The 98,221-nt window shown below is 69.7% G+C and carries 103 protein-coding genes and 1 pseudogene (1 of these 104 cut by a window edge); 51 read left to right on the plus strand and 53 right to left on the minus strand.

The features are described 5' to 3' along the window. Positions 1-45 carry the 5' end (the start) of a hypothetical protein gene (locus tag ACO06I_RS23280; RefSeq protein ID WP_421934998.1) on the minus strand. The gene continues 531 nt to the left of window position 1, outside the view, so 45 of the gene's 576 nt are visible here — the first part of the coding sequence; it begins with the start codon at positions 43-45; the stop codon falls past the left edge of the window. A gap of 141 nt (positions 46-186) precedes the next feature. Here ACO06I_RS23280 and ACO06I_RS23285 point away from each other — a divergent pair, with 141 nt between their 5' ends. Further along, entirely contained in the window at positions 187-1,308 is a 1,122-nt protein-coding gene (locus ACO06I_RS23285; RefSeq protein WP_421934999.1) for an acyl-CoA dehydrogenase family protein, read from the plus strand. A 12-nt stretch (positions 1,309-1,320) separates the two neighbouring features. After that, positions 1,321-2,547, plus strand: a complete 1,227-nt coding sequence (locus ACO06I_RS23290; protein ID WP_421935000.1) for an acyl-CoA dehydrogenase family protein — start codon at positions 1,321-1,323, stop codon at positions 2,545-2,547. 5 nt (positions 2,548-2,552) lie between these two features. On the opposite strand, the gene ACO06I_RS23295 is transcribed toward ACO06I_RS23290, so the two are convergent. Together ACO06I_RS23295 and ACO06I_RS23300 are read right to left on the minus strand one after the other, a co-directional pair. Then, positions 2,553-3,773 carry a glycosyltransferase gene (locus ACO06I_RS23295; protein ID WP_421935001.1) on the minus strand — a complete coding sequence of 407 codons (1,221 nt, stop codon included), beginning with the start codon at positions 3,771-3,773 and terminating at the stop codon, positions 2,553-2,555. Between the two features lie 104 nt (positions 3,774-3,877). Then, complete coding sequence (locus tag ACO06I_RS23300) at positions 3,878-5,584, minus strand: vWA domain-containing protein (protein WP_421935002.1); 1,707 nt, start codon at positions 5,582-5,584, stop codon at positions 3,878-3,880. 298 nt (positions 5,585-5,882) lie between these two features. On the opposite strand from ACO06I_RS23300, the gene ACO06I_RS23305 reads away from it, so the two are divergent. Together ACO06I_RS23305 and ACO06I_RS23310 are read left to right on the plus strand one after the other, a co-directional pair. Then, positions 5,883-7,340, plus strand: coding sequence for a tetratricopeptide repeat protein (locus tag ACO06I_RS23305; protein WP_421935003.1), 1,458 nt, complete (start codon positions 5,883-5,885; stop codon positions 7,338-7,340). Next, on the plus strand, positions 7,337-8,812 hold the full coding sequence (locus tag ACO06I_RS23310; RefSeq protein ID WP_421935004.1) for a hypothetical protein: 1,476 nt from the start codon (positions 7,337-7,339) through the stop codon (positions 8,810-8,812). Before ACO06I_RS23305 ends, ACO06I_RS23310 begins: the two co-directional genes overlap by 4 nt. A 52-nt stretch (positions 8,813-8,864) precedes the next feature. On the opposite strand, the gene ACO06I_RS23315 is transcribed toward ACO06I_RS23310, so the two are convergent. From ACO06I_RS23315 to ACO06I_RS23325, 3 genes are all read right to left on the minus strand, one after another. Then, positions 8,865-10,442, minus strand: coding sequence for an amidase (locus ACO06I_RS23315; protein ID WP_421935005.1), 1,578 nt, complete (start codon positions 10,440-10,442; stop codon positions 8,865-8,867). Positions 10,443-10,598: 156 nt separating this feature from the next. After that, positions 10,599-10,781 carry a CsbD family protein gene (locus ACO06I_RS23320; RefSeq protein ID WP_421935006.1) on the minus strand — a complete coding sequence of 61 codons (183 nt, stop codon included), beginning with the start codon at positions 10,779-10,781 and terminating at the stop codon, positions 10,599-10,601. A 79-nt stretch (positions 10,782-10,860) separates the two neighbouring features. Then, positions 10,861-11,448 (minus strand): TetR/AcrR family transcriptional regulator, encoded by a 588-nt coding sequence (locus tag ACO06I_RS23325; protein WP_421935007.1) that lies wholly within the window; start codon positions 11,446-11,448, stop codon positions 10,861-10,863. Between the two features lie 105 nt (positions 11,449-11,553). On the opposite strand from ACO06I_RS23325, the gene ACO06I_RS23330 reads away from it, so the two are divergent. The 3 genes from ACO06I_RS23330 to ACO06I_RS23340 all read left to right on the plus strand — a co-directional run bounded on the left by ACO06I_RS23330 (position 11,554) and on the right by ACO06I_RS23340 (position 15,577). Beyond that, complete coding sequence (locus tag ACO06I_RS23330) at positions 11,554-11,877, plus strand: CC_3452 family protein (protein WP_421935008.1); 324 nt, start codon at positions 11,554-11,556, stop codon at positions 11,875-11,877. 175 nt (positions 11,878-12,052) lie between these two features. Next, entirely contained in the window at positions 12,053-13,720 is a 1,668-nt protein-coding gene (gene ettA, locus ACO06I_RS23335; RefSeq protein WP_421935009.1) for an energy-dependent translational throttle protein EttA, read from the plus strand. Positions 13,721-13,807: 87 nt separating this feature from the next. Continuing rightward, positions 13,808-15,577: a calcium-binding protein gene (locus ACO06I_RS23340; RefSeq protein ID WP_421935010.1), complete on the plus strand. Its 1,770-nt coding sequence runs from the start codon at positions 13,808-13,810 to the stop codon at positions 15,575-15,577. Here ACO06I_RS23340 and ygiD read toward each other — a convergent pair. The 3 genes from ygiD to ACO06I_RS23355 form a co-directional block, all read right to left on the minus strand. Further along, a complete protein-coding gene (gene ygiD / locus ACO06I_RS23345; RefSeq protein WP_421935011.1) occupies positions 15,574-16,347 on the minus strand; it encodes a 4,5-DOPA dioxygenase extradiol in 774 nt (257 codons plus the stop codon). The two genes, ACO06I_RS23340 and ygiD, sit on opposite strands and share 4 nt — an antisense overlap. A gap of 75 nt (positions 16,348-16,422) precedes the next feature. Further along, positions 16,423-17,946, minus strand: coding sequence for an aldehyde dehydrogenase family protein (locus ACO06I_RS23350; protein WP_421935012.1), 1,524 nt, complete (start codon positions 17,944-17,946; stop codon positions 16,423-16,425). A gap of 10 nt (positions 17,947-17,956) precedes the next feature. Further along, positions 17,957-19,069, minus strand: a complete 1,113-nt coding sequence (locus tag ACO06I_RS23355) for a saccharopine dehydrogenase family protein (RefSeq protein ID WP_421935013.1) — start codon at positions 19,067-19,069, stop codon at positions 17,957-17,959. A 114-nt stretch (positions 19,070-19,183) separates the two neighbouring features. Here ACO06I_RS23355 and ACO06I_RS23360 point away from each other — a divergent pair, with 114 nt between their 5' ends. Then, complete coding sequence (locus ACO06I_RS23360; RefSeq protein ID WP_421935014.1) at positions 19,184-19,615, plus strand: Lrp/AsnC family transcriptional regulator; 432 nt, start codon at positions 19,184-19,186, stop codon at positions 19,613-19,615. 76 nt (positions 19,616-19,691) lie between these two features. Then, the gene (locus ACO06I_RS23365) at positions 19,692-21,035 is read left to right on the plus strand and encodes a cytochrome P450 (protein WP_421935015.1); all 1,344 of its coding nucleotides are present in this window, start codon (positions 19,692-19,694) and stop codon (positions 21,033-21,035) included. 51 nt (positions 21,036-21,086) lie between these two features. Here the strand turns inward: ACO06I_RS23365 and ACO06I_RS23370 are convergent, their stop codons facing one another. Beyond that, on the minus strand, positions 21,087-22,337 hold the full coding sequence (locus ACO06I_RS23370) for an MFS transporter (RefSeq protein WP_421935016.1): 1,251 nt from the start codon (positions 22,335-22,337) through the stop codon (positions 21,087-21,089). Between the two features lie 210 nt (positions 22,338-22,547). On the opposite strand from ACO06I_RS23370, the gene ACO06I_RS23375 reads away from it, so the two are divergent. Further along, positions 22,548-23,090: an AprI/Inh family metalloprotease inhibitor gene (locus ACO06I_RS23375; protein ID WP_421935017.1), complete on the plus strand. Its 543-nt coding sequence runs from the start codon at positions 22,548-22,550 to the stop codon at positions 23,088-23,090. Between the two features lie 13 nt (positions 23,091-23,103). On the opposite strand, the gene ACO06I_RS23380 is transcribed toward ACO06I_RS23375, so the two are convergent. The 5 genes from ACO06I_RS23380 to ACO06I_RS23400 form a co-directional block, all read right to left on the minus strand. Next, positions 23,104-23,529 (minus strand): OsmC family protein, encoded by a 426-nt coding sequence (locus ACO06I_RS23380; RefSeq protein ID WP_421935018.1) that lies wholly within the window; start codon positions 23,527-23,529, stop codon positions 23,104-23,106. Between the two features lie 213 nt (positions 23,530-23,742). Continuing rightward, a complete protein-coding gene (locus tag ACO06I_RS23385) occupies positions 23,743-24,477 on the minus strand; it encodes a hypothetical protein (RefSeq protein WP_421935019.1) in 735 nt (244 codons plus the stop codon). 22 nt (positions 24,478-24,499) lie between these two features. Then, the gene (locus tag ACO06I_RS23390) at positions 24,500-24,889 is read right to left on the minus strand and encodes a hypothetical protein (RefSeq protein WP_421935020.1); all 390 of its coding nucleotides are present in this window, start codon (positions 24,887-24,889) and stop codon (positions 24,500-24,502) included. 102 nt (positions 24,890-24,991) lie between these two features. Beyond that, on the minus strand, positions 24,992-25,786 hold the full coding sequence (locus ACO06I_RS23395) for an HAD family hydrolase (RefSeq protein WP_421935021.1): 795 nt from the start codon (positions 25,784-25,786) through the stop codon (positions 24,992-24,994). A gap of 30 nt (positions 25,787-25,816) precedes the next feature. Beyond that, complete coding sequence (locus tag ACO06I_RS23400; protein WP_421935022.1) at positions 25,817-26,614, minus strand: class I SAM-dependent methyltransferase; 798 nt, start codon at positions 26,612-26,614, stop codon at positions 25,817-25,819. A gap of 130 nt (positions 26,615-26,744) precedes the next feature. Here ACO06I_RS23400 and ACO06I_RS23405 point away from each other — a divergent pair, with 130 nt between their 5' ends. From ACO06I_RS23405 to ACO06I_RS23445, 9 genes are all read left to right on the plus strand, one after another. Then, the gene (locus tag ACO06I_RS23405) at positions 26,745-28,010 is read left to right on the plus strand and encodes a hypothetical protein (protein ID WP_421935023.1); all 1,266 of its coding nucleotides are present in this window, start codon (positions 26,745-26,747) and stop codon (positions 28,008-28,010) included. A 28-nt stretch (positions 28,011-28,038) separates the two neighbouring features. Then, entirely contained in the window at positions 28,039-29,361 is a 1,323-nt protein-coding gene (locus ACO06I_RS23410) for an aspartate aminotransferase family protein (RefSeq protein ID WP_421935024.1), read from the plus strand. A 36-nt stretch (positions 29,362-29,397) separates the two neighbouring features. Continuing rightward, the gene (locus ACO06I_RS23415) at positions 29,398-30,321 is read left to right on the plus strand and encodes a 2-hydroxyacid dehydrogenase (protein WP_421935025.1); all 924 of its coding nucleotides are present in this window, start codon (positions 29,398-29,400) and stop codon (positions 30,319-30,321) included. A gap of 12 nt (positions 30,322-30,333) precedes the next feature. Continuing rightward, positions 30,334-30,711 (plus strand): VOC family protein, encoded by a 378-nt coding sequence (locus tag ACO06I_RS23420; RefSeq protein ID WP_421935026.1) that lies wholly within the window; start codon positions 30,334-30,336, stop codon positions 30,709-30,711. 31 nt (positions 30,712-30,742) lie between these two features. Beyond that, a complete protein-coding gene (locus ACO06I_RS23425; RefSeq protein WP_421935121.1) occupies positions 30,743-31,714 on the plus strand; it encodes an ArsR/SmtB family transcription factor in 972 nt (323 codons plus the stop codon). Beyond that, positions 31,711-32,631, plus strand: a complete 921-nt coding sequence (metF, locus tag ACO06I_RS23430; RefSeq protein WP_421935027.1) for a methylenetetrahydrofolate reductase [NAD(P)H] — start codon at positions 31,711-31,713, stop codon at positions 32,629-32,631. The genes ACO06I_RS23425 and metF overlap by 4 nt, the downstream gene beginning before the upstream one ends. Next, complete coding sequence (locus tag ACO06I_RS23435; protein WP_421935028.1) at positions 32,628-33,692, plus strand: homocysteine S-methyltransferase family protein; 1,065 nt, start codon at positions 32,628-32,630, stop codon at positions 33,690-33,692. Before metF ends, ACO06I_RS23435 begins: the two co-directional genes overlap by 4 nt. Next, a complete protein-coding gene (gene metH / locus ACO06I_RS23440; protein ID WP_421935029.1) occupies positions 33,692-36,337 on the plus strand; it encodes a methionine synthase in 2,646 nt (881 codons plus the stop codon). The genes ACO06I_RS23435 and metH overlap by 1 nt, the downstream gene beginning before the upstream one ends. Positions 36,338-36,479: 142 nt before the next feature. Further along, positions 36,480-37,172 (plus strand): M24 family metallopeptidase, encoded by a 693-nt coding sequence (locus ACO06I_RS23445; protein ID WP_421935030.1) that lies wholly within the window; start codon positions 36,480-36,482, stop codon positions 37,170-37,172. Between the two features lie 131 nt (positions 37,173-37,303). Here ACO06I_RS23445 and ACO06I_RS23450 read toward each other — a convergent pair whose 3' ends face one another. Then, entirely contained in the window at positions 37,304-37,807 is a 504-nt protein-coding gene (locus ACO06I_RS23450) for an RES family NAD+ phosphorylase (RefSeq protein ID WP_421935031.1), read from the minus strand. Further along, the gene (gene parS, locus ACO06I_RS23455; protein WP_421935032.1) at positions 37,804-38,493 is read right to left on the minus strand and encodes a type II toxin-antitoxin system Xre/ParS family antitoxin; all 690 of its coding nucleotides are present in this window, start codon (positions 38,491-38,493) and stop codon (positions 37,804-37,806) included. Before parS ends, ACO06I_RS23450 begins: the two co-directional genes overlap by 4 nt. 308 nt (positions 38,494-38,801) lie before the next feature. Between parS and ACO06I_RS23460 the strand changes: the two genes are divergently transcribed. Then, positions 38,802-39,578 (plus strand): hypothetical protein, encoded by a 777-nt coding sequence (locus ACO06I_RS23460; RefSeq protein ID WP_421935033.1) that lies wholly within the window; start codon positions 38,802-38,804, stop codon positions 39,576-39,578. A 151-nt stretch (positions 39,579-39,729) separates the two neighbouring features. Here the strand turns inward: ACO06I_RS23460 and ACO06I_RS23465 are convergent, their stop codons facing one another. After that, positions 39,730-40,383 (minus strand): lysoplasmalogenase family protein, encoded by a 654-nt coding sequence (locus ACO06I_RS23465; RefSeq protein ID WP_421935034.1) that lies wholly within the window; start codon positions 40,381-40,383, stop codon positions 39,730-39,732. A gap of 130 nt (positions 40,384-40,513) precedes the next feature. On the opposite strand from ACO06I_RS23465, the gene ACO06I_RS23470 reads away from it, so the two are divergent. The 3 genes from ACO06I_RS23470 (at position 40,514) to ACO06I_RS23480 (ending at position 42,548) form a co-directional block, all read left to right on the plus strand. Beyond that, a complete protein-coding gene (locus ACO06I_RS23470) occupies positions 40,514-42,100 on the plus strand; it encodes a hypothetical protein (protein WP_421935035.1) in 1,587 nt (528 codons plus the stop codon). Between the two features lie 86 nt (positions 42,101-42,186). Further along, positions 42,187-42,294 carry a hypothetical protein gene (locus ACO06I_RS23475; RefSeq protein ID WP_421935036.1) on the plus strand — a complete coding sequence of 36 codons (108 nt, stop codon included), beginning with the start codon at positions 42,187-42,189 and terminating at the stop codon, positions 42,292-42,294. Positions 42,295-42,299: 5 nt separating this feature from the next. Beyond that, positions 42,300-42,548 carry a hypothetical protein gene (locus ACO06I_RS23480; protein ID WP_304698915.1) on the plus strand — a complete coding sequence of 83 codons (249 nt, stop codon included), beginning with the start codon at positions 42,300-42,302 and terminating at the stop codon, positions 42,546-42,548. Positions 42,549-42,694: 146 nt separating this feature from the next. On the opposite strand, the gene ACO06I_RS23485 is transcribed toward ACO06I_RS23480, so the two are convergent. Genes ACO06I_RS23485 through ACO06I_RS23495 form a run of 3 tightly spaced genes read right to left on the minus strand, consistent with a single transcriptional unit; the run spans position 42,695 to position 45,009 of the window. Continuing rightward, positions 42,695-42,940, minus strand: a complete 246-nt coding sequence (locus tag ACO06I_RS23485; protein ID WP_421935037.1) for a hypothetical protein — start codon at positions 42,938-42,940, stop codon at positions 42,695-42,697. Positions 42,941-42,997: 57 nt separating this feature from the next. Continuing rightward, entirely contained in the window at positions 42,998-44,065 is a 1,068-nt protein-coding gene (locus ACO06I_RS23490; RefSeq protein ID WP_421935038.1) for a beta-N-acetylglucosaminidase domain-containing protein, read from the minus strand. A gap of 56 nt (positions 44,066-44,121) precedes the next feature. Beyond that, positions 44,122-45,009, minus strand: coding sequence for a LysR substrate-binding domain-containing protein (locus tag ACO06I_RS23495; protein ID WP_421935039.1), 888 nt, complete (start codon positions 45,007-45,009; stop codon positions 44,122-44,124). Between the two features lie 89 nt (positions 45,010-45,098). Between ACO06I_RS23495 and ACO06I_RS23500 the strand changes: the two genes are divergently transcribed. Continuing rightward, a complete protein-coding gene (locus ACO06I_RS23500; protein WP_421935040.1) occupies positions 45,099-45,260 on the plus strand; it encodes a hypothetical protein in 162 nt (53 codons plus the stop codon). Between the two features lie 35 nt (positions 45,261-45,295). Here the strand turns inward: ACO06I_RS23500 and ACO06I_RS23505 are convergent, their stop codons facing one another. Together ACO06I_RS23505 and ACO06I_RS23510 are read right to left on the minus strand one after the other, a co-directional pair. Further along, on the minus strand, positions 45,296-45,760 hold the full coding sequence (locus ACO06I_RS23505; protein ID WP_421935041.1) for a hypothetical protein: 465 nt from the start codon (positions 45,758-45,760) through the stop codon (positions 45,296-45,298). 8 nt (positions 45,761-45,768) lie between these two features. After that, positions 45,769-46,170 (minus strand): YMGG-like glycine zipper-containing protein, encoded by a 402-nt coding sequence (locus ACO06I_RS23510; protein WP_421935042.1) that lies wholly within the window; start codon positions 46,168-46,170, stop codon positions 45,769-45,771. 122 nt (positions 46,171-46,292) lie between these two features. Here ACO06I_RS23510 and ACO06I_RS23515 point away from each other — a divergent pair, with 122 nt between their 5' ends. From ACO06I_RS23515 to ACO06I_RS23545, 7 genes are all read left to right on the plus strand, one after another. Then, positions 46,293-46,691, plus strand: a complete 399-nt coding sequence (locus ACO06I_RS23515; protein WP_421935043.1) for a hypothetical protein — start codon at positions 46,293-46,295, stop codon at positions 46,689-46,691. A gap of 124 nt (positions 46,692-46,815) precedes the next feature. Then, positions 46,816-48,315, plus strand: coding sequence for a sensor histidine kinase (locus ACO06I_RS23520; protein WP_421935044.1), 1,500 nt, complete (start codon positions 46,816-46,818; stop codon positions 48,313-48,315). A gap of 92 nt (positions 48,316-48,407) precedes the next feature. Beyond that, positions 48,408-48,731 carry an ArsR/SmtB family transcription factor gene (locus tag ACO06I_RS23525; protein WP_421935045.1) on the plus strand — a complete coding sequence of 108 codons (324 nt, stop codon included), beginning with the start codon at positions 48,408-48,410 and terminating at the stop codon, positions 48,729-48,731. Then, a complete protein-coding gene (locus ACO06I_RS23530) occupies positions 48,728-49,138 on the plus strand; it encodes an SRPBCC family protein (RefSeq protein ID WP_421935046.1) in 411 nt (136 codons plus the stop codon). Before ACO06I_RS23525 ends, ACO06I_RS23530 begins: the two co-directional genes overlap by 4 nt. A gap of 33 nt (positions 49,139-49,171) precedes the next feature. Next, positions 49,172-49,384, plus strand: coding sequence for a hypothetical protein (locus ACO06I_RS23535; RefSeq protein ID WP_421935047.1), 213 nt, complete (start codon positions 49,172-49,174; stop codon positions 49,382-49,384). A gap of 5 nt (positions 49,385-49,389) precedes the next feature. Continuing rightward, positions 49,390-49,800, plus strand: a complete 411-nt coding sequence (locus tag ACO06I_RS23540; RefSeq protein ID WP_421935048.1) for a DUF1801 domain-containing protein — start codon at positions 49,390-49,392, stop codon at positions 49,798-49,800. Positions 49,801-49,826: 26 nt separating this feature from the next. Next, the gene (locus ACO06I_RS23545) at positions 49,827-50,255 is read left to right on the plus strand and encodes a DUF1801 domain-containing protein (protein WP_421935049.1); all 429 of its coding nucleotides are present in this window, start codon (positions 49,827-49,829) and stop codon (positions 50,253-50,255) included. A 246-nt stretch (positions 50,256-50,501) separates the two neighbouring features. Here the strand turns inward: ACO06I_RS23545 and ACO06I_RS23550 are convergent, their stop codons facing one another. Next, positions 50,502-50,891 carry a response regulator gene (locus ACO06I_RS23550; protein ID WP_421935050.1) on the minus strand — a complete coding sequence of 130 codons (390 nt, stop codon included), beginning with the start codon at positions 50,889-50,891 and terminating at the stop codon, positions 50,502-50,504. 188 nt (positions 50,892-51,079) lie between these two features. Between ACO06I_RS23550 and ACO06I_RS23555 the strand changes: the two genes are divergently transcribed. Further along, positions 51,080-51,691: a nucleotidyltransferase domain-containing protein gene (locus ACO06I_RS23555; protein ID WP_421935051.1), complete on the plus strand. Its 612-nt coding sequence runs from the start codon at positions 51,080-51,082 to the stop codon at positions 51,689-51,691. Positions 51,692-51,766: 75 nt separating this feature from the next. Here ACO06I_RS23555 and ACO06I_RS23560 read toward each other — a convergent pair whose 3' ends face one another. Together ACO06I_RS23560 and ACO06I_RS23565 are read right to left on the minus strand one after the other, a co-directional pair. Next, complete coding sequence (locus ACO06I_RS23560) at positions 51,767-52,051, minus strand: hypothetical protein (protein ID WP_421935052.1); 285 nt, start codon at positions 52,049-52,051, stop codon at positions 51,767-51,769. 216 nt (positions 52,052-52,267) lie between these two features. Further along, on the minus strand, positions 52,268-53,044 hold the full coding sequence (locus ACO06I_RS23565) for a TIGR00266 family protein (RefSeq protein ID WP_421935053.1): 777 nt from the start codon (positions 53,042-53,044) through the stop codon (positions 52,268-52,270). Positions 53,045-53,162: 118 nt separating this feature from the next. On the opposite strand from ACO06I_RS23565, the gene ACO06I_RS23570 reads away from it, so the two are divergent. After that, positions 53,163-53,993: a 5'-methylthioadenosine/S-adenosylhomocysteine nucleosidase gene (locus ACO06I_RS23570; protein WP_421935054.1), complete on the plus strand. Its 831-nt coding sequence runs from the start codon at positions 53,163-53,165 to the stop codon at positions 53,991-53,993. A 50-nt stretch (positions 53,994-54,043) separates the two neighbouring features. Further along, positions 54,044-54,409: an EthD domain-containing protein gene (locus ACO06I_RS23575; RefSeq protein WP_421935055.1), complete on the plus strand. Its 366-nt coding sequence runs from the start codon at positions 54,044-54,046 to the stop codon at positions 54,407-54,409. On the opposite strand, the gene ACO06I_RS23580 is transcribed toward ACO06I_RS23575, so the two are convergent. From ACO06I_RS23580 to ACO06I_RS23600, 5 genes are all read right to left on the minus strand, one after another. After that, positions 54,406-55,563: a pentapeptide repeat-containing protein gene (locus ACO06I_RS23580; RefSeq protein WP_421935056.1), complete on the minus strand. Its 1,158-nt coding sequence runs from the start codon at positions 55,561-55,563 to the stop codon at positions 54,406-54,408. The two genes, ACO06I_RS23575 and ACO06I_RS23580, sit on opposite strands and share 4 nt — an antisense overlap. 133 nt (positions 55,564-55,696) lie before the next feature. After that, on the minus strand, positions 55,697-56,875 hold the full coding sequence (locus ACO06I_RS23585; protein WP_421935057.1) for an NAD(P)/FAD-dependent oxidoreductase: 1,179 nt from the start codon (positions 56,873-56,875) through the stop codon (positions 55,697-55,699). A 2-nt stretch (positions 56,876-56,877) separates the two neighbouring features. Next, the gene (locus ACO06I_RS23590; RefSeq protein ID WP_421935058.1) at positions 56,878-57,516 is read right to left on the minus strand and encodes a DsbA family protein; all 639 of its coding nucleotides are present in this window, start codon (positions 57,514-57,516) and stop codon (positions 56,878-56,880) included. 45 nt (positions 57,517-57,561) lie between these two features. Next, on the minus strand, positions 57,562-58,146 hold the full coding sequence (locus ACO06I_RS23595; protein WP_421935059.1) for a hypothetical protein: 585 nt from the start codon (positions 58,144-58,146) through the stop codon (positions 57,562-57,564). A gap of 72 nt (positions 58,147-58,218) precedes the next feature. Continuing rightward, complete coding sequence (locus ACO06I_RS23600; protein ID WP_421935060.1) at positions 58,219-59,286, minus strand: S41 family peptidase; 1,068 nt, start codon at positions 59,284-59,286, stop codon at positions 58,219-58,221. 150 nt (positions 59,287-59,436) lie between these two features. On the opposite strand from ACO06I_RS23600, the gene ACO06I_RS23605 reads away from it, so the two are divergent. Then, complete coding sequence (locus ACO06I_RS23605; RefSeq protein WP_421935061.1) at positions 59,437-60,678, plus strand: glutamate carboxypeptidase; 1,242 nt, start codon at positions 59,437-59,439, stop codon at positions 60,676-60,678. A 142-nt stretch (positions 60,679-60,820) separates the two neighbouring features. Here ACO06I_RS23605 and ACO06I_RS23610 read toward each other — a convergent pair whose 3' ends face one another. Continuing rightward, positions 60,821-61,753, minus strand: coding sequence for a cation diffusion facilitator family transporter (locus tag ACO06I_RS23610; RefSeq protein WP_421935062.1), 933 nt, complete (start codon positions 61,751-61,753; stop codon positions 60,821-60,823). Between the two features lie 187 nt (positions 61,754-61,940). Between ACO06I_RS23610 and ACO06I_RS23615 the strand changes: the two genes are divergently transcribed. Beyond that, on the plus strand, positions 61,941-62,360 hold the full coding sequence (locus ACO06I_RS23615) for a GNAT family N-acetyltransferase (RefSeq protein WP_421935063.1): 420 nt from the start codon (positions 61,941-61,943) through the stop codon (positions 62,358-62,360). A 69-nt stretch (positions 62,361-62,429) separates the two neighbouring features. Here ACO06I_RS23615 and ACO06I_RS23620 read toward each other — a convergent pair whose 3' ends face one another. The 3 genes from ACO06I_RS23620 to ACO06I_RS23630 all read right to left on the minus strand — a co-directional run bounded on the left by ACO06I_RS23620 (position 62,430) and on the right by ACO06I_RS23630 (position 69,932). Beyond that, positions 62,430-65,303: a TonB-dependent receptor gene (locus tag ACO06I_RS23620; protein ID WP_421935064.1), complete on the minus strand. Its 2,874-nt coding sequence runs from the start codon at positions 65,301-65,303 to the stop codon at positions 62,430-62,432. A 384-nt stretch (positions 65,304-65,687) separates the two neighbouring features. Further along, positions 65,688-66,314, minus strand: a complete 627-nt coding sequence (locus ACO06I_RS23625; protein ID WP_421935065.1) for a hypothetical protein — start codon at positions 66,312-66,314, stop codon at positions 65,688-65,690. Between the two features lie 30 nt (positions 66,315-66,344). Then, complete coding sequence (locus ACO06I_RS23630; RefSeq protein WP_421935066.1) at positions 66,345-69,932, minus strand: hydantoinase B/oxoprolinase family protein; 3,588 nt, start codon at positions 69,930-69,932, stop codon at positions 66,345-66,347. 71 nt (positions 69,933-70,003) lie between these two features. Between ACO06I_RS23630 and ACO06I_RS23635 the strand changes: the two genes are divergently transcribed. The 5 genes from ACO06I_RS23635 (at position 70,004) to ACO06I_RS23655 (ending at position 74,001) form a co-directional block, all read left to right on the plus strand. Next, a complete protein-coding gene (locus tag ACO06I_RS23635) occupies positions 70,004-70,702 on the plus strand; it encodes a TerB family tellurite resistance protein (RefSeq protein ID WP_421935067.1) in 699 nt (232 codons plus the stop codon). A gap of 102 nt (positions 70,703-70,804) precedes the next feature. Further along, a complete protein-coding gene (locus ACO06I_RS23640) occupies positions 70,805-71,092 on the plus strand; it encodes a hypothetical protein (protein WP_421935068.1) in 288 nt (95 codons plus the stop codon). A gap of 238 nt (positions 71,093-71,330) precedes the next feature. Further along, positions 71,331-71,618: a putative quinol monooxygenase gene (locus ACO06I_RS23645; RefSeq protein WP_421935069.1), complete on the plus strand. Its 288-nt coding sequence runs from the start codon at positions 71,331-71,333 to the stop codon at positions 71,616-71,618. 11 nt (positions 71,619-71,629) lie between these two features. Further along, positions 71,630-72,853: an acyl-CoA dehydrogenase family protein gene (locus ACO06I_RS23650; protein WP_421935070.1), complete on the plus strand. Its 1,224-nt coding sequence runs from the start codon at positions 71,630-71,632 to the stop codon at positions 72,851-72,853. Beyond that, on the plus strand, positions 72,850-74,001 hold the full coding sequence (locus tag ACO06I_RS23655) for a serine hydrolase domain-containing protein (protein ID WP_421935071.1): 1,152 nt from the start codon (positions 72,850-72,852) through the stop codon (positions 73,999-74,001). Before ACO06I_RS23650 ends, ACO06I_RS23655 begins: the two co-directional genes overlap by 4 nt. A 137-nt stretch (positions 74,002-74,138) precedes the next feature. Here the strand turns inward: ACO06I_RS23655 and ACO06I_RS23660 are convergent, their stop codons facing one another. Further along, positions 74,139-75,362 carry a PLP-dependent aminotransferase family protein gene (locus ACO06I_RS23660; RefSeq protein ID WP_421935072.1) on the minus strand — a complete coding sequence of 408 codons (1,224 nt, stop codon included), beginning with the start codon at positions 75,360-75,362 and terminating at the stop codon, positions 74,139-74,141. Positions 75,363-75,625: 263 nt separating this feature from the next. Then, a complete protein-coding gene (locus ACO06I_RS23665) occupies positions 75,626-76,903 on the minus strand; it encodes a cytochrome P450 (RefSeq protein ID WP_421935073.1) in 1,278 nt (425 codons plus the stop codon). A 205-nt stretch (positions 76,904-77,108) separates the two neighbouring features. Here ACO06I_RS23665 and ACO06I_RS23670 point away from each other — a divergent pair, with 205 nt between their 5' ends. Together ACO06I_RS23670 and ACO06I_RS23675 are read left to right on the plus strand one after the other, a co-directional pair. After that, a complete protein-coding gene (locus ACO06I_RS23670; protein WP_421935074.1) occupies positions 77,109-78,209 on the plus strand; it encodes an NADH:flavin oxidoreductase in 1,101 nt (366 codons plus the stop codon). A 207-nt stretch (positions 78,210-78,416) separates the two neighbouring features. Then, positions 78,417-78,821, plus strand: a pseudogene (locus ACO06I_RS23675) (GFA family protein). Here ACO06I_RS23675 and ACO06I_RS23680 read toward each other — a convergent pair. The 4 genes from ACO06I_RS23680 to ACO06I_RS23695 all read right to left on the minus strand — a co-directional run bounded on the left by ACO06I_RS23680 (position 78,818) and on the right by ACO06I_RS23695 (position 82,980). Then, positions 78,818-80,422, minus strand: coding sequence for an acyl-CoA synthetase (locus tag ACO06I_RS23680; RefSeq protein WP_421935075.1), 1,605 nt, complete (start codon positions 80,420-80,422; stop codon positions 78,818-78,820). The pseudogene ACO06I_RS23675 and the gene ACO06I_RS23680 overlap by 4 nt on opposite strands. Before the next feature lie 65 nt (positions 80,423-80,487). Next, positions 80,488-81,399: an SMP-30/gluconolactonase/LRE family protein gene (locus ACO06I_RS23685; protein ID WP_421935076.1), complete on the minus strand. Its 912-nt coding sequence runs from the start codon at positions 81,397-81,399 to the stop codon at positions 80,488-80,490. A gap of 86 nt (positions 81,400-81,485) precedes the next feature. Next, positions 81,486-82,001 (minus strand): dihydrofolate reductase, encoded by a 516-nt coding sequence (locus ACO06I_RS23690; protein ID WP_421935077.1) that lies wholly within the window; start codon positions 81,999-82,001, stop codon positions 81,486-81,488. Positions 82,002-82,131: 130 nt separating this feature from the next. Further along, the gene (locus ACO06I_RS23695; RefSeq protein ID WP_421935078.1) at positions 82,132-82,980 is read right to left on the minus strand and encodes a thymidylate synthase; all 849 of its coding nucleotides are present in this window, start codon (positions 82,978-82,980) and stop codon (positions 82,132-82,134) included. A gap of 138 nt (positions 82,981-83,118) precedes the next feature. Here ACO06I_RS23695 and ACO06I_RS23700 point away from each other — a divergent pair, with 138 nt between their 5' ends. Together ACO06I_RS23700 and ACO06I_RS23705 are read left to right on the plus strand one after the other, a co-directional pair. Further along, complete coding sequence (locus ACO06I_RS23700) at positions 83,119-83,397, plus strand: hypothetical protein (RefSeq protein WP_421935079.1); 279 nt, start codon at positions 83,119-83,121, stop codon at positions 83,395-83,397. Between the two features lie 230 nt (positions 83,398-83,627). After that, complete coding sequence (locus ACO06I_RS23705) at positions 83,628-83,768, plus strand: hypothetical protein (RefSeq protein ID WP_421935080.1); 141 nt, start codon at positions 83,628-83,630, stop codon at positions 83,766-83,768. A 3-nt stretch (positions 83,769-83,771) separates the two neighbouring features. On the opposite strand, the gene ACO06I_RS23710 is transcribed toward ACO06I_RS23705, so the two are convergent. After that, positions 83,772-84,314: a DUF924 family protein gene (locus tag ACO06I_RS23710; RefSeq protein ID WP_421935081.1), complete on the minus strand. Its 543-nt coding sequence runs from the start codon at positions 84,312-84,314 to the stop codon at positions 83,772-83,774. 147 nt (positions 84,315-84,461) lie between these two features. Here ACO06I_RS23710 and ACO06I_RS23715 point away from each other — a divergent pair, with 147 nt between their 5' ends. Continuing rightward, entirely contained in the window at positions 84,462-85,274 is an 813-nt protein-coding gene (locus ACO06I_RS23715) for an RcnB family protein (protein ID WP_421935082.1), read from the plus strand. Between the two features lie 168 nt (positions 85,275-85,442). Further along, the gene (gene ilvC / locus ACO06I_RS23720) at positions 85,443-86,462 is read left to right on the plus strand and encodes a ketol-acid reductoisomerase (protein WP_421935083.1); all 1,020 of its coding nucleotides are present in this window, start codon (positions 85,443-85,445) and stop codon (positions 86,460-86,462) included. 57 nt (positions 86,463-86,519) lie between these two features. Here the strand turns inward: ilvC and ACO06I_RS23725 are convergent, their stop codons facing one another. Beyond that, positions 86,520-87,461 carry an isopenicillin N synthase family dioxygenase gene (locus tag ACO06I_RS23725; protein WP_421935084.1) on the minus strand — a complete coding sequence of 314 codons (942 nt, stop codon included), beginning with the start codon at positions 87,459-87,461 and terminating at the stop codon, positions 86,520-86,522. 80 nt (positions 87,462-87,541) lie between these two features. Continuing rightward, entirely contained in the window at positions 87,542-88,219 is a 678-nt protein-coding gene (locus ACO06I_RS23730; protein WP_421935085.1) for a retropepsin-like aspartic protease family protein, read from the minus strand. A gap of 358 nt (positions 88,220-88,577) precedes the next feature. Here ACO06I_RS23730 and ACO06I_RS23735 point away from each other — a divergent pair, with 358 nt between their 5' ends. Continuing rightward, entirely contained in the window at positions 88,578-88,862 is a 285-nt protein-coding gene (locus tag ACO06I_RS23735; protein WP_304700299.1) for a zf-TFIIB domain-containing protein, read from the plus strand. 12 nt (positions 88,863-88,874) lie between these two features. On the opposite strand, the gene ACO06I_RS23740 is transcribed toward ACO06I_RS23735, so the two are convergent. Further along, on the minus strand, positions 88,875-89,615 hold the full coding sequence (locus tag ACO06I_RS23740) for a tRNA1(Val) (adenine(37)-N6)-methyltransferase (protein ID WP_421935086.1): 741 nt from the start codon (positions 89,613-89,615) through the stop codon (positions 88,875-88,877). Between the two features lie 166 nt (positions 89,616-89,781). Between ACO06I_RS23740 and ACO06I_RS23745 the strand changes: the two genes are divergently transcribed. Next, positions 89,782-90,765, plus strand: coding sequence for a polyprenyl synthetase family protein (locus ACO06I_RS23745; RefSeq protein WP_421935122.1), 984 nt, complete (start codon positions 89,782-89,784; stop codon positions 90,763-90,765). Between the two features lie 122 nt (positions 90,766-90,887). Next, the gene (locus tag ACO06I_RS23750) at positions 90,888-91,820 is read left to right on the plus strand and encodes an iron-containing redox enzyme family protein (protein WP_421935087.1); all 933 of its coding nucleotides are present in this window, start codon (positions 90,888-90,890) and stop codon (positions 91,818-91,820) included. Between the two features lie 5 nt (positions 91,821-91,825). Here ACO06I_RS23750 and ACO06I_RS23755 read toward each other — a convergent pair whose 3' ends face one another. Genes ACO06I_RS23755 through fumC form a run of 3 tightly spaced genes read right to left on the minus strand, consistent with a single transcriptional unit; the run spans position 91,826 to position 93,801 of the window. Beyond that, positions 91,826-92,137 (minus strand): CcdB family protein, encoded by a 312-nt coding sequence (locus tag ACO06I_RS23755; RefSeq protein ID WP_421935088.1) that lies wholly within the window; start codon positions 92,135-92,137, stop codon positions 91,826-91,828. Then, positions 92,138-92,371: a type II toxin-antitoxin system CcdA family antitoxin gene (locus ACO06I_RS23760; RefSeq protein ID WP_421935089.1), complete on the minus strand. Its 234-nt coding sequence runs from the start codon at positions 92,369-92,371 to the stop codon at positions 92,138-92,140. It abuts the gene before it with no gap. A 38-nt stretch (positions 92,372-92,409) separates the two neighbouring features. Beyond that, positions 92,410-93,801, minus strand: coding sequence for a class II fumarate hydratase (gene fumC / locus ACO06I_RS23765; RefSeq protein ID WP_421935090.1), 1,392 nt, complete (start codon positions 93,799-93,801; stop codon positions 92,410-92,412). Positions 93,802-93,898: 97 nt separating this feature from the next. On the opposite strand from fumC, the gene ACO06I_RS23770 reads away from it, so the two are divergent. Continuing rightward, positions 93,899-94,282, plus strand: a complete 384-nt coding sequence (locus ACO06I_RS23770; RefSeq protein ID WP_421935091.1) for a RusA family crossover junction endodeoxyribonuclease — start codon at positions 93,899-93,901, stop codon at positions 94,280-94,282. On the opposite strand, the gene ACO06I_RS23775 is transcribed toward ACO06I_RS23770, so the two are convergent. From ACO06I_RS23775 to ACO06I_RS23795, 5 genes are all read right to left on the minus strand, one after another. Further along, positions 94,257-94,655 carry a DUF5367 family protein gene (locus ACO06I_RS23775; RefSeq protein ID WP_421935092.1) on the minus strand — a complete coding sequence of 133 codons (399 nt, stop codon included), beginning with the start codon at positions 94,653-94,655 and terminating at the stop codon, positions 94,257-94,259. The genes ACO06I_RS23770 and ACO06I_RS23775 overlap by 26 nt on opposite strands. Before the next feature lie 139 nt (positions 94,656-94,794). Further along, complete coding sequence (locus ACO06I_RS23780; RefSeq protein ID WP_215341474.1) at positions 94,795-95,085, minus strand: DUF1153 domain-containing protein; 291 nt, start codon at positions 95,083-95,085, stop codon at positions 94,795-94,797. Between the two features lie 167 nt (positions 95,086-95,252). Further along, complete coding sequence (locus ACO06I_RS23785) at positions 95,253-96,692, minus strand: flagellar hook protein FlgE (RefSeq protein WP_421935093.1); 1,440 nt, start codon at positions 96,690-96,692, stop codon at positions 95,253-95,255. A 56-nt stretch (positions 96,693-96,748) separates the two neighbouring features. Next, positions 96,749-97,480 carry a flagellar hook assembly protein FlgD gene (locus ACO06I_RS23790; RefSeq protein WP_421935094.1) on the minus strand — a complete coding sequence of 244 codons (732 nt, stop codon included), beginning with the start codon at positions 97,478-97,480 and terminating at the stop codon, positions 96,749-96,751. Positions 97,481-97,490: 10 nt separating this feature from the next. Then, positions 97,491-98,221 (minus strand): flagellar hook-length control protein FliK (locus tag ACO06I_RS23795; RefSeq protein WP_421935095.1); only part of this gene is annotated, 731 nt, incomplete at its 5' end.

Genomic DNA, 98,221 nt, shown 5'->3' on the forward strand with positions numbered 1-98,221 from the left:
CTCGACCCAAACACGCTGGTTCTTCTGAAATATCGCCTTGGCCATGACGCGCCCTTCGGACCTGCTCGCAGGCGCGCATAAGAGCCTGAAATCCTTGACGCGAGGTCAATCTTTCCTCCGGGCGAGAGGCGCGTATGTTGACGCGCGAGGAAACTTCAACCGGCCAAAATTGGCGGATGGGCGAATATGAATTTCGATTTTTCGGACGACCAAAAGTTCCTGAAGGGCGAGGCGCGAAAGTTCCTTGAGGCCAACTGTCCCACCAGCCGCGCCCGGGGCGTGCTGGAGGACGCCGCCCAGGGCTACGACCAGGCGCTCTGGAAATCCGTCGCCGGCCAGGGCTGGCTGGGCGCGGCGATCCCCGAGGCGTTCGGCGGCCTGGGCCTGGGTCACCTTGAGCTCTGCGTGATCGCCGAGGAGCTGGGCCGGGCCGTCGCGCCGATCCCCTTCGCCTCGACGGTCTATTTCCTGGCCGAGGCCATCATGCTGGCGGGCGACGAGGCCCAGAAGGCCGAGCTCCTGCCCAGGATCGCCGCCGGCGAGATCATCGGCGCCGTCGCCACCTCCGAGGGCCCGGGCGCCACCACCGCGGCGACCCTGCAGTCCACCGTCACCGACGGCAAGCTGACGGGGGTGAAGATTCCGGTCACCGACGGCGACATCGCCGACGTGGCCCTGGTCCTGGCCAAGGAGGGCGGCAAGCCAGGCCTCTTCCTGGTGGAGCTGGCCGGGGCGGGGGTCACCCGCGAGGCGGTCAAGACCCTGGATCCCACCCGCGACGCCGCCAAGCTCACCTTCAAGGACGCGCCCGCCCGCCGGGTCGGCAAGGCCGGCGAAGGCGTCGAGCTGGTGGAGCAGATCTTCGACCGCGCCGCGGTGCTGCTGTCCTTCGAGCAGTGCGGCGGCGCCGACCGCTGCCTGGAGATGGCCAAGGAATACGCCCTCGAGCGCTACGCCTTCGGCCGCGTCATCGCCTCCTATCAGGCGATCAAGCACAAGCTGGCCGACATGTACGTCAAGAACGAGCTGGCCCGCTCCAACGCCTATTACGGCGCCTGGGCGCTCAACACGAACGCGCCGGAGCTGCCGGTGGCCGCCAGCGCCGCCCGCATCGCGGCGTCGGAAGCCTACTGGTTCGCCTCCAAGGAAAACATCCAGACCCACGGGGGCATCGGCTTCACCTGGGAGATGGACTGCCACCTGTTCTACCGCCGCTCGCGTCAACTCAGCCTGGTGGCCGGCGCGCCCCGGGTCTGGAAGGAACGCCTCGTCAGCCACCTCGAACGCCGCAACGCGGCGGCCGCCTAAGGGAATTTGGTCATGGATTTCAACGACAGCCCCGAAGAAGCCGCCTACCGCCAGCAGGTCCGCGAGTGGCTTGAGGCCAACGCCCCCAAGACCCGCGTCGGCGGCGACCCCGAGGGCGGCGACGGCATGGCCGCCTCCAAGGCCTGGCAGGCCAAGAAGGCCGCCGCCGGCTACGCCTGCATCACCTGGCCCAAGGAATGGGGCGGCCAGGGCGGCACCCCCGTCCAGAACGTCATCTTCAGCCAGGAGGAGGCCAAGTATCCGATCCCCGGCAATCCGTTCCAGATCGGCCTGGGCATGTGCGTGCCCACGGTCATGACCTTCGCCGACGAGGAGACCAAGAAGCGCTTCGTCGGCCCGGCCCTGCGCGGCGAGGAGATCTGGAGCCAGCTGTTCTCCGAACCCTCCGGCGGCTCCGACGTGGCCGCCTCCCGCACCAAGGCCGAGCGCGCCCCGGACGGCTCCGGGGACTGGATCATTAACGGCCAAAAGGTGTGGACGACGGGGGCCCAGTTCTCGGACTTCGGGATCGTCATCACCCGCACCAGCCCGGACAAGCCCAAGCACAAGGGCCTGACCATGTTCTGGGTGGACATGAAGGATCCGGGCGTCGAGGTGAAGCCGATCCATCAGATGTCCGGCGGGTCGGGGTTCAACGAGGTGTTCTTCACCGACGTGCGGGTCAAGGACAGCCAGAGGCTGGGGGCCGTGGACGAGGGCTGGAAGGTCAGCCTGGTGACCCTGATGAACGAGCGGCTGGCGGTGGGCGGCCAGACCGGCGCGGGCTGGCAGCAGTTCCTGGAGGCCGCCCGCAAGACGCCGGGCCTCGACGGCGGCTCGGCCCTGAAGGACGGCGCCCTGCGCGAGAAGCTGGCGGACTGGTACGTCCAGGCCGAGGGCCTGAAACATACCCGCAATCGGACGATGACAGCGCTTTCACGCGGTCAGACTCCGGGGCCGGAGAGCTCGATCGGCAAGATCATCTCGGCGGTGCAGATGCAGGAGCTGGGCAATACGGCCATCGAGATGCTGGACCAGTACGGGATCATCGACGATCCGGAGCTGGCCTCGCTGAACGGCGCCTTCCACTTCTCGCTGATGTTCGGACCGGGGTTGCGGATCGCCGGCGGCACCGACGAGATCCTGCGCAACATCATCGCCGAGCGGGTGCTGGGCCTGCCGGGCGACATACGGGTCGACAAGGACGTGCCCTTCAAGGACATGCCCTCCGGCCGGTAGACGGGCTAGGCGCGCCAGGCCATCGGCTGAGGCGCGACCGAGCTCATCACCAGTTCGCCATAGAGGCGGGTCAGGCCCTCGAAGGTCCGGTCCCAGCTATGGCGAAGCTCGGCCCGGGCGCGGGCGGCGGCCGACAGGGCGCCGAGGTCGCGGGCGAACAGGGCCTCGATGGCCTCGGCCAGGCCGCCGGGGTCGACGTCGTGGGCCAGCTGCCCGACCTCGTTGTCGATCAGTTCGGAGACCCCGCCGCGGGATGGGCCCACCACCGGCAGGCCGGCGGCCAGGGCCTCCAGCACCACCAGGCCGAAGGGCTCGTTCTCGTTGGCGTGGACGCAGGCGTCGCAACTGGCGATGAGGGCGGCCAAGGCCACGGGATCGGACTCGTAGTCCAGGGCGATGACGCGGGGCGAGATGCGCACGTCCTTGCCGGCCCCCACCAGGACCAGGTGATAGGGCTCGCCCAGGCGCTCCACGGCGCAGACGATGGAGTCGATGTTCTTTTCCCGGGCCGGCCGGCCGGCGAAGACCAGGATGCGGGCGTTCCAGGGCAGGCCCAGGCGCTTGCGCAGGGCGGCCGGATTGGCGCGGCTGGGATGGAAGAGGGTGGTGTCGACCCCCAGCATCTGGACAGTGACCTTCTCGACCCCGGCCTCGGCCAGGCGCAGGGCCATGTGACGGCTGGGGGCCACCACACGGTCGAAGCGGTGATAGATCTCGGCCCAGCGCTTCTTGGCCGGCGCCTCGGCCCATTCGCCGAAGTGCAGGGCCGCCAGGGCCGCGGCGTCGGTATGGCAGAAGCCCACCACCGGGACCCCCAGCAACTCGCCGGTGTCCAGGGCCGCGTGGCCGGGCACGAAGATGTCGCCGGCCTCGATGATGTCCGGCTCCAGCATGCGCAGTACGGTCTCCCACTTGTCGGCGCGGGCCGGCATCCGGTAGCCGTCGCCGAAGGGCAGACGGGCGGCGGCCACGGTCACCACCCCCGGCTCGGAGAGGCCGGTGGTGGGGCCCGGCGTCACCAGGGTGTGGCGGATGTCGGGGCGGCGCCTCGCCAGCCAGGCCTGCTTGGCGTTGAGGTAACGCTTCACGCCGCCGGAGCGCGGCGCATACATCATGGTGGTGTCGATCAGGTGGAAGCCCACCCGCCCCGGCGCGCCGAAGTAGGGGGCTTCCGCCGGATCGAGGCGGATCAGGTTGTCCTGGTCCGAAGCGGTGACGTCGTACACGCGAGGGCCTTCCCGGTGATGGGGGTTATGGTCAGGCAACGAACGGCGTGGCCGTTTCGTTGCGGTCATGCTGAGCCTCCCGCGCACAACGGAGATGATCCCGGTCAGTTTCGCGATTCGTTGACAGTTCTTGTCTCGCCCGCCGATCGGGCGAGCTGGACGAACTCCGCCCTCAGGCCGAAGGGATCGGCCCCGCGCGCGCCCTGGGCCAGGTCGGTCACGGCCTTCCAGCCGAAGGCCGGCGAGATCCAGGGATCGCCCCGCAGCTTCTGGCCGAACCCGGCCACCGCCAGGGCCCAGCGGGTGGCCTCGGGCGCCTGGTCGACCCGGCCGTAGGTGTCGGCGGGCCCGATGGGCCGCTCGATCAGGCGAGAGGTCTGGCCGCCGGGCAGCTTGTAGCGGACCTTCAGGAAGGCCAGTTCGCCGCTGACCGCCGGCGCGCGGGCGGCGGGCGCGCCGTAGCGCAGGGGATCGCTGGAGGGCCGCGCGCCGACCGGGGTCACCTCATAGAGGGCGGTGACCGAGGTTCCCGAGCCCACCTCGCCGGCGTCGACCCGGTCATTGTTGAAGTCCTCGCGGTTCAGCAGGCGCGTCTCATAGCCGATCAGCCGGTACTCGCTGACCGTCCTGGGATTGAACTCCACCTGGATCTTCACGTCGTCGGCGATGGGGAAGAGGGAGCCTGAGAAGTCGTCGCGGAAGCTCTTCCGGGCCTCGTTCAGGGTGTCGATGTAGCCCGCGGTCCCGTTGCCGTTCTGGGCCAGGGCCTGCATCAGGGTGTCGTTGTAGTTGCCCTCGCCGAGGCCATAGACCGAGAGATAGACCCCGGTCTGGCGCTTGGCGGCCACGAAGTCGGTGAGCTTGGCGGGGTCGGCGACGCCCACATTGAAGTCGCCGTCGGTCATCAGGATCACCCGGTTGACCGCCTTGGGGTCGAAGTTCTGCACCGCCAGGTCGTAGGCCAGCGCCAGGCCCTGGCCGCCGGCGGTGGAGCCACCGGATTCCAGGGCGCCGAGGGCGCAGCGCATCTTCAGCTTGTCGCGGCCGCCGGTGGGGGCCAGCACCGCGCCGGCCGATCCGGCATAGGCGACCATGGCGACCCGATCCTGGGGCCTCAGCTGATCCACCAGAAGGTTCAGGGCCTTGCGGGCCAGGGGCAGCTTGTTCTCGTCGGACATCGAGCCGGACGTGTCGATGAGGAACACCAGGTTGAGCGGCGGCTCCTGGCTGCGGGGGATGTCGTAGCCCTGCAGGCCGATGTGGACGATCTGCCGGTCGGAGGACCAGGGCGACGGGGTCACCGCCACGAAGGGCTTGAAGGGGGCCTGGGGGTCGGTGGGTTTGGCGTAGCCGTAGTCGAAATAGTTGATCAGCTCCTCGACCCGCACGGCGTCGCGGGGCGGGCTCTGGCCGTCGGTCAGGAAGCGCCGGACATTGGCGTAGGCGGCGGTGTCGACGTCCACCGAGAAGGTGGAGACCGGCTCCTGGGCCGTCTGCTTGATCGGATTGGCCTGGGCGTGGGGGTAGCGCTCGGTGTCCACGTCGCCGGGCATAGGGCCAGGACGATAGGCGCCGGTGACCACCATCTCCTGCATCGGCCCCGGCGCCGCCTTGGCGGCGGGGGCGGAGGGCTGGATCGAGGCCATGGGCGGCGGCGGGGCGGGGGGCGGCGGGCCAGCCATGGAGGGGGCGTACATCATCCGCCCGCCCCGGCCGCGGCCATAGACGCGCCGATCGTCGTTCCGGGGGAAGCCCAGGGCCTCGCAGGCGGCGGGCGTCGGGGACCCGTCGCGAATCGCCGGGGCGGCCATGGGCGCCGCCGGCGCTGCGCCGGCTGCCACAACTGTAAGCAAGCATAGGGAGACGTGACTTAAGTTCCGTACAGCGGCCATCGTTCTCAGCGCTCCGAATAAGTCCCTCAAAGCGAAGCTTGGCGCGTCATCTGAGGCGAAAACGCGTCGAACAGGGGGCTTGGGCGCGGCGCCGTTGCTCACTCGCCTGATAGGTGAATCTCACGTGTCCTAATCTTCACCGTCCCAAGCTTGACAGGGGGGAGGGGCAAGACGCTAGTGGGCGGTTCAAGTATGGTTAACGCTTAAGGGGGAGCGCATGGCCATTTTCCATGAAGCAGCCCTCGGCGTGCGTGACATTGCGCGGAGAGGCCTGACCTTGGCGGTTCTGGCCGCCATCATTCCGCTCACCGGCGGCTGCGAGCCCAAGGGGGGGCCCGGCGGCTCCGCCGGCCGCATCGCCGTGGGTGGCCCCGCCTGTCCCCGCCCTCAGGCGGCGATCGGCGTGCAGCCGCAGTTCAACGCCCAGGAGCAGGAAATCCGCGCCCTGAGGCGCCAGGGGTTCCAGGGCGATTTCTTCGCCCAGATCGACCTGGCCCGCCGCTATTCCGGCCGCGACGCCCAGGAGAAGAACCTGGCCGATCCCGTGGAGTCGGCGGTCTGGTACGAGCTGGCCCTATCCAATCCCGACGGCTACGCCCCCATCGTCGCGGGGGTCGATCCCAAGCGGGGCAACCGGGGCGGCCCCGGCTCCAAGCTCAACGACTGCCGCGCGGCCGAGCGGCGCGGCGCCTATCTCTCCCTGGACCGCCTGCTGGACCGCATGAGCTCCGACGAGCGCCAGCAGGTGCGCGACCGGGTGATCTATGTGCTGTCCAGCCAGGGCGCCCCGGGCTTCCGCACCCTGGCGCGGCTGCACGATGTGTCCTTCGGGCCATTCGGCGATCCCTCCGACGGCTCGCCCATCGATCCGCGCGACCTGACCAAGGTCAAGCCGCCGGCGGCGGCGACCCTGTTCACCCGCAACGACGTCGACGTCTATCTCTACAACTACCTGGCCGCCCAGGGCGGCGACGTCGCCGGCTATGTCATGTTGAAGGACTTCGAGCGGTCCTCTCCGGAGCGCGCCTCCCTGGGGTCCGACGCCGAGGCCAAGGCGCGGCGCTGGGTGCCGCCCTACGAGTTCTATCCGCCCCAGGCGCCCGATTCCGGCGTGCCCCATTCCGACGAGACCGCGACGCTCGGCGAGGCCGAGGGCCTGGCGGTCAGCCGCATCGACGAACTGCCCTTCCAGCACATCGCCGCGGCCCTGGCCTATCTGCGGGTGATCCCGCAGCCGGTGTCGGCCCAGAGCCAGCTCTCGCCCGGCGACATCCAGACCTTCCAGGCCATGATCGGCCGCCCCGCCACCGGGGTGTTCACGCCGCTGGAGAAGGTGCGCGCCATCCAGTACGCGGCGGTGAACGGCTCGTCCCGGTCACAGCTTGCCCTGGCGGTGATGTACGCCGAGGGCGTGGGGGTGCCGCGGGACTATGCGCGGGCCTTCCACTGGTTCGCCGAGGCCGACAAGCAGGGCAGCCCCGAGGCCAAGTACGCCATGTCCACCTACTTCTCGCTGGGGGTCTCCGGCGTCGCCGACCAGGACAAGGCCTCGGCCGTCGTCTACCAGATCGATGGGGCGCTCTCGGGCTTCAAGCCGTCGGCCCAGCGCCTGCGCGAGGTCCTGGCCCAGGTGGCCCGCGCCCCCAGCCGACCCACAGAAGGAAGCTACCGGTGATCGCACACGCCCTGCGTCGGCTGGCGGGCCTTGGCGCCGCCGTGGCCGGAGCCGTCCTGTCCCTGAGCGTGGCGGGCCAGGCCCAGGCCATGCCGGACGCCAAGGTGGATCAGCAGATCCGTCCGAACTTCGGCATCCTGCTGGCGCCGCCCCTGCGCCATCCCTACCGGCCGGCGGCCTGGAAGCCGCGGCGCGGCGGGCCGGGCTACGATTATTACGGACCCCGTGGCCAGCGGCGGCCGCTCTATCTGGATTCCATCACCGTCGACTGCGGCGACGCCCGGTCGGGCGGCGCGCCCCTGGCCGACGCCATCTACAACCTGGCCGACAATGGCGTGCTCTACATCCGCTCGCGCGGCGGGGTCTGCCGCGAGACCCTGGAGATCGACCACCCGGTGATCATCGCCGGCGAGGGCGCTCCGGCCTTCGGCGGCGCGGGGTCCGGCGTCGCCAAGCTGAGCCCGCCGGACGGCATGCCCTGCATCCGCATCGCGCCCGGCGTGAAGGGCGTGGAGATCCGCGACCTGGTGATCGAGGCCGGCCAGGGCGGGCGCAGCGCCTGCATCGAGGCCCAGGACGCCGACGTGGCCCTGATCCGCTCGTCCCTGCGCTACCAGGGGGACGCCTCGGCGGTCTTCGTCCAGGGCGGCAGCCTGATCGTCCGCAACAGCATCATCGACGCCCGCACCAATGACGCCGCGGTGGTGGCCGACGGCGCCCTGGTGGACATCCAACAGTCCAGGGTCACCGCCGACGTGCGCGGTCTCGACATCACCCCCGCCCCCGGCCAGAGCCGCCTGGTGCAGGTGGGGGTCATCGCGCCGGGCCCCGGCCTGCCGGGCTCCACGGCGGTCACCGTGCGCGACCAGCGCAGCGGCGCCGGCAGCCTGCTGATCGCCAACAGCGTCATCAAGAACTGGATCACCGGGGTCTATGTCGACCGCGGCGCCCAGGTGGAGCTGGTCCACAACCGCATCCTGAAGGTCCGCCGCGGCGTGCTCTCGGACTACGGCCAGGTTCGCGTGCGCCAGAACGCCATCGCCGCCGACGACTACGGCGCCTACTTCGCCGGCGGCCGCCCGGAGGTGGCCTATAACCGCTTCATCGGCGCGGGGATGGACTATGAGCGCGGGGTCGATCCGGTCACCGAGCCCAACTACGTCTATTCCCCCCAGGGCTGCGGCTACCGCATGCCCCCCGGAAGCTATTGCCGGCCGATGTCGGAAATGCCCAAGGCGATCATGGACGAGAGCGGCTTCGACTCCTCGGGCCGCTACGGCTGGGAAGTGGACGGCTATGAGCGCGGCTATCAGCGCGACGGCGCGCCGCAGCCGCGGTCCTACGTGCCGCCCCCGCCGCCGCGCCGGCCGATCTTCGGACACCGGCCGCCGCCGCAGCCGCCTGCCTATCCCCAAGGGTCCGGGAGCTATTCCGGCGGCCCGCCCCCCATGGTCGGCGCGCCGAACTACTAGGGCGTGGGGGCGTGAAGCGGCGACCGGTTCAGGCCTCCGTCACGCCCCAGACCTATGGTTTGTCGAAAGCTGGTGAGCCGTTGACCGTGGCCGGGAAGGTGGGCGGACGGCGGACCTTGGCGGCCTGCTCGAAGGCGTAGCCCAGGGACAGAAGCCGGGCCTCCGACCACGCGGTCCCGATGAAGGACAGCCCTACCGGCAGGCCCTCGACATAGCCCGTGGGCACGGTGAGGTGCGGATAGCCCGCCACCGCCGGCAGCTCCGAAGGCGAGCCCAGCCAGCGGCCGCCGTTCACCCGGTCCACCACCGAGGCCGGCCCGCCGCTTTCGGCCACCAGAACCTCCACCTTGGCGTCGGCCAGCATGCGGTCGATGCCCTCGGGGCCCGCCAGTCGCCGCGCGGAGGCGCGGGCGGTGAGATAGGCCGGGTCGTCCAGCCCCGGGGAGGCCTGGGCCTCCTTGAAGGTCTCCTGGCCGAACAGGACCGTCTCCCGCGGCTCCAGGTCGTTGAAGGCGATGAGGTCGGCCAGGGTGCGGGTCTTCACCTGGTCGGGCGAGGTGGTGGCCAGATAGGCGTTGATCCCGGCCTTGAACTCCACCCGCAGGATCAGGTCCTCCAGGGCGCCCACCTGACTGGTGTCGGGGGGCGTCACCTCCACCAGGGTGGCGCCGGCGGCCTTCAGGGCGGCCAGGGCCTGGTCGAACACGGCGTCGGTCTGGGGCGAGCGTCCGGCGGTGACCCGCAGCACCCCGATGCGGGCGCCCTTCAGGGCGGCGGGATCCAGGGCCTTCAGATAGTCGGTCCTGTGGCTGTCGGCCTCGAGGGTGGCCGGATCGGCGGGATCGGAGCCGGCCAGGGCGGTGAGCAGGGCCGCGGCGTCGGCGACGTTGCGGGCCATCGGCCCGGCGGTGTCCTGGCTGGCGGAGATCGGCACGATGTGGGTGCGGGAGATCAGGCCGACCGTGGGCTTGAGCCCGACGATCCCGTTCATGGCCGCCGGACAGGTGATAGAGCCGTCGGTCTCGGTGCCGATGGCCGCCACGGCGAGTCCCGCGGCCACGGCGGCGCCCGATCCGGCGCTGGAGCCGCAGGCGCTGCGGTCGAGGGCGTAGGGATTGCGCACCAGGCCGCCCACGGCGCTCCAGCCGCTGATGGAGCGGGCGGAGCGGTAGTTGGCCCATTCCGACAGGTTGGTCTTGCCCAGGATCACCGCCCCGGCCTCGGTCAGCCTGCGCACCAGCGGCGCGTCGCGGCCGGTGATGTTGTCCTTGAGCGCCAGGGAGCCGGCGGTGGTGGCCGTGCCGTCGGCGGACTCGATGTTGTCCTTCAGCAGGATCGGCAGGCCGTGCAGCGGCCCGCGCACCTTGCCGGCCTTTCGCTCGGCGTCGAGCCGGCGCGCGTCGTCCAGGGCGTGCGGGTTGAGGACGATGACGCTGTTGAGCTTCGGCCCCCGCTCGTCGAGGGCGGCGATACGGGCGAGATAGGTCAGGGTGAGGCCCTCGGAGGTCGCCTGGCCCTTGATCATGGCCTGGCCCAGGTCCTTGACGCTCCCGAAGGCCAGGGGCTCGGCCGCGAGGGCCGGTCCCGCACCGAGCGCCAAGCCCGCCATCACCCCTGCCATCCGTCGCATGCCCGCTTCCCCCGCACGCGGTCATTGGAGGGCGCCGGCAACGCCTTGACCAGACATGACGAGGGCCGCGCTCCATGGGAACGCGGCCCTGCCTATTTGTTCCACCCACTGGGGGGAGGGGAGGGTGGAACCTGACCGTTCAGGTAGGAAACCTGTCTAGTTCTTCAAGGCGTTGCGGGCGGCGTCCTTCAGCTCGCCAACGCCCTTCTGCACCTTGCCGACGGTCTTTTCGGCCACGCCTTCGGCTTCCAGGCGCTCATTGCCGGTCACCTTGCCGGCGGCTTCCTTGATGGAGCCCGAGGCGTCCTTGGCGGCGCCCTTGATGGTGTCCTTGTGCATGACGGTCTCCTTGAGCAGTGGGGCGAGGGGAGGCTCGCCCTTCGCCTTTCTCTACGCGCAAGGAAGCGTGTTCGTTCCGTCAGGCCCCGCCGGTTCGATCCAGCAGGGACTCGAAGGCCGCGCGGGCCGCGGCGCGGGCCCCGGTGTCGTCCAGCAGGCGGCGCATCTCGTTGTGGCCGAGGATGAAGCTCTTCATCTGGAAGACCGCGCCCTGGGCCTCGGCGTCGGTGATCGGCGGCTCGCGCAGGGCCTTCATCTCGCGGGCCAGGGTCTGGCGCCAGCGGCGCACCCGGGTCTGCAGCAGGTCGCGCATGGGGCCGGGCTGATCGTCCAGCTCGGTGCTGGCGGCCATGATCAGGCAGCCGCCGGCGGCGTTCTCCACCTCGGTCCAGTCCAGCCAGCGCTCGAACACGGTTTCCAGCCGCGCGCGGCCGGGGGGAAGGCTCTCGGCCGGTTCCCAGACGAAGGCGACGAAGCGGTCGAACCCCCTGTCCAGGGCCGCCAGCTCCATGGCCTCCTTGGACTCGAAATGCTTGAACAGGCCGCTCTTGGACAGGCCGACGGCCTCGGCCACGTCGTTCAGGCTGACGGCGCCGAACCCCTTGATCGCGGCCTGACGGCCGGTCTCCTCGATGATCCGCGCCCGGGTCGCCTCGCCCTTTTTCAACGTCCAGCCCTCACGGCCAAGCCTCCCGCTTGACAAAAAGTGACCGATCGTGCCTTTTCTAGGCCAGTGACCGATCGTGCCCTTTTCTATCGCATGGAGCGAATTATGCAAACCAAGGTTCTCTCAGCCGCCGTCCTGGCGCTCGCCCTCCTGGCCGCCAACGGCGCCAGCGCCGCCGAGGGCTTCCGCGCCCAGGCCAAGCTGCTCACCCCCGTGGCGGCGCCAACCACCACGGTCGTCAGCAATGTCGAGTGGAAGTGCGACGGCGACGCCTGCCTGGGCGTCTCCAAGTACGCGCCAGGCCTCGACAGCTTCATGAAGCAGTGCCGCAAGGTGCGCGCCGCCCTGGGGCCCCTGGCCGCCTATTCGAGCCGCGGCGTGAAGATGAGCGACGCCGACGTCGCCAACTGCAACGCCGGTCCGCGCTAGAGCCTTCCCCCTCCGGCGCGCCGCCTGCCGAAGGGCCGCGGGCGGCGCGCCGACTTTTTGAGCCGCTTGGAGCCGCCGCGGCGGCTCCGCGCCGCGCCGACGTTGCGCAAGACGCGCCCGACCGCTATCTCCGCACCCGAATTCCCCTCTTTCGAAGAGCGAGCGCGGACGCCCCATGGCGCAGCAGTACATTTATCAGATGCAGGGCCTGACCAAGGCCTTCCCCGGCGGCAAGAAGGTGTTCGAGAACATCTGGCTGTCGTTCTATTCCGACGCCAAGATCGGCGTGGTCGGGGTCAACGGCTCGGGCAAGTCGACCCTGCTGAAGATCATGGCCGGGGTGGACAAGGAGTTCAACGGCGAGGCCAAGGCCGCCGATGGCGTCAAGATGGGCTACCTGGAGCAGGAGCCGCACCTGGACGACCAGCTCAATGTCTGGGGCAACATCATCTCCTGGTGCGAAGAGAAGAAGATCTTCGACCGCTACAACGAGGTCGCCGCCAAGCTGGGCGAGGACTACACCGACGAACTCATGGAGGAGATGACCGCCCTCCAGGAGAAGATCGACGCCGCCGATATGTGGGACATCGACTCCCGCATCGAGATGGCCGCCGACGCCCTGCGCTGCCCGCCCAACGACTGGCCGGTGGACAACCTCTCCGGGGGCGAGAAGCGCCGCATCGCCCTGGCCCGCCTGCTGCTGTCCAAGCCCGACATGCTGCTGCTGGACGAGCCCACCAACCACCTGGACGCCGAGTCCGTGGCCTGGCTGCAGCACCACCTGGAGGCCTTCCCGGGCTGCGTCATCCTGGTGACCCACGACCGCTACTTCCTGGACCAGGTGACCAAGTGGACCCTGGAGCTCGATCGCGGCAAGGGCATCCCCTACGAGGGCAACTATTCCGGCTGGCTGGAGCAGAAGACCAAGCGGATCGTCCAGGAGCAGTCGGAGTCCGAGGCCCGCCAGCGCGCCATGACCCGCGAACTGGAATGGGTGCGCTCGGGCGCCAAGGCCCGCCAGGCCAAGTCCAAGGCCCGTCTGGCCGCCTATGACGAGATGGTCCGCGAGCAGGAGACCTCCCGTCTCGCCCAGACCACCGCCACCATCCAGATCCCGCCCGGCCCACGCCTGGGCAATGTGGTGCTCGAGGTCGAGAACCTGGAGAAGGCCTATGGCGACAAGGTCCTGTTCAAGGACCTCTCCTTCAAGCTGCCCCCCAACGGCATCGTCGGCGTGATCGGGCCCAACGGGGCCGGCAAGTCGACCCTGTTCAAGCTGATCACCGGCCAGGAGACCCCGGACGCCGGGACCTTCCGGGTCGGCGAGACCGTGAAGCTGGCCTATGTCGACCAGAGCCGCGACGCCCTCGATCCCACCAAGACCGTCTGGCAGGAGATTTCCGGCGGCCTGGACGTGCTGGCGGTGGGCAAGCGGGAGATCAACACCCGCTCCTATGTCGGCTCCTTCAACTTCCGCGGCGGCGACCAGCAGAAGAAGGTCGGCCAGCTCTCGGGCGGGGAGCGCAACCGCGTCCACCTGGCCAAGACGCTCACCACCGGCGGCAACCTGATCCTGCTCGACGAACCGACCAACGACCTGGACATCGAGACCCTGCAGAACCTGGAAGAGGCCCTGGAGGAGTTCGCCGGCTGCGCCGTGATCATCTCCCACGACCGCTGGTTCCTGGACCGCCTGGCCACCCACATCCTGGCCTTCGAGGGCGACAGCCACGTGGAATGGTTCGAGGGCAACTTCGAAGCCTATGAGGACGACAAGAAGCGCCGCCTGGGCGCCGACAGCCTCATTCCGCACCGCCTGAAGTTCCAGAAGTTCGCGCGGTAGGAGAGCGGCTCCCACCTACCCGGTTATCCGGGTTGCGGCAGGTCGCGGGGAGCGGGTAGGCTGCCACCCTGAGTTGGGAGGTTGCCTATGCCGATCCTCGGGACCGCGAATGCGGACAACCTCAATAATCCCGACCCCTACAGCCATGGCGACACGATCCAGGGCCTGGCCGGGGACGACACGATCACGGCTGGCAGTTCCGGCAATGATGTCCTGGAGGGCGGGACCGGCGACGACCGGCTGATCGGTACGGCCACGGCCTCCTACGAGCACGCCGCGGGCGGCGTCAGCGTCAGCCTGCGGATCGCGGGCGCGCAGGCCGTCGGCGGGGGAGAGGGGACCGACACCCTCATCAATATCCGGGCGGTGATCGGCGGGGGCTTCGCCGACACCCTGGTGACGGCGGACGGGGTCTACTTCCAGGAACTGACCGGCGGCGCGGGGGCCGACAGCCTGCTGGGCGGAACCGCCACCGAGAAGCTCACCGGCGGCGACGGCGACGACACGATCGACGCCGGCAATTCCGGCCTGGCGCTCACCGGCGGGTGGCAGCACGACCTGCTCTATGGCGACGCCGGCAACGACCTCCTGCGCGGCGGGTCCGACGTCATCTCGGACGGCGGCTCCGGCGACGACCAGATCCTCGGGGCCAGCGAGGCGCACGGCGGCTTCGGCCATGACACGATCGTCGGCGCCGAGCGCAGCAACGCCTTCTTCGGCGCCGACCTGCATGGCGCTGACGGCAATGACAGCATCGTCGGGACCACCCAGGACGACATGATCTATCCGGGCGGCGGGGCCAATACGGTCTCGGCGGGCGCGGGAAACGACCAGATCTTCGTGCTCGACGGGTCAGACTCAGACCTTGGCATCGGCAACGACGTCATCGACGGCGGGACGGGAATCGACACTGTCAATTTCGGCGTCGGCTATGCGCAGTGGAACTATTCCTACTCGCCGGTCTCGGTCGACCTGACGACGGGGGCGGCCAACACCACCGGGGTCTATGTGAACATCGGCACGGTGCAGGGCGTCAGCCACAGCACCCTGACCAACGTCGAGAACATCGTCGGCAGCCAGGGCGCCGACACCATCCTGGGCTCGGAGGGCGACAACCGCCTGACCGGTCAGCTCGGCGCCGACACCATCATGGGCCGGGGCGGCGGCGACACGATCGACGGCAACCAGAGCCCCTTGGGCGGCAAGGACGGCGCCAACTATCTGAGCGGCGACGCCGGCAATGACTCCGTCCAGGGCGGAACCGGGATCGACACCGTCATGGGCGGCGACGGGAACGACACCCTGCACGACTGGGGCGGCTCCAACTACATGCGCGGCGAAGACGGCGACGACGTCCTGGAGGGCGGCTCCGACTTCGACGACATGCTGGGCAATATGGGGAACGACACCCTGCATGGCGGCTATGGCGACGACTGGGTGGTCGGCGGCAAGGACAACGATCTGCTCTATGGCGAGGCCGGCGGCGACATCGTCTACGGCAACCTGGGCGCCGACACCTGCTACGGCGGCGACGGCTTCGACTGGGTGCGCGGCGGCCAGGCCAACGACATCGTCGACGGCGGGGCCGGCGACGACTGGCTGTGGGGCGACCGGGGCGACGATACGGTCACCGGCGGGGCCGGGGCCGACATGTTCCACTTCTTCTCGGGTGCGGGCCTCGATCGGGTGACCGACTTCAACTACGCCCAGGGCGACCGGGTGATCATCGACTACGGGACCTACACGGTCACCCAGGTCGGGTCAGACACCGTGATCGACCTCGGGGGCGGCGACAGCATGGTGCTGGTGGGCGTCACCGCGTCGAGCCTGCCCTTGGGCTGGATCACCACCCTCTAGCCGATCCGCGCGCCCAGCATGCTGATGCTGCCCAGGTCGACATAGTCGTTGAACAGGCTGACCGGCTCGCCCGGCTCCGTCGCGCCCAGGGCGTAGAGCAGGGGCAGATAGTGCTCGTCGACGGCCATGCCGGCCTCGGGCCCGAGGCCGCCGGGATCGACCAGGGCCGCATGGTCGCCCGCGACCAGGCGGTCGCGCACGGCCTCATGGAAGTGCTGGGCCCAGGCCAGGGGCTGGGCGTTCTCGGCGCGTACGGCGGCGCGCAGGTTGTGGACCACATCGCCGGAGCCGAGGATCAGCACCCCCTCGTCGCGCAGGGGCGCCAGGCGACGGCCGATATCGTAGTGGGCGGGCATCGGCTGGCTGAGGTCCATGGCCAGCTGCACCACCGGCACGTCGGCGTCCGGATACATGTGGGTCAGGACCGACCAGGTCCCGTGGTCGAGGCCCCAGTCCTGATCGGCGCGCACCGCCATCGGCGCCAGCAGCTCGGCGGCGCGGGCGGCCAGCGCGGCGTCGCCCGGGGCGGGGTACTGCATGTCGAACAGCGGCTGCGGGAAGCCGCCGAAGTCGTGGATGGTTTTGGGCGCCGCCATGGCGGTCACCGCCGTCTCGTTCAGGCACCAGTGGGCGGAGATCGCCAGGATCGCCTTGGGGCGCGGCAGACCGGCGGCCACCTGGCGCCAGACCTCGGCGGTGGGGCCGCCCAGGGCGTTCATGGGGCTGCCGTGGCCGACGAAGACGACGGGCATGCGGGAGGGCGTGTTCATACCTCCCATATGGCGCCGCCGGCTTGCCGTCCAAAGCGCGGTTCCTGAAACGCTGCGTCCCTCTGGGAGAGACGCCTAGACGTCGAAGGTCACGCCCTGGGCCAGGGGCAGGTCGCGGGAATAGTTCAGGGTGTTGGTGGCCCGGCGCATATAGGCCTTCCAGCTGTCGGAGCCCGCCTCGCGGCCGCCGCCGGTCTCCTTCTCCCCGCCGAAGGCCCCGCCGATCTCAGCGCCGGAGGGGCCGATATTGACGTTGGCGATGCCGCAGTCGGAGCCCACGTCGCTGATGAACAGCTCGGTCTCCCGCACGTCGTTGGAAAAGATCGAGGAGGCCAGGCCCGCCGCCGTGGCGTTCTGCAGGGCGATGGCTTCAGCGAGGTCCCTGTAGCGCACGACATAGAGGATGGGGGCGAAGGTCTCGCGCAGCATGGGGCCGGTCTGGCTGGGCATCTCCACAAGGGCCGGGCGGACATAGACGCCGGGGCGGTCGACCCGCTGGCCGCCGTGGACGGTCCCGCCACAGGCCTTCGCCTCGGTGAGCGCCGCCCGCATGGCCTCATAGGCCGCCTCGTCGATCAGCGGGCCCAGCAGGGTCCCGGCTTCCCGGGGATCGCCCACGGGGACCGAGGCGTAGACCGCCTTCAGGCGGCCGACCAGGGCGTCGGCGACGTCCTCGTGGACGAAGAGGCGGCGCAGGGTGGTGCAGCGCTGGCCCGCCGTGCCCATGGCCGAGAAGGCCACGCCCCGCAGGGCCAACTCCAGGTCGGCGGAGGGGGCGACGAGGGCGGCGTTGTTGCCCCCCAGCTCCAGGATGGCGCGGGCGAAGCGGGCGGCCAGGACCGGGGCCACGGCGCGGCCCATGGCCGTGGAGCCGGTGGCCGACAGGATGGCGACCTTGGGATGGGCGACCAGGGCCGCGCCGACCTGGGCGCCGCCCTGGATCACCTGGGAGAGGTGGGCGGGGGCGTCGCCGAAACGGGCGGCGGCCTTGAGGAAGACGGCCTGCACGGCCTCGGCGGTCAGCGGCGTCTTTTCCGAGGGCTTCCAGACCACGGGGTTGCCGCAGACCAGGGCGAGCGCCGCGTTCCAGCACCAGACGGCGACCGGGAAGTTGAAGGCCGAGATGACGCCGCAGACGCCGAGGGGGTGCCAGGTCTCCATCATCCGGTGGCCGGGACGCTCGGTGGCGATGGTCAGGCCGTGGAGCTGGCGCGACAGGCCGACGGCGAAGTCGCAGATGTCGATCATCTCCTGGACCTCGCCCAGGCCCTCGGAGGTGACCTTGCCGGCCTCCAGGGCCACCAGGCGGCCGAGGTGGTCCTTGGCCAGGCGCAGTTCCTCGCCGAACAGGCGGACCAGTTCGCCGCGGCGCGGCGCCGGGACCTTGCGCCACGCGAGGAAGGCCGCGTGAGCGCGCTCGACGGCGGCGTCCACCTCGGCGGGGGTATGGGCGCGCAGGGTGGCGAGGAGCGCGCCGTTGATGGGGGAGCGGGCCGGCAGATCGGCGCCCTCCAGGGCGGCGAGGTCGACGCCGAGGAGGTTCAGGGTGGCCATCAGGTCGTCGCGGACGGCGGGGAGGGGGCGGACGTGGACGTTCATCTCAGGCTCCTCAGGCGACCGCGGCGACCGGGGCGTGGGCCACGTGGTCGCCGGGCTGGCGGTAGGCCTTGCCGAAGCGGTTGGCCAGGAAGTCGGCCAGCGCGATCTCCTCCTGGCGGACATAGCCTTGGCTCGGCAGGCGGCCGGCGGCCAGCAGGTCCAGGACGGTGCAGATGCCCGCCGCCGTGGTGACCTGGATGGCGCTCCAGAAGCCCTGGCCATGGTGCTCGCCCATGACCTTGCCGGCGTAGCTCTCCTGCATCAGGCGGCCGCCGCGCCAGCCGGAGGCGGTGACGAAGAAGACCACCACGTCCTGCTCGGTGCCGGGGACCGCGCCCTCCAGGACATCCTTCAGCAGGTCGCGGCGGTGGCGCAGGTTGAGGTCGTTCAGCAGGGTTCGCATCAGGGCGCAGTGGCCGGGATAGCGGACCGATTTGTAGTTCAAATTCCGCGCCTTGCCGGCCAGAACTTCAGCCAGGGAGCCGAGGCCGCCGGAGGTGTTGAAGGCCTCGTAGGTGACGCCGTCGAGGCTGAAGGTCTCCAGGCCCTCCAGGGCCGGGACCTCGCGCAGCTCCCCCTCCACCAGGGCCTCGCAGGGTTCGCAGTACTCGTTGATCACCCCCTCGGTCGACCAGGTGAGATTGTAGCCGAGGCTGTTGGAGGGATAGCGGGGCAGGGCGCCGACCCGCAGGCGCAGCTCCTCGACCCGGTCGAAGCCGCGGGCCAGCTCGGCGCCGGCGATGGAAATGAAGCCCGGCGCCAGGCCGCACTGGGGAATGAAGGCGCCCTTGGCGTCCGCCGCCAGGGCCTTGACCATCTTGGTGGTGGCGACGTCCTCGGTGAGGTCGAGATAGTGGCAGCCGACCCGGGCGGCGGCCTGGGCGACGGCGCCGGTGAGGTGGAAGGGGGCGGCGGAGAGGACGGCGAAGGCGCCGGCCAGGGCGGCGTCGAGGGCGACGGCGTCGGTGACGTCCAGCACACATGTCGACAGCCGTGGATGGACGGCCTGCAGGGCCGCCGACGAACGGTCCACGAGGGTCACGGCGTAGTCGCCGCTCTCCACCAGCATCTGGGCGATGATCGACCCGATCTTGCCGCCGCCGATGACCACGATCCTGCGCATGACGTCTCTCCCCTTGCCAAGGCTTGACGGTGGGCCGGTTTCAGGTCGATTTGAACAGACAGAGCGTGGGAAGCGCGCAGTCAGTCAGACGATATGCCAAGTTCAGCCGACGATATGAAACTGGACGCGCGGGACCTGGCCCTGGTCCGGCTGCTGGAGACCGACTCGCGGCTGCCGGCCTCGACCCTGGCCAAGCGGCTCGGCGTCTCACGGACGACGGTGCAGACGCGCATTGACCGACTTGTGGCCGACGGAGTCATCGCGGGGTTCACCGTTCGACTGGGAAACCCCTTGGAATCCAGGATCGTAAGGGGCCACGTCCTGGTGACGGCGGCGCCCAAGGCGGCCCGACATATCGAGGCCACGCTGCGCGCCATGCCCCAGGTGGAGGCCCTGCACTCGGTGTCGGGGCCCTTCGACCTGATCGTCATGGTGGCCGCGGCCTCCATCGAGGAGCTGGACCGGGTGCTGGACGACATCGGCCTGATCGAGGGGGTGGAGCGGACCACCTCGTCGATCATCCTGTCCACGCGCATCCGCCGTTGACCTAGGGTCGCGATTTGCCTTGCCCTACGTCACTCGACTAGGCCGATTCAAGGTTCAACCGACGGAGACCGACCCCATGCTTCTGATCAGCGACACCGTGGAAGTGGGCGGTCCCAAGGGACCCGCGCATCCGCCGAAATATCCGGTGAGCCCGGTGGAACTGTGGAACCCCGAGGCCTTCACCAAGGGGCCGCCGATGGGCGCCTTCGCCGCCATGCGCCAGGCCTCTCCCATCGCCTGGACCCCCGAGCCCGAGGACCGGCCGGGCTTCTGGGCGGTCACCCGCTATGACGACGTCATGCGGGTCAACAGCGACTACGAGACCTTCTCCTCGCAGCGCGGCGGCATCCTGATGAGCCACCAGCGCTCGGAGATGCAGCTGGCCCGCGCCAGCCTGGACGCCATGATCAACATGGACGCGCCCGCCCACATGCAGCTGCGCCGCGAGCACATGCCCTATTTCACCCCCTCCTATCTGCGCGGCCTGACCGACCGGGTGGAGGGCGAGGTGACCCGCCTGCTGGACGCCATGGCCAAGCAGGGTCGGGTCGACCTGGTCCACAGCCTGTCGGCCCAGCTGCCGCTGTTCACCCTCTGCGAGATCCTCGGGGTTCCCTTAGAAGATCGTCCCAAGTTCCTGACCTGGATGCATTATCTGGAGCTGGCCAACTCCTTCGCCGCCGAGCGCGCCGGGGGCGGCGGCGGGCTGGAGGGGGCGGCGGCCGAGGTGCCGCCGGAGATGAAGGCCTTCCTCGACGCCTTCACCGCGGCCATCGCCGAGATGTTCGAATACGGCCGCCACATGCTGCACAAGCGCCGCCTGGACCCGCAGGCCGACCTGATGAGCGCCATCGCCAAGGCCCAGGTGGACGGCGACCTGCTGTCGGACGAGTACCTGGACGGCTCCTGGCTGCTGATCGTCTTCGCCGGCAACGACACCACCCGCAACACCATCTCCGGCTCGATGCAGCTGCTCAGCGACTTCCCCGAGGAGAAGGCGAAGTTGCTGGCCCGGCCCGAACTGATCCCGGGCGCGGTGAACGAGTTCATCCGCATGATCAGCCCGGTGATCTACATGCGCCGCACCGCCACCCGCGACGTGGAGGTGGCCGGCCAGCAGATCGCCGAGGGGGAGAAGGTGATCATGTACTACGGCTCGGCCAACCGGGACGCCTCGGTGTTCCCCGATCCCGACCGGCTGGACGTCACCCGCGCCAACGCCGACAAGCACATCGCCTTCGGCTACGGCCCCCACACCTGCATCGGCAAGCGGGTAGCCCAGCTGCAGCTGGAGGCGGTCTACCGCCAGATGCTGGCCCGGTTCCCCGACATCCACCAGTCGGGCCCGATGGACGTGGCGCCGAACAACTTCGTCTATGCGATCCGGAGCATGCCGGTGGAGTTCACGCCGGAAGCTTAGTCGCGCGAGCCCCTCGCCCCCTTCAGGGGGCGAGGGTTTTGAGTGACGAGCTTAGCCCGCCTCCAGTTCGATCACCTTCACCCTGCGCAACGCCGGGGACGCCATCGCGAGCAGGGGCCCCAGGGCCAGGCCGGCGGCGGCGATGAACAGGGTCTCGCGGACGCCGATGAGGCCGCCGAGCGCGCCGCCGACCAGGGCGCCGATGAGCATGGTTCCGCCCGTGGCGGCCTGGAAGGCGCCGGCCGCGCGGCCCAGGGTGTCCTGGGGCAGGACGGTCTGGCGCAGGGAGGCCGACAACACGCCATAGGCCACCCCGGTGGAATCCCCCAGCAGCTGGGAGACGATCAGCATCGCCATGCCGGCGGCCGGCGTGGCCGGGGAAAGCGGGATGAGCAGGGCCGAGCTGGCCGCGGCCAGGCCCATGACCAGGATGGCGGGGCCCGCCCCCAGGCCCCGCGCCAGGGGGGCGGCCAGGCCCGCCCCCATCAGGGCCCCGATCCCGCCGCAGGCCACGGTGAGGCCCAGCATGGCGGGGCTGAGGCCCAGGGTGCGCAGGGCGAAGATCAGGTAGAGGGCCGCGAAGCCGCCGCCGAACAGGCCGTTGCACAGGGCTGTCACCAGCAGGGGCCGCACCCGGGGCTCGGCCCAGGCGGCGCGGAAGCCCTGGGTCAGGTCGCGGACCCAGTGCTGGGGCGGGGCGGGCTCCGGATCGGGCTCGACCTTGGCGATGCCGGAGAGGAAGAGGGCCGAGACCAGGTAGGTGGCGGCGTTGACGGCGATGGCGAAGGGGGCGCTCAGCCATTGGAACAGGACGCCCGCCAGGGCTGGTCCCCCCATCTCGGCGACGGACTCGGTGGCCGAGAGCTTGGAATTGCCGTCCACCAGGCGCGCAGGGCCGACCAGGCCGGGGAGATAGGCGTGGTCGGCCATGTCGAAGAGCACGCTGGCGCCCCCCACCAGGGCGGCGGCGGCGAACAGCTGCCAAAGGCTGAGCAGGTGGAGCCAGGCGGCGATGGGGATGGTGATCAGCACCCCGGCGCGGACCAGGTCGGCGCCGATGAGGATCGGGCGGCGATGGCGGCGGTCGACGAAGCCGCCGCCGGCCAGGCCCACGAAGAAGGCCGGGCCATAGGAGAGGGCGGCCAGCACGCCGAGGACGGCGGGGCTGGCGCCCAGGGCCAGGACCGCCGTCATCGGCAGGCCCTCGCGGGTGATGCGGGCGCCGAAGCTGGAGACGGCCTGGGCCGCCCACAGCTTCATGAAGTCGGGCTCGCCGGTGAGGGCGCCGGGCTTGCGTGTCATGAGAGGTGGTCCGTCGAGGGGGCTCGGCCGCGCGGGGCCGTGATCCCGCGGAGTCCCGCGGGCGCTTTGGGGGGAGCGCGATATTTGTAAGCCGCCTCGGTCGCTCGCCTGGCCCTAGGGTGGCCGGGCGCGAGGCGAAGGTCAAGCTTGGCGCGAGGAGCCGGTCCTGGGCTAAGAGGGGCGACACGATTTGTGAGCCCCAGAGATTCCATGACCCAGCGCCTCGTTCCTCTCGTCGCGGCCCTGATTTGCCTCGCCGCCGGCTCGGCCCAGGCCCAGTCGAGCTCCAGCAAGACCACGCGGTCCACGACCACCACCACGACCTCCCCGGACGGGCGCACCACCACCACGGTGACCAAGAGCACCTCTGTGGGGACCAGCGTCTCGGTGGACGAGGAGAAGCTGGGGGCGGCCCTGGCCGGGGCCCTGATCAACCGGATGGACCCGGAGGAGGCGCGGCTGAAGCGGCTGGCCGAGCCTGCGCGGACCGAGGACGCCTTCGGCGCCTGGCGGGTGCGCGACGGCGGACGCGACGCCCAGGACTGCCGCTTCGAGATGGGGGAGAAGGCGGGCTTCCTGGGGGTGCGGCCGGCCACGGCCACGGGATGCCCCGGACGTCTGGCCAAGCTTTCCAAGTGGCGGGTGCAGACGGGCGAGCTGGTCTTCTACAGCGCCGCCGGCCAGGAGCTGAAGCGCCTGCGCTATGTCGAGGGCCGCTTCATCGGCGGCGGGGTGGAGATGGTGCGCGACTAGGTTTGCGCGCGCCCTAGCCGCCGCCCGCCGCGACAGCGGGCTTGCGCAGGATCTTGCCGGTGAGGGGGACGGCGGCGGCCACGGTGTTGGAGATGGTCCCGTACTTCCGCACATTGGTGTGCAGGAGCTCCAGTCGATGGTCGCTCTCGTCGGTGTCGACGATCAGTTCGTAGTCGATGGAGACCATCTTCGGCGGACTGTCCTGGCGCTCGCCGTGTAGGCGCACCTCGACGCCGCGCAGGTCGAAGGCCAGCAGGGGCGTGACCCGTTCGACTCCCTTGATCATGCAGGCGGCGATGGAGGCCAGGAACAGCTCGGCCGGGTTGAAGGCGTCCGGCCGGCCCTTCACGTCGGTGTCGAGGACGATCTGGGCGTCCTTCGTCGTCGCCAGACTGCCATGGGCGTCGACCCGGCGCGCTTCGACCCGATATTCCAGCATGGCGCGGCCTTTCGATGGGCGCGGCGCGATGGCGTCGCCGCGAGCCTTGCTAGGTCCCCGCAGGCGCCGACGCCCTGAGCCAGATCAAAGGTGTAGTTTGGGGCGGCTGCGCCGGATGTGCGGATTGGGGCTGGCTCACGCCAAAAGGCCCCCCGGCGTGAGCCGGGGGGCCTGGCGGTTCTTGGCGCCGTGGGCTTTGGCGGCGCGTCTGACCTAGATGTCCGTGCCGGGGATGGGCGCGGTGATGCCGGGGCCGCCGGGGCGGCGGTCGCGGTCGGCCTCGAGGCTGTCGTCGCGGCCGACCTGGTTCAGGAAGGAGCGGCTCTCGCCATAGCGCTGGCGTTCACGCATCACCTCGTCGGCGGTGTAGGGGGCGGCCGCCTGATCGAAGCTGCTCCAGCCGGCCGAGCGGTAGTCCGATCCGCGCGTCACGGCGTCGACGCCCTGGTGGTGCTGGAGGATCTGCTCGATCCGGGCGGCCTCTTCGTCCTTGGCCTTGACGCTGACCAGGGTGCCGCCGCGGCGGACGCCCTCGGCATAGACCTGCGCCTCCTCATCGGAATGGCCGGCGTCCTTCAGGGCGCCCAGCACCCCGCCGGCGGCCGCGCCGGTCGCGGCGCCGGCGGCGGCGCCGACGACGGTGGCCACAAGCCAGCCGGCGGCGACCACGGGACCGAGGCCGGGAATGGCCAGCATGCCCAGGCCGGCCAGAAGGCCGCCGCCCGCGCCGATCAGGCCGCCGGTGGTGGCGCCCTGGGCCGCGCCCTCGGCGGTTTCGCTGTCACCGTCCACGCGGGCGGTGTCGTGACGATGGCCCGCGTGCCAGTTGTCGGCGTTGTTGGCCACCAGGCTGATGTCGTGGTGGGACACGCCCGCCTGCTCCAGCTCGGAGACGGCGGTCATGGCTTCGGTGTGGGTGTTGAACAGTCGAGTGATAGTGCGGCTCATGACAAGCTCCTGAATCTAGGGATTATTTGGCGGTGACGGCGCCCTTGAAGTCGAGCGAGACGTCCATGGTCTTGCCGTCCTTCTTGGCCTTGGCGGTCCAGATGCCGTCGGCGCTCTTGGCCAGGCCGGTGACGTCGGTGTAGCCGGCGTTCTCGATGTGGCCCTTGGCCTGGTCTTCCGTGAACGAGTTGGAGGCCGCCTCGGGCATGGCGTCGGAGGCCGTGGCCCCGGCGTCGACCGCGTCGTTGGCGGTGGGCGGGGAGACCGCGCCGCCGGGGGCCGCGGCGTTGGCGCTGGCGTCGGCCGCGGCGTTACTGGTGTCGGCGGCGGTTTCAGAGGCGGGCTTGGAGCAGGCCCCGAGCAGGGCCAGGGTGAGGGCGGCGCCGGTCAGGGCGCCCAGGGCGGTTCGCATCGCAGTTCTCCGGAGATTGAGGCCTGACCAGCGCCCCGCACCCGGCATTCGTTCCGACAGCCCAGCTTAGAAAATCGCCGACCCAGGCCGGGCGGCCCCGGCTCACCCCAGCAGGGTCTCGATGATCCGGGCCACGCCGTCGTCCTCGTTGGTGGCGGTGATCTCGCGGGCGGCGGCCAGGACGTGCGGATGGGCGTTGGCGACGGCGACCCCGCGCCCGGCGGCGGTGAGCATGGGAATGTCGTTGGGCATGTCGCCGAAGGCGATGATCTCGTGGGCCTCGACGCCGAGGTCCTGGCCCAGATGAAGCGGGCCGCTGGCCTTGGAGACCCCCAGCGCCCCGAACTCCACGAAGGGGGCGCCGGAGTGGGTGACGGCCACCCGGTCGCCGGCCAGGGAGCGGATCAGGGCGTGGAGGTCGTCGATCTCGTGGACGGGGTGATGGACCAGGATCTTGATCAGGTCCTCGTCGCAGAGGCTGTGGACGGGGTCCACCCGGGGCTCGTGGTGGTGGACGAAGCCGTCGAACATGGCGTCCGGAAAGGCGTGCTCGCGGCCCACCTTGTGCCCGTGCTCGGTGGCGAAGCTGAAGTGGGGATCGGACCGGCGCAACTCGCCGATCAGCTCCAGGGCCACGTCGCTGGGTAGGGTCTCCTGGCGCATCACCCGGTCCCGGGCCACGTCGTAGAGCAGGGCGCCGTTGGAGCAGACGGCCAAGCCGGTGATCCCCAGGTCGTGGGCGATGGCGCGCAGGTCCCGCGGCGGCCGGGCGGTGACGAAGACCACCGGCAGTCCGGCCTCGCGGGCGTCACCCAGGGCCTTGCGGGTGCGGGCCGAGATCGAGCCGTCGCGGCGCAGCAGGGTGCCGTCGAGGTCGGTGGCGATGAGGCGGATCATGGCTGGTTTTGATCGCGCGGCGGGCGTCGGTCAAGCCGGGCGAGGCCTCGCCCGGGGTCGCCCCCACCACAGGGTCGAGCTGATCTCGAAATCCACCTGGCCGTCGCGGGCGTAGGGGGCGACGACGCCCCGCAGGTCGGCGTCGAAGGCCGGGGCGAGGGGGCCCATCTTGGCCCGCGACCAGGTGGCCCGCGAGTGCTCGGCCTCGATGAGGTCGTCCACCGACTGGGTCATGGGGGCGGTGAAGACCTCGGTGGCGGCGACGTCGAACCAGGGCTGGTGGCCGGCGAGGCGGGCCTGATGGGCGCCGCCGTTCCATTGCCCCCCCAGCTTGCCGACCCAGGCCTGGATCACCTCCTGCCAGGCCGCGATCCAGGGCGCTCGGGCCGGGCCGTCGCCGCCGAGGATGGTCATGACGCCGTCCGGGGCGATGGCGGCCGCCAGCCTCGGGAAGAGGCGCGGCGCGTCCATCCAGTGGATGCTGGCGCCCGCCGTGATCAGGTCGATCTGGTCGGGGAGGGGCGCGTCCTCGGCGAATCCTTGCGTCCAGGCGATGTGCCGGTTGGCGCCGGCGTCCAGGTCGCGGGCCAGGCGCAGCATGGCGGCGGAGGGGTCGACCGCCAAAACCTCGGCGAAGTGGGGCGCGAGGGTGCGGGTCAGCTTGCCGGGACCGCAGCCGAGATCCAGCAGGCGAGCGCGGCCGGGGGTGAGCTGGAGCAGACGGTCGAAGAGGGCGGGGGGATAGGGGGTGCGGTGGACATAGGCGGCGACGACCCCCTCGTCCTCGAACTCCGCGCCGGTGTTGTCGGCGGCTGCTGCGGCGGGCATGTGCGCCTCCCCTGGCTTTGGTGTGAGAATGGGGGAGCGAGCAAGCTTCGCAAGCCTAATCCCCGTCATCACGGATCGCCGATCGGCGTCCGGGATGACGGGGAAGGGAAAGTGCCGATAAGCTCCCCCCATGTGCGACACCCTGGTAGCCCTGGCCTCCGAGACCCCGCGCGGGGCGCTGCTGTTCGGCAAGAACAGCGACCGGGAGCGCAACGAGGCCCAGGTGCTGGAGATGCATCCGCCGCGGCGGGGCCTTGGGGACCTGAAGCTCACCTACATCACGATCCCCGAGGTCGCCGAGACCCACGCCACCCTGATCAGCCGGCCCTGCTGGATGTGGGGCGCCGAGATGGGGGCCAACGAGCATGGGGTGGTGATCGGCAATGAGGCCCTGCACGCACGCGTCCCCGCCCAGCGGCGGCGCGCGCTCACCGGCATGGACCTGGTGCGGCTGGGGCTGGAGCGGGGGGCCACGGCGGCCCAGGCCCTGGCGGTGATCATCGCCCTGCTGGAGCGGCACGGCCAGGGGGGCGACTGCGGCCACCTGGGGCGGTTCTACTATCACAACGGCTTCATCATCGCCGACGCCAGCGAGGCCTATGTGCTGGAGACGGTGGGGCGCGACTGGGTGGTGGAGGCGGTGGCGGGACGCCGGGCGCTGTCCAACGCCTACTCGATCGGGACGGGCTGGTCGGCCATCAGCCCGGGGCTCGCGGCGCAGGGGCGGGGCCGGTTCGACGTGGCCGCCCACCTCATCGACGAGGCCCGCGACGCGGTCAGCTTCGGGCGCGGGCGGTGCGCGCGGGGGCAGGAGCTGCTGGCCCTGGCCGACGACGCCCTGACGCCGGGCGCCATGCGGGCGATCCTGCGCGACCATGGCGAGGCGGCCGACTGGAGCCCGGCCAACACCGTGGGGCGGACCATCTGCATGCACGCCGCCCAGGGGCCGCGCCGCAGCCAGTCGGTGGCCTCCATGGTCTCGGAGGTGGGCGCGCGCGCGGTGCACTGGGTGACCGCCACCTCGGCGCCCTGCACCAGCCTGTTCAAGCCGGTGCTGTTCGAGGCGGGACCGCCGCCGGTAGGGCCGGCGCCCGGCGACACCTATGACGGCGAGAGCCTGTGGTGGCGGCACGAGCGGCTGCACCGGGCGCTGCTGGCCGACCATGCGGCCGGGATGGCCCTGATCGCGGCGGAGCGGGACGCTCTGGAGGCGGGGTTCCAGGCGCGGATCGACGGGGCCGACGATCTCGCGGCCGCCGTCGCCGACTGCTGGCGTGAGGCGGCGCGGGCCGAAGCGCGTTGGACGGCGGCCCTGCGGCCCGCCTCTCTGGGAGGCTCCCCTTACGCCCGCAGCTGGGGGCGGCTCAATCAGGTGGCGGGGCTGCCGCGGACATGATCTCGTGGCGGCCAGAGAGGACCCGAGCATGAGCGCCGACTTCGGAGACAACCGCCCCGACCTGGCGGCCTACTGGATGCCTTTCACCGCCAACCGGCAGTTCAAGGCCGATCCGCGGCTGCTGAGCCAGGCCAGCGGCATGTACTACCGCACCCCGGAGGGGCAGGCGGTGCTGGACGGCACCTCGGGCCTGTGGTGCGTCAACGCCGGTCACGGGCGGGCCGAGATCGCCGACGCCGTCCACCGGCAGCTGATGACCCTGGACTACGCGCCCTCCTTCCAGATGGGCCACCCGATCGCCTTCGAATTCGCCCAGGCCCTGGCCGCCCTGGCGCCGCCGGGTCTGGACCGGGTGTTCTTCACCAATTCCGGCTCGGAGTCCGTCGACACCGCCCTGAAGATGGCCATGGCCTATCACCGGGCGCGCGGCGAGGGGCAGAGGACCCGGCTGGTGGGCCGGGAGAAGGGCTATCACGGGGTGGGGTTCGGCGGGATCTCGGTGGGCGGGCTGGTGAACAACCGCCGCACCTTCGTGACCCTGCCGGCCGACCACCTGCCCCACACCCAGGACTTGGCGCGCAACGCCTTTTCCCGCGGCCTGCCGGCGCACGGGGCGGAGCTGGCCGACGAGCTGGAGCGCATCGTCGCCCTGCATGGGGCCGAGACCATCGCCGCCGTCATCGTCGAGCCGGTGGCGGGATCGGCAGGGGTGCTGCCGCCCCCGGTGGGGTATCTGGCGCGCCTAAGGGAGATCTGTGACCGGCACGGAATCCTGCTGATCTTCGACGAGGTGATCACCGGGTTCGGGCGGGTGGGAGCGCCCTTCGCGGCCCAGGCCTTCGGGGTGACGCCGGACATCATGACCACGGCCAAGGGCCTGACCAACGGGGTCCTGCCCATGGGGGCGGTATTCGCCAGCCGGGCGGTGCACGACGCGGTGGTGGCGGGGCCGCCGGGGGCCATCGAGTTCTTCCACGGCTACACCTATTCCGGCCATCCCGTGGCCTGCGCCGCGGGCCTGGCGGTGCTGGAAATCTATGCCCGCGAGGACCTGTTCGCCCACACTGCGCGGATCGCGCCCCTGTGGGAGGCGGCGATCCACGGCCTGGCGGCCTCGCCCCACGTCATCGACATCCGCAATGTGGGCCTGATGGCGGCCATCGAGCTCGCCCCCCGCGACGGGGCGCCGGGCGCGCGGGGCTACGAGGTGCTGGTCCGCGCCCTGGAGGCCGGCCTGCTGGTGCGCGCCACGGCCGACACCATCGCCCTGTCGCCGCCGCTGATCATCAGCGAGGCGGAGATCGGCCAACTGACGGCGATCCTGGGCGGGGTGCTGGCCGGGATCGACTGAGGGCGGCTATAGAGGACGATCCCTCCGGAGCGCCCCATGCCGCACACCCTGTTGATCTCCCACCCGATGCTGTCGCCGATGCGGGCGGGGCTCGAGGCCCAGGGCTATCACGTCGTGCGGCGCTGGGAGATGGCCGACGGGGACGCGGCCGCCGTGGAGGCCATCGTCCATGCCGGCGAGATCGTGCTGACGCCGGAGTTCCTGGAGAGCCTGCCCAGCCTGAAACTGATCGCCAATGTCAGCGTCGGCTATGACGGGGTCGACGTGGCCTGGTGCCGGGCGCGGGGGATCGAGGTCTCTCACGCCGACGGGCTGAACGCCGAGGACGTGGCCGACCATGCCCTGGGCCTGCTGATCGGCGGCTGGCGCAACATCGTGGCCGGCGACCGCATGCTGCGGGCCGGCGGCTGGAACCACGACCGCATGGAGGTCGGCCCCGGCCTGAAGGGCCAGCGCGTGGGGATCATGGGCCTGGGCCACATCGGCGTGGCGGTCGCCAGGCGCGTGGAGGCCTTCGGCATGAGCGTCGCCTGGTGGGGGCCCAACCCCAAGCCCGACGCGGCCTGGCCGCGGGCGGAGAGCCTGCTGGCCCTGGCGGCCGACAGCGACATCCTGGTGGTGGCCTGCCGCGCCGATGTCTCCAACCGCCAGGCGGTGAACGCCGCGGTGATCAAGGCCGTCGGGCCCAAGGGAATGATCGTCAACGTCTCGCGCGGTTCGGTGATCGACGAGGACGCCCTGATCGCGGCGCTGAAGGAGGGTCGCCTGGGCCGCGCGGGGCTGGACGTGTTCGCCGAAGAGCCGACGCCGACGGCCCGCTGGGAGGGCGTGCCCGGCACGGTGCTGACCCCGCACAGCGCCGGCGGCACGGTGGACTCCCTGCCCAACATGATCGCCCAGACCTTCGAGAACCTGCGCCGCCACTTCGCCGGCGAACCCCTGCTCAGTCCCGCCGCCTAGGAGATCAGGATCATGGCCAAAGTGCTTGGAATTGGTGGTGTTTTCTTCAAGACCTCAGATCCGGCGGCCCTGGCCGCCTGGTATGACCGCGTCCTGGGGTTCGGCGGCGGCGACTGGTCCGGGGCCATGTGGCCGCACGGGGATCGGGGCTACACCCTCTGGTCGCCCTTCAAGGCCGACACTACATATTTCGAACCCTCGGCCTCGCCGTTCATGATCAATTTCATTGTCGATGATCTTGATGGGGTGCTGGCCCGCGCCGCCGCCGAAGGCGTCCAACCCACCGGCCGCGACGACTCCGACGAGAACGGGCGCTTCGCCTGGCTGATGGATCCGGCGGGCCTGAAGATCGAGCTCTGGGAGCCGGCGCAGACCCCTCCCGAGGCTTGACATAAAGACATAAAGATATCTTTATGTGCCCATGAGTCTCTCGGCGATCCAGGCTGTGGAAGTGTTGCGCGCGGCGGGCGAGCCGACGCGCCTGCGCATCCTCGCCCTGCTGTCCCACGAGGAGCTCGCGGTGCTGGAACTCTGCAAGGTTCTGGACCAGAGCCAGCCGCGAGTCTCCCGCCATTTGAAACTGCTGGCCGAGGCCGGGCTGGTGGAGCGGTTCCCCGACGGGGCCTGGGTCTTCTACCGGCTGGTGGCCGGCGGCCTGGCCCGGCGGCTGGCCGACGAGACCCTGGCCAGCGTCGATCCCGCCGACCCGATCCTGCTGCGCGACGCCGAGCGGCTGCAGGCGGTGCGCGCCGAGCGCTCGGCCGAGGCCGGTGAATATTTCGCCCGCAACGCCGCCCGCTGGGACGAGATCCGCTCGCTCTATGTTTCCGAGACCGCTGTCGAGGCCGCGGTGCTGAAGGTGGCCGGCCCCGGCCCCTTCAAGCGGCTGGTGGACCTCGGCTCCGGCACCGGCCGCATGCTGACCCTGCTGGGTCCCCACGCCGAGGCCGCCGTGGGGCTCGATCTCTCCCAGCAGATGCTGAACATCGCGCGGCGGCACGTGGCTGACGCCGGGCTGGAGCGCTGCGAGCTGCGCCACGGCGACATCTTCGGCACCCGCCTGCCGGGCAAGAGCGCCGACCTGGTGGTGGTCCACCAGGTGCTGCACTATCTGGGGGACCCTGCCGCCGCCGTGCGCGAGGCCGCCCGCCTGGTGGCCGAGGGCGGCCGGCTGATCATCGTCGACTTCGCCCCCCACACGCTTGAGTTCCTGCGCGAGCAGCACCAGCACCGCCGCCTCGGCTTCGCCGAGAGCGAGATGGAACGCTGGCTGAACGAGGCGGGCCTGACCAAGGTCCGCGCCTCCGCCCTGCCGCCCGCCCGGGGCGAGGGGCTCACCGTCAAGATCTGGACCGCCGAGCGCGTCCGCCAAGCCGAGAGGACCGCCGCATGAGCCCGCTAGAGACCGCGCTGGGTCCCATCGCCCGCGCCGGGGCGGGCCTGGCCAAGCGGCCCTCCGTCTCCTTCGAGTTCTCGCCGCCCAAGACGCCGGAGGCCGAGGAGAGCCTGTGGGAGGCGATCCGCCGGCTGGAGCCCCTGAACCCGTCCTTCGTCTCGGTGACCTATGGCGCCGGCGGCTCGACCCGGGACCGCACCCACCGCACCGTGGTGCGGATCCTCAACGAGACCGGCCTGAAGCCCGCCGCCCACCTGACCTGCGTGGAGGCCAGCCGCGAGGAGGTGGACGAGGTGGTGCAGGGCTACTGGGACGCCGGCATCCGCCACATCGTGGCCATCCGCGGCGACCCGCCCGGCAAGATCGGCGGGGTCTATGTCCCCCGCGCCGACGGCTACGCCAACGCCACCGAGCTGACCGCCGGCATCCGCAGGATCGGTGACTTCGAGGTCAGCGTCAGCGTCTATCCGCAGGGCTATCCGGGCAACACCATCGAGCACGACATCGACGTCCTGAAGGCCAAGATCGACGCCGGGGCGACCCGGGCCATCTCGCAGTTCTTCTACGACATCGACGGGTATCTGCGGTTCATGGACAAGGTCCGGGCGGCGGGGGTGACCATCCCGATCTCGCCGGGGATCATGCCGGTGAGCAGCTTCAAGGGCCTGAAGAAGATGGCTGGGCCGGTGGGGATCACCCTGCCCGACTGGCTGGGCAACCTGTTCGAAGGCCTGGATGACGACCCGGAGACGCGCAAGCTGATCTCGGCCTCGGTGGCCGCGGAGATGTGCGCGCGGCTGACCGAGGAGGGCTACTCGGACTTCCAGTTCTACACCCTGAACCGTCCGGACCTCGTCTACGCGATCTGTCGCGTGCTGGGAATCCGGGAAGAGCCGAAGGAGATCGCCGCATGAGCGCGCGCTCGGAACGTATTGAAAAACTGAAGCAAATATCGCGCGAGCGCGTGTTGATCCTGGACGGCTCCTGGGGGGTGATGTTCCAGAAGCGGGGGCTGGACGAGTCCGACTATCGGGGCGAGCGGTTCAAGGACCATCCGGGCCAGCTGAAGGGCAACAACGACATCCTGTGCCTGACGCGGCCCGACATCGTCGGCGACCTGCACGACCAGTACTACGCCGCCGGCGCCGACATCAGCGAGACCAACACCTTCTCGGCCACCAGCATCGCCCAGGCCGACTACGAGCTGCAGGACGCGGTGCGCGACATCAATTTCGAGGGCGCCCGCATCGCCCGCGAGCGCGCCGACGCCTGGACCGCCAAGGAGCCGCACAAGCCGCGCTTCGTGGCCGGCTCGGTGGGGCCGCTGAACAAGATGCTGTCGATGTCCTCGGACGTGAACGATCCGGGCGCGCGTCTGGTGACCTTCGACGAGGTCTACGCCGCCTATCGCGAACAGATGATCGCCCTGCACGAGGGCGGGGTGGACCTGTTCCTGATCGAGACCATCACCGACACACTCAACTGCAAGGCCGCCATCAAGGTGATCCTGGACATGGAGGACGAGGGCTACGAGCCCCTGCCGATCTGGATCTCCGGGACCATCACCGACCGCTCGGGCCGGACGCTCTCGGGCCAGACGGTGGAGGCCTTCTGGAACTCGGTGAAGCACGCCAAGCCCTTCGCCATCGGGCTGAACTGCGCCCTGGGCGCCGACCTGATGCGGCCCCACATCGCCGAACTGAGCCGGGTGGCCGACACCCTGGTGAGCGCCTATCCCAACGCCGGCCTGCCCAACGCCTTCGGGGAGTACGACGAGGAGGCCCACCAGACCGCCCACGAGCTGCACGAGTGGGCGGCGCGCGGCCTGGTGAACATCATCGGCGGCTGCTGCGGCACCACCCCCGATCACATTCGCCACGTGGCCGACGCCGTGAAGGGTGTTAAGCCGCGAGCCATTCCCGAACGCCCGAAGGCCATGCGCCTGGCGGGCCTGGAGCCTTTTGAACTCGCCTGATGCGCCCTGTATTTATCAATGTCGGCGAGCGGACCAACGTCACCGGCTCGGCCAAATTCCGTAAGCTTGTCGCCGAGGGCGACTATCCCGCGGCGCTCAGCGTGGCCCGCCAGCAGGTGGACGCCGGCGCCTCGGTGATCGACATCAACATGGACGAGGGGCTGCTGGACAGCGTCGCGGCCATGAAGACGTTCCTGAACCTGATCGCCGCCGAGCCCGACATCGCGCGGGTTCCGATCATGATCGACTCCTCCAAGTGGGAGGTGATCGAGGCGGGGCTGAAGTGCGTCCAGGGCAAGGGGATCGTGAACTCGATCTCCATGAAGGAGGGCGAGGACAAGTTCCGCGAACAGGCCAAGGCCTGCCTGCGCTATGGCGCGGCGGTGGTGGTGATGGCCTTCGACGAGCAGGGCCAGGCCGACACCTGCGCCCGCAAGGTGGAGATCTGCACCCGGGCCTACCGGATTCTCGTCGACGAGGTGGGCTTCCCGGCCGAGGACATCATCTTCGACCCCAACATCTTCGCCGTGGCCACGGGGATCGACGAGCACAACAACTACGCCGTCGACTTTATCGAGGCGACGCGGATCATCAAGCAGACCCTGCCGCTGGCCCGGGTGTCGGGCGGGGTGTCCAACGTCTCGTTCAGCTTCCGCGGCAACGAGCCGGTGCGGCGCGCGATCCACGGGGTGTTCCTCTATCACGCCATCGCCGCGGGCATGGACATGGGCATCGTCAACGCCGGCGACCTGCCGGTCTATGACGACATCCCCGAGGAGCTGCGCGAGGCCGTGGAGGACGTGATCCTCAACCGGCCGCAGCGGACCAACATCTCCAACACCGAGCGGCTGGTGGAGCTTGCTCCGAAGTACAAGGGCGGCAAGTCCGAGGCCAAGGGGCCCGACCTCGCCTGGCGCGAGCTGCCGGTGGCCAAGCGCCTCGCCCACGCCCTGGTCCACGGCCTGACCGACTATATCGAGGCCGACACCGAGGAGGTCCGCCAGTCGGTGGAGCGCCCCCTGCACGTCATCGAAGGTCCGTTGATGGACGGGATGAACGTGGTGGGCGACCTGTTCGGCTCGGGGAAGATGTTCCTGCCGCAGGTGGTGAAGTCGGCCCGGGTGATGAAGCAGGCCGTGGCCTACCTGATGCCGTTCATGGAGGCCGAGAAGGAGGGCAAGCCGCGGGAGAACGCCGGCAAGATCCTGATGGCCACCGTCAAGGGCGACGTCCACGACATCGGCAAGAACATCGTCGGCGTGGTCCTGCAGTGCAACAACTACGAGGTCATCGACCTGGGCGTCATGGTGGCCTGCGACCGCATCCTGGACGAGGCCATCGCCCAGAAGGTGGACATCGTCGGGCTCTCGGGCCTGATCACGCCCAGCCTGGACGAGATGGTCTATGTCGCCTCCGAGATGGAGCGGCGCGGGTTCACGATTCCCTTGCTGATCGGCGGGGCGACCACCAGCAAGACCCACACGGCGGTGAAGATCGAGCCCGGCTATCAGGGCGGCTCCACCACCTATGTGCTGGACGCCAGCCGCGCCGTCGGCGTGGTCTCTGGCCTGCTGTCGAAGGACGAGCGCGACCGCATCCAGGCCGAGACCCGGGCCGACTACGCCAAGGTTCGCGAGCAGTTCGCCCGCGGCAACACCAACCGGGCCCGCGCCACCCTGGCCGACGCCCGGGCCAACCGCTTCAAGGTCTCCGAGTGGCAGGCCACGCCCCCCAGCTTCCTGGGGACGCGCACCTTCACCGCCTATGACCTGGGGGACCTGGCCCAATATATCGACTGGACGCCGTTCTTCGCGTCCTGGGAGCTGGTGGGCCACTATCCGCAGATCCTGGAGGACGACGTGGTGGGCAAGGCCGCCACCGACCTCTTCAAGGACGCCCAGGCGATGCTGAAGACCCTGGTGGCCGAGAAGTGGTTCGAGGCCCGCGGGGTGGTGGGCTTCTGGCCGGCCAATTCCGACGGCGACGACATCGTGGTCTGGACCGACGAGGACCGCACCACCGAACTCACCCGCTTGCACAGCCTGCGCCAGCAGATGTCCAAGGGGGAGGGCGGCCGGGCCAATGTGGCGCTGGCCGACTTCGTGGCGCCCATCGGCCAGCGCGACTGGATCGGCGGCTTCGCCGTCACCGCCGGCCACGGCGAGCCCGAGATCGCCAAGGCCTTCAAGGACAAGGGCGACGACTATTCGGCCATCCTGGCCGCGGCCCTGGCCGACCGCCTGGCCGAGGCCTTCGCGGAAGCCATGCACCGCAAAGTGCGCACCGAGCTGTGGGGCTACGCCCCCGACGAGCCCTTCGATATCGAGGCCCTGATCGGCGAGAAGTACCGCGGCATCCGCCCGGCCGCGGGCTATCCGGCCCAGCCCGACCACACCGAGAAGGCCGAGCTGTTCCGCATCCTGGACGCCCCGGCCCAGACCGGCATGGCGCTCACCGAGAGCTTCGCCATGACCCCGCCGGCCAGCGTGTCGGGGCTCTATTTCGCCCATCCCGAGGCCCACTATTTCGGCGTCGGGCGGATCGAGAAGGACCAGGTGGAGGACTATGCCCGCCGCAAGGGCTGGGACCTGAAGACCGCCGAGCGCTGGCTGGCGCCGATCCTGAACTACGAGCGGGGGAAGTAGGCCCAGTCCCAAGTGTCGTCCCGGAAAGCGCGCAGCGCTTGTCCGGGACCCAGACGCGCGGGGCGTGCCGGGTAGATCAGTGCTTCTGGGTCCCGGTCTTCCGCTTGCGCGGAAACCGGGATGACACTCTTGGGAGTATGTCATGACCGCCTTCGACGAACCCGCCCGCCTGGCCAGCCTCCACGCCGCGCAGGCGCGCGCCGAGGCGTTGTTCGCCGCCATAGAGGCGCAGGGCTTGGTGCGCGCCGGCGTGCTGGAGAGCGAGCTTTCCGACGAGATCCATGCCCTGGCCGCCACGCAGTTCGGAGTGAGCGCCCACTGGCACCGGAAGGTCGTGCGCACCGGCGCCAACACCGTGGCCACCTTTCACGACCCGACCCCGGACCTGCGGATCGCGGCCGACGACATCCTGTTCCTCGACTTCGGCCCGGTGTTCGACGACTGGGAGGCCGACTTCGGGCGCACCTTCGTCCTGGGGGATGATCCCGTGAAGCAGGCCCTGCGCCGGGACCTGGGCTTGGTGTGGGCCGAGCTACGGGATTTCTACGAGGGCGACCCCGACATCACCGGGGCGCAGCTCTACGCGCTGGCGCACGCGTCCGCCGAGCGGCGCGGCTGGAAATTCGGCGGCCAGATCGCGGGTCACCTGGTGGGGGAGTTCCCGCACACGGCGCTGCCGGGCGAGCGGTCGGTGTCGCTGGTGGCGCCGGGCAATGACATGCCCATGCGCGCCCCCGACGCCGACGGACGGGTCCGCTACTGGATCCTGGAGGTCCACCTGGTGGAGCCTCAGGGGCGGTTCGGGGCGTTCGCGGAGGAGCTGCTGAGCCGGTAGGGGCGGGACGCGCGGTCCGCTCTGTCGCCGAAATACAATCTTCGCGCGCCCGGCCGTCGGCGAGTCTAGCCTTACAGAGCCCAAACCGGGAACGTGAACCTCACACCGATTCACGGATGCGATCCAACCGCTCAGATTGGAGGGTGGAGCCTGGTGTCCAAGGCGAAGGGTTCCTGCAAGACCACCTCATAGCTGCCCCTCGCCGTCGCCGCGACGAACACGAGGTTCCAGCTATGGAACGACACCGCACTTGGAATGGCGACGAAGGCGTGCGCGTTGAGAAGGTCGTCTCCGAACCTCTGCTGACCAGCACTGGGTACGCCAGGGCGCATCCAGTTCGGGTTAGGAACATCTTCCGGCTGAACAATCCTTACTGAGATCGGGTCTTTGATGCGGGCGGCGGTCAGGACATGGGGAACCGTATCCAGGGTCTTGAACCCTTTGTGCACCGCCACCTCAAGAATGGCGGTCGACGGGTCAAGCGCACAGTAGACGGCTCGAACGCCTTTGCTGTTCCAGCGTCCGCCAAAGAGGTATCCCCCTTCTCCGCTGTCCCAACTTGGCGCGAAGCGAGCCTCATCAAGCCGCCATGCGATGACCTCCGAACCCCCCAAGGGGGAGGGCAACGGCGTCACGCGTAGACGCCGTACTCAAGGCGACCAAGGTGCTCCTCGACCGCCTCGACGCCTGCGGCCGTGGAGAGCAGGTCGAGTGGCTTGTTCTGGTTCAGGCCCATGGCGGGACGCTGTAGCCACAGCTCCGCCTCGGCCTGCGAGCCGAACACTGCCGTCGCCTTCGCAAGGACTTCAGCGAACTTCCACGCCCGTCCGCTCTGCTCGGTGTTCAGCGGCCGATGTAGCTCCTCCCGCCGCCGTTGAAGCGTGCGCTGGCTCATACCAACAGCCTTCTCGAACTGATCGGGCGAACGGAGCAGTTGAACGTGATCAACGAGGTGCGTCAGCGCCCGCGCAGGCAGGCCATCCTGAAGCAACTCGTGCGCATCAAGAGGGCCCTCAACGTCGCGGCGCAGGATCGCCAGGCCGCCGAGAAGTTCAGCAACGCGTGTCCAGATTGCGGGGAGCCGAGCGCTGTCCGCAAAAGCCCCGTGTGCGAGTAGATTGGCTTCCATGGCTGACAGCGCGTAGGCAGTATGGCCCGCATGGCTGCGATCCAGCGCCGCCATCGCCTCGTCCGCGGGGTCTCCCAGGCGTCCGAAGCCGGGGGCCGTAGTCGATGCTTCGGGTGCTATCTCGTCGCGGATGGCCCTGTTTAGCCATTCGCCAATCGATATGCCGAACCGGCGAGCTTGGCCTTCCGCCATCTCGCGAGCCTTGGGATCAATTCCTCTCACGCTCCAGGAGTCCGCTCCTGCGGAATAGCCGCCGCCGCTCCTCACTTTGTCACGGGGGGTATGAGGCTTGGTCGCCACATCGCATCCTATCGAGCGTCAACTGTCCACTTCAATGATGACAGCTGTCGCCGGTGGCTGCAAGACATCCGCGTTCGCTGCCCCCGGGCGCATCATAGCCAGACCTCCGAGGGCGAAACCTGATGTTCCCGGTTTGTTCTTGACGGATCGACCGGTCCGTGAGAGGCTGCGAGTCTCCCCCAATCATCGTCCAGGTGTCCATGTCGTCGCAGTCGCCGCCCCTCGGGCGTCCCGATCGTCGTCCGTCGGTGCGCTATACGCCGGCGCTCGGAAAGCTGATCTGCGAGAAGATCGCTGGCGGGCAGAGCGAGGCGTCCCTGGGGCGCGAGCCGGGGATGCCCTCGGTGCAGGCGATCTACAAGTGGCGGGCGCGGGAGCCCGGGTTCGCGGCGGCCTATGAGGCGGCGCGCGACCAGGCGCGGCGCGGCCGGGTCGCGAAGGACCGGGCGGAGGATGAGGACCGGCGCTGGCGCCGCGCCCTGCGACCGCGCAAGGACCAGCGCGGCGGCCGGGTCCCGACCTATACCGACGAACTGGGCGGGGTGATCCTGCGGCGGATCGCGGGCGGGGAGACGGTGCTGTCGGTGGGCGCAGATCCCGACATGCCCTGCGCGGCCACAATCTATCACTGGATCCGGGCCGACGACGGCTTTCACGACGCCTATCTGAAGGCCAAGGCGGTGGCCGCCGACATCTTCGCCGACGCCATGCTGGAGATCGCGCTCGAGTCCACCGAGACCACGGCGCGGGCCGACGCCCTGCGCATCAAGACCCTGCGCTGGACCGCCTCGATGCTGGCGCCGAAGAAGTACGGGGTCCGGCGGCCCCTGCCGCCGGAGGAGGAAGACCCGGACAAGCCGCCGTGGGTGGTGGTGGTCCAGGAGTTCGGCATGACCGAGGACGAGGCCCTGGCCACCATCGGGCGCGGGCCGCTGGCGAAGGTGGAGCCGGAGACGGATTGGTGGAGTACGCCGTGAGGGCGGCCGTTCGGCTTGCCCACCCCGTTGTCATCCCGGTTTCCGCGTCGCGGAAGACCGGGGCCCATATTCACCGATCTATCCAGAGAACCCCGCGCGTCTGGGTCCCGCACAAGCGCTGCGCGCTTTGCGGGATGACACCTTGATGAGACTAGTCCCGCCGCGCCAAGGTCCCCACCACGCCTAGGCAGATGCGCAGCTGGCCGGCGAAGTAGAGGGCCCAGACCACCGGGCTGACCCAGGCGAGGCCGGCCAGGGGGCCGGTGCGGGCGAAGATGAAGAGGTCCGAGGCCACGAACATCAGGGCGCCGAGGCCCACGCTCAGGCGGGGGAAGCGGCTGATCCAGGCGGTGGCCGCCATGACGGCCAGGCCGGTGGCGTAGAGGGCGATACCGGGCGCGCCGGCGCGGTCGCCGGGCAGCAGGTAGGCGGTGATCACCGTGGCGGGCACGATGAGGGCGGCCAGCAGGAGCTGGCTGCGGCTGAGGCTCGGGCGGCGGTTGCGCAGGTAGAGGGCGATGGCCACCAGGTGGCCGGCCAGGAAGGCGATGGCCCCGGTCACCAGGCCGTGGGTCTCCAGCAGGACATCGCCCGTGGCGCCCAGCGCCATGACCGCCACGAGCAGCCAGCCGTCGAGGCTCTTGGCGCGGACCGCGGCGTACAGGGCCAGGAGGGCCACGCCCGAGCCCTTCCAGGCGATCATGGCTGGATCGGGCAGGGCCAGATAGGCCGAGGCCAGGAAGCTGACCCCGCCCAGGATGGCGCAGGCCAGGATGAGTCTCGCAGGCAGGCTTGGCCGGTCCATCTTCGTTTCCCCCCTCAGGTGGCGGCACCTTAGGCGGTTGACGCTTGGGCGCCCAAGCCGGTTGGCGCCGGTGTTGCAACCGTCTGTTGAATCGGACGGGATGGGCCAAGGCGGGCCGTTGGGGGACTTGATGACGAACAGGATGCTGCTGACGCTGGCCATGGCCGGCGTCTTGAGCGCGGCCACGTCCGCCGTGGCCGCACCGCCGCCCGGCACGGCCCCGCCGGCCGACTGGAAGGCCTGCGACGGCTATGGGGGCCCATCGAAGTCCGGCGACGGCATGACCACCTATGCCTCCGCCCTGCGCATCTTCGTCACCGCGACGGGGGGCGACATGGTTCGCAGCCAGACCGGCGCCGGTCAGGCCGGGCTCGCCGCCTGCGACAGGGCCCTGGCCGACCCGATCCTGGCGCCCGCCTACTGGATGCGCCGGGTCAGCCTGCTGCAGGGCAGGGCCCTGCATCAGCTGGCCGCCAACGACCCGCGGGGCGCGCTGCAGACCTTGGACCTGGCGCAACAGACGGCCCGGCCGGGGACGGAGCTCTACTATCCCCGCAGCCTGGGCCTCAGCCTGACCTATGTCCGCGCCTACGCCCTGGGGATGATGGGGGACCGTCGCCAGGCCTGGGCCCTGGCCACGGAGAGCCGGCGCTGGCGTCCCTACTCGCGGCAGACGGCCATCGCCACCACGGTGCTGATGGGCCGCAGCGGCACCCGCGCGGATGTGCGGGCCGCCCTGCAGGCCCAGGCGCGGCTGGATCCGCAGCGGATAGACGGCCTGTTCGTGGAGGCCATGGAGGCTGGCCGCTGGAACGAGGCGATCACCCTCTATCCCAGCCTGTCTCCGCGCCTGAAACCCGCCAATCGGCCAATGTACGATTTCCAGGAGGCCGACCTGAACATCGAAAACCGCACGACGACGGAGGTCTACTGGGCCTCCCGCTCGGGAGCCTACGCCGTGGCCCTGGCCGAGACCGGTCGGGTCCCGGAAGCCCGGGCGGCGATCGCCCAGGCCCGCGACCGGGTGGCGCGCGCGGCCTCCGCGCCGCCGGACCTGATGGTCAACGGCAAGCCGGTGAAGTCCAAGTGGCTGCCCAACGTCGCCCTGCGCGCCAACCAGGCGATCGGCCAGCGTGGCGGGGCCGCCCTCGACCGCGCCGCCTATGCGGTGGAGGCCCTGGCGGCGGGCGAGCGTCCGCAGGCCGAGATCACCGGTCCCGCCAGGCCCCTGGGGCGTCCCGAGGAGGAGCTGGGCCTGCTGCTCACGACCCTGCCCGGAGCTGAGACCATGGCCCGGATCCCGGTCTATGCGCCCTTCCACTTCGGCCCCTGGGTCGGGGACAAACCCGGCTACAGCGAAAAGCCGGGGCCGGCGCCGGGGGTGACCACGGTGATGTACCGCAGCTCCATCGCCTCCCCCGACGCGGTGGAGGAGATGGCGGTGATGCGCGCCGCGGATTTGGCGCGTCAGGCCGGGCGCGCAGGCTTCGTCATCCTGGCGCGGCGCGACACCCAGCACTCGATCACCAACACCTACTACACCGTTCCGGTGGCGAGTTTCCCGGACGGCTATTCCACGGAACTCGACGTGGTGTTCGTCGATCCTCAGTCCTTGCCGCCAGAATTCCGCGCCACGCCTTGGCGGGTGATCGACGCGGAAACCGCCTTCAGCGCCCTGGCGCGGGACTATCCGCCGCCGGTGGCGGGCCGCCGGTAGGCCCGCAGGAATTCCCCGAGCGGGCGAGGGGGATGTGCTAGAGAAGCGGTGTGTCGTCCCGCTTCGGGGCGCGAAAGGACACCGCCATGGCCAAGGGTCAGAAGAAGAGCAACAAGGAAGTCCGCAAGCCCAAGGCCGAGAAGCCGAAGAGCACCGCCCCGGCCGGCTGGACCCCTAACGTCCTGAAGAAGTAGGGCGCGTGGGACGCGAGACCGTCCACCTGGTTCAGGCCTATATCGCCGGCAAGGGCAAGGGTCTGAAGGCCGAACAGGTGCTGATCTGCAAGTCCGCCGAGGAGGCGCGGCGCAAGGCCGAGCGCCTGTCCGACACCCGGCTGGGGGTGGTGGCCTTCTCCGCCTCGGCCGACGCCGAGCTGGGGGACTATGACGAGACCCCGGTGATCCTGTTCAAGGCCGGCCAGCTGCCGCCGCCCTACGACGAGGCCTGAGGCGGGGGGAGGGCCTTCCCCAAACAAATCCCGTCATCCCGGGCGACCCGCAGGGGAGACCCGGGACCCAGGGGGATTGATTGCGGCCCCTGGGTCCCGGCTCTCCGCTTCGCTGCGGCCGGGATGACGGAGTTGGGTTCGCGAGATCAGCGCCCGACCACCCACAGATCCAGCGGCTGGTGGGCCTCGTGGCGGATCACGAACCAGTAGCCGAGCCCGAAGGCCACCAGGCCCGCGACCGCGGCGCCCAGGAAGCCGGCCGGGGTGGCGAACCATAGGGTCAGGACCAGGATCGTGGTCCCCAGCAGGACCATCGACCAGCGGACCAGCATGTTGAAGACGTGATAGGTGCGCTCGTGATCGAGCAGGTGGACCTCGGACTCAGACGGCATGGATAGGCCTCCGAAAACGGTTGTATCCCCGCAGCCAGGATAACACGTTTTCGCAGATCAGTGTTCCGCCGCCATCATCGCCGGAGTGATGACATAGGCGCCGTCCAGGAAGGCGACGATCTCGCGGGCGCCGGGGTGGTCGTGGGCGGCGTAGCGGGCGCGCAGGGCGGGGATGGCCTCGCCCAGCCGGTCGAGGCCGGTGTCCTGCAGCAGCACCAGGTGGCCCTGGACGCGCCAGGCCAGCTCCTCCCCCAGCACCGCGCGGGCCGCGGCCAGGAAGGCCTGGCCGTACTCGTAGTCCTCGCCCAGGCGATAGCTGTCGGCCAGCGTCAGGGCCGGGATGCGGGAGAGGACCGGCTGCAGGGCCGGGTTCACCGCGTGGGCGGCGACGTGGTCGGCGATGGCGCCCGGACGGCCGGTGAAGGCGCGCAGGTGCAGATGGGGCGACATGCGCGGGCCGTCATTGACCGGATAGTTGTCCCACAGGAAGGGCTTGCGCCCCAGCTGGCCGGCGACGCGGGACAGGTGGCCGGGGGTGAACTCCTTGGAGCAGACCTCCTCGCCGGTCCAGAACACCTCGATGGCGGGATCCAGGGCGGCGCCGAAGTCCTCCAGATAGTCGGCCGGCCGGGCCCCGAAGGCGCGGTCCAGCTCCGGGGCGTCGGAATAGTAGGTGGGGCAGGCGATGACCCGGGTCGCGGCCGTGCGCTCGGCGATCCAGTGGATGATGCGCACCTGGGTGGCGGCCAGGTCGGGCAGGTCGCCGCGCATGTCGTCGAACAGCACCCCGAGGTCCTGGATGCCGATCATGTCCAGCATGGCGAGCTTGCGGGCCAGGGCGTCCTGGGCCTGCCCGTCGAAGTCGCGATAGAGCTCGAAGGGGCTCAGGCCCACCCCGAAGCGGACCCCATGCTCGGCGCAGTGGTCGGAGAGGGCCAGCAGCTCGGCGGCCATCTCGGCCGGGTGCGGCTCCTGCCAGCGGCGGCGCAGCCAGGGGTCGGCCTTGGGGGCGTACATGTAGAAGCCGTAGCCGTGGGGGGCGAGGAAGCTGACCTGGTCGCGGCGTTCGGCCCAGCTCCAGGGGGCGCCGTAATAGCCCTCGATGATCCCCAGCTCGACGGTCATGGCGGCCCCTCCCAAGGCGTGACGGCCGCGAGCCTGCCTGACGCGACGACCCGCGGCTAGACCCTGGCGGCCTGGTCCAGCAGCCAGGCGCGGAAGGCGGCGATCTTGGCGGCGCGGCGGCGGTCGGCGGGATAGACCAGCCAGTAGCCGCCGCCGAAGCTGATGCGGGCCTCGAAGGGGCAGACCAGCCGCCCCTGGGCGATGTCGGCGGAAAACAGGATCGGCGAGCCCAGCGCCACCCCGTGGCCGGCCAGGGCCGAGGCCACCTCCAGGGTCTGGGCGTCGGCGGCCAGGCGGGGCGTGCCCTCGATGGAGGGCGCCTCCACCCCGGCGGCGGCGAACCAGGCGTCCCACTCGCTGGCCAGGCCGATCAGGGGCGCTTTCAGCAGGTCGCGGGGTTCGGTGAGATTGAGGTCGCGGGCCATCTGCGGCGTGCAGAGCGGCGCGCCGTCGGCGGAGAACAGGTAGTGGCTGGCCAGGCCGGGCCACTCGCCGCCGCCCGAGCGGATCCCCACATCGACGTCCTCGCGGGCCAGGTCGACGATCCGGCCGCTGGCCTCCAGCCGCACGGCGATCTGCGGATGGGCGAGCTGGAAGGCGCCCAGGCGCGGGGCGAGCCAGGCGGTGGCCAGGGACTGCAGGGTGGTGATGGCCAGCACCCCTTCGCCGGTGTCGGTGAGGTCGGCGAGGGCCGCGCGCAGCAGGCCGACCGCCTCGCTTGCGGCGCGGGCCAGGCGCTCGCCGGCCGGGGTCAGAACCACCTCCCGGGGCAGGCGGCGGAACAGGGGCTGGGCCAGGCGCTGCTCCAGGGCCTTCACCTGCCAGGAGACCGCGGCCTGGGTGATGTTCAGCTCGGCGGCGGCGCGGGTGAAGCTCTTCAGGCGCGCGGCGGCCTCGAAGACGCGGATGGCGCTGAGCGGCAGGGTGGCGAGCGGGTCTGACATAAGCTGACCTGATGCATAGAGCAGGAGGACCGCTTTGTCACCGGGGCGCGAAAGTCCGAAAACCGTCTCCGCACATAAGGAGACCGGTGATGGACGAGTTGGGAAGACGGGACGTGCCGTTCGGCTGGCTGCTGTGGATTCAGGAAGCCCTGGCGGCGCGGAGGGCCAAGCGGCGCGCGCGGCCCTGGGGCGAACCCCCGCGGGGAAGCGCCCTGCTGGGAGATCTGCATTGGCTGGCGGGACCGCACTGAGGCGCTCCCTCCCCAGGTTGGGGAGGGAGTTCAGGTCAGCTTTTCACGGGCGGCGGCGGGGCGCAGTTCCCGGCGCGGGCCTGCACAACGAAGAACAGGGCGCGGGTGGCCGCGAAGTTGCGATGTTCGGCGATCGCGCTGGTGGGCTCGCCGGTTATCAGGCTGACCGCGTCGGACGGGCCGGCGGGACCTGAGAGGGACGCCTGGTTCCACTTGGAGAGCGCTGGGGAACAGGCGGCGACGGCGGCCTCGGCCACCACGTCGGCGGTGTCCTTGGCGCCGGCCAGGCTGTAGGCCCAGCGGTGCAGGCAGTCCTCCACCGGGGCGGCGCCGTCGGCGCTCACCGTCGGGGTGAGGGCCGGGACGCCGGCCGTGGTGGTGGTGGCCGCCGGCGTCGTGGCGAAGGGCGTGCAGATGCCCTTGGCGACCCTGGGGCCGTCGTTGTCGCTACAGGCGCTGAGGGAGAGGGCGGCGATCACCGCCAGGCCCGCCGTCTTCATGGCCGGAGTCATTGGCCGCACACGCGGGTCTGATAGTAGCTGACCTGGCCGCGGTCGTCATAATAGGGACGGCTGACCATGCGGCACTGGTCGTAGGACGCCTGGCGATAGGCGCTGTTGCGCGACGCCGTGGCGCGGTTGCTCGTGCGGTTACGATTGTAGCTGTAGCCGGTGTCGCACTTGGTGCGGGCGAGCTGGTTGCCCACCACCGCGCCGCCGAGGCCGCCGATGACGGCGCCGTTCTTGTGGCTGACCGCGTTGCCGATCAGGGCGCCGCCGATGGCGCCGATCACGGTGCCGGTCACTTTCCGGTCGTGGGCGCGTTGATCACAGGCGGTGCGCGCGCTGGCCAGGGTGGGTGCGGTGAGCGCAGCGAGCGCCAACCCACAGATCAAAATACGATGTCGCATAGCCAAGCCTCCAGAATCCTAAAGTCCCTCAGCCGACACAACGCCCCGGGTCGCCGATGGATGCGCCGCCATGCTGGCGCCTTGATTGGCCCCAAGAAGCCCGGGCTCACCTGGAGACACCTGTGCGCCGAGTTCTGATCCTGTCCGCCATGGCCGTCCTGGCCGCCTGCAGCCCCAAGGCCAAGACCGGCGCCGAGGACAAGTATGCCGGGCTGGAGGACGAGATTCTGGCCTGGCACAAGCAGATCCAGGCCAGCGACAAGGCCTGCCTGTCCAAGTCCGACGGCACGGGCTGCCAGGGCTTCGAGGTGGGCTGCAAGGGCGAGCGCGAGCTCACCGCCATCGACAAGGCCAAGGGCGTCACCGCCAAGCTGGTGGTGGCGATGAGCTGGGAAGGCTGGGATGCGGCGCGCAGCGAGTATCGCACCCAGTCCGGCTTCTCGGAGTTCACCAAGGTCGACGGCGGCTGGGTTCGCAGCCCCACCGGCCCGGTCAATCTGAGCACCTGCGTCAGCGCCTGAGGGGCCGGGAAAGGGAACCGGGCGCGGGACCTAAGCGTAAACCGCCAAGTTCGCGCGGCGAAGCTGTGCGATGCATCGAGGCCCAGGTGGGCGTAGTAGGGATGGAGCGCGGGTGAGCGAAGCGATGACGAGAGGCGCCTGGACCGAAGACGCCAGGCTTGCGTCCCTTCGGGCCACCGGCATCCTGGACACCGCGGCGGAGACCGCCTTCGACGACATCGTGCGGCTGGCGGCCCTGGTCTGCGAGGCGCCCATGGCGATCATCAGCTTCGTCGGTGGCGACCGTCAGTGGTTCAAGGCCAAGGTCGGGCTGGAGATCAGCGAGACCCCGATCCAGGTCTCCATCTGCCAGCACGTCCTGAGTTGCGATGACCTGGTGGTGTTCCCCGACCTGACCCAGGACGGTCGCACCGCGGGGAATCCCCTGGTGACCGAGCCGCCGGCCCTGCGCTTCTATGCCGGCGCCCGGGTGGACGCCCCCGACGGGGCGCCGATCGGCTCGGTGGCCGTGCTGGACACCGCGCCGCGGCCGCAGGGCCTGAGCGCCGACCAGGCCGAGACCCTGCTGGCCCTGGCCCGCCAGGTCATGGCCCAGCTGGCCCTACGGGCCCAGGCCGTGCGGCTGAAGGACGGGGAGAACCGCTTCCGGGCGATCGCCGACTCCATGCCGCAGATGGTCTGGTCGACCCTGCCGGACGGCTATCACGACTATTACAACGCCCGTTGGTACGAGTTCACCGGCACGCCGCCGGGCTCCACCGACGGCGAGGGCTGGAGCGGCATGTTCCATCCCGACGACCAGGACCGGGCCCGGGCGCTGTGGTCGCACAGTCTCGAGACCGGCGAGCCCTACGAGATCGAGTACCGGCTGCGCCACCATTCGGGGGCCTATCGCTGGACCCTGGGCCGCGCCTTGCCGATCCGCGACGAGGCCGGCCAGATCACCCGCTGGTTCGGCACCTGCACCGACATCGACGACGCCAAGCGCCTGGCCCAGGAACGCGAACTGGTGAGCCAGGAGCTCAGCCACCGGATCAAGAACATCTTCGCGGTGATCTCGGGCCTGATCTCGCTGTCGGCCCGCAACCATCCGCAATCCAAGGCCTATGCCGCCGCCCTTCGCGACCGGGTGATGGCGCTGGGCCGCGCCCACGACTTCGTCCGGCCGCACTCGAACGCCTCGCGCTCCACCGCGCGGGCGGCCACGGCCTTCGCCCTGCTGGGGGAGCTGTTCGCCCCCTATGAGGGGGCGGGCGGCCTGCGCATCAGCCTGGCCGGGGACGACATCGCCATCGACGACCGGGCGGCCACGCCCCTGGCCCTGATCTTCCACGAACTGGCCACCAACGCGGCCAAGTACGGCGCCCTGTCCACCCCCGACGGCCATGTGGCCATCACCGCGAAGAGGACGGGCGACGACTATCAGCTGGTGTGGACGGAGAGCGGCGGCCCCGCCATCGCCGGCCCGCCCCCGGCCGAGGGCTTCGGCTCGACCTTGTCGAAGGTCTCGGTGGAGGGGCAACTCGGTGGAACCCTCAGCCGCGAATGGCGCCCCGAGGGCCTGGTGGTGCGGATGAGCGCGCCGGCCACCGCCTATACGCGGCCGAGCCGGGTCAGCCAGTAGGGCGGCGAGCCACCGCCGCATTTCTTTGGATTTGACTCACGCATATCCCGCTGGTTATACGTCGACCAATAACCCGAAGGTTATCGATCCAGATGCCGACCCCCCACGACGTGCTCTTCAGGACCCTGGCCGACCCGACCCGGCGGGCCCTCTTCGAACGGCTGTGCCGCGAGGGCGAGCAGACGGTAGGGGCGCTCACCGCCCGGGCCGGGGTCTCGCAGCCGGCGGTCTCCAAGCACCTGGCGGTCCTCAAGCAGGCGGGGCTGGTGCGTGATCGGCCCGAGGGCCGTCAGACCCATTACAGCGCGCAACTGGGCGCCCTGACCCCGTTGATCGACTGGACCAACCAGATGGCCGGGTTCTGGGAAAACCGGTTCGACCAACTCGAAGATCTCCTCAGAAGGATGGACCAATGAGCACCACAGCCGCCGAAACCCTCTCCGTGACCGTCGAGCGGGAGGTCGCCTTTCCGCCGGAGAAGGTCTGGCGCGCCCTGACCCAGCCCCACCTGATCGCCGAGTGGCTGATGAAGAACGACTTCAAGCCGGTGGTGGGCCACAGCTTCAGCCTCAGCGCCGAGTGGGGCGCGGTGGACTGCCGGGTCGAGACGGTGGAGGCCAACCGGGCCCTGTCCTACACCTGGGACGGCCTTGGCCTGGAAAGCGTGGTCACCTGGACCCTCACCCCGACGAGCACGGGGACCCGGCTGCGCATGGAGCAGGTGGGCTTCCGGCCCGATCAGCAGATGGCCTACCGGGGCGCCACGGCCGGCTGGCCGCGGTTCTTCGACAACCTGGAACAGGTCCTGGCGCGACCGGACTAGACCCGCTTCCACGCGTCTCCAGAGGAGGTTTCCTTGAGCACCTGGGTTCGTCAGATCCACCGCTGGGTGTGCGTCGTCTTCACGGCGGGCGTCACCCTCAACATCGTCGTCATCTTCGGCCTGGGACAGGAGAAGCCCTCCCTGTGGGTGGGCCTCTCGGCGCTGGCGCCGCTGGTCGTGCTGCTGCTCACCGGCCTGTACATGTTCGTGTCGCCCTATGCCGCCAAGTGGCGCGGCGGGCGATAGGCGCGATGGGCAAGGGACCGACCCTCCTGGCGGGCGGCAACCCGCAGATCGCGAAGGGGGAGGGCGACGCCCCCGTCCAGGCCTATATCGCGGCCCTGCCGGGCTGGAAGAGCGACCTCGGCCGCCGCCTCGACGCCCTTGTGGTGGGCGCCGTCCCGGGCGTGCGCAAGGCGGTCAAATGGAACTCACCGCTGTACGGGGTCGAGGGCCAGGGCTGGTTCCTCGGCCTGCACAGCTTCACCCATTATGTGAAGGTGGCCTTCTTCCGCGGCGCGTCGCTCCGTCCGGTTCCCCCCGGCGCGTCCAAGGGCAAGGAGACGCGTTATCTCAACATCGGCGAGGCCGACGCGCTCGATGAGGCGCAGTTCGTGGACTGGGTGAGACAGGCCAGCCGATTGCCCGGCGACAGACTGTGAAACCGACGATGAAAAAGGCGACAGCGATGATCAAGACCGACAGCGGCGCGCCCGAGGACAGCGGCGCCTCTCCCTCCGAGTTGATCGACGCCAGGATCAAGGCCCTGGACGACTGGCGGGGCGAGACCCTCGCCCGGGTCCGGCGCCTGATCCAGCTGGCCGATCCGCAGGTGGTGGAGGAATGGAAGTGGCGGGGCGTTCCGGTGTGGTCGCACGACGGAATCCTTTGCACCGGCGAGACCTACAAGGCGGTCGTCAAGCTGACCTTCGCCCAGGGCGCGGCCCTGGAGGACCCGGCGCGCCTGTTCAATTCCAGCCTGGAGGGGAACACGCGGCGGGCCATCGATATCCACGAGGGCGAGGCGATCGACGAGGCGGCCTTGACGGCGCTCGTTCGCGCCGCCGTGGCGCTGAACGCGGCGCGGGCGGCCGTCCGCAAGCCGAAGCGCGCCTGACGGAGTCTAGGCGGGGTCCGTGGGGGCGGCGGGGCCGAACTGGCCATCTTCCCGCGTCAGACCGCGCCAACAGTCGGCGAGATATTGGAAGCGTTGCTTCATGTCGGGGGCTCCGCAAAGGTCGGCGCGGTTCTGCAGTTCCACGGCCTTATCGAGACATTCCTGGGCTGTTCTCATGCCGGTAGCTTAGGGCCGGGGTGCGCCGAGATGGTTAACGGCCGCCGCGGCCATTTGAATCCCCCGTCTTCAGGCGAAGAGGCGCAGTTCGCCGGGCGGGGAGAGCATCGGGCTGCGGCGCGCGGCGTAGTCCACCACGGCGGCCACGGCGTGGCGCGAGGCGGGCTTGGGCAGGACGCCGATCGTTCCGGCGACTCCATCCTCCAGCAGGCCGGGATTGGCGGTGAGGAAGATCACCGCCGCGCCATGACGCTGAGCCAGGGCGCGTCCGATCTCGACGCCGGTCTCGCCGTCGCGGAGGTTGAGGTCCACGAGGGCGACATCGACACCTTCGCCGGCCAGGGCCTCGAAGCTGCGGCGGTCCGGGGCGATCCCGACGACGGTATGGCCCAGTTCGCTGAGAGTTTCCTCCAGCTCCATGGCGACCAGGATCTCGTCTTCGACAATCAACACCCGCACTGAGACATGCTCCGGACAACGGCTCTCGCGCCGTGCACCATGAATGCCGAGGCCGCCCGAAGGTTGCGGGGGTTGTGTCAGATAGGCGACTTTGGGTTCCCTGGCCCGATGGCTGCGGATTCCTTGCCACACAAGGCCAACGGGCGAGGCGGCGCTTGCGAGGGGGCCGGGAGCGGGAAGTGGAGCGCATGGAGCCGACGTCGGCGCTTTGGGATGGACCGCCGCTGGAGGCCTGGGACGCCTGGACGCCGGAGGCGGCCGCGGCGCGGCTGGCGGGCGTGGACGCGCCCTGGTGCGTGGTGGGCGGCTGGGCGCTGGACCTGTGGCTGGGGCGTCAGAGCCGCCCGCACGGAGACCTGGAGATCGCCATTCCGAGGTCGGCGTTCGCCGCGATGCGCGACCGACTGGCGGGTTTCGCCCTGCACGTGGTGGGTGACGGCGAGGTCCGCGCCCTGGACCCCGGCGCCGAGCCGCCGGCCCACCGGCATCAGACCTGGGTGCGGGAGGGGCAGGCCTGGCGAATGGACGTCATGCTGGAGCCCGGCGACGCGGACACCTGGATCTTCCGCCGCGACGAGAGCCTGACCGCGCCGAGACGCCGGATGGTGGGGGTGTCGACGGCGCCCTATCTGAAGCCTGAGGGCGTGCTGCTCTACAAGGCGGCCAAGCCGCGGCCGAAGGACGAGGCCGACTTCGCCCTGATCGCGCCCCTGCTGGAGGCGCCGGCGCGGACCTGGCTGAGGGCCGCCCTGGCGCGGCTCTATCCCGGCCATCCCTGGCTGGAGCGCCTGGGCCCATAGAAAAAGGGCCCCGACCGCCTGGAGAGGTGGTCGGAGCCCTGATCCGGCTAGGTCAACGCCGCGAGCGGCGCCGTCCTACTTCTTGGGTTCGGCGGCGGCGTCGACCTTGGCTTCGGTCGCGGCGGCGGCGGCGTCGCCGGAGGCTTGCATGGCGTCGCCAGCCTTGTCGCCGGCCTTCTGGGCGGCGTCGGTGGCGGTGTCGGCGGCGTCCTTGGCGGTGGCGGCGGCGTCGGTCGCGGCGGCGGCGGCCTGGTCGGCGGTGGCGTCAGCGGCGACCGGGGCCGGGGCTTCTTCCTTCTTGGTGCAGGCGGCGGCGGCGAGGCCGAGAACGGCGACGGTCATCAGGGTGGCGAAACGCATGGGTATCTCCGAATTTGGGGGGGATATGGCTTGGGCTGAACGCCACCCCCGCGTGGCGTACAGCGCTCCCGCCAAGGCCGGAGCATCACCATAACTCCGTGATCACGATCGCGTTCCCGGTCCGATCACAAATTCGTGCCAAGCCTGTGGATAAATCCGCGGAGCCTGATCGGCTCCCGCGCGTTGGCGCCGCCCGGACCGTCGAAAACGGGCGCGTCAGGTGTCCTCGCCGCCCCCCAGCACGCCGCCGATGATGCTCCCCAGGATGCCCGCGCCGGCGATACCCGCCACCGTGCGGCCGCCGACCCCGGAGCCTTCGCCGGAGGGCAGGTATGCGGCGATGGCCTCGGCCAGGTTGAGGATCGGCATGGACTGCAGGTGGACCTCGCCGGGGCCGGTGAGGCTGGCCAGGAACAGGCCCTCGCCGCCGAACAGGATGTTGCGGAAGCCGGGCACCATCTGGATGTCGAAGCTGACGCTCGGCTCATGGACGCCGACGTGGCCGGCATGGACCAGCAGGCGCTCGCCGGGGGCCAGGGTCTTGGTGACCACCTCGCCGGAGAGGTCGAGGAACACCACGCCGGGGCCGGTGACCTTTTGCAGGATGAAGCCCGCCCCGCCGAAGAAGCCCGAGCCGATGCGCTGTTGCCAGGCCAGTTCCAGGGTGACGGTTGTCTCGGCGCAGAGGAAGGTCTCGCGCCGGCAGATCAGGCTTTCGCCGGGCGCCAGCTGGCGGGCCAGGATCGAGCCCGGAAAGCGCGGCGCGAAGGCCACGTGGCCCTGGGACCGCTCGGCGGTGAATTCGGTGATGAAGAAGCTGCCGCCGGTGAGGCTGCGCTTGAGGCCGGCGAACAGGCCGCCGCCGGTGTTGGTGTGCATGCGCACATTGTCGCTCATCCAGGCCATGGCGGCGGTCTGGCTATAGATGGTCTCGCCGGGCGCCAGGTCGATGCCGACGGTCTGCATCACCGTTCCGGAGATCTCGTAGCGCATGGCGGCCTCGTGGGGGGTGGATCAAGCCTGACCATAGGAGCCTCGCCCTCATGGCGGAAGTCGGGCGACGGGGCACCCGAAAGGCGCCACTTAAGGGCCGACAGCCGAAGGACGCCCCATGCTCGACGACACCCCCCGGATCGCGGTTCTCGGCGCCATGCCCAGCGAGCTGACCGCCCTGCGCAAGGACCTGACCGACGCCGCCGAGCACAGGGTCGGCGGAGCGGTGTTCACGACCGGCCTGCTGGCGGGCAAGGCGGTGGTGCTGCATGCCTGCGGGGTCTCCATGGTCAATGCGGCCATGAGCACCCAGCGGCTCCTCGACCTGTTCGACGTCACCACGGTGATGGTCAGCGGCTGCGCCGGCGGGGTCGATCCGGACCTGAAGGTGGGGGACGTCTTCGTGGCCAGCCAATGGGGCCAGTACCTGGATGTGGTGATGGGGCGCGAGGGGCCCGGCGGCTTCGAGCCGGCGGCGGGTTTCCCCGGCGGGTTCGGCAATTTCGGGATGATGTTCCCCAAGCCGGTGATCGTGACCGGGCCGGACGGCGAGAGCGGGCGGCGGTTCTGGTTCCCGGCGGCGCCGGCCGTGCTCACCGCGGCGCGACGGCTGGCGGTGACGGTGGTGCTGTCCAGGGGCGGCGGGGCGGCTCAGCTCGACAAGACCCCTCGGGTGGTGGTGGGGGGGAACGCCGTCTCCGGGGCGGCCTTCGTCAACAACACCGAGCTGCGGGACTGGGTGTTCGAGACCTTCCAGGCGGGCGTCCTGGACTGCGAGAGCGCCGCCGTGGCCCACGTGGCCTTCTGCAACGGCAAACCCTTCGTGGCGGTGCGCGGCCTCTCCAGCCTGGCCGGGGCCGGGGAGGGTGACAAGCTCTACGCGGCCTTCAACCAGCTGGCCTCGGACAACGCCGCGGCGGTGACCCTGGGCCTGATCCGCGCGCTCTAGCTTGCGACGGCCCGCCGGCTGGCGTGAGATGCGGGAAAGAGGAAACGCCCATGATCAAGCTGACCTTTCCCCTCGTGCGCCTGCCGCATCTGAGCCGGGAGGACTTCCAGGCCTATTGGCACGGGGCCCACGGCCCGCTGGTGGCGAGCGTGCGCGAGACCCTGGGGATCCAGCGCTACGTCCAGATGCACACCATGCCCGACGAGCTCTCCGAGCCGCTGCGGGCCAGCCGCGGGGCGCCGCAGCCCTACGACGGGGTGGCGCAGCTCTGGTACGAGAGCCTGGAGGCGCTGGGCGCCATCATGGCCAGCCCCGAGGCCCAGGCGGCCGGCCGGCTGCTGCTGGAGGACGAGAAGAAGTTCATCGACCATAGCCGCTCGCCGCTGTTCTGGGGCCAGGAGCGGGTGATCTTCTAGGCGGCCCGGTCGAAGCGCGCCTCGGCGGCGTCGGCGGCGTCGAGCTGGCCCGGCGAGAGCTGGGCGCCGCGGCAGTCGGCATAGCTGAACCGGGCGCCGGTGAGGTCGGTGGGGGTGGCGCGGCCGCCCACCTCCAGATGCTTGAGCAGGGCGCCGCGCAGGTCGGCGCGGGCGAGGTTGGCGCCGGCCAGGCGCGCGCCGCGCAGGTCAGCCCCGCGAAGGTTGGCGCCGCGCAGGTCCGCGCCCTCGAGATTGGCCGCCTGCAGGAAGGCGCCCTCCAGGTTCAGCCGCACGAGACAGGCGCCGGGCGCCTGCAGGCCGGTGAGCTGGCCCCTGTGGAGGGCGTCGCCCACCACGCGCAGGTCGGCGCCCTCCATCTGGGCCGCGCCCCCCTGCTTGCCGTTGGTGAGGCACCAGACCTGGTGGCCGGCCAGCGCCTCCAGCAGGGCCGGGCGGCGCGACAGGGCCTCGGCGGTGGGCGCCTGGACCACGCCGGTCATGCAGGCGTCGTGGGTGGTGGAGCCGGCCAGGATGGCGCCGGACATCACCGCGTCGGTGAAGTCGGCGTTCTCCAGGTTGGCGCTGGTGAAGTCGGCGTTCTCCAGCAGGGCGCCCGACAGGTTGGCGCTCTTCAGCTTGGCCCCGTTCAGCTTGGCGCCGCGCATGGTGCAGTCGGAGAAGTCGGTGGCGAAGGCGGCGGCGACGTCGGAGCGGATCTTGTTGGGGGCGGCCTCGGCCATGGTGGCGCGCTGGCGCTGCGAGAGGGAGACGAAGCCCTGGGCGGAGTGGGCGGCGATCTGGCCGGGGCGGAAGTCGGCGTCCTGCAGGTCGGCGTCGGAGAGGTCGGCGCCGCAGAGCACGGCGCCGCGCATGTCGGCCCGGCTGAGACTGACCCCGGTGAGATTGGCGCCGCGCAGGTCGGCCCCGAACAGCTGGGCGCGGTCGAGGATGGCGCCGGAGAGGTCGCAGCCGCGCATGCTGGCCCCCGACAGGTCGGCGTCGGCGAGGTTGCGGCGGGGCATGGCCAGGCCGGTGAGGTCGACCATGGGCAGGATCATGCGGCGTCCACCGTGGCGGCCGGCGAGGAAGAGCTCATGACTCAGCACGCAGCTCACCAGCTCGGCCTGGGTCAAACGTTCGACAGGTTTGGTCACCGGGGCCCCATGAGCGCGCGCGGCCGTACGGGCCGTCGTCAACTTCACGTTGCGGGGGAGAAGCTAAACAAAGGTCGAAGCTGCACCCAAAAACGTGGGACCGATTGACGCAGGGTGGTGAAGCTTGGGGGCTTCAGGCCGCCTGACCGGCGCACCAGCCGGACGACCAGGCCCATTGGAAGTTGTATCCGCCCAGCCAGCCGGTGACGTCCACCACCTCGCCGACGAAGTAGAGGCCGGGGACCGCCCGGGCCTGCAGGGTGCGCGGATCGAGGGCGGCGGTGTCCACCCCGCCCAGGGTGACCTCGGCGGTGCGGTAGCCCTCCGACCCCACCGGCTTGACGGTCCAGCGGTTCACCGCGGCGTCGACCCGGGCCAGCACCTTGTCGGGCAGGTCGGCGATGTTGCCCAGCGCGCCCTCGTCCTCGGCGATCATCTGGGCCAGGCGCTTGGGGATGTGGTCGGCCAGCACGGTGGCGGTCGCCTGGCGGCCGCGGGTGGTCTTGGCGAGCTTCATGGCCGCCATCAGGTCGACCCCGGGCGCCATGCTCAGCGTGATCTCCTGGCCCTCACGCCAGTAGGAGGAGATCTGCAGGATGGCGGGGCCCGACAGGCCGCGGTGGGTGAAGAGCATGGCCTCGGCGAACCGGGTCTTGCCGCAGGCGGCCACGGCGTCGACCGCGACCCCGGCCAGGGGCTTGAGGTGCTCCAGGGTCTTCACCTCGAAGGTGAGGGGGACCAGGGCGGGGCGGGTCTCGATGACCGGCAGGCCGAACTCGGCGGCGATCTCGTAGCCCCAGCCGGTGGCGCCCATCTTCGGGATCGACTTTCCGCCGGTGGCGACCACCAGGGACGCGCACGCCACCGTCCCTCCGGGCAGGGCGAGCTCGAAGCCCGTGGCGGTCTTGCTGACCTTGGCCACCGCCGTGGCCAGGCGGAGCTGGACGCCGGCGGCCTTCATCTCGGCCAGCAGCATCGCGATGATGTCCTTGGCGCTGTCGTCGCAGAAGAGCTGGCCCAGGGTCTTCTCGTGCCAGGCGATGCCGTAGCGATCCACCAGGGCGATGAAGTCCCTGGCCGAATAGCGGCGCAGGGGACCCTTGGCGAAGCGGGGGTCGGCGGAGATGAAATTGGCCGGCGAGGTGTTGATGTTGGTGAAGTTGCAGCGGCCGCCGCCGGAGATGCGGATCTTCTCGCCGGCCGCCTGGGCGTGATCCACCACCAGGACCGAGCGCCCGCGCTTGCCCGCCTCGATGGCGCACATCATGCCGGCGGCGCCGGCGCCGACCACGACGACGTCGAAGCTTTCCATGCTCAGTTGAGTGGACCGGAGAGCCAGGCCTCCAGCATCGGCACCACCGCGGCGCCCGGCTGGAAGCCGCGGGTCACCACGCCGTAGGCGCCGGCCTCGGTGGGGCCGGCGATCAGGGTCGGGAAGCCGGTGACCCCGGCCTTCTGCGAGGTCCCGTAGTCGCGCCAGGTCTCGTGCTTGAGGTCCTCGGTGTCGAAGGCGGCCAGGAGGCTCTCGCCGTTCAGGCCGTGCCGGGTGATCAGGGCGGCCAGGACCAGGGGGTCGGTGATGTTCTGGTTCTGCGCGTAGAAGGCCGCCTGCAGGTCGCCCAGGAAGGTCAGGGCCAGCTCCGGGTCCTGGCGGCGCACCCAGACCACGGCGCGGGCCGCCGGGTCGGTGTCATAGAGGAAGCCCGGGGTCTCCAGGACGGCGGGGTCGAAGGGCAGGCCCGAGGCCTCGGTAACGTGGGTCCAGTGGCCGGCCAGGCTGGCCTTGGCCTCGTCGGTCATCGGGGTGTCGGTCCCGGGACGCAGGCCGCCCATGATCAGCTGGATCGGCAGGGCGCGGCCGAAGGTCCTGCGGATGTCGGCGATCACCGGTGAGAAGCCGTAGCACCAGGAGCACATGGGATCGGCGAAGTAGATCAGGTGCGGCGTTTGCATGACGCCCCAGTCTAGCACCGAGCGGGCGCCCGGCGCTCGGGCTTTTCAGGTCCCGGCCCGGCGCCGCGCCCGCGCCTGGCGCTCCCAGGCCTCCCGCGCGGCCATCACCGCGCCGGTGAAGTCGGGGCCGTAGAGGCGGTAGCAGGAGAACACCACCTCGACCCCGGCCGGCAGGGTCCTGGCCAGGGCCTCCAGGCCCGGCGTGACGTCGGTGCGATGGATCACCCGCCCCTCGTCGTCCGAACAGCGAAGGGGCGGCTCGCCCAGCCGGGAGAGATGGGGGCAGGCGCCCGCGGCCCGCTCGGCGCAGGCGCGGTGGATGGGGGGCACGTTGCAGCCGTACTGCTGGGTCCCGTCGAGCAGGGTGACCAGACCCCCCGAAGCGACGGGGAAGATGTAGCGGTCGTGGGCCGGGGTCGGTTCGCCGCAGACATGGCAGAGCAGGTCCACCATGCCCCGGCGCTGACGGGTGACGTGGATGGCCGCGAAGAGCGGTTCGCCCACTCCCGGGGCCTGTTTCTGATCCAGCTCCAGCAGGCCCGGGAAGTCGCGCGAGGGCTGGAGACGGAAGGCCTGCTCACCGCTCCAGGCCGCCGACCAGGGAACCTCGACCTCTGCTGTCCCGGGCATGGGAGCCTCTTGTGTGACCGCGCGGGCCTATCCTAGGCCCAGGGCCGACGGGTTCGCCAGCCCGCCGCCGCCTCAGCCCGGATGCGCGCCGGCCGCCCTGGCCAGCTTCAGGGCCTCGTCGAGCGCCTGGTCGGTGGGGACGGCGACGTCGGGGGTGACGCCCTTGCCCTCCCAGTCCCAGTTGGTGTCGGGGTCGTAGGAGCGGCCGACGGGGACGAAGACGCCGAAGCGGGCGCCGACCTCGAGGATGCCGCCATAGTGGCCGGCCCCCCGGGTGGTCTCGCCCACCACGGTGGCGCGGTGGGTGCGCTTGAAGGCGAGCGCCAGGTGTTCGGCGGCCGAGGCCGAGCGGCGGGAGGTGAGATAGTAGACCGGGACCTTCTGCAGGCGCGTCTCGCCCTTGTCGGGGATCACCACATGGTCATGGCTAACCAGGGTGGGCGCCGACGGCTGGCGCACCAGGGTCGGTCCGTCGGTCAGTGGGCCGCTGTCCTCGATGCCGGCGCGGGTGTCCATCCGCAGCAGGTGCGTGGTGGCCGGGTAGAGCAGGGGCAGGATGGCGTCCATCACCGCCAGCCCCCCGCCGCGGTGCGGCCGGGCGTCGATGATCACCGCCTTGGCGTCGGCGTGGGCCAGCAGGAAGGCGCGCGCCTTCTCGGGCTCGGGCGGCTCATCGACGAACTGATTGAAGCGCAGATAGGCGATGTCGCCGATCATCCTGGCCTCCTCCAGCCCGGGCGGGCCCGAGGCGCGGGCGCTGGCCGGGATGTCCGTGGCGGGCGGGCGAGGGGTGTTCCAGGCGGATTCGGGGGCCAGGCGCAGGTGGCCGTCCGGCGCCACGGCCTGGAGATCGGCGGTGACCTTGGTTCCGAAGGCGGTGGGGTCGGTGAGGCCGTCATAGGCGCCCGACGACAGGTTGGCCCGCAGCATGGCGGCGTACCTGGCGCCGGTCTCCGGGAAGACGAAGTTCGCCTCCAGGGCCTTGGCCAACCTCTCGATCACGTCGCGGCGCTCGGCGGCGTCGAGCGGTTTGACCGCGGCGGCGACGGCTGCGGCCGGGGCGGGTTGGGCGTGCGCGAGGCCGTTGAGGCCGGTGGCGAGGATAAGGGCCGCACCGGCGGCCAGCAGATGACGGCGCATGAAGGTCTCCAGGACTGGACGCTGATAGGCGGGCTCGCCGGGCGGCGGCAAGTTAAGCTCCCGTAAGCTTGGCCGAACAGGTTCGCGGTTTCCCCTTGATCGCGGTCGTCGGACCGCCAAGGTGACGCCTCGGATTTGCGGAGTGATCGAATGCGTACGAGTCGGGTTGCGATGGCGGCGGTGGCGGCCCTGCTGGTGAGTTCGGCCCCGGCCCTGGCGGCGGGCAAGGACGCCAAGGTCTGGGCCGCGGCCGAGAAGGCTCGCGAAGCCCAGCTCGACCTGCTGAAGCAGGTGGTCAACATCGACTCCGGCACCGGCGACATCGAGGGCGGGCGCAAGGTGGCGGCCGTCCTGATCCCGCGCCTGAAGGCCCTGGGCATGACCATCGAGACCGTGCCGGCCGAGATCGACGGCCTGCCGGAGAATACGGTGGCCACTCTGAAGGGGACGGGCAAGGCCAGGATCCTGATGATCGGCCACATCGACACCGTGTTCGGGCCGGGCACGACAGCCAAGTGGCCCTTCTCCATCGAGGGCGACCGCGCGCGCGGCCCCGGCGTGGCCGACGAGAAGGGCGGGGTGATCGAGGGGCTCTACGCGCTGCAGATCCTCAACGATCTCGGCTTCAAGAATTTCGCCCAGATCACGTTCCTCATCGAGACCAGCGAGGAGCGCGGGTCGCCCGGCACGCGGGCCCTGATCGACAGGCTGGTGAAGTCTCACGACGTGGAGCTGAACCTGGAGCCCGGCGATGCGCCCGACGTGATCACGGTGTGGCGCAAGGGCTCCTCGACCATGAACATCGCGGTCAAGGGCCGCGCCGCCCACGCCGGAGTCGCGCCGCAGGATGGCCGCAACGCCGCCGTCGAGCTGATCCACCAGCTGGCCACGGTGGAGGGCATGCCCCACTCGGGCGACGGCCTGACCGTCAACCTGACGATCATCCAGGCGGGCTCGCGCTACAACATCATCCCCGAGGACGCCAAGGCGCAGCTCAATGTGCGGGCGCGCAAGAAGAGCGAGTTCGACGAGGTGGAGGCCGCCCTGCAGGCCGCCGCCAAGACCACGGTGGTGCCCGACACCACGGTGACCGTGACGCGGGAAACCTCGTTCCCGCCGCTGGCCAACAACCCGGCGACCGACGCGCTGGCGGCGCGGGCGCAGGCCATCTATGCGGGCCTGGGGCTGAAGCTCGGAACCGGCGGCAATGGCGGCGCCTCGCAGTCGGCCCTGGCTTACGAGGCGGGCACGCCGGCCCTGGACGGCCTGGGCCCGGTGGGCGGCGGCTTCCACTCCGACAAGGAGTTCATGGACCTGAAGTCGGTGACGCCGCGGCTCTATCTGCTCACCAAGCTGATCATGGACCTGAGCGCGAACCCGCCGAAGAAATAACCCCAACTCCGCTCATCCCCGCGAAAGCGGGGACCCAGGCTTTTCTGGTTCTAGGACCTCTGAGACCTACGGCGGTCGCAGCTCACCAATCACAAAAACACCTGGGTCCCCGCTTTCGCGGGGATGAGCGGATTTGTGGGGTCTATTTGACGGGCTCGGCACGCCCCCAATGCCCCTCGAAGCTCTGGGCCTCGATGAAGATGCGAGTGACGTCGGGATGGGCGGCCTTGATGGCCCTTTCGATGCGGGTGACAGTGCGTTCCACCTCGCCGGCGGGCATGGCGTCGTCGAAGTCGAGGGACAGGGCCACCAGGATATCGCAGGGGCCGAAGTGCATGGTCAGGAGCTCGTTGACCCGGGCGACGCCGGGCTGGGCGCCGGCGATGGCCTTGATCTCGGTGCGCGTGTGAGGGGCGGCGGCCTCGCCGGTGAGCAGGCTCTGGCTCTCGGCGGCCAGGAAGAAGGCGGTGACGCCGAGGATCAGGCCGACGCCGACGGAGGCGACGCCGTCCAGCACCGGCATGTTCAGGGTCTGGGAGAAGAACACGCCAAGCAGGGCCACCAGCAGACCCAGCAGGGCGGCGGTGTCCTCGAACAGCACGGTGAAGACGGTGGGGTCCTTGCTGGACTTCACCGCCGCGACCCAGCCGCGGCCGGCGCGTTCCTCGTTGAAGGACTTGAGCGCCACGATCCACACGGCGCCCTCGAAGATCACCCCGAAGGCCAGGACCAGGTAGTTGACCCAGGCGTTCTCGATGGGCTCGGGGTTCCGGATTCGCTCGATCCCGTGCAGCACCGAGACCACCGCGCCGACCCCGAAGATCAGCACCGAAACCACGAAGGTGTAGAAGTAGAGCTGCAGGCCGTAGCCCAGGGGGTGGCGCTCCGTGGGGGCCTTGGCCGCCCGGCGCAGGCCGTTGAGCAGCAGCAGCTGGTTGCCGGTGTCGACGACCGAGTGGATGGCTTCGCTCATCATGGCGCTGGAGCCGGTGAAGAGGGCCGCGGCGAACTTGGTGATCGCGATGGCGGTGTTGCCGGCCAGGGCGGCGAAGATGACGGTGCGGGAGTGGGCCATGGGTCGCGGTAGAACGCGGCAGGCGGAAAATCGTCCGTCGCCATCGCGCGCATCCTTGGCTAGCCTGCCCGCATGATGATCGGTTTCGTCGCGGTCTGACCGCGCCTCCAGCCCGTTCGACCTGACCGCGTGGCCCTTGGGGCTGCGCTCGAGCGCCTGCGTGCGCGCATCATCCGAAAGACAAGACATGGATCTGATCATCCGCGGGGCCGCGAGCCCCGACGACGCCTACATGCCCATCTGGGCGCCCCTGCTGGCCTTCAACGAGAAGACGGTGGGGAACGCGCAGGGGGAGCCCTTCGCCCTGACCATCACCGAACCCGACAGCGAAGAGGTCTTGGGCGGGCTCTGGGGCCTGTCGCTCTGGGGCTCGTTCTATATCGGCCTGCTGGTGACGCCCGAGGGCGCGCGGGGGCAGGGGCTGGGGACGCGACTGATGGCCCAGGCGGAGGCCGAGGCGGTCGCCCGCGGTTGCCGCAACATCTGGCTCGACACCTACGCCTTCCAGGCGCGGGCCTTCTATGAGCGGCTGGGGTTTGCGGTGTTCGGCCAGATCGACGGACCGGCGCCGATGTTCCCGCGCTGGTTCCTGCGCAAGGACCTGTAAAGGCTCAAAAAAAGAGGGGCGGCGTATTGGACGCCGCCCCGTGAGTTAAGTTCTCGAGGGGGAAGACCTCTAGAACTTCTTGGTGACGCCCAGCTTGAAGTAGCGGCCGAGCGGATTGGCGGTGAAGGGGTCGTAGCTGAGGTCCAGCCGGGCGAAGGGCGGGTCCTGGTCGAAGACGTTGATCACCGAGGCCGTCACCGTCACGTCCCAGGGCAGGAAGGCCCGGTAGCTGATGTCGTGGGTGAGGAAGGCGTCGACCTTCTTGCCGTTGGGGCTGGCCGCCGTGAAGGTGGTGGCCCCGCGGGTGTCGATCATGTCGTCGACATAGCGGACGGTCCAACGGATGTTCTGGTCGCCGCGGGTGTATTCGGCGAAGGCCGTGGCCTTCCACTTCGGCTGCGAGCCGTAGCCCAGATAGTCCATGGTGCCGGAATAGTCGGCCGCCGGCAGGACGGTGACGCCCTCGATGGTGGTGGCGGCGACGTCGTAGTTCAGCACGTAGGTCATATCGAGGCCCAGGCCGACGGAGCCGTCCAGGACGTCGCGGAACTTGTAGTTGGCCGAGAAGTCCAGGCCGCTGGTCTTCACGTCGGACCCGTTGACGTAGTTGATCCGCACCCGGTTGATGTTCCCCGGCAGGCAGACGCCTCCGATGAAGCTGACCCGGCTGAGCAGGCCGGCATAGGCCGGATTGGCGCAGTTGTTGGGCAGGGTCGTCGAGGTGCCGTTCGGGAACAGGGCGTTGACGATGGACGAGCCGCTCTCGTTGCGGATCGGGCCGGCGAAGTCGAAGCTCCAGTAGTCGAGGGTGGCCTGGAAGTCGCTGATCTGGACGATGGCGCCCAGGTTCAGGGTGTTGGCCTTTTCCGGCTCCAGGTTCGGGTCGCCGTAGAGGTCGTAGGCGCGATAGCCCCCGGCCACGGCGGTGTAGGCCAGGTTGGTGGTGAAGGCCGGGGCGATCTGGGTCTGGGGCGGGGCGCGGAAGGTCGAGCCCGCCGAGGCGCGGAAGGCCAGCCAGTCGGTGGCCTGCCACTTCAGGGCCACCTTCGGATTGGTGGTGGCGCCGACATTGCCGCTGTAGCTCTCGTAGCGGACCGCCAGGGTGGCGGTGAGGCTGTCGGTCAGCGGCGCCTGCAGTTCGCCGAAGGCGGCCAGCACGCTGTAGTCCAGGTCATAGTTGGTGAGCGGGCCGAAGAAGCTGAAGGCGCCGTTCTTGGCCGTGCAGGTCGCGGCCGGATTGATCGGGCTGTCGACGCAGGGGGTCACGGCGATGTTGGTCAGGTCGCTGACGCGACGGTCGATGGCGCTCCAGCGGTACTGGCCGCCGGCCGCCCAGGCGAAGGCCCCGGCGCCCAGGTCGATCGGCAGCTCGCCGTTGAAGACCAGGTCGGCGGCGAACAGCCGGGTGCGGGTCTCGTAGGAATAGTCCTCGAACAGGTAGTCGAGGACGTCCTTCGAATTGGCCGTGGAGCCGACGTAGTTGGGGTTGGTGCGGCCGTCGAGGACGTTGGCGGGGACGCCGGTGGAGAAGGGGTTGAAGTAGAGGCAGCCGCCGACGCCCGGGGTCCCGGTGGCGACGTTGCAGCCCGTGCCGCCGAGGCCGCGCAGGGCCAGCTCCAGGCGCGAGACGATGATGTCCGGCGTGGCGATCTCGCTCTGATCTTCCATGTAGGTCAGGGCGGTGTCCCAACCGATGCCGTTCTCGAACTTGCCGTTGAAGCCGCCCGAGACGCGGAAGGCCGTGAACTTGCGGCGGTCTTCCTTGCCCTCATAGCCGTAGAGGCCGTTGCCGCCGACGCCGAGCGGACGCCAGGCGATGGAGGTGAACAGGCCGCTCGTGGCGGCGGTCGCCGGGGCCAGACCCTTGGCGATCAGGGCCTGCAGGCCGGGGTTGGAGGCCGGGATGTAGAAGCCGTTGCCCTGGGCCTTGGTGGTGGTGGCCGAGGAGGGGAAGTTGTTCGGCGGATAGGAGGGCGAGGAGTTCTCCTCCGGCACGTCGTGGCCGGCATAGAGCACTTCGAAGTGGAACTTGGTGGAGTCGGTGACCTCGAGGTTCACCTGGCCGAAGAGCTGGTAGTGCTCCTCACGCTCGATGAGGTTGTCGAAGCCGATGTACTGGAAGGCGCAGCTGGGGCCGGAGATCACCGCGCAGCCGGGGTCGGCATAGGCCGAGGTGTAGCTGGCGCCGCCGTTGGCGCTGGAGAGGTAGATGCCGGGGCTGCCGAAGCTGGACCAGCCGCCCTGCGGGTTCTCGGTGATCGAGCGGATCGTGTAGTCACGCTCGCGGGTGTTCAGTTCCGAGCGGTGGCGGTAGCCGGCGGTGAGCAGCAGGTCGCCGCGGTCGCCGACCCAGCCATAGGCCAGGCCCGTGGTGTATTCGCCGTCCGATCCCGGAATGAAGGAGTACTGGCCCGAGGCCTCGAAGCCGTTGAGGTTCTTGCGGGTGATGAAGTTGACCACGCCGGCCACGGCGTCCGAGCCGTAGGTCGCCGCCGCGCCGTCCTTCAGCACCTCGACCCGGCCGATGGCCGCGGCGGGGATCAGGTTGGTGTCGACGGTGATGTTGCCGGGGGAGACCGCCATGCGGCGGCCGTTCATCAGCACCAGGGTGCGCTCGGCGCCCAGGCCGCGCAGGTTGATGTTGCCCGAGCCGGTGGTCTGGCCGGCGCCGAACTGGTTGGACTCGCCGATGGCGCCGCTGACCGCGGGGATCGACTTGATCAGGTCCACCGTCGAGGGGGCGCCCTGCTTCTGCATCTCATCGGCGCCGATGACGTTCACCGGCAGGGCGGCGTCTTCCGGCGAGCCGGCGATGAAGGACCCGGTGACGACGACTTCGGAGACTTCGGCGTCGTCCTGGGCGAAGGCCTGGCCGGCGGTCAGGCTGAGTATGGCGGCCAGCGCGACAGACGAGGCCCCGGCAAGATAGCTTTTGTTACGCACGCGTTTCCCCTGTTTCAAATATAACTGCGTTATCAGCCGCAATATTGGCAGACCGCTGCGGGGAAAGAGCGGCGGCAGTTCTGAAACTCAAGTCTCTTTTCTGTTAGAATTTTCCGAGATGAGAAAAGACCCTGACGGTATTGTCAAAACTAGTCTGATATCGGGATTCAGTTTTTCGCGTTACGTCAAAACCATACCGAAGTTTCGAACACCTCTGAGAAAAGGCGTTTGAAAACAGTCCAGCCGGTCGGTAAAAAGTTGACGCAGGGGCCGAAAGGGCGGGCTGTCGTTTTTCGGCAACAGGGACGCGCAAAACCGCCTCCGGAGTCGGTTCGACAGCCGGGACGGTTCGCTTACAGCGTCAGAAAATCGCGCGGTGTCGGGCTACCGAGTCGGGGCGACGGCGCCGGACGTCTCCGGGGTGGGCTCGACGGGGGCCGCCTCTGGGGCCGGGGCGGCCTCGGGCGCCGGGTCGCTGTTCACCTGGAAGGTCTTGCCCATCAGCTTGGCGCGTTCCTCCAGGGCATGGGCCGTGGGGGTGCAGCGGACCGGCAGGGTCCAGCCCATCCAGTTCTGGGCGACCTGGCGCTTGGGCATGTTGGCGGCGGCGGCCCAGGTGGCGTGCCCCTTCTTCACGGCCGCGGCGCCGATGGTGTTGATCGGCTTGAGGCTGGCGCGCTCGGCGGCCTCCATGGCGCGCGCGAACAGCTTCATGTCCTGCTTGGCCCGGGTCTGGATGGTGGCGTAGGCCTGCAGCTTCTCGGCCAGGGTGGTGTCGGGGTTCACCGGCGGGGTTTTCTCGATGTCGGTGACGTCGGGCATCATCTGGTCGTGCAGGTCGACGTAGCCGCGCAGGGCCCCGTAGCACCAGGCCACCAGGCCGTAGTCGTCCCGCGGCGCGCCGGCCGGATAGGGCATGTCCTCGGTGAGGGTCAGCTCGGCGGGGGCGGGCGCAGCCGCGGCGGGCTCGGCGGCGGCGAACAGGGCGAGGGCGGCGATGAGTGCGGACATGAAGACGTTGGAACCTTGAAACTGTGTCGATCAGGAGGCGGCGAGTGATCCGAAGCCTCCGCCCCCGGGGGTTTGGATCTCGATCACGTCGCCAAGCTGGACCGTAACCGAGAAGCAGCCGGGAAGTTCCTTTACCGCGCCCGAGGCCGTGATCAAACGCTGGGCGCCGGGGAGGGCGGGGCCGCCGCCCGCGATTCCCTGGGGCGCGTGGTCGCGCCGGGTGGAGAGCAGGGCGGCCTCCATGGGGGCCAGGAAGCGCACCCGCCGCACCGCCCCGTCGCCGCCCCGGTGCGCGCCGGCGCCCCCGGACTCCGGCCGGATCGCATAGGTCTCGACCCGGACGGGGAAGCGCCGCTCCAGGATCTCCGGGTCGGTGAGGCGGCTATTGGTCATGTGCGTGTGAACCGCGCTGGCGCCGTCGGCCTGGGCCGTCGCCCCGGCCCCGCCGCAGAGGGTCTCGTAGTACTGGCGGGTCTCGTCGCCGAAGGTGAAGTTGTTCATCGAGCCCTGGGCGTTGGCCATGACGCCGAGCGCCGCATAGAGGGCGTCCACCACGTGCTGGCTGGTCTCGACATTGCCGGCCACCACGGCGGCGGGCGGGGCCGGGGCCAGCATGGAGCCGGGCCGCGTCAGGATGTTGAGGGGCGCCAGACAGCCGGAATTGAGCGGGATGTCGTCGTCCACCAGGGTTCGGAAGACATAGAGGGCCGCGGCGTCGACGATGGCCGAGGGGGCGTTGAAGTTCGACGGCAACTGGTCGGCGGACTGGCGAAAGTCGAGGGTCGCCTCGCCCTTGGCGGCGTCCACGGTGGTGATGACGACGATCTCGCCGCCGCCGTCCATGGGCACGCGGGCCAGGCCGTCCGACAGCCTGCCGATGGCCCGGCGGACCGAGGCCGTGGCGTTCTGCTGCACGAAGGTCATGTAGGCGGCCACCACCTCGCCGCCGAAGCCCTCGATCATGCCGGCCACCGCCGCTGCGCCGGCCTGGCAGGCGGCGATCTGGGCCTTGAGGTCGGCGATGTTGCGGTCAGGGGCGCGGGCCGGCCAGCGCCCGGCCCCCAGGGCCGCGCGGGTGTCGGCCTCCAGGAATAGTCCGCCGCGCATGATCGGGATGGCGTCCAGTAGCACGCCCTCCTCGTCGATGGTCTTCGAGAAGGGCGGCATGGAGCCCGGCTGCACCCCGCCGACATCGGCATGGTGGCCGCGGGCGGCGACATAGAAGGCCGCCGTCGCGGCGCCCGGCATGAAGACCGGCATGACCACGGTGATGTCGGGCAGGTGGGTGCCGCCCGCGTAGGGATTGTTGAGGGCGAAGGCGTCGCCGGGCCTGAGGGTGGGATGGCGGTCGCGGACGGCGCGGACGCTGGCGCCCATGGAGCCCAGGTGGACCGGCATGTGCGGCGCGTTGGCCACCAGGCCGCCGTCCGCGTCGAAGAGGGCGCAGGAGAAGTCCAGACGCTCCTTGATGTTCACCGAGTGGGCGGTGCGTTCCAGGGCGGCGCCCATCGCCTCGGCGACCCCCATGAAGCGGCGGTTGAAGAGCTCCAGGGTGATGGGGTCGGGGCGGTCCAGGGCGATGGCGCGGGCCTGGACCCCGCCAGCCCGGGTCAGGCGGATGAGGCCGTCGTCTTCCGCGGTGGCGCGCCAGCCCAGGGGCAGGGCGATCTGGGTGTCGGGGCGGACGATGAGGGCGGGCCCCTCGAGGGTGGTGAGGGTCTCGGCGGCGACGATGGGGGCGGTGGTGGTTTCGCCGTGGGCGAACATCCCGATCCGCTCATCCCCGTTGACCTGCGATGAGCTGACCCCGCCTTGGCGGCTTCGCGCCGCCGCTTCGCGTTCGCGGGGATGGGCGGCGTCTTGAATGGCCTCGGCCTCGACGCTGGCGATCACGATGGTCCGATCCGGCTCCACGAAGCCGAACAGGCGGCGGTGGGCGGCCTCGAAGGCGGCCTTCACCTGCGCCAGCGGCCCCAGCGCGGTGGGCAGTTCGGCGTCGGCCCCGTCGTAGCGCAGGCGCAGGGTGCGGGTGAGTTGGCCGTCGTCGGCGCCCTGGTCGGCCAGCGCCTGGCGGGCCTCGGCCTCGACACCTTCGAGCTGGGTGGCGGCGCGGACGAGGCCGGCCTCGTCCAGGGGGGCGTCGAGGCCGGCCTGCTTCAGGGCCGTGACCCGCGCCTGGCCGATGCCCCAGGCCGAGAGCACGCTGCCGTAGCGGGGGCACAGCACCTCGTCGACGCCGAGCGCCTGCGCCACCTGGCAGCCCACCTGGCCCGCCGCGCCGCCGAAGGCCACCAGGGCGTGGCCGCGCGGATCGAAGCCGCGCTCGGTGGAGATGCGGCGCACGGCCTGGGCGGTCTGTTCCACGGCGATGGCCACGAAGCCCTCGGCGGCGGCCTCCACGCTGGCCGCGCCCATGGCTTGGGCCAGTTCGGCCAGGCGGGCGCGGGCGGCGGCCACGTCCAGGGGGGCGTCCGCCCTGGGGCCGAAGATGGCCGGGAAGAAGCGCGGATCGAGCCTTCCCAGCACCAGGTTGGCGTCGGTGACCGTGGCGGGACCGCCCCGGCCATAGGCGGCGGGGCCGGGGTCGGCGCCGGCGCTGTGGGGGCCGACCCGGGCGCGCAGGCCGTCGAAGAACAGGATCGAGCCGCCGCCCGCCGCCACGGTCTCCACGTCCAGCATGGGGCTGCGCAGCTTCACCCCGGCGATCACGGCGGTGTCGCGGCGCTCCAGGCGGCCGGCATAGCGGCAGACGTCGGTGGAGGTGCCGCCCATGTCGAAGCCCAGGGCCTGGTCGGCGTGGGCCGCCCGCGCGGTCTCGGCCACCCCCACCACGCCCCCCGCGGGGCCGGAGACCACGGCGTCGCGGCCGCGGAAGGCCGAGGCGCGCACCAGGCCGCCGGCCGAGGTCATGAAGTAGAGCGGCGCGCCGGCCACGGCGCCGGCCACCCTCTCCACATAGGCGCGCAGCACGGGCGTCAGATAGGCGTCGGCCACGGTGGTCTCGGCCCGGGGGATGTAGCGGGGCAGGGGGGAGACCTCGTGGCTCAGGGCCACGAACTCGAAACCGGCGGCCCGCGCCAGCTCCCCGGCGGCGATCTCGTGGGCGGGGTTGAGGTCGGCGTGCAGGAAGGCGATGGCGGCGGCGGTGTAGCCGTCGGCCACAGCCGCCTTGAGCTTGGCCGCCAGGTCCTCGCGGTCGAGGTCTCGGACCACGGCCCCATCGGCGGCGAGGCGTTCGCGGGCCTCGACGACGCCGGAATAGAGCGGCTCGGGGCGGACGATGTTCAGGGCGAAGAGGTCGGGCCGGGACTGGTCGCCGATCACCAGGGCGTCGGCGAAGCCCTGGGTGGCCACGAACAGGGTCGTGGCCCCGCGCCGCTCCAGCAGGGCGTTGGTGGCCACGGTGGTGCCCATCTTGATGGCTTCCACGCGGTCGGCCGGGAAGGGGGCGCCAGGGCCGGCGCCCAGCACCCGGCGCATGGCCTCGACGGCGGCGTCCTCATAGGCCGGCGAACTGGAGAGCAGCTTGAGCGAGACCTCCTCGCCGTCGCTCGCCTTGCCGATCACGTCGGTGAAGGTGCCGCCGCGGTCGATCCAGAAACTCCAGAGCCTGTCCAAAACTTAACCTGCCTGCGGGATGATGCGCGTTGTGTTTGCTGCGTTGCGGAAGTAGCCTTGTCGATACTCCCATGAGTTTCTGGCGCAACATTGCTGGGCTCGCCGTCCGCCGCCCCGATGGTTGCGAAGACTGCGACGAGTGTCCTCCGGGCCTGCCCGGCGAGGATCCCACCTTCACGACCGCCGTCACGGCGCTGGGCGCCAAGCTGGCCAAGGCCGACGGCCGGGTGAGCGTCAGCGAGTTCGACGCCTTCGCCCAGGTCTTCCAGACCGACGCGGCCTCGGAGCGCAACATCCACCGCCTGTACGACCTGGCCCGCCAGACCACCCATGGCTACGAGAGCTATGCGATCCGGCTGGCCAAGCGCTACCGCAACTGCCCGGCCCTGCTGGAGGACGTCCTGGACGGCCTGTTCCACATCGCCGGCTCGGACGGGGCGGTGACCGCCGACGAACTGGCCTATCTGGAGAGCGTCGCCCATCTGTTCGGCTTCTCGCCCCTGGTGTTCCGCCGTCTGAAGGCCACGCATCTGGGCCTCTCGGCCGAGGATCCCTACGGCGTGCTCGGCGTGCCCCACGACGCCCCCGACGAGGAGGTCCGCAGCGCCTGGAAGGGCGCCCTGGTGGTGGCCCACCCCGACCGCGCCCGGGCCCGCGGCCTGCCCTCGGAGTTCATCGAGGTGGCCGAAGCCAAGGCCGCCTCCATCAACGCGGCCTTCGATACAATCATGCGTGAACGGCGGGCGATGGCGCTCGAAGGCGTGGCATGACCAAGCTTTCGTCGCTTTTTTCGGTTGAGAAGCGTTGACGCCGGGGATCGCCGGAACGACATAATTGTTTAGCCGTCAGAAAAGACGGCGCCAGAGGAAGCCATGGTCAGGGAATTCGCCCGCAAACACGGTTCGGCGCTCCGCAGCTTCGCGGTGCTGGGCGGCGCGTTGGCCACCACGGCGGCCGTCGTCATCGGCGCGGTCCTGGCCCTGTTCGCCGCCGCCACGGTGGTGGTGATCGCGGTGATGTCCTCGGCCCTGCTGGCCCTCGCCGGCCTGGCGCTGCGGGCCAAGCGCACCGCCCACGCCCGGGCCGACGACGGCGTCATCGAGGCCCGCAACATGGGCGGCCACCACTGGGTCGCTTACGGCTGGAACGAGCGGCGGTAGTCCACTCTTCGCTCTGAGCCTGTCATCCTAGGCCTTGCGCCTAGGACCCTTGCCGAAACCTCTGAATTCTCGCCGGTGAAGCGGAGTCGTTTGTGTGCGCCGGTAGCTCAACGTCGCCGACGGAGGGGTCCTAGGCACAGGGCCTAGGATGAGGGGGGGAAGTGACGCTGCGTAGGGCTTGCCCGTCTCCATCGCCACCTCTACCGTCGCCTCAAACAAGCGTTGGGAGAAGACGGCTATGATCGGTGTGATCGCGACCCTGAAGGTCGCCGAAGGCAAGAATGCGGAATTCGAGGCGATCTTCACCGACCTCGCCAAGCAGGTGCGGGCCAATGAGCCCGGCAATGTCGCCTACCAGCTCACCAAGAGCCGCACCGATCCCCAGATCTACAAGGTCCTCGAACTCTACAAGGACCAGGACGCCCTGACCGCCCACGGCGGCACCGACTATTTCAAGGCCGCCGGCGCCAAGATGGGCCCCTGCATGGGCGGCCGTCCCGAGATCGAATACCTCGACGGCGTTTAGGGGAGGTCGGCATGGATCTCGACTTCTCGCAAGGTGACCTCGCCTTCCGCGACGAGGTCCGCGCCTTCATCGCCCAGGCCTTCGACGACGACATGCGGGCCCACATGGCCCAGGCCAAGAACGCCCATATCGACAAGGCCGGCCAGGTCCGCTGGTGGAAGCGGCTGAACGAGAAGGGCTGGATGGCTCCCGACTGGCCCGTCGAATACGGCGGGACCGGCTGGAGCCATGCCCAGAAGTACATCTTCGACATGGAGATGGCGCTGGCCGGGGCGCCGGACACCTCCAACATGGGGGTGCGGATGTGCGCCCCGGTGGTGATGGCCTTCGGGACCGACGACCAGAAGAAACAGCACCTGCCCAAGATCCTCTCCAGCGAGGTCTGGTGGTGCCAGGGCTATTCCGAGCCGGGCTCCGGATCGGACCTCGCCTCGCTCTCCATGAAGGCCGAGCGGGACGGCGACCATTATGTACTAAATGGTTCAAAAATCTGGACGACCTACGCCCAGCACGCCGACTGGATGTTCTGCCTGGTGCGGACCTCCAACGAGGCGATCCGCCAGATGGGGATCAGCTTCCTGCTGCTGGACATGAAGACGCCCGGGATCACCATCGTCCCCCTGCCGACCCTGGATGGGCCCCCGGACGGCGAGCAGGAGATCAACCAGGTCTTCTTCGAGAACGTCCGGGTCCCGGTTTCCAACCGGATCGGCGAGGAGGGGCAGGGCTGGACCTACGCCAAGTACCTGCTGCAGTTCGAGCGCGGCAACGCCTATGCGCCGGGCCTGACCAACATGCTGGCCAAGGTGAAGGCCATCGCCTCGGTGGAGCCCTCAGACGGCGGCCAGCGGATGCTGGACGACACCGATTTCCGCCGCAAGCTGACCGAGACCCAGATCAAGGTCGACGCGCTCAACGCCACCGAACTGCGGATGTTCGCCGCGCGCACGGCGGGCGAGGCGATGGGCGCGGCGTCGTCGATGTTCAAGCTTGAGGGCAGCCAAGCCCAGCAGGCGATCACCGAACTGGCCCTGGAGGCGGCGGGGATCTACGCCCAACCCTTCGTGCGCGACACCTTCGCCGAGCTCCGCGGCGAGCGGAACGAGCCCCGGGCGGGTCCGGACTACGCCGCCACGGTGGCGCCGATGTACTTCAACTACCGCAAGACCTCGATCTACGCCGGCTCCAACGAGATCCAGCACAACATCATCGCCAAGATGGTCTTGGGGTTGTGAGCTTCCAGGCCTTCGAGGCCGCCCTGGCCAAGGCTGTGGCGGACGGCAGGATCGCCGGAGCCGTGGCCCTGGTCACCGACCGGGACGGGGTGACCTACGAACACGCCGCCGGAACGCGGGCCGCGGGACAGCCGGCGGCGATGGACGCCCAGACGGTGTTCTGGATCGCCTCGATGACCAAGGCCATCGTCTCGGTGGCGGCCCTGCGGCTGGTGGAGCAGGGCAAGGTCAGCCTCGATGGGGACCTGGGCGAGCTGCTGCCGGACCTGAAGGACCTGCAGGTCCTGGAGGATGTCACCGGCGGCAAGGCCAGGCTGCGGCCGGCCAAGGGATTCGTCACCCTGCGCCAACTGCTGACCCACACCTCCGGCTTCGCCTACCCCTTCAGCCATCCGGGCCTGATGGCCCACGCCCAGACCGAGGGCGCGATGGACCCCAATTCCGGAAGCCGGGCCGCGCACCGCCAGCCGCTGATGTTCGATCCCGGCCAGGGCTGGATCTACGGCATCGGCATCGACTGGGCCGGCATCGTCATCGAGGCGGCCAGCGGCCAGCGGCTGGACGCCTATCTGAAGGACCACGTGTTCACGCCCCTGGGCATGAGCGACACGGGCTTCGCGCTCTCGGAGGCGCAGGCGGCGCGCAAGGCCAGCGTCCATGTCCGCGGGCCGGACGGCGCCCTGATTCCCATCCCCTTCGGCATGCCGGCCGATCCCGAGGTGCTGTCGGGCGGGGGCGGGCTCTACTCGACCGCCCCGGACTATGCCCGGTTCCTGCGGATGCTGCTGGGAACCGACGGGGGCGGGGTGATCTCGCCCGAGACCCTGCGCGGCCTCAGGGACTCCCACACCGCTGGCCACCGGGCGGGGATGCTCATCTCGACCATGCCGAACATGAGCAACGACTTCGACCTCTATCCGCACATGGAGGTGGGCCACGGGCTGGCGACCATGGTCACCCCGGAGCCCACCGGCGACGGCCGCGGCGCGGGCAGCCTGTCCTGGGCGGGCCTGGCCAACACCTATTACTGGGCCGATCCCGAGGCGGGGCAGGGCGGGGTGCTGATGACCCAGCTGCTGCCCTTCGCCGATCCCGAGGTGCTGGCGCTGTTCAAGGCGCTGGAGCGCGGCGCCTACGGGTTGGACTAATTCCTCCCCCAGCGCGTAGCGCGTTTCGGGGGAGGTGGATCGCTGGCGAAGGCGGCGAGACGGAGGGGGCTTGAGCCTTGCCGCCGTCCTAACACCCTCCACCGCGACGCGGTCCCCCTCCCCCGAAGGGGGAGGAATTACGACCGCGCGATCAGCCGGGCCAGGCGCGCCACGCCATCCTCGATCTGCGCGTGGGTCGGCAGGGAATAGCTGAGGCGGATGGCGTTGGCGGCGGGGACCTCGGCGAAGAAGGGTTCGCCCGGCACGAAGGCCACCCGCTCCTCGATCAGCGAGCGCTCCAGCAGGGCCTTGCCGTCCATGCCGTCGGGGAGCCACAGCCAGACGAACATGCCGCCCTCCGGCCGCGACCAGGTGACGCCGGGCGGCATGTGGCGCTCCAGGGCCTGGAGGGTGGCGTGGGCCTTGGCGCCATAGGCGGTGCGCAGCATGCCCAGGTGCTGCTCATAGCCCTCGGCCACGGCGCCGTAGGCGGCCATCTGGTTGGGGGTGGAGACGTGCAGGTCGCTGCCCTGTTTCAGCAGCACCAGCTTCTCGATCACCGCGCGGGGACCGCAGACCCAGCCGATCCGCAGGGCCGGCGAGATGGTCTTGGAGAAGGTGCCGCAGAACAGGGTGCGGGCGGCCTCGATGGAGCCGGTGCGCGCGATGTCCAGGGCGAGCACGGTGGGCAGGGGCTCGCCGTCGAAGCGCAGCTCGCGATAGGCGGCGTCCTCGATCAGGGTCATGTCCAGGGTCTGGGCCAGGTCCAGCAGGGCCTCTCGCTGGGCCAGGGTCAGGCTCTCGCCGGTGGGGTTGGCGAAGTCGGGGACGAAATAGCCGAGGGGATGGGCCGCGCGGCCAGCCATCAGGGCCTCGGTGTCGGCCTCGCCGTCCAGGGCGCCGGCCGGCAGGTCCAGGTAGTCGGGTTCGTAGGCGTTGAAGGCCTGCAGGGCGCCCAGATAGGTGGGCCGGGCCACCATCACCGTGTCGCCGCGGGTGAGGAACAGCTTGCCCAGCAGGTCGAGCCCCTGCTGCGAGCCCGCCGTGATCATGATGTTGTGCTCGTCGCAGGGGACGCCGTAGAGCGCCATGCGTTCGGCGATCCAGCGGCGCAGGGGCAGGTAGCCCTCGCTCACCGAATACTGCAGGGCCACGGCGGCCTGGGCCGGATCGGAGAGGATGGCGTCATAGGCGGCCTGGATGCGGGCCGCCGGGAACAGGCCGGGGTCGGGAATGCCGCCGGCGAAGGAGAGGATGTCGGGCTGATCCAGCAGCTTCAGCAGCTCGCGGATCTCGTTGGCGCGGACACGCGCCATGCGCTGGGAGAAGCGCGCGGCCCAGTCGGGGGTCGGTGTGGTCATGAGGGTCTCGTCTCTCGTTTCGTCTCGCCTGGGCCCGAGGCCCTGTTCGCCGCGCGGGGGCGCGGCGGCTCACCTGATCAGGACAGGGGCGTCATACGAGGCGGGGAGAGATCGTGCTCATGAGGGCGTCTTAGCGCGCTGGGCGCGAGATGAAAACAGTCGCGTCATCCCGGCCGCAGCGAAGCGGAGAGCCGGGACCCAGGGGTGGCGCGCTGGGCCCCTGGGCCCCGGATCGGCCTGTCGGCCGTCCGGGATGACGGCCCTTAGTTCTTGGACGGGATGGTCACCATCATGCGCTCGTAGCCCTTCACGAAGTTCGAGGGCACGCGCTTGGGCTCTTCCACCACCTGGATGGTGGGGAAGCGCTTGAGGATCTCTTCCCAGAGGATCTTCAGCTGCAGCTCGGCCAGGCGGTTGCCCACGCAGCGGTGGATGCCGAAGCCGAAGGACAGGTGCTGGCGGGGGCGTTCGCGGTCGATGATGTAGGCGTTCGGGTTGTCGATCACCTCATCGTCCCGGTTGCCCGAGGCGTACCACATGATGACCTTGTCGCCCTTCTTGATGGTCTTGCCGCCAAGCTCGAAGTCCCGGGTGGCGGTGCGGCGCATGTGGGCCAGAGGGGTCTGCCAGCGGATGGTCTCCGACACCATGGAAGGCACCAGGTCGGGGTTGTCGCGCAGCTTCTGGTACTGGTCGGGGTTCTGGTTCAGGGCCAGGACCGAGCCGGTCATGGAGTTGCGGGTGGTGTCGTTGCCGCCGACGATCAGCAGGATCAGGTTCCCCAGATACTCCATGCGATCCATGTCCTTGGTGGCCTCGCCGTGGGCCAGCATGGAGATCAGGTCGGCCTTGGGCGGCTGGGCGACTCGTTCGGCCCAGAGGCGGCTGAAGTAGTCCACGCACTCGAACAGCTCCATCTTCCGTTCGGCGTCGACCACCTCGGGATCCTCGGAACTGAACAGGCCCGATTCCGGGCCGGCGGTGGCCACGTCGGACCAGCGGGTCAGCTTGCGCCGCTCTTCGAAGGGGAAGTCGAACAGGGTGGCCAGCATCTGGGTGGTGAGCTCGATCGAGACCCGGTCCACCCAGTCGAAGGGTTCGTTGATCGGCAGGTTTTCCAGGGTGTTGCAGATCCGCGAGCGGATCAGCGGCTCCAGCTCCTGCAGGTTATGCGGCGAGACGATGGGGCTGACGGTCTTGCGCTGAACGTCGTGCTTGGGCGGGTCCATCGCGATGAACATCGGAAGGGTGAAGTCTTCCTTGGGGTCGAAGATGGTGATCGCCGGCTCCGAGGAGAAGACCTCGTGGTTGGTGTCGACCGCCATGATGTCGTTGTACTTGGTCACCGACCAGAAGGGCCCGTCCTCGTGCTGGCCCTCGGGGTGGTAATGGATCGGGTCCTCTTTGCGCAGGCGCTCGAAGTAGGGCCACATGGCGTCGGCGCGCCAAAGCTCCACGTCGGTGACGTTGATCTCCTCAAGGGGCATCGCATAGGCCTTGGCCCGAGCCTCCGCCTTCAGATCGATCGCGCCGTCGCTCATAGGATGTCCTCCGCAGATGCCGTCTGGTCCGGCTATCTTATCACTGTTCAGACAAGAATGCTTGAGGCCGCGCTTCAAGGCAAGGGCGCCTGCGCGAACTGCCCCTAGGTGAACCGGCGCGGCGCCCAGAAAAACTGCACAGACGGAAGCGCACGACCGTGCTTTAGCTGGGGCTTCTCGAACAATCGTTTGACCCGGAGCGCCCATGGCCGCCGACGCCCTCTTCAAGCCCTTTGATTTCAAGGGCCTGCACCTCAAGAACCGTATCGTCATGGCTCCCATGACGCGGTCCTTCTCCCCCGGCGGCGTCGTCACCGATGATGTGGTGGCCTATTACAAGCGCCGTGCGGCGGCCGAGGTCGGGCTCATAGTTTCTGAAGGGACCGGCGTCGACCGGCCGATCTCGGTCAACGACAAGAATGTCCCCCGATTCCACGGCGAGGCCGCCCTGGCCGGCTGGAAGCGGGTGATCGACGCGGTGCACGAGGCCGGCGGCGTCATGGCGCCCCAGCTCTGGCACGTCGGCGCGGTGCGCGCCCGTGACCCCGAATTCACCCCGGCCGGCCCCTATGACAGCCCGTCGGGCCTGTCGCGTCCCGACAAGCAATTCGGCGAGGGCATGAGCGACGAGGACGTGGCCGACGCCATCCGCGCCTTCGCCGAGGCCGCCGCCCACGCCAAGGCCCTGGGCTTCGAGGCCATCGAGCTGCACGGCGCCCACGGCTACCTGATCGACCAGTTCTTCTGGGAGGGCACCAATGTCCGCGAGGACGCCTACGGCTCCAAGGAGCTGCCGGGCCGCGCCCGCTTCGCCGCCGACATCCTGAAGGAGGTCCGCAAGGCGGTCGGCCCCGACTACCCGGTGATCATCCGCATCAGCCAGTGGAAGCAGCAGGACTACACCGTCCGCCTGGCCCACGATCCCAAGGCCATGGAGGCCTGGCTGGGCGCCCTGGTGGACGCCGGCGCCGACATCCTGCACTGCTCGCAGCGCCGTATCTGGGAGCCCGAGTTCGAGGGCTCGGACCTCAACTTCGCCGGCTGGGCCAAGAAGCTGACCGGGGTTCCCACCATCAGCGTCGGCTCCGTGGGCCTGTCGGGCGAGTTCATCGCGGCCTATGGCGGCGAGGCCTCGCAGCCGGCCTCCCTGGACGAGCTGGAGCGCCGGATGGAGCGCGGCGACTTCGACCTGGTGGCCGTGGGCCGCGCCCTGCTGCAGGATCCCGAGTGGGTGCTGAAGATCAAGGAAGGCCGCAATGACGAGCTGAAGAGCTTCGAGCGGTCGGCCATGGGGGTGCTTTACTAGATCCCAAAGCCGTCACGGCCGGGCCTTTGTCCCGGCCATCCATGATCTCCGCGGCGGGACGTGTCCGCCGCGGGACCGCTTGCGCTCCCGCGGCGCGAGCGGTGATCATGGATCCTCGGGACAAGCCCGAGGATGACGAACGAGGGGAAGATGTTCGAAGGCGGCTGCGCCTGCGGGGCGGTTCGGTATGGGCTCACCAGCGCGCCGATGTTCGTCAATTGCTGCCACTGCCGCGACTGTCAGCGGCAGGTGGGGTCGGCCTTCGTCATCAACGGCCTGATCGAGACCGACCGCATCGAGGTCCGGTAGGGCCAGATCGCGCCCACCCGCATGCCCACCGACAGCGGGCGGCCCCACGACGTCTATCGCTGCACAGCCTGCGGCACGAGCCTCTGGTCCGACTATGGCGGGCGGCCGAAGCTGCGGTTCGTGCGGGTCGCGACCCTGGACGATCCCTCGGCCTTCCCGCCGGACGCCCACATCTTCACCCGCTCCAAGCTGCCCTGGGTGAAGACCGAGGGCGCCCCGGAGTTCGAGATCTTCTACGACATGGCGACCCAGTGGTCGCCCGACGGCCTGGCGCGGCGTCGGGCGATCCTCGGCGACGGCTAGGCCAGCGCCGTCTCGGCGATCGACTTGGCCGTCGGGTAGTCGGCCTTGCCGTTGCTGGCGCGGAGGATCTCGGTGGTGGCGACGATCCGCTTGGGGGTCTTGTAGCCGGCCAGGGCCAGGCGGACGTGGGCGCGCAGGGCGTCCTCCTCCAGGCTCGCGCCCTCCGTCAGGCGGATGACGCCGGTGACCGACTGGCCCCACTTCTCGTCGGGCAGGCCGATGACCAGGGCGTCCTCGACGGAGGGGTGGGTCTTCAGGGCCTCCTCGACCTCCTCGGGGAAGACCTTCTCGCCGGCGGTGTTGATGCAGGCGCTGCCGCGGCCCAGCAGGGTGAGCGTGCCGTCGGCCTCCACCAGGCACCAGTCGCCGGGGATGGAGTAGCGCTCGCCATCGATGACCCGGAAGGTGCGGGCGGTCTTCTCGTCGTCCTTGTAGTAGCCCAGCGGGTTCGGCCCCTTGATGGCGATCATGCCGGACACGCCGGAGCCGGGCTCCACCGGCTGGTCGTTCTCGTCGAACACCTTGCAGCGGCCGCCCAGCATGAACTTGGCGGTGGGCGCCTCGCCGCCCTTCATCATCACCGACGCGCCCATGCCCAGCGCCTCGGAGGAGGAGAAGGCGTCGTTGAGCATGGCGCCGGGCATGTGCTCCAGCAGGCCCTGCTTCACCTCCAGGCTCCACATCACGCCCGAGGAGACCACGGCGGCGATGCTGGAGAGGTCGTACTTGCCGGGGTTGGCGTTGAGGGTGTTGAGCAGGGGCTTGCCGAAGCTGTCGCCCACCAGGACCAGGGACTGGGGCTTGTGCCGGTCGATGGCCTCCAGCAGCTCGACGGGGTCGAAGGTCTGCCCTTCCAGGGTGATGACGCAGCCGCCGGCCATCATGGCGCCCATGGAGGTCAGCAGGCCGGTGCCGTGCATCAGGGGCGGGGCGGGCAGGATGCGGCCGCCGGGGCCCGTGGCGCGGGTGGCGGCGGCCAGCTCCTCGATGGTCTCCGGGACCGGGCCCATCATGCGGGCGGGGGCCAGGGTGATCTCGCGCAGGTCGTGGTGGGTCCATATCACGCCCTTGGGCATGCCGGTGGTGCCGCCGGTGTAGATGAAGAACTGGTCGTCGCCGGAGCGCTGGATATCCAGCGGACCGCCATTGCCCTCGGCGCCCAGGGTGTCGAAGTTCTCGGCGAAGGGGGCGATGTCGCCAGTCTCGCTGACCTCGATCCAGGTCTTCACGTTCGGCAGGCGGGGGCGGATCTCGGCGACGGCGTCGCGGAATTCCGACGAATAGACCACGGTCTGGGCGTCGGAATTGTCGAAGATGTACCAGACCTCCTGGGGCGTGTAGCGGTAGTTGACGTTGACGTGGGTCAGGCGCGCCTTCCACCCGGCGGCGACCGCCAGCAGGTATTCCGGCCGGTTGCGCATATAGAGGGCGATCTTATCGCCGGGCTGGGCGCCGCGGGCGATCATGGCCCGCGCCAGGCTGTTGGTGATCTGGTTGGCCTCGCCCCAGTTGATCACCCGCTCGCCATGGATGAAGGCCGGCGCCTCGGGCGGAACGGCGCCGCCGACCGCGTCCAGGATGTCTCCGAAATTCCAGCCCATGGTCTCGCTCCCTTGTCGCTCCGACGCTCGTGGCGCCGGATGTCGAAATTCAGTTCGTGGCCGCGTCAGGCGTTGAAGTTCAGCTTCAGGCCCGGCCGCGGCCAGCGGGCCTTGAACAGCTTGCCGGTGGCCGAGCAGGTGACCCAGGCGTCGCGCATGTCGGCGCCGCCGAAGCAGATATTGGTGACGATCAGGTCGGGGAAGGCGAAGTGCTCGTGCGTCCCGTCCGGGTCGATGGCGGTGATCCCCCCATTGATGATGGTGGCCACGCAGACCTTGCCCGACGCCTCCACCGCCAGGCTGTCGAACAGCTGGTAGCCCGGCATGTTGGCGATCACCCGGCCGGGCGCGAAGCCGGCGGGCGGGGCGAGCACGCCCGGCTCGGCGACGTCGAAGCCCCAGAGGCGGCCGAGATTGGTGTCGGCCACATAGACCACCTTCTCGTCCGGCGAGAGGCCCACGCCATTGGGGGAGATCAGGTGGTCACGCTGGCGGCTGATGTGGCTGCCGTCGGTCTTGGCGTAGTAGAGCGCGCCGAACTTGCGGCCCTCGGGGGTGGAGCAGCCGTGGTCGGTGAACCAGAAGCCGCCGGACTTGTCGAAGACGATGTCGTTGGGCCCGATCAGCCGCTTGCCGTCGCAGGCGTCATAGAGGGTGGTCAGCTTGCCGGTGGCCAGATCGAACCGTTGGATCATGCCGCCGGTGTGGCTGGCGGGCGTCGGGCCGGGAATGGTCAGGCCGCCATTGTCGATCCATTCGAAGGAGCCGCCGTTGTTGGTGATGTAGATGGCGCCGTCGGGGCCGACGGCCGCGCCATTGGGGCCGCCGCCGGTGTCCACCACCGTGGTCTTCTGGCCGTCCGGCGTGACGCGGGTCAGGCGCTGGGCCTTGATCTCGGTGAGGATCACCGAGCCGTCGTTCATGGCGATGGGGCCTTCGGGGAATTCGAATCCCTCGGCGACGAGCTGCATGTCCATGAGTTCTCTCCCCGTTATTTTCTGACACTAATGTCGGCGTTGCCGCGACGGGAGGCCAGCCCCTAACGAAAGTTCGGGTGGAGAGATCAGCGGCGCTCCAGCACGCGGAGGGTGAAGGGATATTCGTCGTCCTCGCCGGCGGGATGGTCGGTCCTGCGGACCTCCTTCCACTGGCCCTCGTCGAACCCCTTCAGGACCACGTCGCCCTCGACCTCCGCATGGACCTCGGTGAGGTAGATGCGGCGCGCGCGCGGCAGGACCAGCTCGAACAGGGAGGCGCCGCCGATGACGCAGAACTCGTCCTGGCCGTCCTCCTCGGCCTGCTCGCGGGCGATGGACAGCGCCTCGCTCAGCTCCTCGCAGACCAGGGCTCCCTTGGGCTCGAAGGAGCCATCGCGGGAGAGCACGATGTTGGTGCGGCCGGGCAGGGGGGCCTTGGGCAGGCTCTCCCAGGTCTTGCGGCCCATGATCACCGGCTTGCCCATGGTCACGGCGCGGAAGTTGGCCAGGTCGGTCTTCAGCCGCCAGGGCAGGTGGCCGGCGCGTCCGATGACGCCGTTGGAGGCGCGCGCGATGGGGCCGGCGGTGAGGATGGCTGTCATGGGGAGAGGTTAGCGTGACTCCGGCCTCAACAACCACACTCGTCATCCCAGGCCCGCCGTCCCAACCCGCTCCGTCATCCTAGGCACAAGGCCTAGGATGACGGTTGGAGTGGCGCGGAGAGGAAGCGGCTCACACCGCGATCGGCGCGGCGATCTTCTCGTGGGCCTTGTAGCCGCGCAGCTTGAAGTCCTCGTAGTCGAAGGCGAACAGGTCGGCCTTGTCGGCGATCTCGAGGCGCGGCAGGGGCAGGGGATCGCGGGAAAGCTGCTCGCGGGCCTGGTCCAGGTGGTTGAGGTAGAGGTGGGCGTCGCCGAGGGTGTGGACGAACTCGCCGGGCTCCAGGCCCACGACCTTGGCCATCATCATGGTCAGCAGGGCGTAGCTGGCGATGTTGTAGGGCACGCCGAGGAAGACGTCGGCGGAGCGCTGGTAGAGCTGGCACGACAGCTTGCCGTCGGCGACGAAGAACTGGAACAGGCAGTGGCAGGGCGGCAAGGCCATGTCCTCGATCTCGGCCGGGTTCCAGGCCGAGACGATGTGACGGCGGCTGTCGGGATTGGTCTTGAGGCTTTCCACCACCGCGGCGATCTGGTCGATCACCCGGCCGTCCGGGGCGGTCCAGGAGCGCCACTGCTTGCCGTAGACGGGGCCGAGCTCGCCGTCCTCGGCGGCCCATTCGTCCCAGATGGAAACCCCGCGTTCCTGGAGCCAGCGCACATTGGTGTCGCCGCGCAGGAACCACAGCAGCTCCACGAAGATCGACTTGCGGTGCAGCTTCTTGGTGGTCAGCAGGGGGAAGCCCTGGGAGAGATCAAACCGCATCTGGCGGCCGAAGACGCCGAGCGTGCCGGTACCGGTGCGGTCGCCGCGCTGGACGCCGTTCTCCAGGATGTCGGCCAGCAGGTCGAGGTACTGCCGTTCCGGATGCTCCGGAGCAGTGAGGGCTTGCGGCAGGCGTTGGGCGGTCAGGGCGTTCATCAGGATGTGCCGATTTATCAGGCGAGCGTCGCGCAACCAGGTGATTCGCGCCAAGGGCCAATGCGCCGCGGGGGCATCAAGGTTGCGGATAAGTCGGGAACGTAGAAAACTAGTCCCACATTCTGCTCTGGGGGACTGATGATGATCCTGGCCCTGCTCATGGCCGCCGCGCTCAGCGGCTCCGACCAACCGCCCGCGGCGACCGTCGCCGCCGAGACCCTGCCCGTCGCCGCGCCGCTGAAGAAGAACGAGCAGCGGATCAAGATGATCTGCCGCGAGGACGCCCCCACCGGCACCCGCCTGACCAAGCGCACCTGCCTGTCCCTGGAGGACTGGAAGCGCCGCGCCGAGGAAGATCAGGAGGCCATGCGCCAGATGGCCATGAAGTCGGCCTTCTCGGACGTCCGCGGCCGCTAACGTCAGGCGGGAAGCTCGCCTCCTAACGTATCTGAGGTTGCCTCCCCCCAGGCGCCGTGGAACCTTGAGTAGAGTTCCAGTCTGGGGGTTCCATGATTCTCGTGTTGCTTATGGCCGCCGCGCTCAGCGCCGCGGATGAACAAACGCCTGCGCCGATTCCCGCGCCCCCGGCGGCGGTCGAGCGTACGCCCGTCTCCGCGCCCCTGAAGCCGGGTGAGAAGCGGATCAAGATGATCTGCCGTGAGGAGACCACCACGGGCACCCGCTTCACCAAGCGGGTCTGCTACGACAAGGCCGAGCTGGAGGCGCGCCAGGAGCGGGAGCGCGAGCAGTTCATCGAGAGCCAGAACTCCCAGCAGATGAACCACTAGGGCTCAGCCGGCGAAACCGCCTTCATCCAGGAATTCCTGCTCTTCGGGCGTGGTCGTGCGCCCGAGGCAGGCGTTTCGATGCGGGAAGCGGCCGAACCGGACGATGATGTCGCGGTGCAGGACGGCGAACTTCAGCGTCTCGGCATCGCCGAGCGCGGTGCAGAGGCGCACGCTCTCCTCCTGGTCGGCCAGGTCCTCCGAATGCTCGAAGGGCAGATACATGAAGGGCCGCAGCAGGGGCTCGATCTCCAGGTCCTGGCCGGTGGCCACCGCGTGTCGGGCGATCTGGCGGGCCTTGCCGTCGGTGGCGAAGGCGTGGCCGGTGTTGCGCCACAGGTTGCGCGGGAACTGGTCCAGCAGGATCAGCAGGGCCAGGGATCCCTCGGCGCTCTCCATCCATTTGTCGTGACGGCCCAGGGCGGCCATGTAGTGGACCGGCTCGAACTTCAGCTGGATGGCGGCGTCGAAGTTGGGGTTCTTGGCGAACCACTTCTTGGGCCCCGCCGCGCGCCAGAAGCCGGTGATGTCGTGCGGTGTGGCGGGCATGGGGGTCTCCGGAAGCGCGTCGGCTCGCTCTTTGAAGCCTATGTCGGTTGGCGCGAGATTCCGTTCAAGCGCGGTTCACACAGCGCCGCTCATTAACGAATTCCAAGGGACATCCACGGCCGCGCGCGGCCAGGCGAGAACAGTGACATGAAGACGGTGATCAGGGGCGCTCTGGCGCTGGCGCTGCTGGCCTCGACGGCCTCGGCGGCGTTCGCCCAGGAGGACGGCGGCGAGCATCGCCGCGCCAACCGCGACGACGGCGGCTACAACCCCGCCATGCGCGCCAGCACGCGCAACAATCCCGACAACGCCCGTCCCGCGCCGCAGCCCGCCGCGCCGGCCCCGGCGCCCGCGGCGCCCGCAGCGGCCCCGGCGCCGGCCCCCAGCGGCCAGTCCTGGCAGGGGGGCGATCGCCATCGCGGCCCCCAGACCCCGCCGGCCACGACCCAGCCCGACCGCCGTGGCGGCGGGGGCACGACCTGGCAGGGTTCCGGCCAGCGCCAGGGCCAGGGCTGGCAGGGTCAAGGTTGGCAGAACCAGTCCAACGATCGCCGTCATGACGATCGCAACGATCGCAACGACCGCAACGACCGAGGCGATCGCGACCGCAACTGGGGCGACCGGGGCTGGGCCAATGGCGGCGACCGCAACTGGCGGCCCGACCGGCAGCCGCGCCCCCGCTACGACCAGCGCCACTATGGCCAGACCTATCGCAGCCATCAGCGCTACCGCGGCTACGCCTATCGCCCTCCGTCGGGCTTCTACATCCGCAGCTGGAGCTATGGCGACATGCTGCCGCGGCCCTGGTGGAGCAGCCAATACCGGCTGAACGACTGGTGGTCCTACGGCCTGCCGATCCCGCCCATCGGCTACGAGTACGTGCGGGTCGGCGACGACGTGCTGCTGGTGGACATGTTCTCCGGTCGGGTGGTCCAGGTGATCTACGACGTCTTCTGGTGATCTGACCTCCCTCCCCTTTGGGGGAGGGAGGGGCTCCCAGGCGGGGCGAAATGTCCTGCAAGTGGCCGTTCGGCTTGACCTTCGCGCAAAATTCCGCTGCAAAGCCCCGCCTTTGCTGCGGCGCCGTTGCGCGACGTCGTGGCGACCTTCGTCCTCAGGAGAATGACCATGCGCGTCTACTACGACCGCGACGCCGACCTCGCCCGCATCCTGGACAAGAAGATCGCCATTGTAGGCTACGGCTCCCAGGGCCGCGCGCACGCGCTGAACCTGTCGGAATCCGGCGTGAAGAACGTGGTTGTGGCGCTGCGCCCCGGCTCGGCCACCGCCAAGAAGGTGGAGGCCGACGGCCTGAAGGTGATGAGCGTCGCCGAGGCCGCCGCCTGGGCCGACGCCATCATGGTGCTGGCGCCCGACGAGCTGCAGCGCGGCATCTATAACGAAGAGATCGCGCCCCACATCAAGGACGGCGCGGCCCTGCTGTTCGCCCACGGCCTGAACATCCACTTCAACCTGATCGAGCCCAAGTCGACCATCGACGTGCTGATGATCGCCCCCAAGGGTCCCGGCCACACCGTGCGCGGCGAGTACCAGAAGGGCGGCGGCGTGCCCTGCCTGATCGCCATCCACCAGAACCCGACGGGCAACGCCCAGGACTTCGGCCTGGCCTACGCCTCGGCCATCGGCGGCGGCCGTTCGGGGGTCATCGAGACCACCTTCCGCGAGGAATGCGAGACCGACCTGTTCGGCGAGCAGGCCGTGCTGTGCGGCGGGCTGGTGGAACTGATCCGCGCCGGCTTCGAAACCCTGGTCGAGGCGGGCTACGCGCCCGAGATGGCCTATTTCGAGTGCCTGCACGAGGTGAAGCTGATCGTGGACCTGATCTACGAAGGCGGCATCGCCAACATGAACTACTCGATCTCCAACACCGCCGAGTACGGCGAGTACGTGACCGGCCCGCGCATCGTGACGCCGGACACCAAGGCCGAGATGAAGCGCGTGCTGGAGGACATCCAGTCGGGCCGCTTCGTGCGCGACTTCATGCAGGAGAACGCCGTCGGCGCGCCGAGCTTCAAGGCCACCCGCCGCCGCGGCGCCGAGCACCAGATCGAGGAAGTCGGCGCCCGCCTGCGCGCCATGATGCCCTGGATCACCAAGAACAAGCTGGTGGACACCGCGCGCAACTAGGGCCGCGGCGACCGTCAGGAAGACAGGAGGGGTCGGACCTGGGTCCGGCCCCTCTTTCTATGCGCGGTAGTCGCTGATCTGCACCTCGGCGCCGTAGTCGGCGAAGTCGCCGTCGGCCCGGCGGCGGCGGAACTCGCCCCAGGGCAGGTCGCGGTATCGGCGCGGCGTCTGGAGCGGGCGGATGACGGCCGAATAGGCGGGGTTGAAGAAGTAGGCCAGGCTGAACCGCTCGCCGTCCTCCATGGCCAGCACCCGGTGCAGCGGCGCCTGATAGGCGTCGTTGGACCAGACCTGGATCATGTCCCCCACATTGATGATCAGCCCGCCCGGGACCGGATCGACCGGGCGCCAGACCCCGTCCTTCAGGACCTGGAGGCCGGGGACGCCGTCGGTGAGCAGGACAGTGAGCGCCCCGGCGTCGGTGTGGTGATGGATGCCCAGGCCCGCGGGCTCGGCGGCCTCGCCCGCCATCGGATCGCGGGTGGGGTAGTGGTTGAGCCGCAGGAAGCTGGTGTGGACGCCGTCGAAGGCCGGAGCCAGCGCCTCGGCCTGCGCGCCCAGGCCCAGGGAGATTTCCCGCAGCAGTCGCAGGCAGAGGGCCTCGCAGGATGAGACATAGGTCCGGGCGGTGGGCTCGAAGGCGCCGCGCCAGGGCGGGAAGGGCGTGGCGCCGGTGAAGGCGTCGTCGGTGGGCGCAAGGCCCGCGGCGTCCGGCCCGATGTCGAAGATCTCCTTCTTGTCGCGCCGGTTCTTGGTCAGCTCGCGGTCGTAATAGCCCCAGGGGTTGTCGCGGCTGCGGCTCAAAGCTCGCTTGTCGGCCGCCGGCGCCGCGAACAGGCCGCGCGCCTCGTCCATCACCGCCGCCAGCAGGGCGGGATCGAGGCCATGGCCGACGAGATGGAAGAATCCCCAGTCGGCGCAGGCTCGGGCCAGCTGCTCGCGAACCTGCGCGGGCGGGGCGGCCAGGTCGATGACCGGCACGGTCTGGCGGTCGTCCATGGCGGGGTCCCTGCAATATCGCGTTCGGGGGTTCCTCTAGCAGGTGGACCGGGAAAGGCGAGGCTCGGGCGAGCGGGCCGTCAATCCCGGGCCACCAGGTAGAGCTTGTCGCCCTTCACCTGGAAGCTCTCCAGCCGCCGCAGGAAGGTCATGCCCAGCAGGGAGCTCGACATGGGCGCCTGGTTGACCACCAGGGGCATGTCGGAGAAGGCGATGGAGCCCACCGCCAGGCTGTCGGCGGTGAAGGCCGCGCCATAGCCCATGCCGTTGGCGGTTTCGGCGGTCTTGTCGAAGGTGAGCGTTTCCAGGTCGATCCCCAGCCGCTTGGCGTCGGCGGGGCTGAGCACGGTGTCGGTGGCGCCGGTGTCCACCAGGAAGCGGACGCGCTGGCCGTTGACCATGCCCATGACGAAGAAGCCGCCCTCGTCGCCCTGGGTCACCACCAGCTCGTGCGGACTGACGGCGACGGGGTAGGAGGAGGAGAACTGCATGCGCACCCGCTGGCCGACCCCGGCCAACTCACTGCGATAGGTGACCCCCAGGACCAGCACGGCCACGATGGCCGCCCAGATGCCGGCGTGACGCGCGGTCTGCCCCCAGCGGACATTGCGCGACAGCAGGGAGGTCGAGAGCATGGCCATCAGCAGCACGCCCCAGGCGACCCAGGCCCAGTCCTCGGGCGAACTCACCGCGCCGGGGAAGGCCGCGAAGAGCAGGCGCACCCCGCCGAGCAGGACCAGCAGGGCGAAGATCCACATCACCCGGCGCCGACGCGCGCCGGGCGGCCGCGCCGGCTCGGGGTTTCTGACCTCCCATGGCCCGCCGCCTTCTGACATCGCCCACCCCTCCACCGACCCGGCGACAGACTAATCCAAGGTGGCCTGAAAAAAACTCGCCGAAGATCGCGGCCGCCCCCTTTTCAAGACCGGGCGGCCTTCCTAGGTCTGGGGCGCAGGCCGGGCCCCTCTGGCGATCCTCAGCTCTCCTCCCCGAGCGGATCGTGATGTCGGACTGCATCGGGTGCGCTCGATGCCGGGTCCTAGAAGGTTTGGCCCCCCATCCCTCGGTTCCGGACTCGGGCGCACCCATCCCTTGATGTGATGGAGCCCCGCGACGATGCCTCTTCTGCTTTGCCCCAACTGCAACACCTCGATGTCGGCCGTCAGCCGGCAGGCCGTGGAGTTCGACATGTGCCCCGCCTGCCGCGGGGTCTGGCTGGACCGGGGGGAGTTGGAGAAGCTGATCGCCGCCGGCCGCGGCGAGGCCCCGGCCCAGGAGGGCCCGGCGCGCATGTGGCGCGAACCGGAGCGCCCGCGGCGCGACTGGGATGACGATGACGACGACCGCCACCCTGCGCACCGCCGTAAGAAGCGGTTCGACCTGTTCGATATCTTCGACTGAGCGGCGAGGGCCTCACAGCCACGAGAGCCCCGCCTGCCCGCGCAGGATCGCCTCGGCCTCGTCGGTGTGCTTGGCCCCTTCGCGGGGGTGCAGGACCAGGGGGGGCAGGAGGGCGAGCGGGGCCTTGCCGGTCTTGATGGCCCGGACCAGCACCCGCTTGGCCGGGGCGTCGGCATGGGCCTGGATCGGGCGGATCTGGAAGGAGCCGGCCTTAGGCGCCAGCAGGGCCAGGATGTCGGCCAGGCGGTCGGCGCGGTGGATCAAGGTGATGGTCCCACCCTCGCGGACCGCCTTGAGTAGGAAGGCGGTCCAGGCCGTCAGCCCGCCGTCGGCCATCCAGGCGCCACGCTTGGCCGCCGCCGGCGCGCGCAGGGCCGCGGGATCGTCGAAATAGGGCGGATTGGCCATCACCGCGTCGAAGGTGGGGGAGCCGAGATCCTTGAACGGCTTGGCGACATCGCCCTCCCAGATGCGCACCCGCTCGTCCATTCCGTTCAGCGCCACGTTCTCGCGGGCCAGGGCCACCGCACCGCGATCGCGCTCCATGCCGGCAAAGATCGCCCCTGGCCGCCGGGCGGCCGCGGCCAGCAGGGCCCCGCCCACGCCGCAGCCGGCCTCCAGCACCCGAGCCCCGTCAGCGGCGTCGCATGCCGCCGCCAGCAGGGCCGCGTCCATCCCCGCGCGATAGCCGCCGAGGGCCTGACGCAGGCGCACCCGGCCGTCCAGCAGGCGGTCCTCAGGTGTGGCCTCCATGTCGGGTCGCGGACTCCTAATCGCCATATCGGGTCGGTGGGGCGTTGTGCTGTCCTTGACCGTGCCTTATCGCGTCACCATTGTCCCCGCAAACGGCGACGTCCCCCCGTCTCGCCGCCCCTGATCAGGAGTCCTCGTGGCCGCAGTCAGCGCCCCGGTCGTCCGAATGCCCGTCTCCATTGATGGTCTGCTGGACCTCGCGCGCCCCGACATGGCCGGCGTCGACGCCCTGATCCGCGACCGGATGCAGAGCCCGGTGGCGGTCATCCCCGCCCTCGCCGAACACCTGATCGGCGGCTCGGCCAAGCGGCTGCGCCCCCTGCTCACCATCGCCGCGGCGCGCCTGTCGGGCGCGACGGACGATTCCTGCCTGAAGCTGGCGGCGGCGGTGGAGTTCATCCACACCGCCACCCTGCTGCACGACGACGTTGTGGATTCCTCGGAGCTTCGGCGCGGCAAGGTCGCCGCCCACCTGATCTGGGGCGCCCCGGCCAGCGTGCTGGTGGGGGACTTCCTGTTCGCCCGCGCCTTCGAACTGATGGTGGAGGCCGGCTCCATGGCCGCCCTGGAGATCCTGGCCCGCGCCAGCCGGGTCATCGCCGAGGGCGAGGTGCTGCAGCTGACCCGCGCCCATGACCTGAATCTGCCCCAGGAGATGTACCTGGAGATCATCAAGGCCAAGACCGCCGAACTGTTCGCCGCCGCCGCCGAGGCCGGCGCGGTCTCGGCCGGCGCCAGCCCCGAACGCTGCGAGGCCCTGCGCAAGTACGGCCAGGACCTGGGCGTCGCCTTCCAACTGGTGGACGACAGCCTGGACTACAGCGGGATCAGCAAGGACCTGGGCAAGAACCCCGGCGACGACTTCCGCGAAGGCAAGGCGACCCTGCCCCTGCTGCTGGGCATCGCCCGCACCGGCGCGGCGGAGAAGGCCTTCTGGGACCGGGCCGTGGCGCGCCTGGAGCAGGTGGACGGCGACTTCGAACGCGCACGCGACCTGATCACCGGGGCCGGCGCCCTGGACGCCACCCTGGACCTGGCCGCCGACTATGCGGGACAGGCCAAGAGCGCGCTCTGCGAATTCTCCGCCAGCAACAGCTGGCGCCCGGCCCTTGAAGACCTGGCCGACTTCGCCGTCAGCCGCCTGCGCTGAGGCCTGATCTGAGCTAGACTGTCCCCGCATCGCGCGTCCGGGGGGCGGGTTTGGTCGGGAATCCGGCTTAGGAACCCTCTTTCCGTTCGCACGCTCCTACTGGCCAAGAGGGAGTGTGTTTCGTGTTTGGTGGTGAACGTCTGGCGCGCCTTGGCGCCTTCAATCCGCAGTTTCCCGACGCCGAGACCCTGCACAAGGGGCTGGCCCACTGGAACCATCGCCGGCTGGCGGTGGCCACGCCGTCCGACGACTGGCGCGCCGAGGTGGCCGAAGAGGCGCGGATGAAGCATTTCGAGGGCTCGTACATCGAGGCCTTCCGCGAGCATGTCGCGCCCCTGGTGGCCGATGTCCCCAGTGACCCGGACGGCTTCCTTGCCTGGTTCGAGGAATTGAAGGTTTCCGGGCCCGGCCAATGGGACCCGCTTTTCGCCTGGCTCGAGAACGAGGCCAGCATCCACGACATGCGTTGGTTCCTGACCCAGGAGGCCGCCGGCGAGGCGGGTTTTGACGACCTTGTCGCGATGACGCAGGTGAAGCTGCCGGCCCGGCCGAAGCTGGAGCTGGCGCGCAACTACTGGGACGAGATGGGCCGCGGCCATGAGGGCGGCATGCACGGCCCGATGCTGGAGCGCACCACCAAGGGCCTGGAGCTGTCGCCCACCATCGACTCCACCCTGTGGCAGTCCCTGTGCCTGGCCAATGTGATGACGGCCTTCGCCACGACCCGACGATATACCTACCAGTCGATCGGCGCCCTGGGCGTCGTGGAGCTGACCGCCCCGACCCGCGTGGGGGCGGTGGACGCGGGCCTCAAGCGCCTGGGGGTCAGTCCCGAGGGCCGCAAGTACTTCGCCCTGCACGCCCACCTGGACATCGAGCACTCCCGGGCCTGGAACGCCGAGGCCCTGGCTCCCCTGGTCGCCGAGACTCCCGATTGCGCCCGGCACATCGCCGAGGGCGCGGTCATGCGCCTGATCTGCGGCGAGCAGTGCTTCGAAACCTACCGCGCCCACCTCTGGGCCCACGCCCATCCCCTGGTCTACGCGGCGGAGTAGAGGCGCTAGAAGCCGGTGAATAGGCGATCAATGGCGCGGCGGAAGTCGTCCTCGTAGTCGCGTAGATCGCCTGCTGCCTTGGTGAGTAGCCGCGTATCGACGGCAGCCATTTCGGCGACCAGGACGACATAGTCGCTCTCTTCAAATCGCACAGTGACGCTGATCTGTGTGAAGGCTGAGCGCCCATCCTGCCGAAGCATCGGCGCCACCAACGTCGTGTGCGATGCGGCCAGCAGGTGCGACTGGATCACCACGACATAGGGATAGCTTGAGCGAGATCGCTCAGCCGGATTGGGGTGAACCTCGAACTGGCGCACCTACCAGGTCCGCAAATCCTCGCCGAACACACCGTGCGCATCGATCCGCTCACGCTGAGCCTTGAGAGCTTCGGCGTTTTCTTCAGCCCAGAGGCGGGCCTTCTCGTCATCCGAGAGAGCCATGAGCCGCGCTCGAACGGCGTCTTCGGTTATGTCTTCAAGCGCAAGACCCGCCGCTTTCGCCCTGGCCAGCAGATCGGCGTCGATCTCGATCCTGAGTTCGATCTTACCCATGGGCTGAGCGTAACGCCGATTTGCGTCCGTCGCCAGCCTCACCCCGGGTGGATCATGTTCTCCGGGCGCACGACCTCGTCGAACTCGGCGTCGGTGACGTAGCCGCCGCCGACGGCTTCCTCGCGCAGGGTGGTGCCGTTCTTGTGGGCGGTCTTGGCGATCTTGGCCGCGGCGTCGTAGCCGATCTTGGGGGCCAGCGCGGTGACCAGCATCAGGGAGCGTTCGAGGGCGGCCTTGATGTTGTCCTCGCGGGCCTCGATGCCCACCACGCAGTTGTCGGTGAAGCTGATGGCGGCGTCGGCGATCAGGCGGCAGGACTGCAGGAAGTTGTAGGCCATGACGGGATTGAAGACGTTCAGCTCGAAGTGCCCCGAAGCGCCGGCGAAGCTCATGGTGGCGTTGTTGCCGAACACCTGGGTGCAGACCATGGTCAGGGCCTCGCACTGGGTCGGATTGACCTTGCCCGGCATGATCGAGGAGCCCGGCTCGTTCTCCGGCAGGGAGAGCTCGCCCAGGCCCGAGCGGGGGCCGGAGCCGAGGAAGCGGATGTCGTTGGCGATCTTGAACAGGCTGGCGGCCATGGTGTTGAGCGCGCCGTGGCTGAAGACCATGGCGTCGTGGGCGGCCAGCGCCTCGAACTTGTTGGGGGCGCTGACGAAGGGCAGGCGGGTGATGGCGGCGATCTTGGCGGCCACCAACTCGGCGAAGCCCACCGGCGCGTTCAGGCCGGTGCCGACGGCGGTGCCGCCCTGGGCCAGCTCATAGAGGCCCGAGAGGGTGTCCTTGATGCGCCGCACGCCATTGGCCACCTGCTGGGTGTAGCCGGAGAACTCCTGGCCCAGGGTCAGGGGGGTGGCGTCCTGGGTGTGGGTGCGGCCGATCTTGATGATGTGGTCGAAGGCCTTGGTCTTGGCCTTCAGCGCGGCGTGCAGGTGCTCGAGCGCCGGCATGACCTCCTTGGCCACCTGCTCGGCGCAGGCGATGTGCATGGCGGTCGGATAGGTGTCGTTGGACGACTGGCTCATATTGACGTGGTCATTGGGGTGGACCGGGCTCTTGGAGCCCATCACCCCGCCCAGCATCTCGATGGCGCGGTTCGAGATCACCTCGTTGGCGTTCATGTTGGACTGGGTGCCGGAGCCGGTCTGCCAGACCGAGAGGGGGAAGTGGTGGTCGAGCTTGCCGTCGATCACCTCCTGGGCGGCGGCGACGATGGCCGCGCCGATCTTGGGGTCGAGGCGGCCCAGCTCCATGTTCGCCTCGGCCGCGGCGCGCTTGACGATGCCGAGCGCCCGGACGACGGGCTGGGGCTGCTTCTCCCAGCCGATCTTGAAGTTCTGGATGCTGCGCTGGGCCTGGGCGCCCCAATAGGCGTCGGCGGCGACCTCAACGGGGCCGAAGGTGTCGGTTTCGGTGCGGGTCGCGGTCATGTTCTAGCCTCCTGCCAAGTCGCCGGGCCGGTTTAAACGCGGCGGGCGCAAGCGCAAGGGTTCAGGCGCCGGACAAAGCCCTCTATGACGAGCCTCAATGGATGACGGCTGGACCCATCACGCCAAGGTGCGCGCCCGCGAGAGCGAAGGGGTGATGGAGGTCGTGGTCGACGGTCTGTCCACCCAGGCCAAGGTCTACAAGCCGCTGATCTACGAGTTCTTCCGCAAGGCCTGGCGCGGCTCGCGGCCGACCTGGGGGGAATTCTCGGTGGAGATCGTGATGGAGTATGTCGGCGATCCGCCCTGGATGGACCTCGACAACCTGGCCAAGGCGATCCTCGACGCCATCAAGGGCTACGCCTTCCACGACGACGCCCAGGTGGCGCGCCTGCTGGTGGAGCGCCGGGCCGGCGAGCGGGAACGGATCGCCGTGACGATCCGCAAGCTCTCGGACCTCAGCCCCTGGCCGAAGCCTTCCTAGGTTTGGGCTCCAGGGCTTCGACCATCATGATGGCGTAACCCACAAGGACGAGGGCGGTGTAGCGGCCCAAGCTCTCGGGCGGCAGTTGCGGCAGCAGCTTTGAGAAGTTCAGGCCCAGCAGCATGGCGCCGGTCAGGCCGGGGGCGGCGAAGATCAGGGCCGCCAGCCGGCGCTGGCGCCGGGGCGTGCGCAGGAAGCGCAGGGTGATGTGGAAGAAGAGGCCCAGCGCCATGGCCACCAAGGCGGCGTTGACCACGTAGAACCAGAAGGCGTGCTCAATCACGCCGCGGGCGAAGACCACATAGAAGAGGGTCGCCGCGCCCCAGACCAGGGCCCCCGCCAACCCGAACCACATTCCGTCCTGTTTCGACACGCCCAACCCCCGTCACGCCCTTGTTGAAGCGGAGCTGTGCGACAGTCATGCCAAGGGAAACGGGGCCCCGAAACGGGTGCGGCCGCCCCGGTTGCCCGGGGCGGCCGCATCGCGAACTTCAATCTGGGGGGAGTTGAGGTCAGCGATACTGTTGCAGGCGGGTGGTGCGAAGGCCCGCCAGGCCGTGTCGGTCGATGGACTTCTGCCAGGCGAGGAATTCCTCGTTGGTCAGCGAATAGCGTTCGCACGCCTCGTCGAGCGTCAGCAGCCCGCCGCGCACCGCAGCGACCACCTCGGCCTTCCGCCGGATCACCCAGCGCCCGGTGTCCACCGGCGGCAGATCGGCGATCGTCAGGGGAACCCCCGTCGGACCGATCACATAGGGCTCGCCGCGGCTGTTCGTCCGGGTCTGCTGTTGTTGTTGCAACATGGCTTTACGCCTTTCCCACCATCACAATTCGGAGGGACCATACGCCGCAGGCCATAACAGCCGGTGAATCGCAGTAGTAAAAAAAGACCTAATCATCAGCTCCCCCATGTACTAAAACGGTACAGTCTAAGATGTCGTTGCAAGTTAAAGAGCATTAACGCCAAGACTTATCGCTTAATGTTGATCAACTCTTCCAACATCTGATCGGCTGTTGTGATGATCTTCGAGGAGGCCGAGTAAGCTTTCTGCGTCGAGATCAGTCCTGTGAACTCCGCCGACAAGTCGACAGTGGAGGCTTCCAGGGTCGAGGACGAGATTTGACCCGCGCCGGCCATGGTGGGCTGCTTCAGGACGAATTCGCCGCTCTGGATGGTCGGACGGTAGGCGTTGCCGCTGATCGGAGTCAGACCGTCCGGGTTCGGGAAGGTGGCCAGGCCGATCTTGGCGACCTGACGGATCTCGGAGTTGTCGAAGATGGCCGAGACCATGCCGTTCTCGTCGACCTCGACGCCCACCACGTTGCCGACGCTGGCGCCGTCGGAATTGACCTGGGTCACCGAGGACTCCACCGGCCGCGAGGCCAGCTTGGAGAAGTCGAGGGAGATGTCCTGCGAACCGATGCCGAGATTGTCGGCCCAGGCCGGGAAGGTCCCGCTGCTGGAGGCGCCCAGGGAGAAGGCCGGCTTGTTGCCGACCGCCGGGGTGCCGCTGGTCCCGAAGAGGGTGGAGTTGTCCTGGTCGAACTGGCCGGTCTGGGTGAAGTTCACCAGGCCCGAGGCGATCAGGCCGGGGGGGCTGCCGGCGGGGGCGGGGACGCCGGTGCCGGTGTCCACGTCGGAGGCCGGGATGGCGTAGATTTCCGCGTGCCACTCATTGGGGTTGGTGGCCGAGGAGGACTTCAGGAAGGACACCGCCACCTTGTGGGCGCCGCCCACGGAGTCGATGACGTTCATCTCGATGGTGAAGTCGGGCTTGATGGTGGCGCCCGCGACGCCGGCGGCGTAGCCGGCCATGCTGGTGGTGTCGACGGTGGGCACGTAGGTGCCGTCGCCCACGGAGGTGGGGTTGCCGCGCTTGTCGACATTGGCGTTGATGACGATGCTGCTGGTGGCGCGGACCGCGGCGCCCAGGTTCTTGACGTTGATCGAGTCGAGCTTGGTCAGGTCCGAAGGATTGGCGTCGATGGTGCCGTCGGCCTGCACCGGCCAGCCCTGCAGGTAGAGCTTGGCGTCATTGACCAGGAAGCCGTCGGCGTCGACGCTGAAGGAGCCCGAGCGGGTGAAGGCGCGGTTGTCGGCCGTGGTCAGGCCGGTGGGCTTCTGGGTGACGATGAAGAAGCCGTCGCCGGAGATGCCCAGGTCGGTGGGCGAGGAGGCGCTGGTGATCAGGCCCTGCTGGGCGACGAACTGGCGGGTCACGGCCTGCACGCCGCCGGCCGAGTAGCGGCCCTTGACGGCCTGGGCCGTCACCACGTTGGCGAAGTTCACCTGGTTGCGCTTGTAGGCGGTGGTGTTGACGTTGGCGATGTTGTCGGAAATGGCCGCCAGGGCCGACGAGTTCGACACCAGGCCGGAGACGCCGGCGAGCATGGCACTGTTGATGCTCATGGTTGTTGCCTTCTTTCGTTCTGCGTACGTCGCAAAGGGTTACGGGAGCGGCGCGCCTAGGCGGCCGCGTCGGACGTGACGGGGTCCGGAGTGGGGGTGGTGGTGGTGGCGGTGGTGACCGGGGCGGCGGCCTGGTTGATCGAGGTGACCTTTTCCCAGGGCAGCTTGGCGCCGTTGATGGTGATCAGGGTCTTGCCGTCGACCTGCTCGACGCCGGTGACCATTCCCTGAACCGAGACGTTGGAGGTGACGGTGGAGCTGGCGCTGTCCTTGGCGGTGACCTTCAGGGTGTAGGGGCCGCCGTCGTCCAGCTGCTGGCCGCTGGAATCCTTGCCGTTCCAGGTGAAGGTCTGCTCGCCGGCGCTCTTGTCGGTGGGGGTGGTGCTGAACACCGTGCGGCCCTTGGAGTCGAGGACCTCGAACTTCACGTCGTCGGCGGCGCGGCTGAGATCGACCTTCCACTCGGCCTTGCCGTCCTTGATGGCGTTTTCGCCGGTGCCGACGCGGACGTCCTTGCCGATCAGGGCCACGGCGGTGGAGATGCCGCTGCCGGTGTTGGCCACCAGCTTCTCCATCAGCTGGTTGCCGTAGAGCTGCTGCTCCACGCCGGTCATCTGGACGAGCTGCTGGGTGAACTGGTTGGAGTCCAGCGGCGAGAGCGGGTCCTGGTTCTTCAACTGCGTGGTCAGCAGGTTGAGGAAGGTGTCGAAGCTCTCGGCGAGCCGCTTGGTGCCGGTCTGGGTGGCGGTCTGGGGCGTCGCCCCGGCTGCGGTGACTGCATCTACCATCTGACGGTTCCTAGATTCGGACGTCGACGCCGGACTGGGTCCGGCGTTGGAGGTTGAGGGCGCCCGAGAGCGCGGCGTCGGCCGTCTGGTCGGCGCTGTCGAGCGCCGCCTGGAAGGCCCGGCCGCGCCAGGCGCCGCCGTTGTTCTGAGGGTCCTGGCCGAACTGACCCTGACCGGCCTGGCCCTGGCCGCGATCGGCGGCGACGTCGAAGCGGATGCCGCCGCTGACGTCGAAGCCGGCCTGTTCCAGGGCCTTTTGCAGTTCATTGGCCCGGCCGCGCAGTTCGGCGGCGGCGTGGGCGTTCTCGAAGGACATCGAGGCCGTCAGCCGGCCCTGGGCGCCGATCTCGATGCGCACATCGACCTGGCCAAGTCCCTCGGGGTTGAGGGCGACGTCGAACTGGGTCGATCGGCCCTCGAGCTTCTTGACGATCTGGGCGGCCAGGTGGGCGACGGTCTGCGGACCGGCGCGGACCTCGGCGGGGGCGGCGGGAGCCGCGGCGATGGCGGCCGGGTCGCCGACGCCGGGACCGGCGGGGGGGGCGGCGTCATCGGCGACGGCGGTCTTGGCCTCGATGGCGGGGGCCTTGTCCTCGGACTTGCCCTCGGCGCCGGACTCGAAGCCGGCGGCCGCCTCCACCTGGGCGGTGGCGGGTTGAGCGGCCTGGTCGACGTTCGCCGCAGAGGCCGGGGTGGCGGCGGCTTCGCCGCGGCCGGACTCATTGCGAGCCGTGCGGGTGG

Source organism: Phenylobacterium sp. (genome assembly GCF_965229015.1).
Lineage (GTDB): Bacteria > Pseudomonadota > Alphaproteobacteria > Caulobacterales > Caulobacteraceae > Phenylobacterium.

Excerpts from the sequence above, each read along its gene's own strand:
- ACO06I_RS23410 (WP_421935024.1), top strand. The coding sequence starts at position 28,039 with ATGAGCGCCGACTTCGGAGACAACCGCCCCGACCTGGCGGCCTACTGG.
- ACO06I_RS23635 (WP_421935067.1), top strand. The coding sequence starts at position 70,004 with ATGAGTTTCTGGCGCAACATTGCTGGGCTCGCCGTCCGCCGCCCCGAT.
- ACO06I_RS23510 (WP_421935042.1), bottom strand. The coding sequence starts at position 46,170 with ATGCGACATCGTATTTTGATCTGTGGGTTGGCGCTCGCTGCGCTCACC.
- ACO06I_RS23670 (WP_421935074.1), top strand. The coding sequence starts at position 77,109 with ATGGCCGCCGACGCCCTCTTCAAGCCCTTTGATTTCAAGGGCCTGCAC.
- ACO06I_RS23495 (WP_421935039.1), bottom strand. The coding sequence starts at position 45,009 with ATGTCAGACCCGCTCGCCACCCTGCCGCTCAGCGCCATCCGCGTCTTC.
- parS (WP_421935032.1), bottom strand. The coding sequence starts at position 38,493 with ATGGCGGAAGGCCAAGCTCGCCGGTTCGGCATATCGATTGGCGAATGG.
- ACO06I_RS23380 (WP_421935018.1), bottom strand. The coding sequence starts at position 23,529 with ATGCTGGAATATCGGGTCGAAGCGCGCCGGGTCGACGCCCATGGCAGT.
- ACO06I_RS23530 (WP_421935046.1), top strand. The coding sequence starts at position 48,728 with ATGAGCACCACAGCCGCCGAAACCCTCTCCGTGACCGTCGAGCGGGAG.
- ettA (WP_421935009.1), top strand. The coding sequence starts at position 12,053 with ATGGCGCAGCAGTACATTTATCAGATGCAGGGCCTGACCAAGGCCTTC.
- ACO06I_RS23665 (WP_421935073.1), bottom strand. The coding sequence starts at position 76,903 with ATGAGCGACGGCGCGATCGATCTGAAGGCGGAGGCTCGGGCCAAGGCC.
- ACO06I_RS23575 (WP_421935055.1), top strand. The coding sequence starts at position 54,044 with ATGATCAAGCTGACCTTTCCCCTCGTGCGCCTGCCGCATCTGAGCCGG.
- ACO06I_RS23790 (WP_421935094.1), bottom strand. The coding sequence starts at position 97,480 with ATGGTAGATGCAGTCACCGCAGCCGGGGCGACGCCCCAGACCGCCACC.
- ACO06I_RS23760 (WP_421935089.1), bottom strand. The coding sequence starts at position 92,371 with ATGGGTAAGATCGAACTCAGGATCGAGATCGACGCCGATCTGCTGGCC.
- ACO06I_RS23305 (WP_421935003.1), top strand. The coding sequence starts at position 5,883 with ATGGCCATTTTCCATGAAGCAGCCCTCGGCGTGCGTGACATTGCGCGG.
- ACO06I_RS23320 (WP_421935006.1), bottom strand. The coding sequence starts at position 10,781 with ATGCACAAGGACACCATCAAGGGCGCCGCCAAGGACGCCTCGGGCTCC.
- ACO06I_RS23770 (WP_421935091.1), top strand. The coding sequence starts at position 93,899 with ATGGATGACGGCTGGACCCATCACGCCAAGGTGCGCGCCCGCGAGAGC.
- ACO06I_RS23610 (WP_421935062.1), bottom strand. The coding sequence starts at position 61,753 with ATGGCCCACTCCCGCACCGTCATCTTCGCCGCCCTGGCCGGCAACACC.
- ACO06I_RS23700 (WP_421935079.1), top strand. The coding sequence starts at position 83,119 with ATGATGATCCTGGCCCTGCTCATGGCCGCCGCGCTCAGCGGCTCCGAC.
- ACO06I_RS23725 (WP_421935084.1), bottom strand. The coding sequence starts at position 87,461 with ATGGACGACCGCCAGACCGTGCCGGTCATCGACCTGGCCGCCCCGCCC.
- ACO06I_RS23660 (WP_421935072.1), bottom strand. The coding sequence starts at position 75,362 with ATGACCACACCGACCCCCGACTGGGCCGCGCGCTTCTCCCAGCGCATG.
- ACO06I_RS23570 (WP_421935054.1), top strand. The coding sequence starts at position 53,163 with ATGCTCGACGACACCCCCCGGATCGCGGTTCTCGGCGCCATGCCCAGC.
- ACO06I_RS23395 (WP_421935021.1), bottom strand. The coding sequence starts at position 25,786 with ATGATCCGCCTCATCGCCACCGACCTCGACGGCACCCTGCTGCGCCGC.
- ACO06I_RS23545 (WP_421935049.1), top strand. The coding sequence starts at position 49,827 with ATGATCAAGACCGACAGCGGCGCGCCCGAGGACAGCGGCGCCTCTCCC.
- ACO06I_RS23460 (WP_421935033.1), top strand. The coding sequence starts at position 38,802 with ATGTCGTCGCAGTCGCCGCCCCTCGGGCGTCCCGATCGTCGTCCGTCG.
- metF (WP_421935027.1), top strand. The coding sequence starts at position 31,711 with ATGAGCCCGCTAGAGACCGCGCTGGGTCCCATCGCCCGCGCCGGGGCG.
- ACO06I_RS23390 (WP_421935020.1), bottom strand. The coding sequence starts at position 24,889 with ATGCGAACCGCCCTGGGCGCCCTGACCGGCGCCGCCCTCACCCTGGCC.
- ACO06I_RS23400 (WP_421935022.1), bottom strand. The coding sequence starts at position 26,614 with ATGCCCGCCGCAGCAGCCGCCGACAACACCGGCGCGGAGTTCGAGGAC.
- ACO06I_RS23785 (WP_421935093.1), bottom strand. The coding sequence starts at position 96,692 with ATGAGCATCAACAGTGCCATGCTCGCCGGCGTCTCCGGCCTGGTGTCG.
- ACO06I_RS23680 (WP_421935075.1), bottom strand. The coding sequence starts at position 80,422 with ATGGGCTGGAATTTCGGAGACATCCTGGACGCGGTCGGCGGCGCCGTT.
- ACO06I_RS23520 (WP_421935044.1), top strand. The coding sequence starts at position 46,816 with ATGACGAGAGGCGCCTGGACCGAAGACGCCAGGCTTGCGTCCCTTCGG.
- ACO06I_RS23420 (WP_421935026.1), top strand. The coding sequence starts at position 30,334 with ATGGCCAAAGTGCTTGGAATTGGTGGTGTTTTCTTCAAGACCTCAGAT.
- metH (WP_421935029.1), top strand. The coding sequence starts at position 33,692 with ATGCGCCCTGTATTTATCAATGTCGGCGAGCGGACCAACGTCACCGGC.
- ACO06I_RS23615 (WP_421935063.1), top strand. The coding sequence starts at position 61,941 with ATGGATCTGATCATCCGCGGGGCCGCGAGCCCCGACGACGCCTACATG.
- ACO06I_RS23600 (WP_421935060.1), bottom strand. The coding sequence starts at position 59,286 with ATGCGCCGTCATCTGCTGGCCGCCGGTGCGGCCCTTATCCTCGCCACC.
- ACO06I_RS23710 (WP_421935081.1), bottom strand. The coding sequence starts at position 84,314 with ATGCCCGCCACACCGCACGACATCACCGGCTTCTGGCGCGCGGCGGGG.
- ACO06I_RS23485 (WP_421935037.1), bottom strand. The coding sequence starts at position 42,940 with ATGCCGTCTGAGTCCGAGGTCCACCTGCTCGATCACGAGCGCACCTAT.
- ACO06I_RS23555 (WP_421935051.1), top strand. The coding sequence starts at position 51,080 with ATGGAGCCGACGTCGGCGCTTTGGGATGGACCGCCGCTGGAGGCCTGG.
- ACO06I_RS23730 (WP_421935085.1), bottom strand. The coding sequence starts at position 88,219 with ATGTGGATCTTCGCCCTGCTGGTCCTGCTCGGCGGGGTGCGCCTGCTC.
- ACO06I_RS23315 (WP_421935005.1), bottom strand. The coding sequence starts at position 10,442 with ATGCGACGGATGGCAGGGGTGATGGCGGGCTTGGCGCTCGGTGCGGGA.
- ACO06I_RS23705 (WP_421935080.1), top strand. The coding sequence starts at position 83,628 with ATGATCTGCCGTGAGGAGACCACCACGGGCACCCGCTTCACCAAGCGG.
- ACO06I_RS23300 (WP_421935002.1), bottom strand. The coding sequence starts at position 5,584 with ATGGCCGCCCCGGCGATTCGCGACGGGTCCCCGACGCCCGCCGCCTGC.
- ACO06I_RS23500 (WP_421935040.1), top strand. The coding sequence starts at position 45,099 with ATGGACGAGTTGGGAAGACGGGACGTGCCGTTCGGCTGGCTGCTGTGG.
- ACO06I_RS23525 (WP_421935045.1), top strand. The coding sequence starts at position 48,408 with ATGCCGACCCCCCACGACGTGCTCTTCAGGACCCTGGCCGACCCGACC.
- ACO06I_RS23405 (WP_421935023.1), top strand. The coding sequence starts at position 26,745 with ATGTGCGACACCCTGGTAGCCCTGGCCTCCGAGACCCCGCGCGGGGCG.
- ACO06I_RS23690 (WP_421935077.1), bottom strand. The coding sequence starts at position 82,001 with ATGACAGCCATCCTCACCGCCGGCCCCATCGCGCGCGCCTCCAACGGC.
- ACO06I_RS23780 (WP_215341474.1), bottom strand. The coding sequence starts at position 95,085 with ATGTTGCAACAACAACAGCAGACCCGGACGAACAGCCGCGGCGAGCCC.
- ACO06I_RS23585 (WP_421935057.1), bottom strand. The coding sequence starts at position 56,875 with ATGGAAAGCTTCGACGTCGTCGTGGTCGGCGCCGGCGCCGCCGGCATG.
- ACO06I_RS23715 (WP_421935082.1), top strand. The coding sequence starts at position 84,462 with ATGAAGACGGTGATCAGGGGCGCTCTGGCGCTGGCGCTGCTGGCCTCG.
- ACO06I_RS23445 (WP_421935030.1), top strand. The coding sequence starts at position 36,480 with ATGACCGCCTTCGACGAACCCGCCCGCCTGGCCAGCCTCCACGCCGCG.
- ACO06I_RS23330 (WP_421935008.1), top strand. The coding sequence starts at position 11,554 with ATGCAAACCAAGGTTCTCTCAGCCGCCGTCCTGGCGCTCGCCCTCCTG.
- ACO06I_RS23745 (WP_421935122.1), top strand. The coding sequence starts at position 89,782 with ATGCCCGTCTCCATTGATGGTCTGCTGGACCTCGCGCGCCCCGACATG.
- ACO06I_RS23740 (WP_421935086.1), bottom strand. The coding sequence starts at position 89,615 with ATGGAGGCCACACCTGAGGACCGCCTGCTGGACGGCCGGGTGCGCCTG.
- ACO06I_RS23375 (WP_421935017.1), top strand. The coding sequence starts at position 22,548 with ATGACCCAGCGCCTCGTTCCTCTCGTCGCGGCCCTGATTTGCCTCGCC.
- ACO06I_RS23605 (WP_421935061.1), top strand. The coding sequence starts at position 59,437 with ATGCGTACGAGTCGGGTTGCGATGGCGGCGGTGGCGGCCCTGCTGGTG.
- ACO06I_RS23560 (WP_421935052.1), bottom strand. The coding sequence starts at position 52,051 with ATGCGTTTCGCCACCCTGATGACCGTCGCCGTTCTCGGCCTCGCCGCC.
- ACO06I_RS23415 (WP_421935025.1), top strand. The coding sequence starts at position 29,398 with ATGCCGCACACCCTGTTGATCTCCCACCCGATGCTGTCGCCGATGCGG.
- ACO06I_RS23685 (WP_421935076.1), bottom strand. The coding sequence starts at position 81,399 with ATGGACATGCAGCTCGTCGCCGAGGGATTCGAATTCCCCGAAGGCCCC.
- ACO06I_RS23290 (WP_421935000.1), top strand. The coding sequence starts at position 1,321 with ATGGATTTCAACGACAGCCCCGAAGAAGCCGCCTACCGCCAGCAGGTC.
- ACO06I_RS23490 (WP_421935038.1), bottom strand. The coding sequence starts at position 44,065 with ATGACCGTCGAGCTGGGGATCATCGAGGGCTATTACGGCGCCCCCTGG.
- ACO06I_RS23475 (WP_421935036.1), top strand. The coding sequence starts at position 42,187 with ATGGCCAAGGGTCAGAAGAAGAGCAACAAGGAAGTCCGCAAGCCCAAG.
- ACO06I_RS23645 (WP_421935069.1), top strand. The coding sequence starts at position 71,331 with ATGATCGGTGTGATCGCGACCCTGAAGGTCGCCGAAGGCAAGAATGCG.
- ACO06I_RS23640 (WP_421935068.1), top strand. The coding sequence starts at position 70,805 with ATGGTCAGGGAATTCGCCCGCAAACACGGTTCGGCGCTCCGCAGCTTC.
- ACO06I_RS23425 (WP_421935121.1), top strand. The coding sequence starts at position 30,743 with ATGAGTCTCTCGGCGATCCAGGCTGTGGAAGTGTTGCGCGCGGCGGGC.
- ACO06I_RS23595 (WP_421935059.1), bottom strand. The coding sequence starts at position 58,146 with ATGCCCGGGACAGCAGAGGTCGAGGTTCCCTGGTCGGCGGCCTGGAGC.
- ygiD (WP_421935011.1), bottom strand. The coding sequence starts at position 16,347 with ATGAACACGCCCTCCCGCATGCCCGTCGTCTTCGTCGGCCACGGCAGC.
- ACO06I_RS23650 (WP_421935070.1), top strand. The coding sequence starts at position 71,630 with ATGGATCTCGACTTCTCGCAAGGTGACCTCGCCTTCCGCGACGAGGTC.
- ACO06I_RS23365 (WP_421935015.1), top strand. The coding sequence starts at position 19,692 with ATGCTTCTGATCAGCGACACCGTGGAAGTGGGCGGTCCCAAGGGACCC.
- ACO06I_RS23340 (WP_421935010.1), top strand. The coding sequence starts at position 13,808 with ATGCCGATCCTCGGGACCGCGAATGCGGACAACCTCAATAATCCCGAC.
- ACO06I_RS23385 (WP_421935019.1), bottom strand. The coding sequence starts at position 24,477 with ATGAGCCGCACTATCACTCGACTGTTCAACACCCACACCGAAGCCATG.
- ACO06I_RS23540 (WP_421935048.1), top strand. The coding sequence starts at position 49,390 with ATGGGCAAGGGACCGACCCTCCTGGCGGGCGGCAACCCGCAGATCGCG.
- ilvC (WP_421935083.1), top strand. The coding sequence starts at position 85,443 with ATGCGCGTCTACTACGACCGCGACGCCGACCTCGCCCGCATCCTGGAC.
- ACO06I_RS23350 (WP_421935012.1), bottom strand. The coding sequence starts at position 17,946 with ATGAACGTCCACGTCCGCCCCCTCCCCGCCGTCCGCGACGACCTGATG.
- ACO06I_RS23470 (WP_421935035.1), top strand. The coding sequence starts at position 40,514 with ATGACGAACAGGATGCTGCTGACGCTGGCCATGGCCGGCGTCTTGAGC.
- ACO06I_RS23735 (WP_304700299.1), top strand. The coding sequence starts at position 88,578 with ATGCCTCTTCTGCTTTGCCCCAACTGCAACACCTCGATGTCGGCCGTC.
- ACO06I_RS23625 (WP_421935065.1), bottom strand. The coding sequence starts at position 66,314 with ATGTCCGCACTCATCGCCGCCCTCGCCCTGTTCGCCGCCGCCGAGCCC.
- ACO06I_RS23370 (WP_421935016.1), bottom strand. The coding sequence starts at position 22,337 with ATGACACGCAAGCCCGGCGCCCTCACCGGCGAGCCCGACTTCATGAAG.
- ACO06I_RS23465 (WP_421935034.1), bottom strand. The coding sequence starts at position 40,383 with ATGGACCGGCCAAGCCTGCCTGCGAGACTCATCCTGGCCTGCGCCATC.
- ACO06I_RS23355 (WP_421935013.1), bottom strand. The coding sequence starts at position 19,069 with ATGCGCAGGATCGTGGTCATCGGCGGCGGCAAGATCGGGTCGATCATC.
- fumC (WP_421935090.1), bottom strand. The coding sequence starts at position 93,801 with ATGACCGCGACCCGCACCGAAACCGACACCTTCGGCCCCGTTGAGGTC.
- ACO06I_RS23695 (WP_421935078.1), bottom strand. The coding sequence starts at position 82,980 with ATGAACGCCCTGACCGCCCAACGCCTGCCGCAAGCCCTCACTGCTCCG.
- ACO06I_RS23285 (WP_421934999.1), top strand. The coding sequence starts at position 187 with ATGAATTTCGATTTTTCGGACGACCAAAAGTTCCTGAAGGGCGAGGCG.
- ACO06I_RS23590 (WP_421935058.1), bottom strand. The coding sequence starts at position 57,516 with ATGCAAACGCCGCACCTGATCTACTTCGCCGATCCCATGTGCTCCTGG.
- ACO06I_RS23565 (WP_421935053.1), bottom strand. The coding sequence starts at position 53,044 with ATGCGCTACGAGATCTCCGGAACGGTGATGCAGACCGTCGGCATCGAC.
- ACO06I_RS23435 (WP_421935028.1), top strand. The coding sequence starts at position 32,628 with ATGAGCGCGCGCTCGGAACGTATTGAAAAACTGAAGCAAATATCGCGC.
- ACO06I_RS23360 (WP_421935014.1), top strand. The coding sequence starts at position 19,184 with ATGAAACTGGACGCGCGGGACCTGGCCCTGGTCCGGCTGCTGGAGACC.
- ACO06I_RS23505 (WP_421935041.1), bottom strand. The coding sequence starts at position 45,760 with ATGAAGACGGCGGGCCTGGCGGTGATCGCCGCCCTCTCCCTCAGCGCC.